This is a genomic window from Clostridium algidicarnis, assembly GCF_000703125.1.
In the GTDB taxonomy this organism is placed as follows: Bacteria; Bacillota; Clostridia; order Clostridiales; family Clostridiaceae; genus Clostridium_L; species Clostridium_L algidicarnis.
The window spans coordinates 2,819,397-2,934,739 of sequence record NZ_JNLN01000001.1 but is presented as its reverse complement, the minus strand read 5'-3'; the positions used below and the strand labels follow the sequence as shown (position 1 = coordinate 2,934,739).

Annotated in this window: 112 protein-coding genes, 1 other RNA gene and 1 other annotated feature (2 of these 114 cut by a window edge); of the genes, 105 read left to right on the top strand and 8 right to left on the bottom strand. The window is 29.9% G+C overall.

What is annotated here, in order from left to right; translation table 11 throughout:
- Positions 1-193: the beginning of a putative manganese-dependent inorganic diphosphatase gene (locus BV55_RS0114080; protein WP_029453450.1), read on the bottom strand. Its footprint begins 1,454 nt before the window's first position; the window shows 193 of its 1,647 coding nt (coding positions 1-193); its start codon is at positions 191-193; the stop codon falls past the left edge of the window.
- Between the two features lie 167 nt (positions 194-360).
- Between BV55_RS0114080 and BV55_RS0114075 the strand changes: the two genes are divergently transcribed.
- The gene (locus BV55_RS0114075) at positions 361-2,916 is read left to right on the top strand and encodes a calcium-translocating P-type ATPase, PMCA-type (protein ID WP_029453449.1); all 2,556 of its coding nucleotides are present in this window, start codon (positions 361-363) and stop codon (positions 2,914-2,916) included.
- 134 nt (positions 2,917-3,050) lie between these two features.
- Here the strand turns inward: BV55_RS0114075 and BV55_RS0114070 are convergent, their stop codons facing one another.
- Positions 3,051-3,470, bottom strand: a complete 420-nt coding sequence (locus tag BV55_RS0114070) for a hypothetical protein (protein ID WP_029453448.1) — start codon at positions 3,468-3,470, stop codon at positions 3,051-3,053.
- Between the two features lie 394 nt (positions 3,471-3,864).
- On the opposite strand from BV55_RS0114070, the gene deoC reads away from it, so the two are divergent.
- From deoC to holA, 7 genes are all read left to right on the top strand, one after another.
- The gene (deoC, locus tag BV55_RS0114065; RefSeq protein WP_029453447.1) at positions 3,865-4,539 is read left to right on the top strand and encodes a deoxyribose-phosphate aldolase; all 675 of its coding nucleotides are present in this window, start codon (positions 3,865-3,867) and stop codon (positions 4,537-4,539) included.
- 221 nt (positions 4,540-4,760) lie between these two features.
- Complete coding sequence (spoIIAA, locus tag BV55_RS0114060) at positions 4,761-5,087, top strand: anti-sigma F factor antagonist (RefSeq protein ID WP_029453446.1); 327 nt, start codon at positions 4,761-4,763, stop codon at positions 5,085-5,087.
- A 22-nt stretch (positions 5,088-5,109) separates the two neighbouring features.
- Positions 5,110-5,538 carry an anti-sigma F factor gene (spoIIAB, locus tag BV55_RS0114055; protein WP_029453445.1) on the top strand — a complete coding sequence of 143 codons (429 nt, stop codon included), beginning with the start codon at positions 5,110-5,112 and terminating at the stop codon, positions 5,536-5,538.
- Positions 5,539-5,546: 8 nt separating this feature from the next.
- Positions 5,547-6,305: an RNA polymerase sporulation sigma factor SigF gene (gene sigF, locus BV55_RS0114050; RefSeq protein WP_029453444.1), complete on the top strand. Its 759-nt coding sequence runs from the start codon at positions 5,547-5,549 to the stop codon at positions 6,303-6,305.
- 205 nt (positions 6,306-6,510) lie between these two features.
- Positions 6,511-9,060, top strand: coding sequence for a P-type ATPase actuator domain-containing protein (locus tag BV55_RS0114045; RefSeq protein WP_029453443.1), 2,550 nt, complete (start codon positions 6,511-6,513; stop codon positions 9,058-9,060).
- A 167-nt stretch (positions 9,061-9,227) separates the two neighbouring features.
- Positions 9,228-10,877 (top strand): ComEC/Rec2 family competence protein, encoded by a 1,650-nt coding sequence (locus BV55_RS0114040; RefSeq protein WP_198023222.1) that lies wholly within the window; start codon positions 9,228-9,230, stop codon positions 10,875-10,877.
- A 44-nt stretch (positions 10,878-10,921) separates the two neighbouring features.
- A complete protein-coding gene (gene holA, locus BV55_RS0114035) occupies positions 10,922-11,938 on the top strand; it encodes a DNA polymerase III subunit delta (protein WP_029453441.1) in 1,017 nt (338 codons plus the stop codon).
- Positions 11,939-12,024: 86 nt separating this feature from the next.
- Here the strand turns inward: holA and rpsT are convergent, their stop codons facing one another.
- Positions 12,025-12,291 carry a 30S ribosomal protein S20 gene (rpsT, locus tag BV55_RS0114030; RefSeq protein ID WP_029453440.1) on the bottom strand — a complete coding sequence of 89 codons (267 nt, stop codon included), beginning with the start codon at positions 12,289-12,291 and terminating at the stop codon, positions 12,025-12,027.
- Positions 12,292-12,468: 177 nt separating this feature from the next.
- Between rpsT and gpr the strand changes: the two genes are divergently transcribed.
- The 27 genes from gpr (at position 12,469) to ppdK (ending at position 39,450) form a co-directional block, all read left to right on the top strand.
- The gene (gpr, locus tag BV55_RS0114025; protein WP_029453439.1) at positions 12,469-13,446 is read left to right on the top strand and encodes a GPR endopeptidase; all 978 of its coding nucleotides are present in this window, start codon (positions 12,469-12,471) and stop codon (positions 13,444-13,446) included.
- Positions 13,447-13,502: 56 nt separating this feature from the next.
- Positions 13,503-14,603, top strand: a complete 1,101-nt coding sequence (locus BV55_RS0114020) for a stage II sporulation protein P (RefSeq protein ID WP_029453438.1) — start codon at positions 13,503-13,505, stop codon at positions 14,601-14,603.
- A 132-nt stretch (positions 14,604-14,735) separates the two neighbouring features.
- Entirely contained in the window at positions 14,736-15,083 is a 348-nt protein-coding gene (locus BV55_RS0114015; RefSeq protein WP_029453437.1) for a hypothetical protein, read from the top strand.
- Between the two features lie 111 nt (positions 15,084-15,194).
- The gene (gene lepA, locus BV55_RS0114010; protein WP_029453436.1) at positions 15,195-17,003 is read left to right on the top strand and encodes a translation elongation factor 4; all 1,809 of its coding nucleotides are present in this window, start codon (positions 15,195-15,197) and stop codon (positions 17,001-17,003) included.
- A 45-nt stretch (positions 17,004-17,048) separates the two neighbouring features.
- Positions 17,049-18,176 (top strand): radical SAM family heme chaperone HemW, encoded by a 1,128-nt coding sequence (hemW, locus tag BV55_RS0114005; protein WP_029453435.1) that lies wholly within the window; start codon positions 17,049-17,051, stop codon positions 18,174-18,176.
- A 188-nt stretch (positions 18,177-18,364) separates the two neighbouring features.
- Positions 18,365-19,399 (top strand): heat-inducible transcriptional repressor HrcA, encoded by a 1,035-nt coding sequence (hrcA, locus tag BV55_RS0114000; RefSeq protein ID WP_029453434.1) that lies wholly within the window; start codon positions 18,365-18,367, stop codon positions 19,397-19,399.
- 36 nt (positions 19,400-19,435) lie between these two features.
- Positions 19,436-20,035, top strand: a complete 600-nt coding sequence (gene grpE, locus BV55_RS0113995; protein WP_029453433.1) for a nucleotide exchange factor GrpE — start codon at positions 19,436-19,438, stop codon at positions 20,033-20,035.
- 36 nt (positions 20,036-20,071) lie between these two features.
- Positions 20,072-21,922, top strand: a complete 1,851-nt coding sequence (gene dnaK / locus BV55_RS0113990; RefSeq protein ID WP_029453432.1) for a molecular chaperone DnaK — start codon at positions 20,072-20,074, stop codon at positions 21,920-21,922.
- A gap of 100 nt (positions 21,923-22,022) precedes the next feature.
- Positions 22,023-23,141 (top strand): molecular chaperone DnaJ, encoded by a 1,119-nt coding sequence (gene dnaJ, locus BV55_RS0113985; RefSeq protein WP_029453431.1) that lies wholly within the window; start codon positions 22,023-22,025, stop codon positions 23,139-23,141.
- A 225-nt stretch (positions 23,142-23,366) separates the two neighbouring features.
- The gene (locus tag BV55_RS0113980) at positions 23,367-23,609 is read left to right on the top strand and encodes a glutaredoxin family protein (protein WP_029453430.1); all 243 of its coding nucleotides are present in this window, start codon (positions 23,367-23,369) and stop codon (positions 23,607-23,609) included.
- A gap of 356 nt (positions 23,610-23,965) precedes the next feature.
- Positions 23,966-24,907 (top strand): 50S ribosomal protein L11 methyltransferase, encoded by a 942-nt coding sequence (gene prmA, locus BV55_RS0113975; RefSeq protein ID WP_029453429.1) that lies wholly within the window; start codon positions 23,966-23,968, stop codon positions 24,905-24,907.
- Between the two features lie 12 nt (positions 24,908-24,919).
- Positions 24,920-25,669 (top strand): RsmE family RNA methyltransferase, encoded by a 750-nt coding sequence (locus tag BV55_RS0113970; RefSeq protein WP_029453428.1) that lies wholly within the window; start codon positions 24,920-24,922, stop codon positions 25,667-25,669.
- Positions 25,669-26,976 (top strand): tRNA (N(6)-L-threonylcarbamoyladenosine(37)-C(2))-methylthiotransferase MtaB, encoded by a 1,308-nt coding sequence (mtaB, locus tag BV55_RS0113965; protein WP_029453427.1) that lies wholly within the window; start codon positions 25,669-25,671, stop codon positions 26,974-26,976. Before BV55_RS0113970 ends, mtaB begins: the two co-directional genes overlap by 1 nt.
- An 11-nt stretch (positions 26,977-26,987) precedes the next feature.
- Positions 26,988-27,332, top strand: a complete 345-nt coding sequence (locus BV55_RS0113960; protein ID WP_029453426.1) for a histidine triad nucleotide-binding protein — start codon at positions 26,988-26,990, stop codon at positions 27,330-27,332.
- Between the two features lie 118 nt (positions 27,333-27,450).
- Entirely contained in the window at positions 27,451-27,627 is a 177-nt protein-coding gene (rpsU, locus tag BV55_RS0113955) for a 30S ribosomal protein S21 (protein ID WP_029453425.1), read from the top strand.
- A gap of 25 nt (positions 27,628-27,652) precedes the next feature.
- Positions 27,653-28,102, top strand: coding sequence for a GatB/YqeY domain-containing protein (locus BV55_RS0113950; protein ID WP_029453424.1), 450 nt, complete (start codon positions 27,653-27,655; stop codon positions 28,100-28,102).
- A 170-nt stretch (positions 28,103-28,272) separates the two neighbouring features.
- Positions 28,273-28,557 (top strand): sporulation protein YqfC, encoded by a 285-nt coding sequence (gene yqfC / locus BV55_RS0113945; RefSeq protein WP_029453423.1) that lies wholly within the window; start codon positions 28,273-28,275, stop codon positions 28,555-28,557.
- Complete coding sequence (gene yqfD / locus BV55_RS0113940) at positions 28,550-29,674, top strand: sporulation protein YqfD (protein WP_029453422.1); 1,125 nt, start codon at positions 28,550-28,552, stop codon at positions 29,672-29,674. The genes yqfC and yqfD overlap by 8 nt, the downstream gene beginning before the upstream one ends.
- 39 nt (positions 29,675-29,713) lie before the next feature.
- A complete protein-coding gene (locus tag BV55_RS0113935) occupies positions 29,714-31,780 on the top strand; it encodes an HD family phosphohydrolase (protein WP_029453421.1) in 2,067 nt (688 codons plus the stop codon).
- Between the two features lie 2 nt (positions 31,781-31,782).
- The gene (gene ybeY / locus BV55_RS0113930) at positions 31,783-32,283 is read left to right on the top strand and encodes an rRNA maturation RNase YbeY (RefSeq protein WP_029453420.1); all 501 of its coding nucleotides are present in this window, start codon (positions 31,783-31,785) and stop codon (positions 32,281-32,283) included.
- A 117-nt stretch (positions 32,284-32,400) separates the two neighbouring features.
- Entirely contained in the window at positions 32,401-33,099 is a 699-nt protein-coding gene (locus BV55_RS0113925; protein WP_029453419.1) for a diacylglycerol kinase, read from the top strand.
- Between the two features lie 117 nt (positions 33,100-33,216).
- Entirely contained in the window at positions 33,217-33,618 is a 402-nt protein-coding gene (locus BV55_RS0113920; protein WP_029453418.1) for a cytidine deaminase, read from the top strand.
- Between the two features lie 9 nt (positions 33,619-33,627).
- Complete coding sequence (gene era / locus BV55_RS0113915; protein WP_029453417.1) at positions 33,628-34,518, top strand: GTPase Era; 891 nt, start codon at positions 33,628-33,630, stop codon at positions 34,516-34,518.
- A gap of 68 nt (positions 34,519-34,586) precedes the next feature.
- The gene (gene recO, locus BV55_RS0113910) at positions 34,587-35,339 is read left to right on the top strand and encodes a DNA repair protein RecO (RefSeq protein WP_029453416.1); all 753 of its coding nucleotides are present in this window, start codon (positions 34,587-34,589) and stop codon (positions 35,337-35,339) included.
- A 56-nt stretch (positions 35,340-35,395) separates the two neighbouring features.
- The gene (locus tag BV55_RS0113905; protein WP_029453415.1) at positions 35,396-35,971 is read left to right on the top strand and encodes a DUF4342 domain-containing protein; all 576 of its coding nucleotides are present in this window, start codon (positions 35,396-35,398) and stop codon (positions 35,969-35,971) included.
- A gap of 142 nt (positions 35,972-36,113) precedes the next feature.
- Positions 36,114-36,746 carry a transcriptional regulator CcpN gene (gene ccpN / locus BV55_RS0113900; RefSeq protein WP_029453414.1) on the top strand — a complete coding sequence of 211 codons (633 nt, stop codon included), beginning with the start codon at positions 36,114-36,116 and terminating at the stop codon, positions 36,744-36,746.
- A 76-nt stretch (positions 36,747-36,822) separates the two neighbouring features.
- Positions 36,823-39,450 carry a pyruvate, phosphate dikinase gene (ppdK, locus tag BV55_RS0113895; protein ID WP_029453413.1) on the top strand — a complete coding sequence of 876 codons (2,628 nt, stop codon included), beginning with the start codon at positions 36,823-36,825 and terminating at the stop codon, positions 39,448-39,450.
- A gap of 41 nt (positions 39,451-39,491) precedes the next feature.
- On the opposite strand, the gene BV55_RS0113890 is transcribed toward ppdK, so the two are convergent.
- The gene (locus tag BV55_RS0113890; protein WP_029453412.1) at positions 39,492-40,559 is read right to left on the bottom strand and encodes a CotS family spore coat protein; all 1,068 of its coding nucleotides are present in this window, start codon (positions 40,557-40,559) and stop codon (positions 39,492-39,494) included.
- A gap of 145 nt (positions 40,560-40,704) precedes the next feature.
- Between BV55_RS0113890 and BV55_RS0113885 the strand changes: the two genes are divergently transcribed.
- The 7 genes from BV55_RS0113885 (at position 40,705) to dcd (ending at position 47,468) form a co-directional block, all read left to right on the top strand.
- Complete coding sequence (locus BV55_RS0113885; RefSeq protein WP_029453411.1) at positions 40,705-41,736, top strand: deoxyguanosinetriphosphate triphosphohydrolase; 1,032 nt, start codon at positions 40,705-40,707, stop codon at positions 41,734-41,736.
- Between the two features lie 246 nt (positions 41,737-41,982).
- Complete coding sequence (gene dnaG / locus BV55_RS0113880; protein ID WP_029453410.1) at positions 41,983-43,749, top strand: DNA primase; 1,767 nt, start codon at positions 41,983-41,985, stop codon at positions 43,747-43,749.
- Positions 43,750-43,751: 2 nt separating this feature from the next.
- Entirely contained in the window at positions 43,752-44,840 is a 1,089-nt protein-coding gene (rpoD, locus tag BV55_RS0113875) for an RNA polymerase sigma factor RpoD (RefSeq protein ID WP_029453409.1), read from the top strand.
- An 88-nt stretch (positions 44,841-44,928) separates the two neighbouring features.
- On the top strand, positions 44,929-45,642 hold the full coding sequence (locus BV55_RS0113870) for a tRNA (adenine(22)-N(1))-methyltransferase (RefSeq protein ID WP_242850880.1): 714 nt from the start codon (positions 44,929-44,931) through the stop codon (positions 45,640-45,642).
- A gap of 2 nt (positions 45,643-45,644) precedes the next feature.
- Positions 45,645-46,451: a Nif3-like dinuclear metal center hexameric protein gene (locus BV55_RS0113865; RefSeq protein ID WP_029453407.1), complete on the top strand. Its 807-nt coding sequence runs from the start codon at positions 45,645-45,647 to the stop codon at positions 46,449-46,451.
- A gap of 57 nt (positions 46,452-46,508) precedes the next feature.
- An RNA gene (gene rnpB / locus BV55_RS15185) (RNase P RNA component class A) lies at positions 46,509-46,879 on the top strand.
- Positions 46,880-46,943: 64 nt separating this feature from the next.
- The gene (dcd, locus tag BV55_RS0113855) at positions 46,944-47,468 is read left to right on the top strand and encodes a dCTP deaminase (RefSeq protein WP_029453406.1); all 525 of its coding nucleotides are present in this window, start codon (positions 46,944-46,946) and stop codon (positions 47,466-47,468) included.
- 44 nt (positions 47,469-47,512) lie between these two features.
- On the opposite strand, the gene BV55_RS0113850 is transcribed toward dcd, so the two are convergent.
- Entirely contained in the window at positions 47,513-49,981 is a 2,469-nt protein-coding gene (locus BV55_RS0113850; RefSeq protein WP_051652515.1) for a transglycosylase domain-containing protein, read from the bottom strand.
- 128 nt (positions 49,982-50,109) lie between these two features.
- Here BV55_RS0113850 and yunB point away from each other — a divergent pair, with 128 nt between their 5' ends.
- Positions 50,110-50,745, top strand: a complete 636-nt coding sequence (gene yunB, locus BV55_RS0113845) for a sporulation protein YunB (protein ID WP_029453404.1) — start codon at positions 50,110-50,112, stop codon at positions 50,743-50,745.
- 114 nt (positions 50,746-50,859) lie between these two features.
- Here the strand turns inward: yunB and hpt are convergent, their stop codons facing one another.
- Complete coding sequence (gene hpt, locus BV55_RS0113840; RefSeq protein WP_029453403.1) at positions 50,860-51,381, bottom strand: hypoxanthine phosphoribosyltransferase; 522 nt, start codon at positions 51,379-51,381, stop codon at positions 50,860-50,862.
- Between the two features lie 381 nt (positions 51,382-51,762).
- On the opposite strand from hpt, the gene hflX reads away from it, so the two are divergent.
- The 24 genes from hflX (at position 51,763) to BV55_RS0113720 (ending at position 75,566) form a co-directional block, all read left to right on the top strand.
- Positions 51,763-53,556, top strand: coding sequence for a GTPase HflX (gene hflX, locus BV55_RS0113835; RefSeq protein ID WP_029453402.1), 1,794 nt, complete (start codon positions 51,763-51,765; stop codon positions 53,554-53,556).
- A gap of 61 nt (positions 53,557-53,617) precedes the next feature.
- Positions 53,618-54,514: a nucleotidyltransferase domain-containing protein gene (locus BV55_RS0113830; protein WP_029453401.1), complete on the top strand. Its 897-nt coding sequence runs from the start codon at positions 53,618-53,620 to the stop codon at positions 54,512-54,514.
- Between the two features lie 40 nt (positions 54,515-54,554).
- On the top strand, positions 54,555-55,202 hold the full coding sequence (locus tag BV55_RS0113825) for a YigZ family protein (RefSeq protein ID WP_029453400.1): 648 nt from the start codon (positions 54,555-54,557) through the stop codon (positions 55,200-55,202).
- Between the two features lie 143 nt (positions 55,203-55,345).
- Positions 55,346-56,083 (top strand): YebC/PmpR family DNA-binding transcriptional regulator, encoded by a 738-nt coding sequence (locus tag BV55_RS0113820; RefSeq protein ID WP_029453399.1) that lies wholly within the window; start codon positions 55,346-55,348, stop codon positions 56,081-56,083.
- Positions 56,084-56,151: 68 nt separating this feature from the next.
- Positions 56,152-56,745, top strand: coding sequence for a hypothetical protein (locus BV55_RS0113815; RefSeq protein ID WP_029453398.1), 594 nt, complete (start codon positions 56,152-56,154; stop codon positions 56,743-56,745).
- Between the two features lie 176 nt (positions 56,746-56,921).
- Positions 56,922-57,521 (top strand): Holliday junction branch migration protein RuvA, encoded by a 600-nt coding sequence (gene ruvA / locus BV55_RS0113810; protein WP_029453397.1) that lies wholly within the window; start codon positions 56,922-56,924, stop codon positions 57,519-57,521.
- A gap of 27 nt (positions 57,522-57,548) precedes the next feature.
- The gene (gene ruvB, locus BV55_RS0113805) at positions 57,549-58,571 is read left to right on the top strand and encodes a Holliday junction branch migration DNA helicase RuvB (RefSeq protein WP_157469731.1); all 1,023 of its coding nucleotides are present in this window, start codon (positions 57,549-57,551) and stop codon (positions 58,569-58,571) included.
- Between the two features lie 22 nt (positions 58,572-58,593).
- Positions 58,594-59,619: a tRNA preQ1(34) S-adenosylmethionine ribosyltransferase-isomerase QueA gene (gene queA, locus BV55_RS0113800; RefSeq protein ID WP_029453395.1), complete on the top strand. Its 1,026-nt coding sequence runs from the start codon at positions 58,594-58,596 to the stop codon at positions 59,617-59,619.
- Positions 59,620-59,829: 210 nt separating this feature from the next.
- On the top strand, positions 59,830-60,957 hold the full coding sequence (gene tgt / locus BV55_RS0113795) for a tRNA guanosine(34) transglycosylase Tgt (RefSeq protein ID WP_029453394.1): 1,128 nt from the start codon (positions 59,830-59,832) through the stop codon (positions 60,955-60,957).
- 16 nt (positions 60,958-60,973) lie between these two features.
- Positions 60,974-61,258, top strand: a complete 285-nt coding sequence (gene yajC, locus BV55_RS0113790; protein ID WP_029453393.1) for a preprotein translocase subunit YajC — start codon at positions 60,974-60,976, stop codon at positions 61,256-61,258.
- Positions 61,259-61,316: 58 nt separating this feature from the next.
- Positions 61,317-61,688, top strand: a complete 372-nt coding sequence (locus tag BV55_RS0113785; protein ID WP_029453392.1) for a TIGR04086 family membrane protein — start codon at positions 61,317-61,319, stop codon at positions 61,686-61,688.
- Between the two features lie 70 nt (positions 61,689-61,758).
- Positions 61,759-61,896: a six-cysteine ranthipeptide SCIFF gene (scfA, locus tag BV55_RS14970; protein WP_035794446.1), complete on the top strand. Its 138-nt coding sequence runs from the start codon at positions 61,759-61,761 to the stop codon at positions 61,894-61,896.
- A gap of 63 nt (positions 61,897-61,959) precedes the next feature.
- The gene (gene scfB / locus BV55_RS0113775) at positions 61,960-63,324 is read left to right on the top strand and encodes a thioether cross-link-forming SCIFF peptide maturase (protein WP_029453391.1); all 1,365 of its coding nucleotides are present in this window, start codon (positions 61,960-61,962) and stop codon (positions 63,322-63,324) included.
- A gap of 81 nt (positions 63,325-63,405) precedes the next feature.
- Complete coding sequence (gene secD, locus BV55_RS15745; RefSeq protein WP_029453390.1) at positions 63,406-64,650, top strand: protein translocase subunit SecD; 1,245 nt, start codon at positions 63,406-63,408, stop codon at positions 64,648-64,650.
- Between the two features lie 5 nt (positions 64,651-64,655).
- Positions 64,656-65,510, top strand: coding sequence for a protein translocase subunit SecF (secF, locus tag BV55_RS15740; protein ID WP_029453389.1), 855 nt, complete (start codon positions 64,656-64,658; stop codon positions 65,508-65,510).
- 230 nt (positions 65,511-65,740) lie between these two features.
- Positions 65,741-66,607, top strand: a complete 867-nt coding sequence (locus BV55_RS0113760) for a DHH family phosphoesterase (RefSeq protein ID WP_029453388.1) — start codon at positions 65,741-65,743, stop codon at positions 66,605-66,607.
- 29 nt (positions 66,608-66,636) lie between these two features.
- Positions 66,637-67,155, top strand: coding sequence for an adenine phosphoribosyltransferase (locus BV55_RS0113755; RefSeq protein WP_029453387.1), 519 nt, complete (start codon positions 66,637-66,639; stop codon positions 67,153-67,155).
- 124 nt (positions 67,156-67,279) lie between these two features.
- Positions 67,280-69,466: a RelA/SpoT family protein gene (locus BV55_RS0113750; protein ID WP_029453386.1), complete on the top strand. Its 2,187-nt coding sequence runs from the start codon at positions 67,280-67,282 to the stop codon at positions 69,464-69,466.
- A 13-nt stretch (positions 69,467-69,479) separates the two neighbouring features.
- On the top strand, positions 69,480-69,929 hold the full coding sequence (gene dtd / locus BV55_RS0113745) for a D-aminoacyl-tRNA deacylase (RefSeq protein ID WP_029453385.1): 450 nt from the start codon (positions 69,480-69,482) through the stop codon (positions 69,927-69,929).
- Positions 69,930-69,946: 17 nt separating this feature from the next.
- On the top strand, positions 69,947-70,552 hold the full coding sequence (locus tag BV55_RS0113740) for an MBL fold metallo-hydrolase (RefSeq protein WP_029453384.1): 606 nt from the start codon (positions 69,947-69,949) through the stop codon (positions 70,550-70,552).
- A gap of 17 nt (positions 70,553-70,569) precedes the next feature.
- On the top strand, positions 70,570-72,024 hold the full coding sequence (locus BV55_RS0113735; protein WP_029453383.1) for a coproporphyrinogen III oxidase: 1,455 nt from the start codon (positions 70,570-70,572) through the stop codon (positions 72,022-72,024).
- 69 nt (positions 72,025-72,093) lie between these two features.
- Positions 72,094-73,353 (top strand): histidine--tRNA ligase, encoded by a 1,260-nt coding sequence (gene hisS, locus BV55_RS0113730; RefSeq protein ID WP_029453382.1) that lies wholly within the window; start codon positions 72,094-72,096, stop codon positions 73,351-73,353.
- Positions 73,354-73,364: 11 nt separating this feature from the next.
- The gene (gene aspS, locus BV55_RS0113725) at positions 73,365-75,140 is read left to right on the top strand and encodes an aspartate--tRNA ligase (protein ID WP_029453381.1); all 1,776 of its coding nucleotides are present in this window, start codon (positions 73,365-73,367) and stop codon (positions 75,138-75,140) included.
- A 153-nt stretch (positions 75,141-75,293) separates the two neighbouring features.
- Positions 75,294-75,566 (top strand): metal-sensitive transcriptional regulator, encoded by a 273-nt coding sequence (locus tag BV55_RS0113720; RefSeq protein WP_029453380.1) that lies wholly within the window; start codon positions 75,294-75,296, stop codon positions 75,564-75,566.
- Between the two features lie 171 nt (positions 75,567-75,737).
- Here the strand turns inward: BV55_RS0113720 and BV55_RS0113715 are convergent, their stop codons facing one another.
- A complete protein-coding gene (locus tag BV55_RS0113715; protein WP_029453379.1) occupies positions 75,738-76,190 on the bottom strand; it encodes a threonine/serine exporter family protein in 453 nt (150 codons plus the stop codon).
- Positions 76,187-76,960 carry a threonine/serine exporter family protein gene (locus tag BV55_RS0113710; protein ID WP_029453378.1) on the bottom strand — a complete coding sequence of 258 codons (774 nt, stop codon included), beginning with the start codon at positions 76,958-76,960 and terminating at the stop codon, positions 76,187-76,189. Before BV55_RS0113710 ends, BV55_RS0113715 begins: the two co-directional genes overlap by 4 nt.
- A 205-nt stretch (positions 76,961-77,165) precedes the next feature.
- Here BV55_RS0113710 and BV55_RS0113705 point away from each other — a divergent pair, with 205 nt between their 5' ends.
- From BV55_RS0113705 to ftsZ, 38 genes are all read left to right on the top strand, one after another.
- Positions 77,166-78,401, top strand: coding sequence for a serine hydroxymethyltransferase (locus BV55_RS0113705; protein WP_029453377.1), 1,236 nt, complete (start codon positions 77,166-77,168; stop codon positions 78,399-78,401).
- Between the two features lie 118 nt (positions 78,402-78,519).
- Positions 78,520-79,020, top strand: coding sequence for a flavin reductase family protein (locus BV55_RS0113700; RefSeq protein WP_029453376.1), 501 nt, complete (start codon positions 78,520-78,522; stop codon positions 79,018-79,020).
- Positions 79,021-79,411: 391 nt separating this feature from the next.
- Positions 79,412-80,635, top strand: coding sequence for an arginine deiminase (gene arcA, locus BV55_RS0113695; RefSeq protein WP_029453375.1), 1,224 nt, complete (start codon positions 79,412-79,414; stop codon positions 80,633-80,635).
- Between the two features lie 30 nt (positions 80,636-80,665).
- Entirely contained in the window at positions 80,666-81,649 is a 984-nt protein-coding gene (argF, locus tag BV55_RS0113690) for an ornithine carbamoyltransferase (RefSeq protein ID WP_029453374.1), read from the top strand.
- A gap of 235 nt (positions 81,650-81,884) precedes the next feature.
- Complete coding sequence (locus tag BV55_RS0113685) at positions 81,885-82,349, top strand: rhodanese-like domain-containing protein (protein ID WP_029453373.1); 465 nt, start codon at positions 81,885-81,887, stop codon at positions 82,347-82,349.
- A 111-nt stretch (positions 82,350-82,460) separates the two neighbouring features.
- On the top strand, positions 82,461-83,159 hold the full coding sequence (locus tag BV55_RS0113680) for a TVP38/TMEM64 family protein (protein ID WP_029453372.1): 699 nt from the start codon (positions 82,461-82,463) through the stop codon (positions 83,157-83,159).
- Positions 83,128-83,274, top strand: a complete 147-nt coding sequence (locus BV55_RS15625; RefSeq protein ID WP_157469672.1) for a hypothetical protein — start codon at positions 83,128-83,130, stop codon at positions 83,272-83,274. The genes BV55_RS0113680 and BV55_RS15625 overlap by 32 nt, the downstream gene beginning before the upstream one ends.
- An 81-nt stretch (positions 83,275-83,355) precedes the next feature.
- A complete protein-coding gene (locus tag BV55_RS0113670) occupies positions 83,356-84,504 on the top strand; it encodes a (Fe-S)-binding protein (protein ID WP_029453371.1) in 1,149 nt (382 codons plus the stop codon).
- A gap of 11 nt (positions 84,505-84,515) precedes the next feature.
- On the top strand, positions 84,516-85,190 hold the full coding sequence (locus BV55_RS0113665; RefSeq protein ID WP_029453370.1) for a TVP38/TMEM64 family protein: 675 nt from the start codon (positions 84,516-84,518) through the stop codon (positions 85,188-85,190).
- Between the two features lie 84 nt (positions 85,191-85,274).
- Positions 85,275-86,519 carry an ABC transporter substrate-binding protein gene (locus BV55_RS0113660; protein ID WP_029453369.1) on the top strand — a complete coding sequence of 415 codons (1,245 nt, stop codon included), beginning with the start codon at positions 85,275-85,277 and terminating at the stop codon, positions 86,517-86,519.
- Complete coding sequence (locus BV55_RS0113655; RefSeq protein ID WP_029453368.1) at positions 86,503-87,387, top strand: ABC transporter permease; 885 nt, start codon at positions 86,503-86,505, stop codon at positions 87,385-87,387. Before BV55_RS0113660 ends, BV55_RS0113655 begins: the two co-directional genes overlap by 17 nt.
- 2 nt (positions 87,388-87,389) lie before the next feature.
- Positions 87,390-88,181, top strand: a complete 792-nt coding sequence (locus BV55_RS0113650) for an ABC transporter permease (RefSeq protein WP_029453367.1) — start codon at positions 87,390-87,392, stop codon at positions 88,179-88,181.
- Between the two features lie 68 nt (positions 88,182-88,249).
- Positions 88,250-89,383, top strand: a complete 1,134-nt coding sequence (locus BV55_RS14965; RefSeq protein WP_051652514.1) for an ABC transporter ATP-binding protein — start codon at positions 88,250-88,252, stop codon at positions 89,381-89,383.
- A 9-nt stretch (positions 89,384-89,392) separates the two neighbouring features.
- A complete protein-coding gene (locus tag BV55_RS0113640) occupies positions 89,393-89,977 on the top strand; it encodes a CDP-alcohol phosphatidyltransferase family protein (protein WP_029453365.1) in 585 nt (194 codons plus the stop codon).
- 101 nt (positions 89,978-90,078) lie between these two features.
- Complete coding sequence (gene arcC / locus BV55_RS0113635) at positions 90,079-91,014, top strand: carbamate kinase (RefSeq protein ID WP_029453364.1); 936 nt, start codon at positions 90,079-90,081, stop codon at positions 91,012-91,014.
- Between the two features lie 171 nt (positions 91,015-91,185).
- Positions 91,186-92,451: a replication-associated recombination protein A gene (locus tag BV55_RS0113630; protein ID WP_029453363.1), complete on the top strand. Its 1,266-nt coding sequence runs from the start codon at positions 91,186-91,188 to the stop codon at positions 92,449-92,451.
- Positions 92,452-92,668: 217 nt separating this feature from the next.
- Positions 92,669-93,112 (top strand): RrF2 family transcriptional regulator, encoded by a 444-nt coding sequence (locus BV55_RS0113625; protein ID WP_029453362.1) that lies wholly within the window; start codon positions 92,669-92,671, stop codon positions 93,110-93,112.
- A 12-nt stretch (positions 93,113-93,124) separates the two neighbouring features.
- On the top strand, positions 93,125-94,309 hold the full coding sequence (gene nifS / locus BV55_RS0113620; protein ID WP_029453361.1) for a cysteine desulfurase NifS: 1,185 nt from the start codon (positions 93,125-93,127) through the stop codon (positions 94,307-94,309).
- A 1-nt stretch (position 94,310) separates the two neighbouring features.
- On the top strand, positions 94,311-94,739 hold the full coding sequence (gene nifU, locus BV55_RS0113615) for a Fe-S cluster assembly scaffold protein NifU (RefSeq protein ID WP_029453360.1): 429 nt from the start codon (positions 94,311-94,313) through the stop codon (positions 94,737-94,739).
- A 125-nt stretch (positions 94,740-94,864) separates the two neighbouring features.
- Positions 94,865-95,344 carry a PRC-barrel domain-containing protein gene (locus BV55_RS0113610; protein ID WP_029453359.1) on the top strand — a complete coding sequence of 160 codons (480 nt, stop codon included), beginning with the start codon at positions 94,865-94,867 and terminating at the stop codon, positions 95,342-95,344.
- A 22-nt stretch (positions 95,345-95,366) separates the two neighbouring features.
- Positions 95,367-96,386 (top strand): AI-2E family transporter, encoded by a 1,020-nt coding sequence (locus BV55_RS0113605; RefSeq protein WP_029453358.1) that lies wholly within the window; start codon positions 95,367-95,369, stop codon positions 96,384-96,386.
- Between the two features lie 64 nt (positions 96,387-96,450).
- Positions 96,451-96,622: a binding site (T-box leader), on the top strand.
- Between the two features lie 59 nt (positions 96,623-96,681).
- The gene (gene alaS, locus BV55_RS0113600; RefSeq protein WP_029453357.1) at positions 96,682-99,321 is read left to right on the top strand and encodes an alanine--tRNA ligase; all 2,640 of its coding nucleotides are present in this window, start codon (positions 96,682-96,684) and stop codon (positions 99,319-99,321) included.
- 244 nt (positions 99,322-99,565) lie between these two features.
- Positions 99,566-99,820 carry an IreB family regulatory phosphoprotein gene (locus BV55_RS0113595; protein WP_029453356.1) on the top strand — a complete coding sequence of 85 codons (255 nt, stop codon included), beginning with the start codon at positions 99,566-99,568 and terminating at the stop codon, positions 99,818-99,820.
- 52 nt (positions 99,821-99,872) lie between these two features.
- Complete coding sequence (gene ruvX, locus BV55_RS0113590; protein WP_029453355.1) at positions 99,873-100,286, top strand: Holliday junction resolvase RuvX; 414 nt, start codon at positions 99,873-99,875, stop codon at positions 100,284-100,286.
- 56 nt (positions 100,287-100,342) lie between these two features.
- A complete protein-coding gene (locus BV55_RS0113585; RefSeq protein ID WP_029453354.1) occupies positions 100,343-100,606 on the top strand; it encodes a DUF1292 domain-containing protein in 264 nt (87 codons plus the stop codon).
- Between the two features lie 22 nt (positions 100,607-100,628).
- Entirely contained in the window at positions 100,629-101,093 is a 465-nt protein-coding gene (locus tag BV55_RS0113580; protein ID WP_029453353.1) for a Fur family transcriptional regulator, read from the top strand.
- Between the two features lie 34 nt (positions 101,094-101,127).
- Positions 101,128-102,795 carry a ribonuclease J gene (locus BV55_RS0113575; RefSeq protein ID WP_029453352.1) on the top strand — a complete coding sequence of 556 codons (1,668 nt, stop codon included), beginning with the start codon at positions 101,128-101,130 and terminating at the stop codon, positions 102,793-102,795.
- Between the two features lie 293 nt (positions 102,796-103,088).
- Positions 103,089-104,906, top strand: a complete 1,818-nt coding sequence (typA, locus tag BV55_RS0113570; protein ID WP_029453351.1) for a translational GTPase TypA — start codon at positions 103,089-103,091, stop codon at positions 104,904-104,906.
- A gap of 22 nt (positions 104,907-104,928) precedes the next feature.
- Positions 104,929-105,579: an O-methyltransferase gene (locus BV55_RS0113565; protein ID WP_029453350.1), complete on the top strand. Its 651-nt coding sequence runs from the start codon at positions 104,929-104,931 to the stop codon at positions 105,577-105,579.
- Positions 105,579-106,805: a peptidase U32 family protein gene (locus BV55_RS0113560; protein ID WP_029453349.1), complete on the top strand. Its 1,227-nt coding sequence runs from the start codon at positions 105,579-105,581 to the stop codon at positions 106,803-106,805. The genes BV55_RS0113565 and BV55_RS0113560 overlap by 1 nt, the downstream gene beginning before the upstream one ends.
- Positions 106,805-107,425, top strand: coding sequence for a uridine kinase (gene udk, locus BV55_RS0113555; RefSeq protein ID WP_029453348.1), 621 nt, complete (start codon positions 106,805-106,807; stop codon positions 107,423-107,425). The genes BV55_RS0113560 and udk overlap by 1 nt, the downstream gene beginning before the upstream one ends.
- 67 nt (positions 107,426-107,492) lie before the next feature.
- Positions 107,493-109,136, top strand: coding sequence for a penicillin-binding transpeptidase domain-containing protein (locus BV55_RS0113550; RefSeq protein WP_029453347.1), 1,644 nt, complete (start codon positions 107,493-107,495; stop codon positions 109,134-109,136).
- A gap of 76 nt (positions 109,137-109,212) precedes the next feature.
- Positions 109,213-109,917 (top strand): RNA polymerase sporulation sigma factor SigK, encoded by a 705-nt coding sequence (gene sigK / locus BV55_RS0113545; protein ID WP_029453346.1) that lies wholly within the window; start codon positions 109,213-109,215, stop codon positions 109,915-109,917.
- 85 nt (positions 109,918-110,002) lie between these two features.
- On the top strand, positions 110,003-110,764 hold the full coding sequence (gene aroE / locus BV55_RS0113540; protein WP_029453345.1) for a shikimate dehydrogenase: 762 nt from the start codon (positions 110,003-110,005) through the stop codon (positions 110,762-110,764).
- Between the two features lie 17 nt (positions 110,765-110,781).
- Positions 110,782-111,837, top strand: a complete 1,056-nt coding sequence (locus BV55_RS0113535) for a type IV pilus twitching motility protein PilT (RefSeq protein ID WP_029453344.1) — start codon at positions 110,782-110,784, stop codon at positions 111,835-111,837.
- A gap of 212 nt (positions 111,838-112,049) precedes the next feature.
- Entirely contained in the window at positions 112,050-113,324 is a 1,275-nt protein-coding gene (locus BV55_RS0113530; protein WP_029453343.1) for a glycosyltransferase family 2 protein, read from the top strand.
- 181 nt (positions 113,325-113,505) lie between these two features.
- On the top strand, positions 113,506-114,795 hold the full coding sequence (gene ftsA, locus BV55_RS0113525) for a cell division protein FtsA (RefSeq protein ID WP_029453342.1): 1,290 nt from the start codon (positions 113,506-113,508) through the stop codon (positions 114,793-114,795).
- 15 nt (positions 114,796-114,810) lie between these two features.
- A protein-coding gene (gene ftsZ, locus BV55_RS0113520) for a cell division protein FtsZ (protein WP_029453341.1) crosses the window boundary here: on the top strand, positions 114,811-115,343 show its beginning. Its footprint extends 571 nt past the window's final position; only the first 533 of its 1,104 coding nucleotides appear in the window; the start codon lies at positions 114,811-114,813; its stop codon lies off the right edge, out of view.

Below are 115,343 nucleotides of genomic sequence, written 5' to 3'. Positions count from 1 at the left end.
TTTCTATTAGTTTTGGAGATTCCACTTCAAAGTAGTCTAAAATAAACTTTGTTTCTCTATTTAGTTCCCCAAGTCTTACAGGAACCGCTTCGGTATCTTCTGTTCTATTTTTAAATTCAGCATAGGCAATAGCTGCGCAAATAGAATCACTATCTGGATTTTTATGCCCTGATATATATATTACATCTTTCAATTTTAAATAACTCCTTTCAAAGATTTTTTATAAATCTTTATTAATCTATTTTAGCTACAAACTTTTAAGTTGTAAAGTATCCTTATGAAACATATATTACTATAGGCAATAAATATTGTGAAGAGAATTTTAAAAACATCATAAGTTTGTAAGGAGGAGGACAAGAAATGTTTCAAGAAAAAGAACTATATAGGGGACTAAAAACTAAAGAAGCTGAAAGACTTCAAAAAGTTTACGGATTTAATGAACTTTATCAGAAAAAGAAGATATCACCTTTAATTATATTTTTATCTCAATTTAACGACTTTATAACTTGGATACTTATTGCAGCAACTATAGTATCAGGAATAATGGGGGATATGGCAAATGCTATTACAATAATAATAATTGTTATAATAAATGCTATTTTAGGGTTCATTCAAGAATATAAAACAGAAAGATCGCTAGAAGCACTTAAAAATATCGCTGCACCTACAGCAAAAGTTTTACGTGATGAAAAGATTACAGTTATAAATGCTAAGAGTGTTACAATAGGAGACATAGTCATACTAGAGGCAGGGGATAGGGTGCCAGCTGATGCTATCCTACTTGAAGGTATAAATGTTGTGGTAGACGAATCCATACTTACAGGGGAATCAAAAGGAGCAAATAAAGGCATAGGTGTTAAGGAAAATAAGTTATTTATGGGAACTACCATATTAAAAGGAAGGTGTACTGCTAGAGTTTTTGCCATAGGTATGAAAACTGAAATGGGAAAGATAGCAGATATGATCCAAAACATAGAAGAAGAAAAGTCGCCTTTAAAAGAAAAGTTAGCCTCTCTTGGTAGAGTGCTTGTAGTAATGTGTCTTTGCATTTGTGCAATAGTTACATTAGTTGGTATCAGTAGAGGACAAGAGCCCACTGAAATGTTCTTACTTGGAGTAAGTCTTGCTGTTGCAGCTATACCAGAAGGATTACCTGCAATAGTTACAGTGTCTTTAGCCCTTGGTGTATCAAGGATGTTAAAAAGGAAGGCTTTGGTTAGAAAGCTACCAGCAGTAGAGACCTTAGGATGCACTTCAATTATATGTAGCGATAAAACTGGAACTCTTACAGAAAATAAAATGAAAGTTAAAGTTGTATATCAAAATCAACATATCTATGATTTAGAAAAGATAAGTTTATCAGATAACATATTGTTAAAAAAGGCCTTTGTATATTGTAATGACTGCTCTTATGACTTTGAAGCAAAAAATATAAAAGATTCATTAAGAGGAGACCCTACAGAAGTAGCATTGATTAAAATGTTTTATAAAAATCCTAAGGACCTTAAAGGCTTTGTTTTAAGATCAAGTAGGGTACATGAGATACCCTTTGATTCTACAAGAAAGATGATGTCTGTAATAATTAGAGAAAATGGTAGAGAATGTTGTTATGTTAAAGGAGCACCGGAAAGAGTAGTTGATAGATGTAGGTACATTTATGAAAATGGTAAGGTAGAAATGCTTACCTTGGATAAAAAGAAAAAAATACTAAATGCAGTGGATGAAATGTCTAAAAGTGCATTAAGGTGCATAGCTGCAGCTTATAAAGATAAGAATTTATCAAAGGGAGATAGTTTAGAGACAAATTTAATATTTTTAGGCATAGCAGGTATAATAGATCCGCCAAGACCTGAGGTAAAAGATGCAGTTTTAAGATGTAAAATGGCAGGCATAAAACCTATTATGATTACAGGGGATCATCAAAATACAGCTTATGCCATAGGAAAAGAACTTGGTATTTGTACTAATATAGATGATGTGATGATTGGTAATACAATAGAAAATCTTGAAAATAAAGACCTAGAAAAGGCTGTAAAAAATATAAAGGTATTTGCAAGAGTAAGTCCAAGCCATAAATTAAGAATAGTAAAGGCTTTTAAAAATCAAGGTAACATAGTGGCAATGACAGGGGATGGCGTTAACGATGCACCAGCAATTAAAGAAGCTGACATAGGTATAGCCATGGGAATATCCGGTACAGATGTAACAAAAGAGGCTTCATCTATGATATTAATGGATGATAATTTTGCCACAATAGTAGCAGCTATAGATGAGGGGAGAACTATTTATAATAATATAAGAAAGTTTATTAGATATCTTTTATCTTGTAATCTTGGAGAAGTTCTTACTATGTTCTTAGCATCTATATTTTATTTAGAAAATCCACTTACACCTATACAAATACTCTTTGTTAATTTAGTTACAGATGGACTTCCAGCTATAGCTTTAGGGGTAGACCCATCAGAGGAAGATGTGATGTTAGAAAAGCCTAGACATAAAGATGAAAGTATATTTTCACATGGTCTTAGTGAAAAGATATTAATACGAGGTAGCCTTATTGGCATATGTACTTTACTCTCTTTTATTGTAGGTAAATATTATAATATGAGTCTTGAAGTTTGTAGAACAATGGCTTTAAGTACTTTAGTTTTATCTCAACTTATTCATGTTTTTGAGTGTAGGTCTGAAAATCACTCTATATTTGAGATAAATCCATTTACTAATGTTTATTTATTAGCAGCGGTTTTAATATCTGTATTGATGCTTTTAGGCATAATTTATATACCTTTATTTCAAAACATATTTAAAACTACAGCATTAGGAATTGGTCAGTGGTTATTTATAGTATTTTTTTCTGGTATAATTACACTTATAAATGGATTGTATCTTTATAAGAAAGATCATTATAAAGGTTAAACAAGTTTTTATTAATTAGATATAAATAGTATTAATATTAAGTAGAAAATGAATTATGTAGATCAATTAAAAGTAATATGATTTTGTAATAAAATAAAATCTCTTCCCAATATATTAGAGAAGAGATTTTATTATTATTGCTTTATTCTTTGAACCTTTTGCGATTTTTTTAACTGAGATTTATCAACTGGTACTAAATCTTTTTTTGTAGTAAGATTCATGATATTCATTATCTCAATAGATTCTTTATTATCTTTAGACTTTTTACCCTTTTTTGATTTAAGACCTTGAATAACTAGAAGGTGACCTGGATTAATATTTATGAAGCCAGGTTTTTTGAACCATTTATGTTTTTTGTAAATACACTTTACTATTCCCTTACTTCTTTCAGGTCTTACAATTAATATTGCACTTATTTTATGAAACAGCCATAGTATAGTCTTCTCTTCTACTTTAACGGATACTACATTTCCTTGAATTTGTGCTAATCTATCTCCATACTTAGTTATATAAGCATCTGTATAGTGCTTAGCTAATTTTTCTCTAAAACCCATAGTTATAACTCCTTTTCTAATAATATAATGTATGAATTTATTAATGCTTTGTAAAATAAATATATATAGATATGCTACTACTAAAGTGTATTATAACACAGCATAAAAATATGTGAAATTAAAAAATAATAATTCACAATATATATTGTGACTATCTTATATATTATATCAGAAAGTTAATAAATTTAAAACATGATACAAAGGTATAAAGACAATTTTAAAGCCTAATTAACATATTAATTGTAGGAAAACTATTAAACATATTGTTTAATTATATATATTGGTATAAAATGAAATTATGTATAAGGTATTAAAATTGCAATTAATAAATATATTTGCAGTTTTGTTGAAATACTTATCAAAGTATTTATAAAAAAGTTTTAGGAGGCGTATTATGGATAAAAAAATATTAGCAAAGTATATTGACCACACCTTATTAAAGGCTGATGCTACAGAGTCACAGATCAGGGTATTATGTGAGGAAGCTTTAGAAAACAATTTTGCATCAGTTTGTGTAAACCCTTCCAATGTTGCATTATGTTCAGAACTATTAAAGGGCAGTGATGTTAAAGTATGTACAGTTATAGGATTCCCTTTAGGAGCTAACACTAAAGAGGTTAAAGCCTTTGAAGTTCAAGATGTTTTGAAAAATGGAGCCAAAGAAGTGGATATGGTTATAAACATAGGTAAGCTTAAAGCTAAGGATTATGATTATGTAAGAGAAGATATAAAGGCCGTTGTAAATGCAGCAAACAAGAAAGCGCTTACAAAAGTTATAATAGAAACTTGCCTTCTTACAGATGAAGAAAAAATAATGGCTTGTAAACTTTCTAAAGAAGCGGGAGCAAATTATGTTAAAACTTCCACAGGGTTTTCTACAGGAGGAGCAACAGCAAAAGATGTTAAAATTATGAGAGATACTGTTGGAGAAGATATGGGAGTAAAAGCATCTGGTGCAGTAAGGTCTTATGAAGATGCAATAAATGTAATAAATGCAGGTGCTTCGAGAATAGGAGCTTCAGCTTCCATAGCTATATGCGAAGGTGGAAAATCAGACTCTAATTATTAAAATTTTAAAGTATAAAAAGAAGTAGAATTTAATTTCTACTTCTTTTTTTGCGTTTAATAGCTAATTAATAGATATATATAGTACTTTTTAAATTATAATAAAATAATTAAATGGAATTTAGTTGAAAAAGAAGGAAAATAATGAACCTTATAGAATATACTCATTTAGGAGATTACTTTATAGGAGGTGAAATGCTCTTAAAATAAATTAGGAGTGTGATTATGTATCTTAAATTTGATAAAAAAGATGATAAACTAATAGTTTTATTAACGGGAGAATTAGATCATCACAGCGCAGAAGAGGTAAGAGCAAAGATTGATGATAGATTAGACAGGGATAATATAAACAAGCTTGTAATGAATTTTTCTGGGGTAACATTTATGGATAGTTCAGGTATAGGGGTAGTTATAGGTAGGTATAAAAAGCTTTTAGGGAAAAATGGTGAGATTTGTGTAGTAGAAGTAAAGGACAGGGTAAAAAAGGTATTTGAATTATCAGGTATGTTTAAGATAATAAAAAGCTATAACACCCTAGAAGAAGCCTTATAGATATTCAATGGAGGAATAAAAGATGGTAGATAATATTATGAAAATAGAATTTATGAGCAAATCTCAAAATGAAAGCTTTGCAAGAGTTGCTGTAGCATCCTTTGTGGCCCAACTAGACCCTACCCTAGAAGAAATTGCAGATATTAAAACAGCTGTTTCTGAAGCTGTAACAAACTCTATAATACATGGATACCAAAATAAAAAAGGCATGGTTTTTATAGAAACTTATATAGAGAACTTTGAAGTAACCATTATTGTAAAAGACAATGGTGTTGGTATAACTGATATAGAAAGAGCAATGGAGCCTTTATACACATCAAGACCTGATCTAGAAAGGTCTGGTATGGGATTTACTGTTATGGAGACCTTTATGGACGAGCTAAGGGTTTTAAGTAAAGAAGGAGAAGGTACTAAGGTAATAATGAAAAAGAAATTTAGACCTTTGGAATAGGTGAAAATATGGATAAGGAAATACTAAAGAAAGAAGAGTATAGTTATGAAGATAATTTAGAACTTATAGTTTTGTCAAAAACAGGTAATAAACTTGCAATGGATAAGCTTATAGAAATAAATATACCCTTAGTTTCATCTATTACTAAAAAATTTATGAATAGAGGGTATGAGTATGAAGATATATTTCAAATAGGATCTATGGGACTTATAAAGGCAATAAATAACTTCGATGCAAGTTATAATGTAAAGTTCTCTACCTATGCGGTCCCTATGATAATAGGAGAAATAAAAAGGTTTATACGAGATGATGGGATGATAAAAGTTAGTAGGAGTGTTAAAAGTATAGCGAGGAAATTACATTATGATAAAGAAGCTTTAAGCAAAGAACTAGATAGAGAGCCTACTTTAGATGAACTTTCAAAGTTTTCACGAGTGGACAAAGAAGATATAGTATACGCTATGGAATCTGCTAGTAGCATACATTATCTTTATGACACTATACATCAAGACGATGGCGCACCAGTACTTTTAATAGATAAGCTTAGTGAAAAGTATGAAGAAGATGATTCGCTAATAGATAGACTGGCACTTAAAGAAGCCCTAGGAGATTTAGATGCTAAATCAAGGCAAATAATAATGCTTAGGTACTTTAAAGACAATACTCAAGTAGAAGTTGCTAAAATGCTAGGAATAAGTCAGGTACAAGTTTCTAGAATTGAAAAAAAAGTATTAAAAACCATGAGGAAAACCTTAGAAAAGGAATAACATAGGGTTTGCTCACAAATAGCAGTTAATAGATATTTCGATATTTATCAACTGCTATTTATTAAAATAAGGTTATTTATATGGTACATGTAAGCATATTGTCTTTTGAATATAAAATTAAAACATAATTTTAGGTAGCTTTTTAATGAAATTTTTTATATAATTAAAATTAATACATAAAAGATGATGGGGTTTAGGTGATTATATGAATAAGTTTTATAATATGACATGGAGTTTTGTACTAGAAACATTGAAAACGGATCAATATAATGGACTTTCTAAAGAAGAGATAATAAAAAGAAGGAATGCCTTTGGGGCTAATATTTTAGAAATGAATGAGCCTTTATCGATTATAAATCTAATTGTGAGGAAGTTACTTAATGTATGGGTATTATATTCCTTAATTTTAATTTTGGTGAATGTATATTTTGGAGAGATTTTAATATCAATAATAATATTTGCACTTTTACTTTTTACACTTATATTTAATATTAAAATAGCATATAAAAATGAAAAACCCTTAAGAAAACTACAAAATCTGAATAATACTATATGTACAGTTTTAAGGGATAAAGTTATAAGTAACATAAGCTGTAAGGAACTGGTGGTTGGAGATATAGTCATATTAGATAAGAATTTTATATCACCAGCAGATATTAGATTAATAGAAAGTGAAGATTTAAAAGTAAGAGAAACCTTGGTTACAGGGGAAGACTATAGTGCAGAAAAATATGAAACTAAAATAGAGGAAAAAAACATACCTTTATCAGACATGAAGAACATAATATTTAAAGGATCTAAAATTATTAAAGGTAGTGGAAGAGGTGTTGTAACTGCTATTGGAGAAGAAACTGAAATAGGGAAGACTGTAAAGGTTTTAGTTTACGATAGAAAGGAAAAACAAAGACTTGATGATAAGGTAACTAAAAATGTAAACTTAATATCCTTTATATTTTTAGTATTAACTATTGTATTATTCATTTTAACTTTATACAAAAGCAAAGATATACAAGCTTCTATACATCTAATAAATTACTTATTATTAGGTTTTTCTCCATGCAGTTTTCTGATAGCTTTTAATATTTATTCCACATATATTAAAAACTACTGGAAGAAACAAGATGTATATATAAAAGGTATATCTATATTTTACCTTATGAATGGTATAGATATGATATTCTTAGATAAGGTAGGTGCTATAAGCGAAAACAATATGTATATCAAAAAGATATATACAGATGGAATTACATATAGTATATCAAAAGAAAATGAAATTAATAATATACATCTAGATAGATTTTTTAATATAGCCCTTTTATGTAATAATGGATCCTATGACTTTAATACGAATACTGGAACAGGGGATATAATAGATCAAGCTTTAATAAAATATGGAAATGAATTTTCATTAGACAAAAATATATTATTAAAGGAGCAAAGAAGAATATTTGAAATACCTTATGATAGTGATAAAAGAATTCAAACAAGCTTAAATAAAATAGATAATAATTTTAGGGCAAATATAAAGGGTGCTGTAGATATACTTTTAGAAAGATGCACTCATATAATGAAAAATGGAATAGAAAAAGAAATTACACCAGAGGACATAATTGAAATAAAAAATGCAGATATATCAATATCCTCAAAGGGGCTAAGAACTATAGGATTTGCATATAGAAATTTTAATTATGAGCCAAGTGTTTTGGAAAACATAGAAAGTAATTTAGTATTACTTGGCATAGCAGGATTTGAAAATCCTTTAAAAGAGAACATAAATGAAGATATATTATCTCTTAAAGAAAAAAGCATAAGGATAGCTATAGCTACAGAAGAAAACAAGCTTACAGCTAATGATTGGGGTCAAGATATAAAGCTAATAAAATCTATTGAAGAAATCTGGTCAGGAATTGAAATGAAGTATATGGATGACATAGAGGTAAGTAAAAGTATAAATAAAATAAAGATATTTTCAAGAATAAGTTCAGAAGATAAGGTTAATATTGTAGAAAAGTGGAATGAAGGAGCATTAAAGGTATTATGTGCAGGTGAAAACATGACTGAACTACCTGCAATGAATAAGGCAAGTGTTGCTATTGCCGTAGGAAGCAGCAGTGAAGCTGTTAAAACTCTTTCAGATGTTTACATAAAAAAGGATTATATATCAAAATTAAATAAATTGATAAATTTAAGCCCTAAGCTGCTTATTCAAATTAAAAGATCATTGGAATATCTTTTTACGTCTTCATTGATTTTAATTATTTTATTAGTTTTAAATTTTTTCAAATATGAAAGCTTTAATATAGATATATATGTCATAATTATTTTAGTAGGAATTATGATTCCTGTGGGAACATTAAAAATACTGATAAGTATAAATAGAGATAGCGAATTCAATAAATCCGATAATATATCGATAAGATTCCTAAGGACTATAATTAAATCAGGGCTTATGGGAATCTTAATATATGGGATTTATAAGATGAACTTAATATTTTTTAGTGAATCTTCAAAGCAACATATATATTTGCTTGCTACAAGTTATTTTATAATAAAATCTTTTAATGGAGGAACTAAGGATAGTTTAAGTAAGGCTATGACTAGAATGCTTTTTTTAGTACAAGGCATAGGGTTGTTTTTAATAGTACTTATATCTACAAACTATTTTCATTCTTATATGCAAATTAATGATATAATATTATTTGTGATATTTTCTATTGTTTGTTACCTTTTTACAAGGCAAAAGCCAGAATTATAATATTAAATATAAGGTTTAATTTAAAGATTAATGGTTAAAATTCAAGATAACTAACTTTAGAGGGTGTTATTTTGAATAAACCATTAATCTATTTTTTTGTGTCTTTTATTTTAGGAATTATAATTTTTATATGCTATTCTTTTAGTTCATTTTTAGCTTCTTTATTTATGCTTTTTTTTATTTTATTACTTGTTAGGGGCATAAGTTACAAAGAAGTTTTTATAAATATTATTATAGTTATATTTTCTTTTTATAATGCTTATGGCTACTTTAATGTTAACTTACCAAAGGATAATGATGTGGTTAAAATAAGAGTATACAATAAAAAAGGATATAAGATTATAGGAAGTATAAATGATAAAATGGTTTATATAAAAAATTTAAAGGGAGGGGATATAGGAGATGTAATATATGCTAAGGGAGATTTTAAAGAAGATATACAATATGATAAAGGAATAATCGGTGAATTTTCATTAAAGCATGAAATAGAAAGAAAACAAGATTTGTATTCAAAGATAATAGGGTATAGGTCTTTTTTAGATGAAGAGTTTCAATCTATATTTGGAGTGGAGGATGGCATTTTATTAAGCAACTTATGTTTTGGAGATAATTCTTCTATTGATATTGAAACTAAAGAAAAATTGAAATCTTTAGGGGTAATTCATGTAATAAGTGTTTCAGGATTCCATATAGCTTTAGTGTATAAACTCGTTTCTACTATTTTAGGAGGTAATATAGCTTTAATTATAACATTTTTTTATGGCATATTTACAGGAGGTAAATCTTCAACTTGGAGGGCATTTATTATGATATTCCTGTCTAAGGCTTCTTTTAAATTATATAGGAATTATGATGGGGTTTCTGCCTTATCTTTAGCTGGCATAATACTACTTAGTATAAAACCATACTATCTAATGGATGTAGGATTTTGTCTATCCTTTCTAGCTACCGTAGGAATAGTATTGTTTCAAAAGACTATTAATAATAAATTATATAAGTTACCTTCGTTTTTGAGAGAACCTATTAGTATAACTATGAGCGCACAGGTATTTACCTTTCCATATATGATATTTACTTTTGGAAGTTTTAATTTAGGGTTTTTAATAGGAAATTTGTTTTTAGTGCCCCTATTTACGCTATTAATTATATTAGGTAATTGTGCAGCTATATTTTTAAATACATTTTTAATTAAATATATAAAATACTTCGTGGAAATTATAATGCAAATTTTAAATGGAGGTATATATATTTTACATAGTATGTCACTAAAGACAAGCTATTTAAGTTATTTAGAAGGTTGCATAGTCATAGCTATTTATATATGCTATTTGTTAGTTAAAAAGGGCAATAAGAAATACAAATATCTGCCATTGTTTTTATGTACTCTTATAATATTTGAATATTATAAGCCTTATACAGAGATTAAAGTATTAGATGTTTTAGGAAAGGAGGCTTATATAATAAGCTATAAAAAAAGAAATGTGCTTTTAACAAATTCGAATAAAGTTGGGGAGGATTTGATTAAAGGATATAATATAGATGAAGTGAAAAATATTGGTACATATCCACTGAAATTTAATATTAAAGATAAAAACAACACCAATGTAGAAATAATAAATATTGGTAATGGAGAAAGACAAGTAAGTATAACTGTATTACCTATGAAAGAAAATAGAATTTTTAAGTTTATGAACTATAGGGGTAAGAAAAATTATGATATAATACTTTTAAAACCAAAAAAGCAAGTTGGATTTAGAAGAGCTTATGAAACTAATAGTGTTATAATTACAGAATTTAATATATATAACCTAAAATAAGATTAGATTTAGCAAGTATATATTTAGTGGGGAGAGATTTTTATATGGATGTTATTTCTTTAGAAAAAGATATAAAAAATAAAAAATTTAAAAAGTGTTACATACTTTACGGAGAGGATGAAGCGCTTATTCAGGATATAGTGTCTACAATAATAAAGGATACTTTAGATCCTAGTTTCCTAGACTTAAATTTATTAAGAATAGATGGTATAAAAGAAGGTTTTGAGGTTATTGAAAATGCCACAGAAACATTACCCTTTATGTCTGAAAAAAAGGTGGTTGAAGTTTATAGGGCAGAATTTTTAAGCTGGGAAAAAGATAAAAAAGGGGAGCAAACTTTTAAAAAAATAGCTAAATACATAGATACACTTCCTGACCATTGCATTCTTATATTATATTATGTGTTTAAGGAACAAAGAGATAAAATAACACCTGAGGTTAATAGAATAAAAGGTGATGTTGCAGTTGTAAAAGTAGATAAACTTAAAGGTGAAAAGTTATATAAAAAGGTAGAGAATATATTTATCCAAAATGGAAAGCCTATAGGTAAGATTGAACTCAGATTTTTTGTGGACAATGTAGATAATAATATGAGAATAATAAATAACGAAATTGATAAGTTAATAAGCTATACAGAAGGAAGAAATATAACAAAACAAGATATTTTGGATTTGTTTTCTCAAAAGAGTGAAAAAGATATATTTAATATGGTGGATTTTTTATCTCAAAAAAGACCAGAAAAGGCTACTAATATATTAAATGAACTGATTTTTAAAGGAGAAAAAGAGAATTATATTCTTTCTATGATAGAAAGGCAGTTCAAAATTTTGTTTAATCTAAAACTTGGTATGTCAAAAGGAAAAAGTAAAGAAATTTTATCACGTGAACTTAAATTAAATATATATATATGTGATAAGATGATGCATCAAAGTGAAAAGTTTAGTTTCAAACAATTAAAAAGGTGCATGGAACTTTGTATAAACAGTGAAAGAAATTTAAAAACGTTAAGTTTAAATAAAAAGACTGAATTAGAATTACTAATAATAAATACAGTAATGTGATAGGATAAAAAATAAAAACAAATAAAATGGAATGAATTAAATAAATAGTGGAAAATAAATAACCGGTATCTCTACCGGTTTACTTACTATGCTGATAAAGTATTTAATCTTGATGCTAATCTTGACTTTTTCCTGGAAGACATATTTTTATGTATTACTCCCTTTGAAACAGCCATGTCTAAAGCTTTAACTACCTCTTTGTATGTTGCAGTTGCTTCTTCTACGTTTTTCTCTATAACTGCAGTATCAAACTTCTTTATAGTAGTCTTTAGTGAAGATTTAACCATTTTATTTCTTAAAGTTTTAGCTTCTGTAGTCTTTATTCTCTTAATTGAAGATTTTATATTTGCCATTAACTTTCACCACCTTTATCATAATATGGCCTCTGCAGTCGTGGGGAAATCTGCTTTCGAGTTTCATATTTAACAAGTGATATTATAGCATTAAAATTTTAAAAATTCAAGTATAATTCCCATTTATTAATAGAATAATATTTATATAAGTTTAAAAATAACTAGGAGTGTGATTTAATGTTTGAAATAAGAACAGATCTTGCGGTAGAAGCAAGAGAAATGTATAGCAGCGCTCATAATAAGGATCCGGAAGGAATAGTGGTAAAAGAGGATATTCCTTATGAAGATATAAAAGTTACTAAAGTTTCAATAACTAATGAAGAAGGCGAAAAAAACATGGGAAAGCCAATAGGGGATTATATAACTATAGATATTCCGGAGTTTACTTATTATGATGGAGAAACTATGAATAGGGTAAGTAAAGTAGTGGCTGATAGCTTATCAAAAATTATTAATAAAGATAAGCATAGGAACACGCTGGTTATAGGACTTGGTAATTGGAATGTAACGCCAGATGCGTTAGGACCAAGGGTTATTTCTAAAACTATGATAACAAGGCACTTAAAAGAATTAATACCAGATAAGATAGATGAAAAGATAGCATCTGTTAGTGCCTTATCACCAGGTGTACTAGGTCTTACTGGCATAGAAACAGTAGAAATTGTTAAGGGTGTTGTAGATAAAACAAAACCAGATCTTATAATTTGTGTAGATGCGTTAGCTTCAAGAAGATTAGATAGGGTTAATAGGACTATTCAAATAAGTGATACAGGTATTTCTCCAGGATCAGGACTTAAAAATCATAGAAAAGCTTTGAATATTGAAACTTTAGGTATCAAAGTTATAGCTATAGGGGTTCCAACAGTAGTTGATGCAGCAACAATTGCTAATGATAGTATAGACCTTGTATTAGATGAAATGATAAAAGAATCGACTAAAGGTGGCGAGTTTTATAATATGTTAAAGTCTATAGATAAAAATGAAAAGGGTCGACTTATTGAAGAACTACTAAGTTCAAAAGGAGGCGACCTTATAGTCACACCTAAAGAAGTGGATATAATAGTAGACTCAGTATCTAGAGTAATTTCTAATGGTATAAATCTTGCGCTTCAACCTTCACTAGATTTAGAGGATATAAATCAATTTATGAATTAAAGCTATAATTTTTAAAAGACCCTCATATAAATAAGGTATATGGGGGGGAATTTAAGATGAAATATTATTATACAAATGTAAAAGAGAAGATCCGAAAATTTTATATACTAATACCCATGATTTTATTTTTACTTATTTCTATGATATTGCTAACTAAAACTATACAAGGACTTGGCTATAATGAAAAAAAGGGAAATATGATATATGTTCAAATTTTAAATAAAAGTATGCCCTTAGTAAAAGAATTATCCTTTGATTCAGAGGACTTAGTAGAAGAAAATTTTTCTTTAAAAGATAAGGTTTTGGATACTTTAGGTATTAATCGAAAAGATCCTATAAATATTATATCAAGAGAAATTAAATATTTTTCAATGTTAAAATCAGATGATGGTAAAAAGACCATTAATTTAAATAAGGAAATAAGTTCTTTTAAATTAGAGGATACTAGCGTTTCAAAGCTTTCTGAAAAGGAGATCCAAAAGGGAGAACAGTCTAACTTAGCTTCTTTAAAAGCATATAATCCTAGTTTGAAAAAGACTCTTAATTCATCTAAACCTGAGGTTCTTATATACCACACGCATACATCTGAGCGCTATACAACTGATGTGGAAAGCAATTCGAATGATAGTATGGATGAAAATGAAAATGTATGTGCTGTAGGCAATGAACTTGCTAGAGAATTAGAAGAAAATTATGGCATATCAGTGATTCATGATAAAACAGTGCATAACACCACCTATACTCAAAGCTATTCACGATCTAGAGAAACACTTACACAGTATTTAAATAAGTATGGAGATTTTAAGCTTATAATTGATCTTCATAGAGATTCTGTAAAAAGTAAGAATAGTGTAACTGTGAATTTAAATGGCGAAGATGTAACGAAAATAATGTTTGTAATGACAGAGAAGAATCCCCATTTTGATAAGAATAATGCTATAGTACAAAATATGATAGGTAATGCAAATGAACTTTTTCCAGGATTTATAAGGCAAGGTACAAATTATAATGTTGGAACTAGATACTTCAATCAAGATCTAAGTAATAATGCAATACTTATAGAGGTTGGAGCTAGGATAAATAAAATAGAAGAAGCTACAGGTTCAGCTAAATATACAGCAAGGCTTATTGCAGAATATTTGAATGGAAAAGAGTAACGTCTAAATTGCTATATTATGAATAAAAGTTAATAAATAAGAGCATCCTTATAAAAGGGTTATAGAATTTTGAATTAAGAAATGTAAAAATATTATTTTAAATATAAGAATTCATTGTGAGGAGTGCTCTTTTTGAAAAGTAAAGGTATGTATAAGATTATAATTATAGCATGTTTATTTATAATGGTGTCAGGCTTTATAAAGGTAAACGTTCAATGCAATAGAACTAAAGATGAAACTATAGAAACTATGAGTGCAAACCATAAATTATACGAGGATGGATCTATAAAAGAAGAATATTTAAATTTATATAACATAGTTGACAATGCTCCTATAAAAATATTTTATAATAAAAATCCTCTAGATATAAAGATTTTATTGCCAAAGTTTGATATAGTTATAAACAAAGAAGTATTTCATTACTCAATGGATAAAATCAAAGGCAATATAAAAATAAAAATTAATTCTATAAGGAAATAATTTTTTATATACATAATAGAGATATATTATGATATAATTTACTTTGATTAAAATTCATAGTGGTGAAGACTACTGTCTAAAGCATTATTGCTAGAAAGATGGGTGATGAATATGCAAAGTGAAAGACAAAAATATATAAGAAATTTCTCTATAGTAGCTCATATAGATCACGGCAAGTCTACTCTTGCAGATAGACTCTTAGAGCAGACTGGAACGCTTGCTAAAAGAGAAATGGAAAGTCAAATTTTAGATAAGATGGATCTAGAAAGAGAAAGAGGTATAACGATTAAATCCCAAGCAGCAAGGCTTATGTATAAAAGAGAAAAGGATGGTAAAGAGTATATATTAAATCTAATAGATACTCCTGGCCATGTAGATTTTAATTATGAGGTTTCAAGAAGTCTTGCTGCTTGTGAAGGAGCAGTTCTTGTAGTGGATGCAACTCAGGGTATACAAGCTCAAACCTTGGCTAATTGTTATTTAGCTTTAGATCATAATTTAGAGATAGTTCCTGTGGTAAATAAAATAGATCTTCCAAGTGCAAGACCGGAAGAAATAAGAAAAGAAATAGAGGATGTAATTGGAATTGAAGCTTCCGATGCCCCTTTAATATCTGCAAAATCAGGGCTTAATATAATTGATGTACTAGAGGCTATAATAGAAAAGGTTCCAGCACCTACAGGTGACGAAGAAGCTCCTCTAAAAGCTCTTATCTTTGATTCTTCTTATGATAGTTATAAGGGAGTAGTTTGTTACATAAGGGTTATGGAAGGATCGGTTAAAGTAGGAACTCAAATCAAGCTTATGGCAACCAAGAAGGTTTATGAAGTTACTGAAGTTGGAGTTTTTTCTCCAAGTTATCTACCAACTGGTGAGCTAAAGGCAGGAGAAGTTGGGTATATAACAGGATCTATAAAAAATGTTCGAGATGCAAGAGTTGGAGATACAATAACAGAAGCAACTAGACCTGCAACAGAAGCGTTAGAGGGTTATAGACCTGCTATACCTATGGTGTTTAGTGGTATATATCCTGTAGATGGTGCAAAGTATGGTGAATTAAAAGAAGCACTAGAAAGATTACAAATAAATGATGCTGCATTATCCTTTGAGCCAGAAACTTCTGCAGCTTTAGGATTTGGATTTAGGTGTGGGTTTTTAGGACTTCTTCATATGGAAATATTGCAAGAAAGAGTAGAGAGAGAATTTAATTTAGATATTATAACTACAGCTCCTTCTGTAATATATAAAATAATAAAGACAGATGGAACACTGCTTGAAATAACAAATCCAGCAAATTTGCCTAATCCTACTGAAATAGAACATATGGAGGAACCTATAGTTAAGGCCTCTATAATATCACCTACAGATTATGTAGGTGCCATTATGGAATTATGCCAATCTAGAAGGGGAGACTTTATAGATATGCAATATATAGAAACTACAAGGGTAGTTTTAAACTATAATATACCACTTAATGAAATAATATACGACTTTTTTGATGCACTAAAATCAAAAACTAGAGGTTATGCATCCTTAGATTATGAACTTAAAGGATATAATACAACTCATTTAGTAAAATTAGATATATTGCTAAATGGAGAAATAGTAGATGCTTTATCTATGATTGTTCCAGATTCAAGGGCTTATGCTAAAGGTAGGGCTATAGCAGAAAAATTAAAAGAAATAATTCCAAGACAATTATTTGAGATCCCTATACAAGCTTCTGTAGGGAGCAAAATAATAGCAAGAGAGACTGTAAAGGCTATGAGGAAAGATGTTTTAGCAAAATGTTATGGCGGAGATATAAGCAGAAAGAAAAAGCTTTTAGAAAAGCAAAAAGAGGGTAAGAAGAGGATGCGTCAAGTAGGGTCTGTAGAAATCCCTCAAGAAGCATTTATGGCTGTACTAAAAGTAGATTAGATTTTTAAAAAAGCGAAACTCTTGGCAAGCAATTAGGAGGTAACTATGAAGGATATATCATTATATATACATATACCATTTTGTAAAAGTAAATGTTGGTATTGTGATTTTCCATCATTTTGCGGTAAAGATAATCTAATGGATAGTTATATTAAGGCTTTAGGTAAAGAAATTGATGCTAAAGTTTTACAGTATAATATAAAGACTATATTTATAGGTGGGGGTACTCCCACCTATTTGCCTTTAAAAATGTTAGAAGATTTAAAAGCACATATAAAGAAACTGAATTTAACACCAAATGTGGAATTTACCGTAGAATGTAATCCAGGAACATTAGATAAGAAAAAATTGGAACTGTTAAAAGATATGGGGGTTAATAGGTTAAGCATTGGTCTACAAGCTTATGATGACTCATTATTAAAAGAGATTGGAAGAATACATAATGTAGACGAATTTTTAAAAAATTATGAGCTTGCCAGATCTATAGGATTTGAAAATATAAATATAGATTTGATGTTTGCACTTCCAAATCAAACTTCTGAGCTTTGGAAGGAGTCTTTAATTAAGGTTGCAAAATTAAACCCAGAGCATATTTCAGCTTATAGCCTTATATTAGAAGAGGATACAAGGTTTTATGATCTTAATAATAAAGGTACATTAAATTTGCCAGAAGAAGATGTTGAAAGAGGTATGTATGAAAGCCTTTTATCTATATTAAAAGATTTTGGCTATAATCAATATGAAATCTCAAATTTTTCAAAAGAGGGTAGAGAATGCAGACATAACATGGTTTATTGGAGTATGGATGAATATATTGGAGTTGGATCATCTTCAGCATCCTATATTGAAAGCATCAGATATAAAAATGTTGAAAGTGTAGAAGAATATATACAAAAGATAAATACGGATAAACAAGCTTACAAGGAAAAACATAAAAATTTAATTAAAGAAGATGTTGAAGAATTTATGTTTATGGGACTTAGAAAGACCAAGGGTATAGAAGAAAAAGAATTTTTAAATAGATTTGGTAAAGATATAGATAGTTATTATAAAGATATAATTAATAAATATATAAATGTGAAACTTTTAAAAAGAGAAGATGGATATTTGAAGTTTACAGCGGAAGGTATACAATTATCTAATTATGTATTAGCTGATTTTTTGATAGATTAAATAAATTAAGGTGTATAATAGAGCAATAATGAGTAAATGAAAGTTTACAAAGGTAAAAGCATATTATAGCATAATAAATTAGCATTATGACGTGAATATGATGTTGACAAAAAAAACTTGAAATGTTATTTTAAAAGCGTAGCAATTAGCACTCAACAAGAGTGAGTGCTAATAAAAGAGGTGAAAGCATGGATGTGGATGATAGAAAAATAAAGATTCTTGAAGCTATAATTAATGATTACATTATTACGGCGGAACCAGTGGGATCCAGGACCATAGCTAAAAAGTATGACTTAGGCATAAGCTCAGCTACCATAAGAAATGAAATGGCTGATTTAGAAGATATGGGATATTTAGAACAACTTCATACCTCTTCTGGAAGAAAACCTTCAGATAAAGGATATCGACTTTATGTAGATAAACTTATGATAGTTGAAAGACTAACATTAGAAGAAGAGATGAAGATAAAATCACATATACTTAGTATGGCAATATATGAGATAGATAAACTATTAAAAGGAACTACCCATATGTTGTCAGAACTCACAAACTTAACTTGCATATTAAATACACCTTCTGTAAAAAAGAGCCAATTGAAATCTGTACAGCTCATAAGTATTGATAATAATAGTATACTTGTGGTTATAATAACTTATACAGGTATTATAAAAAATAATATTCTTAAAGCAAGCAACGTTCCAAGCCAAGACAATCTTCATAAGATAAGTAATGTTTTAAATGAAAAATTTAAAAACTTACCTATAGAGAAGATGGGTAGTCAAGTTATAAAAGATATTAAATTTGAGCTTAAAGGATATGAAGACATTGTAAATGGTGTTATACCAATACTTATAGATGCGCTCACTGATGAAGAGTACTCAAAGGTTTATCTTGAAGGAGCTACAAATATATTTAATTACCCTGAGTATAATGATATAGATAAAGCCAAGGAATTTCTTTCTTTGCTTGATAATAAAAGTTATATGCAAGAACTTCTAGATACAACAAATAAGCTTACTATAAAAATAGGTGAAGAAAATTATTTAAAGCAAGCTAAAGATTGTAGTGTAATATCAGCAGTATATTCTGTGGGAAATAAGCCTATCGGAACAATCGGTCTTATAGGACCCACTCGAATTCCTTATTCAAAAGTTGTGTCTATTATGTCCAAAGTTATGAAAGGACTTAATGACAGTTTGAAAAAACTTGAAGATGAATTATAGCAAAAATATATTAGAGATGAGGTGTGCTTCATAGCTATGGATAAGAACAAAAGTGATTTGAATCCAGAAGAAAAAGTAGAAAATCTTAATTTAGAAGATGAAAATGTTAAAGAAGAATCTAGTGTCGTAAATGAAACAGAGATTTTAGAAAAAGAAGAATATGATAATATAGTAGATCTTAAGGAGTTTTCTAAATATAAAGATGAAGCTTTAAAGACTAAAGAAGAAAATAATGAATTACAAGAAAGACTTCTTAGAGTTACAGCTGAATATGAAAATTATAGAAAAAGAACAACAAAAGAAAAAGAAAGTATCTATGGATATGCTTGTGAAGATGTTTTAAAAAATATTTTACCTGTATTAGATAATCTTGAAAGAGCTGCTCTTACAGATGGAAGTGCAGAGGATATAAAAAAAGGAGTAGAGATTACACTAAAACAATTTAAAGAAGCTCTAGAAAAATTACAAATAGAAGAAATAGATACTAATAGTGGCTTTGATCCTAATATGCACGATGCAGTAATGCATGTGGTTGATGAAAGTTTAGGAGAAAAAGAAATTATAGAGGTATTCCAAAAGGGATATAAAAAAGGTGATAAGGTTATAAGATACAGTGTGGTTAAAGTTGCCAATTAAACTGTAAACTTCATATATATTTAAGGAGGAATTTAAATGGGAAAAGTAATAGGAATTGATTTAGGTACAACAAATTCATGTGTTTCAGTTATGGAAGGTGGAGAAGCGGTAGTTATATCAAGCTCAGAAGGAGCAAGAACAATACCTTCAGTAGTTTCATTTCAAGCAAATGGTGAAAGATTAGTAGGTCAGGTAGCTAAAAGACAGTCAATAACTAATCCAGAGAGAACTATAGCTTCTATAAAAAGGCATATGGGAAGTAACCATAAAGTTACAATAGATTCAAAAGATTATACTCCACAAGAAATATCAGCAATGGTACTTCAAAAAATAAAAACTGATGCAGAGGCTTATTTAGGAGAAAAGGTAACTCAAGCAGTAATAACTGTTCCAGCTTACTTTAATGATAGTCAAAGACAAGCAACAAAAGATGCAGGAAAGATAGCAGGGCTTGAAGTTTTAAGAATAATAAATGAACCTACAGCAGCTTCTTTAGCATATGGTATAGATAAGACAGAAAAGAGTCAAAAAGTATTAGTTTACGATCTTGGTGGTGGTACTTTTGACGTATCAATACTTGAACTTGGAGATGGAGTTTTTGAAGTTAAATCTACAAATGGAGATACTCATTTAGGTGGAGATGACTTTGATGATAAGTTAGTTGATTATATAGCAGATAACTTTAAATCAGAAAATGGAATAGATTTAAGACAAGATAAGATGGCTCATCAAAGATTAAAAGAAGCAGCAGAAAAGGCAAAGATAGAGTTATCATCTTCAATGCAAACTAGCATAAATCTACCATTTATAACAGCAGATGCTACAGGTCCAAAGCACATAGAGATGAATCTTTCAAGAGCTAAATTTAATGAGCTTACTCACGATTTAGTTCAAAGAACTATAGAGCCAATGAAAAAATCTTTACAAGATGCTGGCTTGTCAATAAATGAGATTGATAAAATAATATTAGTAGGAGGATCTACTAGAACTCCTGCAGTTCAAGATGCAGTTAAAGAATTCACAGGAAAAGATCCATCTAAGGGAGTTAACCCAGATGAGTGCGTTGCATTAGGTGCAGCAATCCAAGCAGGTGTTTTAACTGGAGATGTTAAAGATGTTTTATTATTAGACGTATCACCTTTAACACTTGGAATAGAGACTTTAGGTGGAATCGCAACACCTTTAATTGAAAGAAATACTACAATTCCAACTAGGAAGAGTCAAGTATTCTCTACAGCAGCAGATGGTCAAACTTCTGTTGAAATACATGTAGTTCAAGGTGAAAGACAAATGGCGGCAGATAATAAAACTCTTGGAAGAGTAACTCTTTCTGGAATAGCTGCAGCTCCAAGAGGAATACCACAAATAGAAGTAACCTTTGATATAGATGCTAATGGAATAGTAAATGTTTCTGCAAAGGACAAAGGAACTGGAAAAGAAGCTAAAATAACCATAACAGCATCAACAAATTTAAATGACGATGAAATAGATAAGGCTGTAAAAGAAGCAGAGAAATTTGCTGAAGAAGATAAAAAGAGAAAAGAATCTATTGAAGTTAAAAATAATGCGGACCAATTAGTATATCAAACAGAAAAAACTTTAACTGAGCTTGGAGAAAAAGTATCAGAAGAAGATAAAGCAAAGGTAAACGAAAAGTTAGAAGCATTAAAAGCTATTAAAGATGGAGAAGATATAGAGGCTATTAAAAAGACAACAGAAGAATTAACTGAAGTATTCTATGCTGTATCTGCTAAATTATATCAAGAAAATCCAGAAAATGCTGGATTTGACCCAAGTAACATGGATATGAATGGTGATGGAACTAGTGAAGGACCAAAGGATGACAACGTAGTTGATGCAGACTTTAAGGTTGATGACGAAAAATAATACTAGCAAAAATCATTATTATGAATATATAATATATAGGGAAGGCTAAGGCACTTCCCTTATATTAAGTTTAAATTCAAGATTAGGTGGTGAAAGACTAATGGCTAAAAAAGACTATTATGAAGTTTTAGGTCTTGAAAAAGGGGCCAGTGACGCTGAAATAAAAAGCGCTTTTAGAAAACTGGCAGTTAAGTACCACCCAGATAAAAATCAAGGTAATAAGGAAGCTGAAGAAACATTTAAAGAAATCAATGAGGCTTATCAGGTATTAAGTGATGCTGATAAAAAGGCTCAATATGATAGATTTGGAACTACTGATTTCAATGGTGGCGGCGGCTTTGGAGATTATGATTTTTCGGGTGGATTTGACGATATAGGTGATATATTTAGCTCTTTCTTTGGAGGCGGCTCTAGAAAAAGAAGAAATGGTCCTGAAAAGGGAGAAGATTTAGAATACAGAATGAATCTTACTTTTGAAGAGGCAGTCTTTGGAGTAGAAAAAGAAATCAAAATATTAAGAAGTGAGTCTTGTGAGAGCTGTAATAGTACAGGAGCAAAAACAGGTACATCTAAAACTACCTGTGACAAATGTAGAGGATCGGGGCAGGTTAAAACTCAAAGAAACACTCCACTTGGAAGTTTTGTATCCTCATCCACTTGTGACAAATGTGGTGGTACTGGTAGCATAATAAAAGATCCATGTAATATTTGTCATGGAACAGGAAAAACAAAAAAAGAAAGAAAAATATCCATAAATATACCAGCAGGTGTAGATGATGGAAACGTGATGCCTTTAAGAGGACAAGGGGACCATGGAGTTAACGGTGGACCTCCAGGTGATTTATATATAAACATCAGGGTTGCAAAACATTCTACCTTTGTAAGAAAGGGCTTTGATATTTATATGGATAGCCATATAAGTATGGTTAAAGCTGCTTTAGGTATTGATATTAAGGTTCCTACAGTAGATGGGGATGTGGTATATACAGTGCCAGCAGGAACTCAACCAGGTACTATGTTTAGATTAAAAGGAAAAGGTGTACCTAAGATAAATAGCCATCTTAGAGGAGATCAATATATAAATGTAATAGTTGACATTCCAAAACATATGGACGAAAAGCAAAAAGATATCTTAAGGTCTTTTGCAGAGGCTAGTGGTGAAAGTATGGAAGACGAAAAGAAATCGGGCTTTATAGGTAAGATATTTAAAAATAAATAATAATAAAATTAAAAGTTAGTTTTTCAATTTTTGAAGAACTAACTTTTTTATTTATATCATGTATATCCTAAGAAGAATTAAGGAAACATAGGATGTAAAAAAGTTTAATTAAAAAAATAAAACGTATTGACAAAATATGATACTGTGATATTATATACCTATGGAGGGTATATAGCCCTAGAATAGTACAGATTAATTTATAAAATTAAAAATGGAGGTATAGATATGAATATAACAGTTTATAGTACTGAAACATGCCCTTGGTGCATAAAGGTGAAAGAATATCTAAGAGAAAATAAGATTTCATTTAATGAAAAAGACATAAATTTAGATAGAAATGCAGCTATTGAGATGATGAGTAAGTCAGGTCAAGGTGGAGTACCTGTATTGGATATAGACGGTAAGATAATAGTAGGATTTGATAAAGAAAATATTGATAAGGTACTATCTTTATCAAGTGATTCTTAGACTCAGGTGGAGTTTGCTTATAAGGAATACATCTCTCCATCTGAGTCTTAGAAGGACTTATCCAGGGGCGTAGCAGCCGTCATCCCCCACCTTGAAGAGGATAGGGGTGTTACGGATGGTAGCCATCGGATAAAATTTTAGTTAATGAAAAAAGTGCCAATTAGTAAAGTATAGAGAATATAATTTGCTAATTGGCACTTTTTATGTTTGAATTTAAAGATATATATATTATATCAAATAATGAAATTAAGTAGACATAGAAAGGGCTAAAGTGTAAAATATATAGAAGTAATAAGGAAATCTTATTTAAAGATACATAGAAATAATAAGGAAATTATCAGGAAGGGTTGAATAATATGCAAGGTACGTGGTTAGAAGTAAAGGTCATAACAAAAAGTGAAGCAATAGAGCCTATTTCAGGCATTTTTTATAGTTTAGATGTAAAAGGGGTTGCAATAGAGGACCCAAATGATATATTAAAAAGAAAGCAAGGGGCTTTAACATGGGATTTTGCTGATATTAATATATTAGAATATAAAGGTGAAGCTGCAGTAGTTACAGGATATTTCAGTGTAGAAGGTGAAATTCAATCTATTGTAGCAAAAATAAAGGAAAAGGTAATAGATCTTAAAAGCTTTGGAATAGATGTAGGAGAAGGTAAAGTAATTTATTTTAAAGTAAAGGAAGAAGACTGGGCTAATAACTGGAAGAAGTACTATAAACCTACAAAGATAGGTTCAAATATAGTAATTAAACCTATATGGGAAGATTACGAAAAGTCTAATGATGAAATTATAATAGAATTAGACCCTGGAATGGCATTTGGTACAGGAACTCATGAAACTACAAGAATGTGTGTGGCGGCTATGGAAAGCTATGTGAAAAAGGATATGACAGTATTTGATATAGGAACAGGCTCTGGAATTCTTGCTATTGCTGCATCTAAGGTAGGAGCTAAAAGTGTGGTAGGTGTTGATTTAGACCCTGTAGCAGTAGATTCAGCAAGAGAAAATATTAAATTTAATAACATTGATAATATAACTATACTTGAGGGTAATCTTATAGATGTAGTGGATGGAAAAGCAGATATAGTTGTTGCTAACATAATAGCAGAAATAATATGCCTTTTAACTGAAGATATAAAAAAGGTTCTAAAAGAAGGGGGCTTATTTATTACCTCTGGAATAATCCATGATAGATGTGATATGGTAATAGATAAGCTGAAGGAAGAAAACTTTGAAATTATTAAGGTAAATAAAGATGGCGAATGGAATTGTATAATAGCCAAGGCTAAATAAGGAGATAGTATTATGCATAAGTTTTTCCTAAAACCAGAAGATATATCTTTAGAAGAAGCTTCAATACGTGGAGAAGATGTAAAGCATATATATAAGGTTCTAAGACTTGAAATTGCTGAGAAGATAATAATAAACAATGAAAATGGGTGTGAATATCTAGGTGTGATATCTAGCATAGATAAGACATTAGTAAAGGTTAAAATTTTAGAAAAGCTAGATGTAAATAATGAAAGCCCTATAGAAGTTTATTTATTCCAAGGGCTTCCGAAGGCTACAAAAATGGATTTAATAGTTCAAAAAAATACTGAGCTTGGTATTAAGGAGATCACCCCCATCTTAACATCAAGAGTGGATGTTAAGTTAAAGGGTGAATTTAAGAAAATAGATAGACTTCAAAGAATAGCACTAGAAGCTTCAAAGCAGAGCAAACGCACTTTAATACCCAAGATAAGGGAACCTATATCTCTAGTTGAAGTTATAGATAGTTTGCCAAGGTTTGACTTAGTTATAGTTCCCTATGAAGATGAAACAGAGGTTACCATAAAACAAATGGTAATATCTTTAGATAAAAGTAATATTAAAACAGTAGCTATAATAATAGGACCTGAAGGTGGATTTGAGAGAGAAGAAATTGAAATGTTAAAAAAGGTAGGAGCCAAAATAATTACCTTAGGGCCTAGAATATTAAGAACTGAAACTGCAGGATTCACTGCAACAACTTTAGTTCAATATGAATTAGGAGATTTAGGAGGAGTTAATTGATGAAAGTTGCATTTTCTACTTTAGGCTGCAGAGTTAATCAATATGAATCTGAAGCTATGGCAGAAAAGTTTATAAGAGAAGGATATGAAATAGTAGATTTTGATGGGTTCGCAGATGTATATGTTATAAATACATGTACGGTAACTAATATGGGCGACAAAAAATCAAGGCAAATAATAGGAAGAGCTAGAAGAGAAAACCCTGAGGCTATAATAGCAGTAGTTGGTTGTTATGCGCAAATATCTAGCACAGAAGTTTCTTTAATAGAAGGTGTAAATGTAGTTTTAGGAACAAGAAATAAAGGTGATATAGTTTATTTTGTTAATAGAGCAAGAGATGAAAACAAACAAATTATAAAGGTTGGCGAGGTTCTTAAAAATCATGATTTTGAAGATTTAAATATTGAAGAATATCAAGATAGGACAAGAGCTTTTATTAAAATACAAGATGGATGCAATAGATTTTGTTCTTATTGCTTAATACCTTATGCTAGAGGTGGAGTATGTAGTAAAGATCCAGATAAAGTGATTCAAGAGATAAAAAACTTATCTAAACATGGATTTAAAGAAGTGATATTATCAGGTATACATACTGCATCTTATGGTGTTGACTTAGATGGAAATGTAACATTAGTTGATATATTGTCTTTAATAGAAGAAATACCTGGAATTGAAAGAGTAAGGATAGGCTCCATAGATCCCACGTTTTTTACTGATGAGGTATTAAGAAAAATAAAGGGATTAAAGAAACTTTGTCATCATTTTCATCTTTCACTTCAAAGTGGATGTAATGAGACATTAGAAAGAATGAATAGAAAATATACATCAAAGGAATATAAAAATATTGTAGAAAAATTAAGAGAAACTTACGATGATGTATCAATAACTACAGATGTTATAGTGGGATTTCCAGGTGAGTCTCAAGAAGAATTTGAAAAGACCTATGAATTTTTAAAAGAAATAAAATTATCAAAGACTCATGTGTTTAAATTTAGTCCAAGAAAAGGCACTAAAGCGGAAACTATGAAAGACCAAATAGATGGGAATATAAAAGATGAAAGAAGCCATAGACTAATAGAACTTAATTTAATAAATGAAAAAGAATTCATGAATAAGTTTATTGGAAAGACTTTTAAAGTTTTATATGAGCAAGAGGTTTTAAAAGAAAATGGAGTATACGAAGGCTATTCAGAAAACTACATAAAAATAAAATCTAAGTATAGTGATGAAAATATTATAGGTAAAGTAGAAGAAACTATTATTGAAAAGGTAGAAAATGATTATGCTAAAGGAGTAATAAAAGGTTAGGAGGTGATAAAATGGAAAGTTGCATATTTTGTAAAATAATAAGTGGCGATATACCATCAGAAAAGGTTTATGAAGATGATAAAGTATATGCATTTAAAGATTTAAATCCAGAAGCACCTATTCATATACTAATAATACCTAAGACGCATATAACAAATACTAATGAAATAAATGAAGAAAATGCTAGTGTCATTTCTAGTTTGTTCATTAGTGTAGCAAAGATAGCAAAGATGTTAAATATAGATGAAAGCGGTTATAGAGTTGTTAATAATTGTGGAAAACAGGGAGGGCAAACTGTGGAACATTTGCATTTTCATATGCTAGGAGGCAGAGATTTAACTTGGCCACCAGGCTAAACAATTTCATATGAAATTGTTGACAATTGCACTAATATTACTGTATAATAGAGCGTGTGCTATTTAAGCCTTTGAAGCTATCATATAAAATTTTAGCTAGCGGAGGGAGGGAAAATATATGTCAGAAATTAAGGTTGGAGAAAATGAAACATTAGACAGTGCATTAAGAAGATTTAAAAAGAAATGTGCTAGGTCAGGAGTGCTTTCAGAAGTTAGGAAAAGAGAACATTATGAAAAGCCAAGTGTAAAGAAAAAGAAGAAATCAGAAGCTGCGAGAAAGAGAAAGTTCAAATAGAGTTTCTTTGAAAGAAGGTACAATAATGCCAATAAAAGAACAACTTCAAGAAGACTGGAAACAAGCTTTAAAAGCTAAGGAAAAACTAAAGGCTAGTACTATAAGCATGGCTAGGTCTTCAATACTTTTAGTTGAAAAAACTGATGGTATTGAGCTTGAGGATAAGCAAGTTATTGAGATTTTGGCTAAAGAAATCAAGCAAAGAAAAGAAGCTATGTTTGAGTTCGAAAAAGGAAAAAGGCAGGATCTTGTAGATGAAGCTAAGGCCGAAATTGAGATTTTGTTAAGTTACCTTCCTCAGCAGTTAAGCGACGAAGAAGTATTTTCATTAGTTAAAGAGGCGGCTTCAAAGGTAGAAGCAAATAGCATGAAAGATATGGGCAAACTTATGGCAGAGCTTAGACCTAAAGTTGTTGGAAGAGCGGATGCTAAATATGTTAGTTCAGTTGTTAAAGAATATTTAAATAATAAATAAAAATCATGATATGAAATATAAAGGATTCACATAAATAGTGAATCCTTTTATTTTTTACTAATTTATACAAGAGGATATTCTAAGTTTAGTTTAAATTATTCATATAAGTGGTATTAACTTAAATAAAAACTCATAAATTATTATGAAAGAAATAATTTGAGGTGACAAATATGGATAATAAAATAGACATAATAAAAGAAGGTTTATCAGAAAAGCTAGAGCTCCCAAGAGAAATAATTTTGGACTTGCCCATGATAACTATTACAGGTAATAGAGATATAAATATAGAAAATCATAAAGGTATAATTATCTTTGATGAAGATAAAGTTAAAATTAATTCTAAAATAGGGGCTATAACCATATATGGTAGTGATTTTGAGGTTCTATTTCTAGGCGGAAAGACTTTTAGTTTAAAAGGAACATTTAAATCGGTGGTGTATGAGGGTAATGAATAAAGCTTCAAATAATTATAAGGGAACAATAGAAGTGGAAGTTCAGTGTTTAATCCCCGAAAGAATAATAAACCTTCTTTGGAATAAGGGAGTAATTATAAAGAATGTAAGAAAAGTTAATATTAGCACTGTAAGATTTTATATTGCTATAAAAGATTACAAGTATTTAGAAGAATCAGCAAAGGTAACTAACTCAAAAATAAGGATAACAAGTAGAAGTGGAATATACTTTTTTATTATAAAGATTAAAAAATACCTAGGTCTTGCTATAGGGAGTGTGCTATTTTTAGTATTAATATACTATATGTCTACCTTCATATGGTCTATTGAAATAGAGACAGAAAAATATTTATCACCTTATGAGGTAAGAAAATATTTAATGGATTTAGGTGTTAAGCCTGGAATTAAAAAAAAGGATGCAAGTGTGGCTAAGATAGAAGAAGAAATGAAAAAGAGAGAGGATATAATGTGGATAAGGGCAAGGGTAGAGGGATCTAAAATGAAAATAAAGATTGCAGAAAGGAAGTCCCCTCCAATTATTGAAGAGGATAACAGCACAAATAATATAATTTCAAAAATGGATGGAGAAGTAATAAGGGTATATACAGTTTCAGGAACAGCTCTTGTAAAGCCTGGAGATCTAGTAAAAAAAGGCGATATATTGATAAATGCTGAACAAGGAAAAGAAGGGGCTACTTATATTACTAAAGCTGAAGGAGATGTAATGGCTAAAACCTTTTATGAATTTAATAAGAGCATTAAGTTAAAAGGAACATTAAAAGAGCCCACTGGAAATATGAAGGAAGAAATATATATAAGTATTTTTGGTAAAAGGTTGTATTTAAAAAAATATAACAATGAGTATAAAGACTTTAAAGATATTGAACAAGGTGGAAAAATTATTAAAAAGGTTATATACTATGAGTTAAAAGAAATCAATTTTGAAAAAGATGAAAATCAGGTTATAAATCAATCTACAGAAGAACTGAAAAATCAGCTTATTAAAGAATTACCTATAGATTGTAAAATACTAGATAATATAATAAACAAAGATAATACAGAAGATGCCTTAAATTTAAATATAATTTTTATAGTAGAACAAAACATATCTTTAAAATAGAATTTAGTACACTTTATAAAAAGAAAAGGTGGAATAATTATGGCTAAAGAAAAAGGTAGTGACGTTAAAAGCATTTTTAAACATAAAAGGGCTTTGATATTTATAATTTCTTTTCTTATAATTTACTTTGTATCATTAACATCATTTATAACTAAAAGATATACCCTTGAAGCTGGTGATATAGCAAGAGAAAACATTAAAGCTAATAAAGAAGTTATAGATAAGGCTGCTACAGAGGCAAAAGAAAAGCAGGCTATAGAGGAGGTTGAGCTTCAATTTAATCAAAAGCCAGAAGTGAAAAAGCAAGCACTTGATAATTCAAGAATATTCTTTAATAAAATAAATTCACTAAAAGAAGCGGGAACGTCAGAAACGGAAATTTTAGAAATCTTAAAAGCTGAGTCAAAAGTTTCAATGTCTGAAGAGGATTTTATAGAAGTTATTAAACTTTCAAAAGAAGACATTAAAAACCTTCAAGTAGTCACATTAGATACTTTAACAAAAATATATGAAGGAAGAATAGAGGAAAATAAACCAGCGGATATTAAACTTACTGAAGAAAATGTAGTAAACAATATTAATACTTATAATATTCCTAAAAACATTAAAAATCTTGGTATTCAATTGACTATATCCCAAATTAAACCTAACTTCTTCTATGATAAAGAAAAAACAGAGGAACTTAAAAAGCAAGCAACTAAAGATGTAGTTCCTGTAATTATAAAGAAAAATCAAATGATTGTTAAGGAAGGGGAGCCTATAACTCAAAACCAATTACGACTGTTAGAGGATCTTGCACTTTTAAATACCTCATCATCTCAATGGCCAATATATACGGCACTAGCTGTAATGATTTTTATACTACTAATGATACAATGGTATTATCTTTATAGATATTACAAAGAGATCTTTAAAGATACGAGTAAGCTTTTATTGATTAGTCTTATTAATGTATTGTGTGTGATAGTTGCAAGAAGTGTAGGGCTTGCTACGCCCTTTTTAATACCTTTAGCTCTGGGCCCTATGCTCATAACAATCCTTATAAATTATAAGGTATCTATGGCACTAAGTGTAATAAATTGTATATTAATAAGCATAAATATAGGATTTAATATAGAAGTTACAATGATAGCGGTGTTAAATGCAGTTCTTGGATCTACATTTATAAGAAAAATGCAACAAAGAAATGATATTATATATTCTGCTATATATATTGGGATAATAAATATGGTAATAAATCTATCTATGGGTGTTTTACTTAGCAATAATATAATTGAAACGCTTAAAAGGACAGTTTTTATGGGCATAGCAACACTAGGGTCAGGTATACTTACACTAGGATTACTTCCTTTATTTGAAAGCACCTTTGATATCGTAACTACAGTAAAGCTGTTAGAACTTTCAAATCCTAATAATCCATTGTTAAAGAAGATATTAATGGAGACACCAGGAACCTACCATCATAGTATAATGGTAGCAAATCTTGCGGAAATGGCCACAGAAGAGGTAGGTGGTAATGCCATTTTAGCTAGAATTGCAGCTTATTATCATGATGCGGGAAAGACTAAAAGACCGTACTTTTTCAAAGAAAACCAAGTAGGAAATGAAAATCCTCATGATAAAATAACCCCTAATTTAAGTACCTTAATAATAATCTCTCACGTGAAAGATGGATTGGAACTTGCCAAAGAGTATAATATACCAAAGGTTATTCAAGATGTAATAGAAGAACACCATGGGAATACTCTTGTGAAATATTTTTATTTTACGGCTAAAAACAATAGCGAAAAACCAGAGGATATAAAAGAAGAGGATTTTAGGTACCAAGGCCCTATACCTAAAACTAAGGAATCTGGTATAATAATGTTAGCAGATGGTGTGGAAGCCGCTGTTAGATCAATTCCAAGCCCAACTAAGGGTAAGATTGAAGAAATGGTTAATAATATAATAAAAGATAAGCTAAATGATGGACAATTAAATGATTGTGACTTAACGTTAAAGGATTTAGAGCTTATAAGAAAATCTTTCTTAAAAACATTAAATAGTATATATCACCAAAGAATTGAGTATCCTTCAGATAACACTAAAATAATTAAGGAGAAGTAACAATGATATATGTTGAAAATAAACAAAATGATATTTTAATAGATGAAGATTTTACAAAAGACATAGAAACGATAGTAGATTTTGCATTAAAAAAAGAAAAAGTTAATATAAATTATGAGCTTAGCATACTACTTGTAAATAATGTAGAAATAAAGGATATAAATAAAAAACATAGAAATATAGATTGTGAAACCGATGTTTTATCATTTCCTCTTTTGGATTATCCTAAAGATAAAGTATTTAGTGAAGTCTATGTTGAATATAAATTTCATGAGACATATCTTGATGGTGAAGATTTGCTTATTGGTGATATAGTCATATCTCTTGAAAAGGCCTTAGAACAAAGTAAAGATTATGGACATTCGTTTAAAAGAGAAGTAGCCTATTTAATAGTGCATTCTATACTTCACCTTTTGGGTTATGATCATATGGAGATGGATGAAAAAGCTATTATGAGAAAGAGAGAGGAACATATATTAGGTGAGCTTAACATAGGAAGGTGACTTATGTTAACTATAATCTAGCAATTATATACTTTTAAAATAAGATAATAGATTTAAAATGTTTTTAAGAAATTTTAAACTTTTAGGAAAAGGTAAAATTACTATGGTGGTGAATTTATGAAAATAAAAAAGTTAATAGACAGTTTTAATTATGCTATACAGGGGTTAATATATTCTGCAAGAACTCAAAGAAATATGAAAATACATTTGGTCGCCACCTTTCTAGTACTGTCAGCATGTTTTGTATATGATATTAGTAAGGTTGAACTTTTAATTATAACTATAACAATTACTTTGGTTATAGCAGCAGAGCTTATAAACACCTCTGTAGAGAGTGCTATTGATGCTACCACTAATTACTATCATCCTTTGGCTAAGATAGCTAAGAACACAGCAGCAGGAGCTGTGCTGGTTACTGCTATTAATGCTGTCATAGTGGGATACATAATATTTTGGGATAAATTAACCAATGTCACGTTTTCTATAATTCTTAAAATAAAGCATTCAGATCCCTATATGGTTTTTATAATATTAGTTATGGTTAGTATAGTTACCATCATGGTAAAAGCTATTTATGGGGAAGGAACTCCCCTTAGAGGAGGAATGCCTAGCGGACATAGTACTATTGCCTTTTCTATAGCTACAATAATTGCATTAATTGCAGAAGAGCCTGTGTCTATGGCTCTTAGTTATCTTTTGGCAGTTATTGTTGCACAAAGTAGGGTGGATTCTGAGGTTCATTCTGTACAAGAAGTTGTAGTAGGTGCAGTATTTGGTACAGTTTTAACCGTATTTATATTTAAAATATTTAGTTAAAGGTTATAAAATAAATCCAACATATAAATTTATATTGTATTAGCCTTGATTAGTGCTATAATTTAAATACGATATTTCAAATTAATAAATTATATTTATATATGGAGGTAATTAACAATGAATTATGATGAATTAATAGAAACAGCTATAAATGCTAGAAACTTTGCATATGTACCTTATTCAAAATTTCCAGTAGGGGCTGCTGTTTTAACAGAAGATAATAAGATTTATTCTGGATGTAATATTGAAAATGCTTCATTTGGTGCTACGAATTGTGCTGAAAGAACAGCTATTTTTAAAGCAGTATCTGAAGGACACAAAGTCATAAAAGCTATTGCTGTGATAGGAGATCTTAGTACATATACAAACCCTTGTGGTATATGTAGGCAAGTAATATCTGAATTTGCACAAAGCGGAGATATTCCAATAATATTAATTAAAAACAAAGAAGATTTTATAATAAAAACTTTAGATGAAATGTTACCAGGATCGTTTACAAAAAAAGACTTGGAATTATAAGGAGGAAGAATGTTTAAATCAGGATTTGTAACTATAATAGGAAGACCTAATGTGGGTAAGTCCACATTGCTAAATCACTTAATGGGGCAGAAACTTTCCATAGTTTCTAATAAACCTCAAACTACAAGAAATAATATACAAACTATAATGACAGGTGAAGATTATCAGTTAATATTTGTGGATACCCCAGGACTACATAAACCAAGGCATAAATTAGGAGAATATATGGTGAAGGTTGCCCAAGATTCTACTAAAGGGGTAGATCTTATCTTATTTTTAACTACTCCTCAAGGACATTTAGAAAAAGGTGATATGCACATATTAGAGGAACTAAAAAATACTTCTGTTCCTGTGTTTTTAGTATTAAATAAGGTAGATGAAAACACTGCAGAAAATGTAGCAAAAACTTTAAAAGAATATGGAGAGTACTTTAAATTTAAAGAAATAATTCCTATATCAGCTTTAAAGGGCAAAAATACAGATAAGCTCTTAGAACTTATGAAGGAAACACTGCCTGAAGGACCTAAATATTATCCAGAAGATATGATAGCTGATGTGCAAGAAAAGTTTGTTGTATCAGAAATTATAAGGGAAAAGGCACTAAGAGTTTTGAATGAAGAAGTTCCTCATGGAATAGCTGTTGATGTAATTCAAATGAAACAGGATGCCAAGGGCATGTATCATATTGAGGTAGACTTACTTTGTGAAAAGGATTCTCATAAAGGGATAATAATAGGTAAAAACGGTCAGACTCTAAAGCGTATAGGACAGTATGCAAGAGAAGATATAGAAAAGCTTTTAGAAGCAAGAGTTAATCTTAAAATATGGGTTAAGGTAAGAAAAGAGTGGAGAGATAATCCTAATTACTTAAAAGAGTTAGGGTATAAAATAAAGAAATAAAATGAAATGTTCATAAAACAATTAGTTATTACAATTTTTATATAACAATGTTAGCTCAGCTTCAAATAATGGGAGATGATCTTGTGTCAACATATAAAACAAGTGGCATAGTTATAAAGGTACAAGATTTTAAAGAAAATGATAAATTAGTTTATATTTTCACAGAAAAGCTTGGAAAGATTAAAGCCATTGCTAAAGGCTCCAAAAGGAATAGAAGCAGTTTACTTACTCCTACCATGCAACTTTGTTTTGGGGAGTATGTTATATTTAAAGGGAAAAATCTATATACCATAAATGAAGCTAAGGTTATTAACTCTTTTGGTAGTTTATTAAATGATCTGGAAAAGCTTACTTATTCAACTTATATTTGTGAACTTATAGATATAGCTGTGGTAGAGGAAGAAAGTAACGCAAGTCTTTTTAAGGATTTTACCACATGCCTATATCTTTTAAGTACAGGTGCTATAAATTATGAAATATTAATAAGGGCTTTTGAGATAAGGTTATTAAAATATACAGGATATGACTTAGAATTGGAGCATTGTAGTATTTGTAAGAAAAAAATATCAACCTCTAACTATATAAATTTAACCTATGGAGGAGGGGTATGCGATGAATGCGAGAAAATGGATTCAGTTTTTTTGAGTAAGGCTTCTTTTAATTCATTAAAATTTTTATCTACTACGAGCTTTGAAAAGCTCTATAGACTAACTCTAAGTGAAAATATAAGAAAAGAATTGTATAAGATTCTTACTACTATGATTTCATTAAATTATGCAAGAACCCCGAAAAGTCTTCAAATGCTTGAATTTATAAAATAAATATAGATAAAAGGGCTAAGCTCAATAATTTAGTATATAAAGGGAGTGTGGAATTTATGGAAGATATAACTTTAGAAAAGATTGATATAATAAGAGAACGAGCTGGTGTTACTTATGCAAGAGCAAAAGAAGTTTTAGAAATTAATGAAGGAAATATAGTGGATTCGCTTATTTATATAGAATCAAACTTAGAAGATAAAGAAAAAAAGATATATTCTACCCTAGATGAATTGATTAAATGGCTTAAAGACATTGTAAATAAAGGAAATGTAAATAGAATAAGAATAAAAAAGGAAGATAGAGTACTGGTAGATGTACCAATAAATGCTGGCATTGCTGTAGGAGTTATTGCCGCAGTTTGGAAGCCTCTTATTGCTATTGGACTTGCAACTGCAACTTTAACAACTGTAACAGTTGAAATAACAAAAGATGATGGAACTATAGAAGTTGTAAATAAAATTATAAAAAGTAAAACAAGTAACTTTACTAAAGATGTTAAAGGAAAAATTGATGGAATAACAAATGTAGTAAAAGATAAGTTTAAAAAAGAAAAATCTAAAGATGAAATAAAAATTAATGACGATCCAGTATATAAATATACTGTAAAATTTGAAGATATAGATAAAGAATAAGAAACATTGCACAAAATTTAACGAAGAATAGATAAATTTATGTGATTTATATATACTATTTTATAAAATTCGTGTATAATATATTTGAATATACTAGTATAATATGCTGTTATATTCTAAGAGGATAAGTGAGGTGATTAATATTAAGCTAACGCCAAGACAAGAAGAAATAATTAGATTAGTAAAAGAAAATCACCCAATTACAAGTGAAACCCTAGCTTCTAATTTAGGGGTTACAAGGGCTGCTTTAAGACCAGATTTAGCTGTTTTAACAATGATAGGTGTATTAGAGGCACGCCCTAAGGTAGGATATATATACTCACAAAAGCCCTCTTATAGCATGATTTATGATTATATAGTAGACATTAAGACAAAAGATATAATGTCTAAACCTGTAGTAGTATCCGAAGAAACTACAGTATACGATGCCGTAATACATCTTTTTTTAAATGATGTAGGAACGTTATTTGTTGAAAATAAAGGAATGCTTACAGGTGCTATATCTAGAAAAGACTTTTTGAAAATAGCCATGGGAGGAACAGATATACATAAGGTTCCAGTAGGTATTATAATGACCAGGATGCCTAATATTATATTTGTAGAAAAAGAAGATAGTGCATACCTAGTAGCCCAAAAGATAATTGATCATGAAATTGATAGCTTACCAGTGATTGAAAGAATATTTGAAGAAGGAAAAGAACAGCTTAAAATCATTGGAAAGGTTTCTAAAACCAATATCACAAAACTTTTTGTTAAATTAGGCCAATCAAAGTAAATTCTATACTAATAGGGACAAAAAACGTCCCATTAGAATACAATTCAATAGATTATACAATCGAAGGAGTGTTAACATGGAAAAGAAATATGTTTACTTTTTTAATGAGGGTGATGCTTCAATGAGAAATCTTCTTGGGGGAAAAGGTTCCAATCTTGCAGAAATGACTAAAATTGGAATACCAGTACCACAAGGATTCATTGTAACTACAGAAGCATGTAACAAATATTATGATGATGGTAAGACTATAACTGATGAGGTTACTGGCCAAATATATAAACAGCTAGTTGAGTTAGAAAAGGTTACTGGAAAGCAATTTGGTGGTTTAGAGAATCCATTATTAGTATCAGTTAGATCAGGAGCTAGAGCTTCTATGCCTGGAATGATGGATACCATATTAAATCTTGGATTAAATGATGAAACAGTTGAAGCTATGATAAGGCTTACAGGTAATGAAAGATTTGCATATGATTCTTATAGAAGGTTTATTCAAATGTTTTCAGATGTAGTTATGGAAATAGATAAAAAGAATTTTGAGGCTTTAATCGATAATATGAAGGAAGAAAGAGGCGTCGAATTAGATACAGATTTAACAGCAGAGGATTTAAAAGAATTAGTTAGACAATTTAAAGAATATTACAAAAAAGAAAAAGGTGAAGATTTTCCATCTGATCCTAAAGAACAATTAATAAAATCAATTCTTGCTGTATTTAGATCTTGGGATAATCCAAGAGCAATAGTATACAGAAGACTAAATGATATACCAGCAAGCTGGGGAACAGCTGTTAGTGTTCAAGAAATGGTATTTGGTAACAAAGGCGAAACTTCAGGTACAGGAGTTGCATTCTCAAGAAACCCTTCAACAGGAGAACATAAAATATTTGCTGAATATTTAATGAATGCTCAAGGTGAAGATGTTGTTGCAGGAATAAGAACACCAGAGCCAATAGAGAAACTTAACGAAGATATGCCAAAGATTTATAAAGAATTTATAGATATAGTTCATAAATTAGAAAATCACTATAAAGATATGCAGGACATGGAATTTACTATAGAAGAAGGAAAGTTATATTTCTTGCAAACAAGAAATGGTAAAAGAACAGCTCAAGCAGCTTTAAAGATTGCTGTAGATCTTGTGGAAGAAAAGATGCTAACTAAAGAAGAAGCTATATTAAAAGTAGAACCAAAACAATTAGATACATTGTTACATCCAGCTTTTGATACAAAGGACTTGGAAGATAATGCTCCAATAGCTAAAGGACTGCCTGCATCTCCAGGAGCTGCTTGTGGTAAAATAACATTTACAGCAAAGGAAGCTAAGGAAAGACATGAAAATGGAGAAAAGGTTGTACTTGTAAGACTTGAAACATCTCCAGAAGATATAGAAGGTATGATAGCAGCTGAAGGTATACTTACAGTAAGAGGCGGAATGACATCTCATGCGGCTGTAGTTGCTAGAGGTATGGGGACTTGCTGTGTTGCTGGATGTGGAGAATTAAAAGTTGATGAGGCTAAAAAGAAGTTAACAGTTGGAGAAAAAGTTTATACAGGAGATGACTATATATCTATAGATGGAAGTACAGGAAACATATATGGTAAATCCATAAAAACTGTTGATCCTGAAATAAGCGGACACTTTGAAACATTTATGGCTTGGGCTGATGATGTTAGAAAATTAAAAGTTAGAGCTAATGCAGATACACCAGGAGATGCGGCTCAAGCAGTAACATTTGGTGCAGAAGGTATAGGTCTTTGTAGAACTGAGCATATGTTCTTTGCAGAGGATAGAATAGCTGCTGTTAGAGAAATGATAGTTTCTAAAAATGAAGTTCAAAGAAGAAAAGCCTTAGCGAAAATTCTTCCAATGCAAAAAGAAGATTTCGTTGGACTATATGAAGTAATGGAAGGTAAACCAACTACTATAAGACTTTTAGATCCACCACTACATGAATTCTTACCAACTCATGAAGGTGAAATAAGAGCACTTGCAAAAGATATGGAATTAGAGTATGAAGAATTAAAGTCAACTATAGAATCCTTACATGAGGTAAACCCAATGATGGGACATAGAGGATGTCGTTTAGCCGTTTCTTATCCAGAAATAGCTGAAATGCAAGCTACAGCAATTATAGAAGCAGCTATAGAAGTTAAAGAAAGAAAAGGCTTCGATATAGTGCCAGAAATAATGATACCTCTTGTAGGAGAAATAAAAGAATTAAAGTATGTTAAAGACATAATAACAACTACTGCTGATAAAATAATAAAAGAAAAAGGCGTAGAGTTAAAATATTTGGTAGGAACAATGATAGAAATACCAAGAGCTGCTTTAACAGCTGATGAAATAGCAAAAGAAGCAGAATTCTTCTCATTTGGAACAAATGATTTAACACAAATGACTTTTGGATTCTCAAGAGATGATGCTGGTAATTTCTTAAAAGATTATTATGAAAAGAAGGTTTATGAATCTGATCCATTTGCTAAATTAGATCAAACTGGAGTCGGGCAACTTATTGAAATTGCTACTGAAAAAGGTAGAAAAACTAGACCTGACATAAAGCTTGGAATATGTGGAGAGCATGGAGGAGACCCATCATCAGTTGAATTCTGCCATAACGTAGGACTTAACTATGTTTCTTGTTCACCATTTAGAGTGCCTCTTGCAAGACTTGCAGCAGCACAAGCTCAAGTTAAAAACAAGAGATAATATATAAAATTATGAAGGACTATCCTTTAGGATAGTCCTTTTTAATTTAGTGTGCATTTAAATTTATTTTCTATGTAATCTTTAAATTCAAAAGCAAACTGAAGTTGAAAGTCGTTTTTTGAAGCCGCTTTATTTAAAAGGTTACAAAAAGAAGATTTATTACATTTATTTATATTATTATAATAATCTTTAGAAATTTTCCAATACTTTTGAGGAAAGGCTAGGTATATAAATATATATTTGTATTCATCCAGGGATAAAGGCCTTATGCTATCATATATTTCAAGTGTGCTTATGGCTATTTCTAGATCCCAGCGAGTATTATCTCTTTTTAGTAATCTTCTTAAAAAATAAGAGATATCATGTGTACAATAATCAATTTTACATTTATCAAAATCTATAGTCCAAATATTATTTTCATTATCAAATATTATGTTTTTATTTACATAGTCGCCATGACATAAAGAAATGCTAAGATTACTCATAGATATTGTAGAAGATACATCAAGTGCTAACTTTGCAAGTTTCATACTACTTTCGAAGTTGTTTAAGAATATCTTTGAAAATTTATCACCGTATTTAAATGCTTTATTAGAACAATTTAAAAGTTGCTCAAAATGCTTTTCTGTAGAAAGGGTAATATCAGCATAAGCTTCTTTGTATTTACTACCTTTGATTGGAATGAAGTTATCACAAGCATTATGAAATTTAGAAAGATTTAAGGCGGAATTTATGATGTTTTCTACGTTATCATAGTCACACTTGTTTCCGTCAATCCAAGGTGATAATATAAATAACATATCACTTTCCATTACAAATCGGCCACCTGTATTTGTTGGAAGTATTCTTGGAACATTGATTTTATTCCTATATAACCACTCCATGGCAGAATATACAAATAATAATTCTTCTATATTGTAATATACCTTTTTTAGGCAGTAAGAATTTATGCCATTATCTATTTTATAAACAGCTCTTTGCTTATCTGTATCTTTAAATTTGATTTGTGTAACTTCGTAGTCTTGCAAATCATAGTAAGGAAGTATTACTTTTTTTATGTTGCTTTCTAATAATAATTCATAGGAAATTTTTTTTGCTTCTGAGGGCATTATAACACTCCTAAATATTAATTCACTATAATAATATTACTTTAAATTTAAGAATATACTAAAAAGTCAATTTTAATTATATATATATCTAAAATAGAGGACTTTTTAATAATATTATAGAATTTAATAACAAGGGGTGATGAAGTTGATTATCAGAGAGAAAATTGAAATGAATGAAAAAAACACATTTATAAAAGGCGCTGCCCTTTCAAAAAATACTGCTGGAAGAGAAAAAGAAGAGGAATTAGATAAAATCAGAACTCCTTATATGGTTGATAGGGATAGAATAGTTCATAGTAAATCTTTTAGAAGATTAAAACATAAAACACAAGTATATATAAAAACCTCAGGAGACCATTATAGAACTCGACTTACACATACATTAGAAGTCTCTCAGATATCTAAGACTATAGGAAAGGGTATTGGATTAAATGAAGATCTTATTGAAGCTATTGCTTTGGGGCATGACATAGGACATGTAGCCTTTGCACATAGTGGGGAGGAAGCATTAAATGAACTTTTAAAAGACGGATTTAAACACAATGAGCAAAGTGTCAGGGTTTTAAGATACTTAGAGAAGGATGGACAAGGGTTAAATATAACAAAAGAAGTTTTAGATGGCATTTTGAAACATAGTGGGTTTTCTAAACGCCTTAACAATAAAGCTATGACTTTAGAGGGACAAGTAGTTCAATATAGTGATAAAATAGCTTATGTAAATCATGATATAGATGACTCTGTAAGAGCAGGAATGCTTAATATATCTGATATTCCAAAAAATACAATTAAAGTTCTTGGGCATACCCATGGACAAAGGATAAATACTTTGGTTAATGATTGTATTTACAGTACATTAGAGAATATAGACAAGGGGATTATGGAGGTATCTTTAAGTGATTTTGTAAATGAATCTTTAGTAGAACTTCGAAAATTTATGTTTGAAAATATATATTTAGGGAATATATTAAAAGAAGAGAGAGATAAAGCAAAATTTGTTTTATACAATGTTTATAATTATTACATTAAAAACATAGAAAAAATGCCTAATTTATATAAGAAAATTGTAGAAAGAGAAGGAAGCGAAAGAGGCGTTGCAGATTATATTGCTGGAATGAGTGATGATTATTGCCTTTTAGCATTTAATAAAATCTATGTTCCAAAGTTTGTAATATATTAAGAAATTTAGGAATAATTTCACTTGGATTATGGGCAGACTATTAATGAATTTATAAAATTTAATATATATATATTAAATTTTGAAGGATATTTAAGGTTTATAAAGAATATATAATTAAAAGGCTATGATATTCTTTAAAATATTATAATGTTACAAAAAGTAAACAATATAAAAGGGAATATGATATTTTATGTCGAATACATAATGCTTTATTTAAATTATGCATTAGGATAGGTGGGAAAATTATTGGCCATACCAGAAGACGTAATAGAAAGGATAAAAGAACAAAATGATATAGTGGATATTATATCTGAAAAGGTTAAATTAAAGCATTCAGGAAAAAATTATCTTGGGCTTTGTCCTTTTCATAATGAAAAAACACCATCCTTTAGTGTATCAGTAGATAAACAAATTTATAAGTGCTTCGGTTGTGGGGAGGCAGGTAATGTTATCACTTTTGTGATGAAAACTAAGGGCTTATCTTATGTAGAATCTATAGAATACCTTGGAGAAAGGGCCAATATAAGTATAGAACAAGGCCAAAATAAAAAGATAAAGGATAAAAAAAATATCTTATATAAGATAAATGTGGAAGCAGCTAGGTTCTTTTTTAACAATTTAAATAAAAACTTAGAAGAAAAAGAATACTTTTTAAAAAGAGGCATAACTGAAGTAACAATAAGAAGATTCGGACTTGGATATTCATTAAACAACTGGGAAGAGTTACTTAAATTTTTGAAAAGAAAGGGATTTTCCCACCAATTAGTAAGCGAAGCAGGCCTCGCTGTAGCTAAGGATAAGGGTGGCTTTTATGACAGATTTAGAAACAGGGTCATGTTTCCTGTTTTTGACCATCGTGGAAAAGTTATAGGCTTTGGAGGTAGAGTGCTAGATGACTCTAAACCTAAATATTTAAACTCACCTGAAACTCAAATATTTTCCAAAAGGACTAATTTATACGGACTTAATTTTGCTATAAAAGATAATAAAGATAGATGTCTTGTTATAGTAGAGGGATATATGGATTGTATATCACTTCATCAAGCTGGAATAACTAATGTTGTCGCATCCCTTGGGACTGCACTTACTGTAAACCAGGCTAGGTTATTAAAAAGATATGCTGATAAAGCTATTATAGCTTACGATGCAGATGTTGCAGGCCAAAATGCTACGCTTAGAGGGTTAGATGTATTAAAAGGGGTAGGGCTTGATGTAAAAGTTCTTACAGTACCTGATGGTAAAGATCCAGATGGATATGTAAGAATTCATGGAAAAGAAGAGTTTTTAAAGTTAATATCTAATTCTGTTCCATTAATAGATTATAAACTAAATAGGGCAAAAGAAAATAAAAATCTATTTAAGGAAACAGACTTAATTCAATATGCAAAGGAAGTTACAGATATAATAGAAGATTTGAATCCTATTGAGCAGGATATTTATATAAAAAAGGTTTCAGAACAAACAGGAATAAAAGAACAAGCGTTTTATGATAGTGTTAAGAAATCTAATAATAAAGAATTTGAATATAACAAGAAAATGAATAACACAGAAGGTTTTGGTTCAAAATCATATTTAGAGCCAGCTTATGTGAAAGCTGAAAGAAGTTTACTTAACTTAATGATAGAAGATATACAGATATATGAATATATTAAAGAAAATATGGGAAAAGATAGCTTTATAATAGATACCCATAAAAAGATACTTGATTTTATATTAGATAGTGAACATATAAAAGGAATAGATAGATATAAATATATTGAGTCTAAATGTGATGATGCTGAAAGTATTAAAGAATGGACACTTATTAAGGAAATTAAGCCTTTAGATGAAGATAGTGATAAGGTAAAGGTTGTTAAAGATTATTTTGAAAAAATTAAAAATTATAGGCTAGAGGAGTCGAAAAAGAAAATTATGATTAGAATTAAGGAATTGGAACTAAATGGTGATATAGATGAGTCTATGAGATTAACAACAGAACTTATGAGAATTCAAAAAGCAGAAGGGAGGGATTAAGTATGGCAGAGTTAGGAAAGTCACTTAAAGACAAAGGCGAAAAAATGGCTTTAGTTAAAAAGCTTATGGAAAAGGGTAAGAAGGCTGGGTCATTAAGTTACAAAGAAATAATGGATGAACTTGATGAAATAGACTTAAATCCAGAACAGATTGAAAAAATATACGAGGTATTAGAATCATTAGGAATAGAAATAAACGGAGATATTCAAGAGGAAGCTGCACCAGAAGAGACAACTGTTGATTTATCAGTGCCTGAAGGTGTTTCTATAGATGACCCTGTAAGAATGTATTTAAAAGAAATAGGTAAAGTGGCACTTTTAACCTCTCAAGAAGAAGTGGATTTAGCTATGAAAATAGAAGAGGGCGACTTAGTTGCTAAAAAGAAGTTAGCTGAAGCTAATCTTAGGCTTGTAGTAAGTATTGCTAAAAGATATGTAGGTAGAGGAATGATGTTCTTAGACCTTATACAAGAAGGTAATCTAGGACTTATTAAAGCAGTAGAAAAATTTGATTATAGAAAAGGCTATAAATTTAGTACTTATGCTACATGGTGGATAAGGCAGGCAATTACTAGAGCAATTGCAGACCAAGCAAGAACTATTAGAATCCCAGTTCACATGGTAGAAACTATAAATAAATTAATAAGAGTTGAAAGACAACTACTCCAAGAACTTGGGAGATCACCTCAGCCAGAAGAAATTGCAACTATAATGGATATGCCGGTAGAAAAGGTTAGGGAGATAATGAAAATAGCTCAAGAACCGGTATCCTTAGAAACTCCTATTGGAGAGGAAGAAGATAGTCATCTTGGAGACTTCATACCAGATGATGATGCCTTAGCTCCAGCAGAAGCGGCTGCATTTACTATGCTTAAAGAACAATTGATAAGTGTTTTAGATACACTAACTCCAAGAGAAGAAAAAGTGTTAAGACTTAGATTTGGACTTGATGATGGTAGAGCAAGGACACTTGAAGAAGTAGGAAAAGAGTTTAATGTAACAAGAGAGAGAATAAGACAAATTGAAGCAAAGGCATTAAGAAAATTAAGACATCCAAGTAGAAGCAAGAAATTAAAAGATTACTTAGATTAAAATATATTTAATCTAATATCAAAGATAGTAATTTTAAAAAGTCTTTATTCAAAATATAATAATTTTGAGTGGAGACTTTTTAAAATTTATGGGAAAGAAAAGAAAGGGAAAAGATATGGAATTAAGTAATAGATTAAATAAATTAATTAACCTTTGTGATAAATGCAATACTATAGCTGATATAGGAACTGATCATGGATACATACCAATAAACCTTATAGAAAGAGATATTTGTAATTCTTCTATTGCATCTGATATAAATAGTCATCCAGTAGAAAGAGCAAAAGTTAATGTTAAGAGCTATGGACTAGAAAAGAGAATAAAATGTAAAAAAGGATCAGGATTAAACACAATAAAAGATGAAAAGGTTCAGGGTGTTATTATAGCAGGAATGGGTGGTAACCTTATAAAAGAAATACTTATAGAAAATTTAAGCATAGTTAAAAGTCTCCAATATCTAGTTTTACAACCAACCCAAAATGCAGAAGTATTAAGAAAGTATCTTTATAATAATAATTTTGAAATTTTAGATGAAGAAATGTGCATAGATGAAGGTATTTATTATGAATTTTTTAAGATAAGATATGGTGGGAATGGATTTAGAACCAATGAAGATATATATTATACTGTGAGTCCTTTACTCATAGATAAAAATCATCCATTAATAAAAGATTATATTATATCTAAAATACAAGAATTAGAAAAAATACTATTGTATTTAAATGGTGATACTGCAAATGCAATTGCTAGAAAGGTATTTTTAGAAGGTTTTAAAATTAAATTAGAAAGGTTGTTAGTTTAATTATGATAGTGCAAGATATTGTAGATTACATGGAAGGCATAGCCCCGGTTGAATTAAAGGAATCTTACGATAATGTAGGTCTTATGATAGGTAATAAAAAGGACCAAGTTAAATCTATTTTATTTTGTTTAGATTGTAACTTAGAAGTTATAAATGAAGCTAAGTTAAAGTGTGTAGATATGATAATATCACATCATCCTTTACTTTTTAAAAAGCCATCATCTATAACCACAGAAACGCTTCAAGGGAAAAAGATTATTGAACTTATAAAAGCTGATATAAATCTTTATAGTAGTCATACAAATTTAGACTCAGTAAAGAATGGAATGAATGATACAATGATAAAACTATTAGATTTAAACATAAAAGATGCGTATATAATGGAAAAATCTAGTTCAAGTATAGAAAAGGCAGGTATAGGACGAATAATAGAACTTACAACATCGATTACTGCAAAGGAACTATGTTATACAGTCAAAGAAAAGTTTCAGTTAAAAAACATAAGATTTGTTGGAGACTTAAATAATAAAATAACCAAGATAGCATTAATAAATGGCAGCGGACAGGACTATTTTGAGTTAGCTATAAATCTAGGGGCACAGTGTATAATTACTGGTGATACAACATATCATTTTGTTAGTGACTATAAGGAGATGGGGTTATTTATAATAGATGTGGGACATTTTAGTTGCGAACAGCCACTATTTAAAATTATTTCTAAAAATATACAAGAACATATAAATTTAAAGGATCCAACTGTGAAAGTGTTTTTTTCTGAGGTTGAAAAAGAACCTTATGAAATATTTTAAATGATTTTAAAAGAAATCATTTGATTTTCTTTGCTTAATGTGTTAATATTGTCTTTGCAAGTAAACCAAGCAATCGCTGCTGAGAATTTCTCAGGAGAGGAAAGTCCGAGCTCCATAGAGCAGGGTGCTGGGTAACTCCCAGTAGAGGTGACTCTAAGGATAGTGCAACAGAGAGATACCGCCAGAATCATCTTAAGATGGTGAGATAGTCTTTGACTACTGGCAAGGATGGAAAGGTGAGGTAAGAGCTCACCAGCGCATTGGCGACTTTGCGGCTATGTAAACCCCATCTGGAGCAAGACCGAATAGGAAGGTAAATGGAACTGCTCGTTCTGCCTTCGGGTGTGTCGCTGGAGCCTATTGGTAACAATAGGCCTAGATAGATGATTGCTTAATACAGAACTCGGCTTACAGGTTTGTCTCGCATACTTATAACACTCGCTTTTGTTGAGTGTTATTTTTATGTATAAGTATAAATAAGGAGGTATCATTTTGATATTATCAGGAAAAGAAATTCAAAATAAAATTGGAAAAGAAATATTTATAGATCCTTTTAATAAGTCCCAAATTAATCCTAATAGCTATAATTTAAAACTTCATAACGAACTTTTGGTTTATGATAACCATATATTAGATATGAAAAAAGAAAACAAAGCAAAAAAGATTATTATACCTAATGAGGGGATTTTATTAGAGCCTAACAAGCTTTATCTTGGTAGGACCTTAGAGTATACTAAAACTCAAAATTATGTTCCCATGCTAGAAGGAAGATCTTCTGTAGGTAGACTTGGTTTATTTGTTCATATAACAGCAGGATTTGGAGATGTTGGATTTAGTGGATATTGGACACTTGAAATGTTTTGTATTCAACCTATTAGAATTTATGCTGGAGTGGAAATATGTCAGATATATTACCATAAGATTGAAGGAGACTATGATAAGTATATAAGTGGCAAGTATCAAAATAATACTGATATACAACCAAGCTTATTATTTAAGGATTTTAAGGAAGAATAAATAGTAAAAACACCTAGACTTATAATGAGCCTAGGTGTTTTGTTTTAATTGTTATTAGGTTTAGTTTGTGGTGGTGTCACAGGGAGCTCTATTGGTGGAATATTAACATTACCGCTCCCAGGTTTATCAGGAACTGGAGGAATTACCTTTTCATCTTTAATAATTTTACCAGATTCTGGAGTTGGTTTATAATCATCTAGTTCCGTAGGTTCAACCATATAAGCATCTGTAACAGAGCCGGCATAAGCTTTGCTTATGAAAACCCTTGTTTCAATAAGGTCTTTGGGTGTATTTTCTGTAGCCCTTTTACCATTAAGTCTGTTTATCTTAACCTCTACATGGGCATCGCATAAAGAATTTGGAATGGTGCCTTCAATAAAGTAATCTTCAATTATTCTATGATTACCCCTAGGGTCTTTTGAACAAAGGTCCGTGGCAAGCTTTCCAGAGTCTAAACAAACTTTTGACATTTTAAGACCTTCTGGAATATTAATGTCTTTAACCTCTAATCCTTCATGAACCTTTTCCATAAGCTTTCGCCATAAGATTCCGGCAGTGTTACCACTTGCAGTTTCGCCATTGCCAATAGTTTTAATTTCCTTTGGTGTATCACTTCCTATCCAAACAGCTGCTGAATAGTAAGGAGTAAGTCCAGCAAACCAAAGATTTTTATTTCCTTCTGAAGTACCAGTTTTACCAGCTACAGGCATATCACTAAATTTAGCATTTCTGCCACTGTAATTTATAACTGGACCTTTAAGCATGTCATATAATATATAGGATGCTTCAGGAGATATAACCTTTCTTTTATCAGGGGTTCTTTCTAAAATTACTTTTCCTGTTCTATCTGTTACCTTGGTGTAAAGTATTGGTTCTGTGTATATTCCATTATTACCGAAAGTACCATAAGCAGCAGCCATATACAATGGATTAGAACCATCCTTATCTTTAGGGTCATTATCAAATTCTCCAAGGGATATAGCAGAGAGAGATTCTTGTGATCTTTTATTAAATATAAGTCCGAATTTTTTGCCGTATTCTACGCCGTTGGACTTCCCTATATTATCCTCTAACTTTAAAGCAGCAATATTAACTGAGTAAGTTAGTGCTGTTCTTAAGGTTATAGGTCCTCTAAATTGACCATCCACGTTTTTTACTACATCATTATTGCTAAAACCAAATCTTTTAAATTCTTCATCGGTTAATGGTGTGTCATTTATTAGTGAACTTGCATTTGCGAGTTTCATGTCTATAGCTGGAGCATATACTGTTAAAGGTTTAATAGCAGATCCTGTAGGTTTTAAAAAACCTAATGAAGCTCCCCTATTATAAGATGTAGGTGGGAGATCACCCCTACCGCCAATTATGGTTTTTACTTCACCACTTCTGTAGTCCATTATAGCAGCCCCCACTTGAGGCTGGACAACATCTATGTCACCACTTTTAATAGTATATTCTTGGATATTTATATATTTACTAGTGTCATTTATTATATCTTGTGAGTAGTCTTGTAGATCTTTATCCATGGTAGTATAAATTTTCAAACCACCGTAGGTAACTAGTCTTGAAACCTCTTTATCGGTATAGTTATATTGTCTTTTTAAATCAGATTTCACTCTTTTTAAAACTTCCCAAGAAAACCATTCATAATTTAATTTTTCCTCATAATTTGGTTTTTCAAATACTAGGGAACCATTATCTAAATCTTCTATAGCGGTATTATATCTTTCCTCATCAATACTTCCCATCTCCAACATCTTTTGTAAAACAATTTTAGTTCTGTTTAGATATTTTGAGGGGTCTTTTTGCGAGGAAGGTGAAAATGGGTAGTATACTGATGGACTTTGATTCATACCAGCTAAGTAAGCAGATTCAATAAGGTTTAATTCTATAGCTGGCTTATTGAAGTACTGGTTAGAAGCTTCTTCTACTCCATTAGCTTTTCCACCTAAAAATATAGTATTTAAATAGGCTTCTAATATTTGATCTTTATTTAACTTTTTTTCAAGTTCAATGGCTAAGTACATCTCTTGAACTTTCCTTTTTACTGAAACCTTAGGAGTTAAAAGTGTATTTTTAAGAAGTTGTTGTGTTATGGTAGATGCTCCATGAAGGCCAGATTTACCAGTTATTTTATTCTTCACATCTATATACACGGCACCAAATACTCTTTTAACATCTATTCCATGATGTTGTCTAAAACGTTCATCCTCTATGCTTATAAAAGCGTTTTGAAGATCTATTGGCATTTTATCAATGGTAATAACTGTTCGTTTTTCATCTGTTGGAACGTTATCCATGTAACTTTCTTTATTATCATACATTACTGAGACTTCATTTAATAATAATAATTCGTTTATATTCAGTTCTGGAGCTGATTTAATCATAGAATATCCAATTCCTAAAAGAGTAGCTCCTGAAAATAAACATATGAATAAAAAGGTTAACAGTATATTTCTTAATATATGCTTACTCTTTTTATCTTTTTTTGTTTTATTTTTATGCTGAACCATAAGTTCCTCCTATCTTCTATCTAAAACTAACTTTATTTAAATTGGTCAGATTTAAAATATTATACCATATTATATCATATTATAAAATGATTAGATTATAAAAACTTTTTTTTACTGGAGGATATAAAATGAAAACAAAAAAGCTCCCAATTTTAAAAGTATTATTTTTCTTATGTATTATTTTTTTTATAGCTATAATATCCTTATATTTTATAGAAAAAAGTATAGGTAATAAGGCAGTATATGTAGCTAACGCGGAAGTGCGTATTAGGGTTAATGAAATTATAAATGAAAATATATTAAAGGAATATTCTAATGAGTTTGATTACGATGATATTATAAGTATAGAAAAAGATAATCAAGGTGATATTGTGATGCTTAGGGCGGATACAATAAAACTTAATTACTTATCTATTAATGTAGCTATGAAATGTCAAAAGGACATAAAAGATCTTGGTGAGGTAGGTATAAAAATACCTATTGGGTATGTATTTAATAATAATATAATATCAAATCTAGGACCTGATATTAATATAAAAATGCGGACTATTGGAGATACTAAAGTTAGTTATAGCTCTATTTTTGAAAGTGCAGGGATAAATCAAACTAGGCATAAGATATATGTGCAAGTTGTAAGTAATATTAGAGTGGTAATACCATTTAATAGTTCTGATATAGAGGTAATTTGTGAAATGCCTGTAAGTGAAACAATAATAGTTGGAAAGGTTCCAAGAACTTCAGTAGATTTAGACTTAGTACATTAATAACAAGTATAAAATATTATTAAATATAAGTTGTAAGAAGATGTTAATGTAATTAAATAAGTCTGACACAATATAAAATATAGTGCCAGACTTATTTAATAGGTAGACTTAATATTATTGCCAGTTGAAAACGTAAGGTATATTTCTATAATAGTCACCATAATTAAGCCCATAACCCACTACGAATACATCTTCTATTTCAAAACAACAAAAATCAGGTATTATGTCTACGCTTCTTCTTTCTGGCTTGTCTAAAAGAACACAACATTTAACACTAGATGCACCTAAAGATTTAACGTGATTTTTAACAAATTCCATAGTGATACCACTGTCTACAATATCATCTACTATTAAGACATCATATCCCTGTATGTTGTCTGGAATATCATTAACAACTTTAACTAAACCAGAGCTTTCTTCACCATGTCCATAACTAGAAGTAGTCATAAATCCTATTTTAGTAGGTACAGTAATACTTCTTACAAGATCTGCTGTAAAAATAAAACTGCCTCTTAATAAAGATAGCACATATAAGTTTTTCCCTTTATAATATTCTGAAAGACTCTTGCCAACCTCAATTATCCTATTAGATATTTCCTTTTCACTTATTAGTATGTTACGATTCTTTTCTTCCATTGCTATCCTCCATATATGATATTTTCAAAAAAAATTATATAATTAATATACCTTTTAAAAGTACCAATTTCAAGACTTTTTATTTAGGATTATAAATCTAACAGATAAATTCAAAAGAATTATTTTAAATAGAATATCCTATTTAAGAAAAATATATACACTAAATTAGTATTTTTTTAATATTAATTATAGCTTACTTTAAAGGGTAATCATTGTCTAGTCTATTTACAACCATGTTTTTATGGTATAAAATTATATGAAAGTTGAAAAGTATAATGTAATTGAATTTAAACAATATATTTTAGTTTTTGAAGCAGGCGTATTTTATAGGAAAATTTTTTAAAATGAAAAGTTGAAATAGTCATAAAAGGAGTGAAAATTATGATATATGGAAGTATAGATGGTGTAAAAAAGAATATAATAGATAATTTAGAAGATATAAGTGAAATGACTTTGCCAAAGTATATGTTATTTACTGAAGAAATTTTAAATGTTTTAGTAGATAGTAGCTCTCGATTAGGAAGAGAAATAAGTGTTGCTATAGATAGAAAAGGTAAGGTCGTAGGTGTTGCTATAGGAGATAGTAGCACTGTAGAAATACCCATGATTAATATAAAAGAAAAGAAGCTTTCAGGAGTTAGGATAATACATACTCATCCAAATGGAAATTCAAGATTATCTGCAATTGATAACTCAGCTTTACTTAAATTAAAATTGGACTCTATAGTTGCCATAGGTGTTTTAAATGAAAAACTTACGGATATAAGTGTTGGATTTTGTGATGTTAAAGATAACCTATTGGTACCAGAACTTATGGAAGGGTTAACTTTAAAAGAAAGTTTAGATTTTGATTTTATAAATAAGGTTAAAAATATTGAAAATATAATCGAAAGTAATGAAATAGAAGAGGATAACGGGGAAAAGGCAATTATAGTTGGATCTGATACAGAAGAGAGCTTAGACGAACTAGGTCAACTAGCAAAAGCTTGTGATATTCCTGTGCTTTTTAGTGTGTTTCAAAATAGAAGTAAGATAGATCCAACCTATTACATTGGAAAAGGTAAGGTGGAAGAGATATCCCTATTAAGGCAAGGGTTAAGAGCTAATGTAATAATATTTGATGATGAGCTTTCAGGATCCCAAGTAAGAAATCTTGAAGAAGCTATTGGGTGTAAGGTAATAGACAGAACTACATTAATATTAGAAATATTTGCAACAAGAGCTAAAACGAAGGAAGCGAAAATACAGGTAGAACTTGCCCAATTGAAATATAGGCTTTCAAGGCTTACAGGTCTTGGTGCTATACTTTCAAGAACAGGTGGTGGAATAGGAACAAGGGGACCTGGAGAAAAGAAATTAGAAACAGATAGAAGACATATAAGAGAAACAGTATATGATTTAACAGCAGAACTTTCTAAAATTAAGAAGACTAGAGAAACTCAAAGAGAAAAAAGAAACAAACAAAACATACCACAAATATCCTTAGTAGGTTACACTAACTCAGGAAAGTCTACATTAAGAAATGCCTTATATGATATGGCAATGCCAAAAGATTCTATTGAAAAATCAAAGGTTTTTGAAGCAGATATGTTATTTGCAACATTAGATACTACAACAAGAGCTATTAATCTTTTAGATAATAGATTAATTACGCTAACTGATACTGTAGGATTTGTTAGAAAGTTACCTCATGAATTGGTAGAAGCATTTAAATCTACTTTGGAAGAGGTTATTTATTCTGAAGTTTTAATACACGTAGTAGATTCATCAGCAGAGTATGTTAATGAACAAATACAGGCAGTAGAAGAGGTGTTAAGTGAACTAGGTGTAAAAGATAAATCTATGATACTTGCATTAAATAAAATAGATAATATAAGCAATGAAGAACTAGAAGATTTAATTAATATGTATAAGGGAAAGTATGAAATTGTTTCAATATCAGCTAAAGAAAATATAAACCTTGAATTGTTACTAGAAACTATTGCAAACAAATTACCTAACAAGTTAAAGAAGGTAGAATATGTAATACCCTATAGTGAACAATCTGTAGTAGCATACTTACACAGAAATGCAAAAATAATAGAATCTACTTATGAAGATGAAGGAACATATATAAAAGCAGAAGTTGATGATGAAATTTACAATAAGTGTAGACAATTCATTAAAGAAAATTAATGTTTATAATTGAATGGTATTTATATTAAATGTAGATAATTATAAAAGGGGAAGAGAAGAAATGGATAATATCATATTGAAATACCAAAAGGCTTTTAATTCGTTGATGAATAAAATGAAACCAAGTGAAAATATCTTAGCGGTTATGGTTTTTGGGAGTATGGTTACAGGAGACTTTTGGGAAGAATCAGATATAGATCTTTTTGTTATATTAAAAGATTATTCTAATGAGATTAAAAATATATACACAGAAGAAAAGGGAGTAGCTGTACACATAAAGCTTATGAGCAAGGAAAAGTTCTTGCAACTTCATGAAAGTGACCTTAGAGGAGGATTTATCCATAGGATATTTGCATCTTCAAGGTTAGTATTTTCAAAAGACTTAGACGTTACTACAAGATATAATAATGGCAGGTATTACCCAGACTTAGATAGAGAAAGATGGAATATGGTGTATCTTGGTAAAACTCTTAAAAGCATAGATGTTTGTAAAAAATATTTAAGTAATGATGGAATATATGTGGCTTACAGCACTGCAATTCGTGCTATAGAAGATTTTGCAAGACTATATGTAAATTGCAATGGCTATATGATAAGCAAAGATGCTACTTCCATGGCAATGAATATTAATGATGAATTTAAAGAATGTGTGGATAAGTTGTTTTTTAGTAAAGAAGATTCAGTTAAAATAGTGCAAGAAACTTTAGACTTTTTAAAGTCATCTGTAGATAAGAATATAAAAGAGAGCACTAGGTTACTGCTTGAATTTATGAGGATAAAAGATGATCTTTTAAGTGCAGAAGAAATAAAAAACGATCCATTATTTGAAAGTTATGAAATAGATATGGAAGATATATTAAATGAACTTTGGAAAAATAATATCGTAAAAAAAGATTTTAGAAATTACAATGATTTAAAAGGAAACTATATAATTAAAGAAAATGTATACTTTATTTAATTATATAGTTTAACATTTAAAATAAGAAAGAGGGATAATTTTGAAATATATAACAGTAAAACAGGAAGCTATTGATGAATTTAAAGAAAAAAAGTCCCTTTTTATTGGTTATATTAAAAGAATAGAAGAGGAAGAGGAAGCCAAGGATTTTATCGAACATATAAAGTCTAAGCATAAAGATGCTACACATAATGTTTATGCTTACATAGTTGGAAAAAATCTTGAGATACAAAGGTATAGCGATGATGGTGAACCTCAAGGTACTGCTGGAGTACCAATTTTAGAAGTAATTAAAAAAACAGGCATTACTGATTGTGTAATTGTTGTAACTAGATATTTTGGAGGTATACTTTTAGGAGCGGGAGGGCTTATAAGAGCTTATACCAAAGGTGCTAGTTTAGCTATTAAAAAGGCAGGCATAGTAGAAAAGGTAAGTGGAATTTTATTAAAGTTTATTTTAGAGTATGAGTCATTAGGTAAAGTTCAATTTATATGTAATGAAAACAAATGGTATATTGAAGATATATTGTACACGGACAAAGTGGAGATTAATATATATAGTGAGATAGAAAAAATAGAAATTATTGAAACTAAAATTATAGATGCTACTAGTGGTAAAGTAACCGTAATAAAAGGTGAAAAAGATATGTTTTTTAAACAAGGTAATAGACTATTTAAGAATATATAAATTATAGTTTAGTTTCGTAAAATTTAGTTATTATCCTTAAAAGTTTTACTTATGATGTTTTATTGAAGAAAATGAAGGTTTTGTGATATAATAGTGTAGGAAAATCAAAGACAAATATTTATTTTAAGTTAGGAGGAAATTTTATGTCAGGGCACTCAAAATGGCACAATATACAAGCTAAAAAAGGGAAGGCAGATGCTAAGAGAGGTAAAATATTCACTAAAATAGGTAAAGAATTAATGGTAGCAACTAAAGCAGGAGGACCGAGTCCAGATACAAACTTTAAATTAAGAGATGTTATTGCAAAAGCTAAAGTTAATAATATGCCTCAAGATATTATAACCAGGGCTATAAAAAAGGCTACTGGAGACTTAAGTGGCGTTGTATATGAAGAAATAACTTATGAGGGATATGGGCCCTCTGGTATAGCTGTAATTGTGGAGGTCTTAACGGATAATAAGAATAGAAGTGCAAGTAATGTAAGACATGCATTCACAAAACATGGCGGTAATCTAGGAGCTAGTGGTTGTGTAAGCTTTATGTTTACGAGAAAAGGGCAAATAGTAATTGAAAAGAATGATTCTTTAGATGAAGATGAATTAATGATGATGGCTTTAGAAGCTGGAGCAGAGGACTTTGAATCAGAAGATGAGGTTTATATCATAACTACTGGATTTGAAGAGTTTAGCACCGTTAGAGAGAAATTAGAAGAAAAGTCCATAGAATTTTTAGAGGCTGAAATAAAAATGATACCGGATACATACGTCACTATAGATGAAGAAGTATCTATTCAAGTAGAAAAGATGCTAGACGTTTTAGAAGAAGATGATGATGTACAAAACGTATGGCACAATGCTGAATTTCCAGAAGGCTTTGAATAACAGATAATAGTATTATTTGATGTATAAGGTTTATATTTTTGGACATAATGTCACTAAGGAGTGATGTTATGAAAGCGAAAAAGAATGTATTATTATTGATTATAGGACTATTTTTAATTGGTTCCTTATTTTTTGTAGGATATTTTATAGGTGGATCGAAAGAAGCATCTTTAGATAAGAGTGCAAGTAGTAATTTATCAGTGTATGATTCTAAACAAGAAGATCAATTAGATGATGATTTGTGTTTAGTTTTAAAAGATGTAGATGTTACAACTGGTGATTCTACAGTAAAATTAAAAAAGACCATAAAAGAGTTTAAAACAAAGGATAAAGACAAAATTACAAAAAGCTCTTTAGAAGAAATTTACCTTAAAGAAGGATACGAATTATCTTCCGTAACTGATAAGGAGATAATTCTAGTGAAAAACATTGAAAAATCTTTTGAACCTGGTAGGTATTACTTAGGAGAGGAAAAAGGTTTTGTAGCTATATTTAAGAGCGATGATAAAGGTAAGTTATTTATAGAAGATTATAATAAAGATATTATAACACGAAAAGTAGATAGCTTACCTGAAGGAGATAGAGTTTTGCTCAAAAATAAGCAATTAAAATTTGAAACTAAAGAAGAGGCTTATGATCAAATAGCTGAAATTGAATCATAGAATATTAAAAAGCGAGGACAGATCTTAAAGGATACTTGTTCTCGCTTTAAACCTAGTTTCGTAATATTAATATATTTAATGTTTGAAAATAAAAGCTGGCATTATTGAATTATTTTAGCGTAAATGTTAAAGTAATATATAGATTTTAAATAAATATGGTATAAGGGGTAAATAGATTGTATGAATATATAAAAGGCGAATTTAAAGGCATGCATAAAGATTATATAGTAATTGAAAATAACGGTATTGGATATAAGATATTCACATCAGGAAGTACTCTTTCTAATATGCCTAAGATAGATGAAACTGCTTTGATTTTTATCGAACAAGTTGTAAGACAAGATTTTATAGGATTATATGGGTTTATAACTAAAGAAGAATTAGAGATGTTCAAATTACTTCTAACTATAAATGGTGTGGGGAGCAAAGCAGCACTTTCTTTATTATCTATATCTACTGTGAAAAGACTTAAGTATGCAGTATTTACTGAGGATGAAAAGACACTTATTAGAGCACCTGGAATAGGTAAAAAGACCGCTCAGAGAATTATATTAGAGCTTAAAGACAAGATAAAGGTAGAAGATGTGGAGATAGAAGACTTAAAGGGAGATAATGCTGAAGATAAGGCATTTAAAAATATACAAGAAGAAGTAGTTGAAGCATTACTATCTTTAGGATATACAAAAAGAGAAGTAGAAAGTGCTCTTAAAAGCTTAAAGCCTTCAGATTCTGTTGAAACAATGATAAAAGATTGTCTTAAGTACTTAATGAATTAGGGAGGGCAAGTTTTGGATGAAGATAGAATTATTTCTGCAAAATCTAAGGAAGAAGATATTACTAATGAATATAGCTTAAGACCTCAAAAGTTAAAAGAATATATAGGTCAAGAAAATGTTAAAGAGAGATTAGATATATTTATAAAGGCAGCCCAGAATAGAAAAGAATCATTAGATCATGTATTGCTTTATGGGCCACCAGGTCTTGGTAAAACTACACTTGCTAATATTATAGCTAAAGAAATGGGTGGAGATTTAAAAGTTACATCAGGACCTGCCATAGAAAGAGGTGGCGATTTAGCAGCTATCCTAACAACTATGAAAGAAAATGATGTGTTATTTATTGATGAAATTCACAGATTGAATAGGAGTATTGAAGAAATACTTTATCCGGCAATGGAGGATTATGCATTAGATATAGTTATCGGAAAAGGTGCATCAGCAAAATCTATTAGACTTGATTTATGTAAGTTTACTTTAATTGGAGCTACAACAAGGATTGGTCTTTTAACATCTCCTCTTAGGGATAGATTTGGTGTGCTTTGCTCTATGGAGTTTTATACAGATGAAGAACTTACAGAAATAATAATAAGGTCTTCTCATATACTAGGATGTAGTATAAATAGAGAAGGAGCCTCAGAGATAGCTAGAAGATCTAGAGGTACACCAAGAATAGCAAATAGATTACTTAAAAGGGTGAGAGATTATTCAGAGGTTAAAGGACATAGGAATATTGATTATAAAACTGCAAGGCTTGCACTAGAACTTTTAGATGTTGATGATATGGGATTCGATAGAATTGACAATAGAATATTAGAAGCTATAGTAGACAGTTTTAATGGTGGACCTGTTGGAGTAGAGACATTGTCTTACTTCGTAGGTGAAGAATTAGATACAATACAGGATGTGTACGAGCCATATCTTTTGCAAAAAGGTTTTATAGTAAGGACACCTAGGGGAAGAATGGCAACAGAAAAAGCATATATTCATTTAAACAAATTAGAAAAATTTAATTTAAATAAAGATAAACCAACTCTTTTTGGAGAGTAACTTTGTGTAAGAGGTGTAGTAATTGAAAGTTAGTGATTTTGATTTTGATTTACCAGAAGAACTTATTGCTCAATATCCTTTAAAGGATAGAGCAAAATCTAGAATTATGGTTTTAGATAAATATACTGGACAAATAGAACATAAGATATTTTATGATATAGTAGATTATTTAAATAAAGGAGATACTTTAGTATTAAACAATACTAGGGTTATACCAGCAAGAATTATCGGAGAAAAAGAGGATTCTGGTGGGAAAATAGAATTTTTATTATTAAAAAGGACGGAAGGCGATAGCTGGGAAGCTCTTGCAAAACCCGGTAAAAGAGCAAAGGTTGGCGCTATATTTAGTTTTGGGGATGGAAGATTAAAGGCTGAAGTTACAAAAGTTAAAGACGATGGAAATAGGATAATCAAATTTTGTTATGAAGGTATATTTGAAGAAGTTTTAGATGAACTTGGACAAATGCCTTTACCACCCTATATAAAAGCTACATTAGAAGATAAAGAAAGATACCAAACAGTTTATTCTAAAGAAAGCGGTTCAGCAGCAGCTCCTACTGCAGGATTACACTTTACAAAAGAACTTCTTGAGAATATTGAGAAAAAAGGAGTTAATATAGCTTACCTTACTTTACATGTGGGGCTTGGAACATTTAGACCTGTTAAGGTAGAAACTATAGAAGAACACGATATGCACTCAGAGTATTATCATATAGATAAGGAAAATGCAGATATAATAAATAAAACGAAAGAAAATGGCGGAAAAGTTATTGCTGTAGGAACCACATCTTGTAGAACCTTAGAAACTTTAGGTAAAGATGGATTTCCTTTAAAAGAAAGTAGCGGGTGGACAAATATATTTATATATCCGGGATATGAATTTAAGGTTGTAGATAAATTAATTACTAATTTTCATCTGCCAGAGTCTACATTAATAATGCTTGTAAGCGCTTTAGCTAAAAAGGAAAATGTAATAAAAGCTTATGAGGTAGCCATAAAAGAAAAATATAGATTTTTTAGCTTTGGAGATGCTATGCTCATCAAGTGATTCTTAGACTCAGGTGGAGTTTGCTTATAAGGAATACATCTCTCCATCTGAAGCTTAGAAGAACTTATCCAGGGGCGTAGCAGCCGTCATCCCCAACCTTGAAGAGGATAGTGGTGTTACGGATGGTAGCCATCGGATAAAATAGTTAATAAATTAATATAATATTAATACAATTTGAAATATAATTGTGATGAGAAAAAGGGTGAAATGATGTATAAATTACTTAAAACTACAGGGAAAGTGAGAAGGGGAGAGTTTAAAACGCCTCACGGGACTATTCAAACCCCAGTGTTTATGAATGTTGGTACCTTGGCAGCTATAAAGGGAGCGGTATCATCTATGGATCTTAAAGAAATTGAATGCCAAGTAGAGCTTTCTAATACATACCATCTTCATTTAAGACCAGGAGATAAAGTAATTAAGGAATTAGGAGGAATACATGAGTTTATGAATTGGGATAGACCAATATTAACAGACTCAGGTGGGTTTCAAGTATTTTCCTTAGCCAGCATGAGAAAAATAAAAGAAGAAGGCGTTTATTTTAACTCTCATATAGATGGACGTAAAATATTTATGGGACCAGAGGAGAGCATGCAGATTCAAAGTAATTTAGCATCTACAATAGCAATGGCTTTTGATGAATGTATACCAAATCCATCTCCAAGAGAATATGTTGAAGCCTCTGTAGATAGAACAACTAGGTGGCTTATTAGATGCAAAAATGAATTAGATAGATTAAATTCTTTAGATGATACTATAAATAAAAAACAAATGCTTTTTGGAATAAATCAAGGTGGAGTTTATGAAGATATAAGAATAGAACATGCAAAAACTATATCTAAATTGGACTTAGATGGCTATGCTATAGGTGGTCTTGCAGTAGGAGAAAGTCATGAAGATATGTATAGAATAATTGATTCTGTTGTGCCACATCTTCCTCAGGATAAACCTATATATCTTATGGGCGTGGGTCTGCCTAAAAATATACTTGAAGCTGTAGAAAGAGGGGTAGACTTCTTTGATTGTGTGCTACCTGCTAGAAATGGTAGGCATGGACATGTGTTTACAAAAAGCGGAAAAATAAATATTATGAATGCCAAATTTGAGTTAGATAAAAGACCTATAGATGAAGGGTGCGATTGTCCAGCTTGTAAGAATTATACGAGGGCCTATATTAGGCACCTATTTAAAGCTAAAGAAATGTTAGCTATGAGACTTTGCGTATTGCATAATTTATATTTTTATAATAAACTAATGGAAGAAGTAAGAGATTCTATAGATGGCGATTATTTCAGAGATTTTAAAAAACAAAAACTCACAGAGTGGGGAGAAATTTAAGAAAGGAGTGATATTAATGTCACAAATATTAAAAAATGTTTTACCTATAGTATTAATGCTAGGGCTATTTTATGCAATTGTATTTATACCAGAAAATAAAAGAAGAAAGAAATATTCTAATATGCTTCAAGAGTTAAAAGCAAATGATGAGGTATTAACTCGAGGTGGAATTATGGGTAAGGTTATAAACATTCAAGATGACTTTGTAATAATTGAAAGTGGTCCTGAAAGATCAAGACTTAAAGTATCTAAACAAGGAATTGCTAGCGTAGTGGAAGAAAAAGACAAAACAATAGAATAATAATGTAATAAAACACCTCCTATCTTCATAATTATTAATAGATAGGGGGTGTTTTATTTTGAAAAATAATGCTTTTGTAAATAACTTAGTAAAGGGTACAGCAAGATCTTTTTTATTAACGGTAATTATGGTAATAGTTTATTCCATACTAATGAGGTTTATAGATATAAATAGTAATGTAAGTTCCATTGTGTACCTTATAATAACTTCTTTAAGTGTAATATATGGAGCCATATATGTAGCAAGAGCTAATGGAAAAAAAGGATGGCTTAGTGGAATGATATTATCTTTAGTTTATATGATTTTAATAATGTGTATATCTGGATTTATGCAAGGATTTAAAGATATTATAAACCTATATGCATTTTATAGAATACTTATAGCTTTGGGTATGGGGGCATTATCAGGAATGTTAGGAATAAATCTATAAAAGTTCTTTATTTAAGGGTATAATTGTGTTACAATGAAACAGAAAACGTTGATGAATGGAGGATGAGGACATGAAACATATAAAAACTTTAAACAAGTCTAATATAAAGAATAGCTTAAGTAAACCTGGATGTAAAGAGTGTGCAAACTCATGTCAATCTGCATGTAAAACATCTTGCACAGTTGCTAACTTAGCCTGTGAAAACTAATTTTTAAATTGCATGGCAGTAACTTAAAATGTTACTGCCTTATGTTCGTTAGGGGGAATATTAATGTCATTAATACACAAATTTATTCAAAATGATGATTATTATGTTATAGATGTAAATAGCGGAAGCCTACATATGGTGGACGAACTTGTTTATGATATTTTGGATGAAAATGAATTACAAGATAAACAAATAATATTAGAAAAGCTAAAGCTTAAATATTCTAAAGAGGATATAACTGAGGCTTTAAAAGATATTAGTGAGCTTATAACTGAAGGATTACTATACTCTGAAGATTTATATGAGGATATTGCAAAAGAGTCAGATAAAGATGAATCATCTCCTTATATAAAGGCGTTATGCCTTAATATAATACATGATTGTAATTTAAGATGTAAATATTGTTTCGCTGATGAAGGCGAATACAAAGGTGCAAGAAAAACTATGTCTGCAAAGGTAGGTAAAAAGGCTATTGATTTTGTTATAGAAAAATCAGGACCTAGAAAAAATATTGAAGTTGATTTATTTGGCGGAGAGCCTTTAATGGCCTTTGAAATTATAAAAGAAATAGTAGCTTACGCAAGAGAACAGGAAAAAATTTATAATAAAAATATTAGATTTACTATGACTACTAATGCAACTTTACTAAATGATGAGATAATTGAATATTTAGACAAAAATATGGTAAATATAATACTATCTATAGACGGAAGAGAATCTGTAAATGATGCAGTTAGAGTCAGAAGAGATGGTAGTGGAACACAAAAATCTATATTACCTAAGATTAAAAAGATGGTAGAAAAAAGAGATAAATCTAAACAGTATTATGTTAGAGGAACATTTACAAGAGAAAATACAGACTTTTTTGAAGATATTATGTATCTTGCAGGGGAAGGATTTAAAGAAATATCTATAGAACCAGTTGTACTTCCTGAAGATCATGATTTATCTTTAAGAGAAGAAGATTTAGAAACTATATTTAAACAATATGATAATTTATATGACGAAATGTTAAAAAGGCATAAAGAAGGTAATGAATTTAAATTTTACCACTTTAATATAGATCTTCAAGGTGGACCTTGTGTATACAAGAGAATATCAGGTTGTGGAGCAGGACATGAATATGTAGCTGTAACTCCCGATGGAGAAATATACCCTTGTCATCAATTTGTAGGAAATAAAGATTTTATTATGGGAGATATATTTAAAGGAGATTTAGACATGGAGATGTCTAATAAATTTAAAAAAGCGCATATTTATAACAAGCCTGTATGCAAAGAATGTTGGGCTAAATTCTATTGTAGTGGTGGATGCCAAGCTAATAATTTTAATTTTAATGGAGATATGAACATTCCATATGAACTAGGATGCAAAATGCAAAAGAAAAGAATAGAGTGCGCCATAGCACTAAAAGCTCAAACTATGTAATGTAAAAAGGTGGATATTATTGACTAATAATATCCTAAAGGATATAATTAAGCCTATCAGCATTTAGCGAGGGGGATAAACATGAAGTTAAAAGGTAAAAGTACTATTTTGTTTATAGCAATAGCCTTAGTCGTTGGATTTTTAGGTTATGCTGGAGCCTTTGGTTTGAATATTGGAAGTTATGAATTTAAGTCATTTGATAAAGTCATAACAAAGGGATTAGATTTACAAGGTGGAGTATCGGTACTGCAAGAAGTTGCGTCTGAAGAGAAGGTATCAAATGAAGATTTAGAAATAACTAAAGAATTACTTTCAATGAGAGTAAATAAGTTAGGTGTAGGAGAAACTTCTTTAAGTACAGAAGGAAATAACAGGATAAGAGTAGATATACCAGGAAGTTTTGATTCAAAGTCTATTGTAGATACACTTACAAAAACTGGAGACTTAAAGTTCGTTGGACCAGAAAATGATACTATTCTTACAGGCAAGGATGTAAAAAAGGCTACAGCTTTTGTAGACGATAAGGGTCAAAACATAGTAAGCCTTGAACTAAATGAGGATGGAACTAAAAAATTTGCAGAGGCTACAGAAAAATACTTACACCAAAATATAACTATATACATGGATGAAGAAAAATTAACAGATCCTCAGGTGCAAAGTATTATAAGTGATGGAAAGGCTACCATTACAGGTAATAGAAATTATGATGAGGCTAAAAAACTTGCAGGAGTAATTCAATCAGGAGCACTTCCTGTTCCGCTTAAAACAGTATCTATAAAGACTGTTGGCCCTACATTAGGTGCTACAGCCATACCAAGTAGCTTAAAAGCAGGATTAGTTGGGATATCCTTAGTATTTTTATTTATGATTTTATATTATAGGGTTCCAGGACTTTTAGCAGATATTGCATTAACATTATATATTTTACTGGTATTATATGCATTCACATATATAGGTTCAGTACTTACACTACCCGGCATTGCAGGATTCTTATTAACCATAGGGATGGCAGTAGATGCAAATGTCCTCATATTTGAGAGGATAAAGGAAGAATTAAAGACAGGAAAATCAATAAAATCATCTATAGACTCAGGATTTAATAGAGCGCTTTCTTCTATTCTAGACTCAAATATAACTACAATAATTGCAGGAATTGTACTTTATTATTTGGGATCAGGTGCAGTAAAAGGCTTTGCATTAACTCTTATGGTAGGTGTTATTTTAAGCATGTTTACTGCAATAACAATTACTAGATTATTAGTGAATTTAGCTTTTAACATGGGAATGCTAAGTAAACCATCTAGATTTGGTGTAAAGAGGGGGTAGTATTAGTGCTTAAGATAGTAGAAAAGAGTAAGATATGGTTTTCTATATCTATAGTGTTAATAGTTATAAGTATATTTTCTTTAGCTATTAATGGACTAAATTTTGGTATAGATTTTAAGGGTGGTACAAAGGTTTTAATTGATTTTGGAAAAGATTTTTCTAAGATAGAGGTTGAGGAAGAAATAATAAAAAAATATGCTAATGATGCAGTTACAACCAAGATAGAAGGCAGTCAGTTAGAAATAAAAAGTAACAACTTGGATTCGGAAAAGGTTTCAGAAATGTTTAAAGAAATAAAAGATAAGTACTCTTTAGAAAGTAGTGCATTAGTATCTCAAGAAGAAATAGGTGCATCTATAGGTAAAGAACTTACTAAAAAATCTATAATAGCTTTAATGGTAGCAACTCTTGGAATGCTTATTTATGTAAGAATAAGATTTGAAATTAGTTTTGCACTAGCAGCTATATTGGCTCTTTTACATGATGTTATTATAACTCTTGGAATTTATTCATTATTTAAGTTGCCTGTAAATTCCCCATTTATAGCAGCAATTCTTACAATAGTAGGATATTCAATAAATGATACCATTGTAATATTTGATAGAATAAGAGAAAATCTTAAAATTATGAGAAGAAAAGATATTGGAGAGGTTGCTAATGCAAGTATAACTCAAACACTTACTAGATCAATTAATACAGTTTTAACTACTTTAATAACAATAGTTAGTGTTTATATATTTGTGCCAGCAGTTAGAGAATTTACCTTCCCTATAACTGTAGGAATACTTTGGGGATCTTATTCTTCAATTTTCATTGCAAGCCCTCTATGGGTAGTATTTAAAAGAAAATTTAATAAATAATATTAATCATAAATAAAATTTATAAGCATAAATCTTCAATGCTAGTTGAAGATTTATGTTGTTTTTTACATCAAGTGAGTCTTAGAAGAACTTATCCAGGGGCATAGCAGCCATCATCCCACACCTTGAAGAGAGGAATGTTACGGATGGTAGCCATCGGATAAAGTAGTTTGTATAATTGAAAAGATTCAACTATAATTAGTTTCTAAGTAATTTGGAGGAGTTTAGATATGCACAAAAATGGAGAGAATATATATAGCTCGAAACAATGGTATGAATATGATCCATTTATGTTTAATGATATGAAGTTTACCATTGATAGGTTAGTAAATGCCATTAATGAGCGACAAAAAATAGTAGTATATGGTTCTTCAGAATTAGATAGTATATTTGGGGTATCCTTATTACTGTTAGTTTTAAAATATTTAAATGCAGATGTAGAATATTATATTTCAGAAGATATTAGTGAAAACTGTAAATTAGACAGTGAAGTTATAAAAAACCACATAAAATTTTTAGGGGCAGACGTTTTAATATCAGTAGGTTGCTTAGTTGAGTCTAAAGAACAAGAATTATGGTGCAAAAATATGGAACTTGATATTATTATCGCAGATAATAGACCGGAAAATGATTATGATTGCTTCTTAGTGCTAAATCCTAATTTAAGGCACTCTAATTATAAAGAAAGGAATCTTTCTAATTGTGGAGTGGTTTTTAAGCTATGCCAAGCTATAGCAAGTTATTATAATATGAAAAGTATAAATAAGTACATAGACCTAGTTATGCTTGGAACAATAGCTTCAGGTAAAGAAATTAAAGGCGAAAATAAAATAATATATGAAGCTGGATTAAAATACCTTACTCATACAAATAATTATGGGTTAAAGGCGTTATTAAAATATCATAATATTAGAGAATTTAACAAAGAAAATTTAACAAAGATAGTCTTTTTATTAACACCAACTTTAAACGCTATAGGGAGAATGGATAATGCTAGAATTGTTGTAGAACTTTTAACTACAGAGGAACCATACAGAGCTATACAAATATCAAAGTATTTAAGTAAAGAGGTAAACAATAGCATTTTAAATGCATAACATTTTTTGATTTGTGGAGGGGTAATAAGATGAACTTTAAAGAAAAAATAAGGGTAATAGAAAATTTTCCAAAAGAAGGTATAAGCTTTAAGGATATAACAACGTTGATAGGTGATGGTGAATCTTTAAAAATCACAATAGATAGTATTGTAGATCATCTAAGAGACAAAAATATTGATGTTATAGTAGGCCCTGAAGCTAGAGGATTTATATTTGGAGTTCCGGTTGCTTATGCTTTAGGAGTTGGATTTGTACCTATTAGGAAAAAAGGAAAATTACCTTATGAAACTATAAGCGAAGAGTATAACTTAGAATATGGAAGTGATATATTACAAATTCATAAAGATGCTATAAAGCCGGGACAAAGAGTGGCAATAATAGATGATTTACTTGCTACAGGTGGCACTATATGTTCTGTAGCTAAATTGGTAGAAAATACGGGTGGAAAAGTACAGGCCATAGATTTTGTAATTGAACTTACAGATTTAAAAGGAAAAGATAAGCTTAAAGGTTACGATGTTATGTCTTTAGTAAAATATGATATATAACTTCATTGAAAAATATTAATATATAATATATAATTATTAAAAACAATGGCTGGTTATATAACCAGCCATTGGCTTTATACCTAATGATAAATATAATGAAAGTTTTTTAGAGGAGAGTAATCCAATGCTAGAAAAGTTAATGAGGAAAATCGATAAAAATTGTAATAAGGTAGATAAGGAATTTATAGAAAAGGCTTATAATTTGGCTAATTATGCTCATGAAAAGCAAAGGAGAGAATCAGGTGAACCTTATATAGTTCATCCTATTGAGGTTGCATGCATTTTGGCAGACCTTGGTATGGATGATAATACTATAGCAGCTGGACTCCTTCATGATGTTATAGAAGATACAGACTATAGTTTTGAAGATATTGAAAGAGAATTTAATAAAGAAGTAGCGATATTGGTAGACGGTGTCACAAAGCTTGGAAAAATAAAATATAAAACTAAAGAAGAGCAACAAGCTGACAATGTAAGAAAAATGCTTCTTGCTATGACAAAAGACATAAGAGTTATCCTCATAAAACTAGCAGACAGATTGCATAATATGCGTACACTTAGATATATGCCTGTAGAAAAACAAAAAGAAAAGGCGAAAGAAACCTTTGATATATATGCACCATTAGCCCATAGACTTGGAATGTTTAAAATAAAGTGGGAATTAGAGGATTTAGCATTTAGATATATAAATCCTAATGAATATTATGATTTAGTTAGACGTATAGCTGAAAAGAGAATTGAAAGAGAAGAGTACATTAGTACTATAATATCGGATCTTAGTAATAGGCTAGAAAATGCATCTATTGAATCAGATATTGAAGGAAGACCAAAACATTTTTATAGTATATACAGAAAGATGGTTAATAAAAATAAAACTATTGATCAAATATTTGATTTAACAGCTATAAGAATACTCGTAGATAATATAAAAGATTGCTATGCGGTTTTAGGTATAGTTCACACGGTATATAAACCCATACCAGGAAGATTTAAAGATTATATAGCTATGCCTAAACCTAATATGTATCAATCTCTTCATACAACAGTAATAGGACCTCAAGGAAAAACTTTTGAAATACAAATAAGAACCTTCGAAATGCATAAGACTGCAGAATATGGTATAGCAGCTCATTGGAAGTACAAAGAGGGAGATAAAGGTCAAGGTGAGGGTGGGGACTCAGATTCAAAATTTTCTTGGCTTCGAGATATGTTGGAATGGCAAAAAGAAACTTCAGATGCAGAAGAATTTATGGAAGGGTTTAAAATAGATTTATTTTCAGATGAAGTTTTTGTATTTACACCTAAAGGTAAAGTGATAAACTTACCTTATGATTCAACACCTATAGATTTTGCTTATAGAATTCATACAGATATAGGCAATAAGTGTATAGGATCTAAGGTAAATGGAAATATGGTACCACTTGATTATAAACTTAAAACCGGTGAGATAGTTGAGGTTTTAACTTCAGCTACACCTAAGGGACCTAGTATCGATTGGCTGAACATAGCAAAAAGTAATCAAGCAAAAAGTAAAATAAGAGCATGGTTTAAAAAAGAAAAAAGAGAAGAAAATGCATCAAAAGGTAAAGAGATACTTGAAAAAGAATCTAAAAAACAAGGATATAATTTTGGCGAAATTGCTAAAGGTGAAATTTTTGATAAGGTTTTAAAAAAATATAATTTTAATAATATAGATGATTTATTTGCAGCTGTTGGCATGGGGGCAGTGGTACCTTCTACTATAGTTATAAAATTAAAAGAAGGAACTTCTAGTAATAACAGTAGCGCTTTAGAAAGTTTACAATCAAAAATCACAGAGGATGATATAAGTCATCATGATGAAAAATCTAGAAATGATAAAGGTTATGGAATAACTGTAAAAGGACTTACTAATGTATTGGTACGTTTTGCTAAATGCTGTAGTCCAGTTCCAGGTGACGATATAATAGGTTATATAACTAAAGGTAGAGGAATATCAGTGCATAGGTCAGATTGTAAAAATATACAAAACATGGATTCGGATGATGATGGAAAGTTTATAGAAGTAGAATGGGGAAATAATAGAGTTGATGGATATATATCAGATATACAACTAAAAGCTGAAGATAGAAGTGGTTTATTAACAGATGTTATGCTTGTAATTGTAGAATCTAAAATGAATTTGCATGCAATTAATGCTAAATCCATTAAAGGAAATATAGCAACTATAAATATAAGATTAAAAATAAATGATATTGAACAGCTTAAGGAATTTATGAAAAGAGTTAAAAAAATACAAGGAGTTATTGAGGTATATAGAAAAAAATATTAAGGATGTGAATGCATTGAAAGCTGTAGTTCAAAGAGTAATAAATTCTAGTGTAGCTATAGACGGAAAAACCATATCAAGTATTGATAGGGGACTTAATGTACTACTAGGTATTTCAGTAGATGATACTATAGAGGATGCAAAATACTTAAAAAATAAAATTTTTAACCTTAGAATTTTTGAAGATGAGAATGGTAAGCTTAATAAATCATTAATGGATGTTAAGGGAGATATTATTATAATTTCTCAATTTACTTTGTATGGAGATTGTACAAGAGGGAGAAGGCCTAGTTTTATTAAGGCATTACCGGGAAAAGAAGCAGAAGAATTATATGAATACTTTATTTCTCTTTTTAAAGAGGAAGATTTAAATGTTGGTACTGGAATTTTTGGAGCAGATATGAAAGTATCTATTGAAAATGATGGACCTGTTACTTTAATATTAGAAAGTAAAAAGACTTTTTAAAAAGGAGTTGATTATAGATGATAATAAAAAGAATACCTGCAGGAGTTTATGCTGCTAACTGTTATGTAATTATGGATGAATCTACTAAGGAAGCTGTGATTTTAGATCCAGGTGGAGATGAGGATGATATTATGTCATCAATAGAACAAATAGGTGCTAAGATAAAATATATTTTACTCACTCATGGACATGTAGATCATACCGGTGGAGTTATAAAGCTTAAAGAGAAATATAACTGTAAAGTAGGTATAAACCAAAGGGATGAAGAATTAATGATTAATGGAGCCTATATGTTTGGAGAATTTGAAAATCATGAAGAGGTTGATTTTCTATTAAAAGACGGAGATACTATATGTTTTGGTGACAAGAAAATAATAGTTTTAGAAACACCAGGGCATACTCCGGGGGGAGTGAGCTTTTTAGTAGAAGATAAAGTTTTTACAGGAGACACCCTTTTTGCGGGATCCATAGGAAGAACAGATTTAACTGGAGGAGACTTTCAAACTATAATAGATAGTATAAAGGCTAAATTAATGGTATTAAAAGAAGAGACAATAGTTTATCCAGGTCATGGCCCAAAATCTAGCATTGGAATAGAAAAGAAAAGTAATCCATTTTTATAATATGGATAGGAGTAATTATGAGTGTTAATATAAAACTAAATGATATGAATTATAGATATGAAGTTTATCAAATTGTGAGTTTGTTTCACAGTCTAGAAGAAATTACCTTCTCTAAAATAGAAGAAATTAAACTTTCTAAAATAGAGAAAGATTTTTGTATAGATATAGAAGAAAGGTTTATAGAAATATCAGGTAAAGACTTCACTAAAAACTTTGAGTTTAATGAAGAGGATAGTAAAAAGAATCAGATAAAAAGATATATTTATCTTTATTTTAGCAAATTATATTCAACAGAATTACCGTGGGGTACATTAATAGGAATTAGACCTAGTAAAATAGCATTAAATTTAGTTAAACAAGGATATTCAGAAGAAGAAATAATTGAATATTTCAATCATAAATATTTGGTTAAAGAAAATAAGGTTAAACTTTGCATAAAGGTTGCAAAGCACGAGAAAAACTTCATAAATATGGATAAGAACAATATTAGCATATACTTAGGCATGCCGTTTTGTCCTACTAGATGCTTGTACTGCTCATTTGCATCTAACCCTATATCAGGGAATAAAAGCTTAGTAGAGCCCTATATAAACGCTTTGATAAAGGAAATAAAAGAATTATCCCATTTTATAAAGTTGAAAAATCTTAATATTAATACCATCTATTTTGGTGGAGGAACACCTACAGCAGTTGGAGATTCTGATTTCGAATATGTAATGAAAAATATATATGAAAATTTAATTAAGGATTTTAAGGTAACAGAATTTACTGTTGAATGTGGAAGGCCAGATTCTATAACAAAAAATAAGTTACAAACTATGAAAAGCTATTTAGTGGATAGGATTAGTATAAATCCTCAAACAATGAACGATAATACACTTAAGATTATAGGACGAAATCACTCTGTGGAAGATGTTATAGATAAATTTAATATGGCTAGAAATTTAGGGTTTAATAATATAAATATGGATATAATTTTAGGCTTACCAGGTGAAAAGTCAGATGATGTTAATCATACTTTAGATGTTATAAAAGATATAGCACCTGAAAGTATAACTGTTCATGGACTTTCAGTAAAAAGAGCTTCAAAGCTATATGAAGATCTAAAATTAAATAAAAACTATGAACTTGCAAATCAAGATGAAATTACAAAAATGTATGATGGGGCAAAGAATATAGCAGAGGACTTGAATATGGAACCATATTATATGTATAGGCAAAAAAACATGCCTTGTAATATGGAAAATATAGGTTACAGCGTTTTGGGTAAAGAATGCATATATAACATGCAAATCATTGAAGAAAGACAGACTATAATTGCTTTAGGAGCAGATGCTGTTTCGAAGGTAGTATTTTTAGATGAAAATAGAATTGAAAGATTTGCAAACATAAAAGATGTAGGGGAATATATAAAGAGAATTGATGAAGTTATAGAAAAAAAGAAAGCTTTATTAGAAACCCTATATAAATAATAAATATATATTATAAAGTGTGATTTTAATAAATTTAAGTTTTATGTAAGGATGTGAAGTTAATTGGCTATAAGTATAAAGGCACCAAAAGGAACAAAGGATATGTTGCCACAGGATGCATATAAGTGGCACTATATAGCAGATATTCTTTCAAATATAGCAGAAAATTATGGTTATAGAGAGATAAGAACACCTATATTTGAACATACAGAACTTTTTACAAGGGGTGTTGGAGAAACCACAGATGTAGTTCAAAAAGAGATGTATACCTTCGAGGATAAGGCTAAAAGAAGTATAACACTAAAACCTGAAGGTACTGCGCCTGCTGTAAGAGCATTTATAGAAAATGCATTATACAGTGAAACTCAACCTACAAAGATGTATTATTTTACTCCTGTATTTAGATATGAAAATGTACAAAAAGGAAGACTTAGACAACATCATCAATTTGGCGTTGAAGCCTTTGGAGTATCAGGAGCATCATTGGATGCTGAAATTATAAGTATTGCTATGAATGCTTATGAAAACTTTGGTATAAAAGGATTAAAGCTCAAAATAAATAGTATAGGATGTCCAGTTTGTAGGGAAAAATATAATGAATTCTTAAAAGAATTCTTAGAAGAAAACTTTAATGAGTTATGTGATACCTGTAAGACACGTTATAGCAGGAATCCTATGAGAATTCTAGATTGCAAAGAAGAAAGTTGCAAAGCAATAACAAAGAATGCTCCTGTTATATTAGATTATATTTGTGATGAATGCAAAATACATTTTGAGGACCTAAAGCTTCACTTAGAGGCTGTAGGTATAAAGTATGAAATAGACCCTTATATAGTAAGAGGGCTTGATTATTATAGCAAAACAGTATTTGAAATTGTAAATGATAATATCACTGTATGTGGTGGAGGACGTTATGACTATTTGATAGAACAAATTGATGGTCCAAAGATGCCAGCAGTAGGTTTTGGAATGGGTATGGAAAGATTACTTATGACATTAGATGAAGAGGGGATAGAAATACCAAAACCCGTGCTTATTAATATATATGCAGGATCCATTGGAGAAAAGGCAAATTTAGAAGCATATAAAATAACCTATAAATTAAGACAAGAAGGTATTAAAGCCGAATGTGATCATCTAAAAAGAAGCGTAAAAGCTCAGATGAGATATGCTAATAAAATGGGTGCTGAGTATACAATGATACTTGGAGAAAATGAACTTAAAGAAAATAAAGTTAAGATTAAAAGAATGAGTGATGGTGAACAATTTAATGTAGATTTAAACAATATAGCTGAAATTATTGACACAATGAAAAATAACTTACAGTAGGAGGAAATATAATGAGCGAGGCTTTAAATGGACTTAAACGCACAAAAATGTGTGGAGAGTTAAGAGAAGAAAATATAGGTGAAACTATTACTGTTATGGGATGGGTTCAAAGGAAGAGAAATTTAGGTGGACTACTTTTTATGGACCTTAGAGATAGAACAGGCATGCTTCAGGTGGTTTTCAAGGAAGATGTAGCTGAGGAAGTATCTATAAAAGGAAATGCCATAAGACCAGAATATTGCATTGCAGTAACAGGAGTAGTTGTAAAAAGAGAATCAATAAATGTAAATATGCCTACAGGAATGGTGGAACTTAATGTAGAAACAATAAAGATATTATCTGAATCAGAAACACCGCCTATATATATAAAAGAAAATTTAGATGCTGCAGAATCTATAAGATTAAAGTATAGATACTTAGATCTTAGAAGACCTGATATGCAAAATATATTTTATATAAGACATAAGGCGTCTAAAGCTATAAGAGACTTTTTAGATAAAGAAGGATTTTTAGAAATAGAAACTCCAATGCTTACTAAAAGCACTCCAGAAGGTGCAAGAGACTACCTAGTACCTAGTAGAAACTATGAAGGTATGTTTTATGCATTACCTCAATCACCACAGTTATTTAAGCAATTATTGATGGTGTCAGGCTTTGACAGATATTTTCAAATAGTTAAGTGTTTTAGAGATGAAGATTTAAGATCCAATAGGCAACCTGAATTTACCCAAGTAGATCTTGAGATGTCATTTGTTGAAGCAGATGATGTTATGACACTAAATGAAAGGTTAATAGCAAGTGTTTTTAAGGAAGTTTTAGATGTAGAAGTAAAAAGACCTTTTAAAAGACTTACATACAAGGAAGCTATGGAAAGATACGGATCAGATAAGCCAGATTTAAGATTTGGCATGGAAATAAAAGATATAAGTTCAGTAGTAAAAGATTCAGAGTTTAAAGTGTTTAGAGATGCTCTGGAAATAAAAGGTTCAGCAAGAGCTCTTTGCGTAAAAGGCGGATCTTCTATGGGAAGAAAAGATATAGATAGATTAGGCGAGTTCGTAAAGACTTATAAGGCAAAAGGACTTGCATGGATATCTTTAAAGGGTGAAGAAATAAAATCTCCAATAGCTAAATTCTTAAGTGAAGATGAATTAAATGGAATAATAGAATCTGTAGAAGGAAAACCTGGAGATTTAATATTAATTGTAGCAGATAAAAACTCGGTGGTATTTCAAGCTTTAGGAGCTTTAAGATTAGAAATTGCTAAAAAACTTGAAATTTTAAAAGGTAATAAAGAATTTAACTTTTCATGGGTTACAGAGTTTCCACTTGTAGAATATAACGAAGAAGAAAATAGATTTCAGGCAGCACACCACCCATTCACATCTCCAATGGATGAGGATATAAAGTATCTAGAATCAGATCCAGGTAGAGTTAGAGCTAAGGCTTATGATATGGTTCTTAATGGAGAAGAATTAGGTGGGGGAAGTATAAGAATACATGACTCTAAACTTCAAGAAAGAATGTTTAATGTTTTAGGATTTACCAGCGAAAGTGCATGGGAAAGATTTGGATTCTTATTAGAGGCCTTTAAATTTGGACCACCACCTCATGGTGGATTAGCTTTTGGCCTTGATAGAATAGTTATGTTTATGGCAGGAACAGATAATATAAAAGATGTTATTGCGTTTCCTAAAAATCAAAATGCGTTCTGTCCACTTACAGAAGCGCCAAATGTGGTAGATTTAAAGCAACTTAAGGAACTTGGAATCGAATTAATTAAATAAATAACTTTAAATTAAAACCCTATTTTGTATCATTGATTAATGGAAAACATTAAACTGCAAAATAGGGTTTATTTTTTGTTATTGATATAGTGCAAAATTGATGTTATAATAAATTGACTATACGGGGTATAGGTATGTATGAGGAGTGATTTCATGGAAGATAGAAGTGATGATTTAAAAAAGGATATATATGTAAGATTAAGAAGAATTGAAGGACAAGTAAAAGGAATACAGAATATGGTGGAAAAGGAAGCTTGCTGTAAGGATATGTTAGTACAAATTGCTGCGGTTAGAGCAGCAATAAATAAGGTGGGTGGACTTATGCTAGAAAATTATGCTATAAATTGCATGGATTTAGAAGAAACTAAGGAAAATAATGAAAAGGTAGAAAACTTAGTAAGTACACTCTTGATGTTTTTGAAATAAGCAAGAAGATCTAAGGACCTTTTACAATTAATATCAAGTGGGCTATTATATTACAAATTAGAGGGCGGATAAAAATCTGCCCTCTAATTTTATAAATAAACTCATGTAATAGATTTAATAGTATGTAAGAGTAGTAAGAATTTAAAAGACACAAGTATAAAGATATAAGTATTAAGAATCCTTTGTATCTTTTAAGTTCTTAAAGTTTCGTGCACGTATAAATTTTGATATAGAAGAAACAAAAACAATTCCAATAGCTAATGCTCCAGCTTTGGATAAGGTATCAATGCCAATTTTTAAAGATTGTTCTACATTTCCTTGTATAGACTCTAACATAGTATAATACATTCCCCCTCCAGGAACTAAAGGTATTAATGCGCAAATTGTAAAAGTAGTTACGGGAGTCTTTAAAACTCTAGCTAATATTTCCGAGTATACACTAAAAATAATAGTACTAAAGAATAAAGATGATAAATCTGAAAAATTAAATTTTAAAAACAAGAGGTAAAAAAATAAACTTATGGATCCCCCAATAGATGCAAATATTAATTTTTTGCCTTTTATATTGAATAATATGCCAAATCCTAAAGTTGTTATAAAAGAATAAATTATTTTTAATATCATATTAAAAAACCTCCGCCATATAAAAACCAAAAACTTAGAACAATACCTGATCCAACTGCTATCCCAACTGCTATTAACATGGCCTCAGCAGAACGTGCAAGACCTGCTACCAAGTCCCCAGCTATAGTATCCCGTACAGCATTGGTTATGGCTATGCCAGGTACTAAAAGCATTATAGAACCTATAATTATTTTGTCTATACTGGATGAAATACCTAGGGTAACAAATAATATAGCTAATATTGAGGACAACATACCACCAATTATATTTATAAAAAAGCTGTTTATGTCTAGTTTAGAGCCGTAAATTGTTATATATTGGATAATACCGCCAATAAAAAATGACGCTACAAAATCACCAGAGCTTCCACCAAATATAAGTGTGAAAAATGCTGCAATAAATGAGGAAGCAAGTATGGTGATTTTATATCCATATCTAGGTTCCTTTTCTATGGCTTTAAGTTGTTCTAAAAATTCATCAGCAGTAATACCTTTAGATTTAATATTTCTTGATAAATCATTTACTTGAGATACTTTTTCTAGGTCAATAGTTCTATTTTTTATTCTTTTTACTATAGAAATATTATGTCCATATATATCAGTAGCTGATACCATTATACCTGTAGGTGTTACATAGCTATCTGAATTTTTTATAAGGTAAGAGTCACATATTCTAGAAATAGTTTCTTCAACCCTATAGGTTTCTCCACCACTTTGAAGCATTATACGTCCAGCTTCAGTTGCTATAGAAATAATTTTGTTCACGTCCATATATGTCACCACTTTCTATGTGACCTTTCACATATTCTATTAAAATTAATTATATCACAAAAAAAATATCTCAGAGTTTGTTTAGAATATTAAAATTATTTTGAGTTTATTGTAAATTATAGTTGAAAATTATCCTATTAAAATCTATAATGGGGGTTAGAAGGATATTTTTCAATTATAATAACGATTTAAAGGGGTGTTTGATATGGAATTTTCATATTTAGAAAAAAACGATGGGGAAATATTAGATATTATAAAAGAAGAAATGGAGAGGCAAGAATACAATATAGAGTTAATAGCTTCAGAAAACTTTACTAGCAGAGCTGTAATGGAGGCTGTAGGATCACCTTTAACAAATAAATACGCAGAAGGATATCCTCAAAAAAGATATTATGGTGGTTGTGAAGTTGTTGATAAAGCAGAAGATTTAGCTAGAGATAGAATGAAAAAGTTATTTAATGCAGAGCATGCTAACGTACAACCTCATTCTGGATCACAAGCTAATATGGGAGTATACTTTGCAGTATTAAAACCAGGAGATACTGTACTCGGGATGGATTTAAGTCATGGTGGACATTTAACTCATGGTAGCCCAGTAAATTTTTCAGGCAAGCTATTTAATTTCGTTTCCTATGGTGTAGAAAAAGATAGTGAGCAAATTGATTATAAAAAGGTTAGGGAAATGGCTTTAAAACATAGACCTAAAATGATAGTTGCAGGGGCAAGTGCATATCCAAGAATTATTGACTTTGCAAAATTTAGAGAAATAGCTGATGAAGTAGGAGCATACTTAATGGTAGATATGGCTCATATAGCAGGGCTGGTTGCAGCGGGACTTCATCCATCACCAGTTCCTTATGCAGATTTTGTAACTACTACAACTCATAAAACTTTAAGGGGCCCTAGAGGTGGAGCTATATTATGTAAAGAAAAATTTGCAAAGGAAATAGATAAGAGTTTATTCCCAGGAATGCAAGGCGGACCTTTGATGCATGTTATAGCAGGAAAGGCTGTTTGCTTTGAAGAAGCCTTAAAAGATTCATTTAAAGATTATATGAATCAAGTGGTTAAAAATGCAAAGGTTTTAGCAGAAGAATTAACCAAGTACGGATTTAGATTAGTATCTAATGGTACTGACAACCATTTAATATTACTTGATTTAAGTAATAAAAATATTACAGGTAAAGATGCAGAAAAGTTATTAGATACAGTGGGGATAACTGTAAATAAAAACACAATACCTTTTGAAACTTTAAGTCCTTTTGTAACTAGCGGAATAAGAATAGGAACACCTGCGGTTACTACTCGAGGTTTTAAAGAAGAAGATATGAAGACTATAGCAAAACTTATAAATGAAGTTATAGAAAATAGAGATAAAGATATCTCTAGTGTTAGACAAGAAGTAATTGAACTTTGCAAAAGATTTCCTCTATATGACTAAGATTTAACATAAAAGATTATTAATAAGAATGTGAAGGTTTTCTTCACATTCTTATTTTTTGAAAGTATGTTATAATGGTGATACACAATATGTAAGTAAGTAGGAGGAATTATAAACAATGGAAGGTCTAAAAAGTAATGATAAAGCTATGAAAAGTTTTCATAAACATGGAGGTTTTTTAACTTGTAAGAATGAAGAAACTTTGAATACAATGACTATAAGTTGGGGGAATATAGGTGTTGCTTTTGGAAAACCTATATTTATTATATATGTCAGAAAATCAAGATTTACAAATGAGTTAATAAATAAAAGTGGAGAGTTTACAATAAGTATACCTCTAGATAGTAATATAAAAAAACAATTAGGAATCTTTGGATCTACTTCTGGGAGAGAGATAGATAAGTTTAAATTAACAGGAGTAAAATCAAAAGATTCAAACAAACTAAATACACCTATTATTGAAGGCTGTGATGCATATTTTGAGTGTAAAGTCATTTACAAACATGATATAAATCCTGAAATAATGGATGAGGAAATAAGTAAAAACACTTATTTAGAAGGCGACTATCATACCGTATTTTATGGAGAAATAGTCGACTACTACATAGGCGAAGATTAAATGACTTATATGGTATATTTGCAGTAGATATATTTATATAATATTCCTTTTAAAAATATATAGTACAACTTTCAAGTGAAATTTAGGTTTTAATAAAAATAATTTAAAATTTTGCTAAACTATATATGCATAGTTATACAAAAAATTAAGGTAAGTGAATATTAATATGGATTTATGCGATAATACATAGTATATTAAGAAAAACAACTCTAGTATGGAATAGCATAATAAAGTATATACTATATAGCAAGATGTTAGCACGAATAAATTGAATATTTTGAAAGCTACCATTTTATATGAGCTTTTAAGGGGTAATTTTGATTTTAACTAAAACTTGTTATAGCCTATAATGTAATATGTATAATGCAATAAATATATGGAGGTGTACAAGTTGTCTCAAAGTATAAACATAACTTCTGAAATAGGTGAATTAAAGAAAGTAATGTTGCATAGACCTGGAAAGGAAATAGAAAACCTTGTACCAGAATACCTTGATAGATTACTTTTTGACGATATACCTTATCTTAAAGAAGCACAAAAAGAACATGATGGATTTGCAAACATTTTAAAAGAAAATGGTGTAAAAGTATATTATTTAGAAGAATTATTAGCAGATTCATTGAAAAATCAAAAAGTGAAAGAAGAATTTTTGTTAAAGTTTTTAAAGGAAAGTAATATAACTTCAAATCAAATTAAAGAATCTTTAAAAGAATACTTACTTTGTATGGATACAAAAGAAATGGTAGATAAACTAATAGCTGGGGTTAGAAAAGATGAAATAAGAATTGCTAAACCCTCTTCTTTGGTGGAACTAATAGATAATAAATATCCTTTTTATTTAGATCCAATGCCAAATGCATATTTTACTAGAGATCCATCTACATCAATTGGAAGGGGCTTAAGTATTAATCATATGCATACATTAGCAAGGGGTAGAGAAAGTTTATTTTCAAAATACATTTATGAAAATCATAATTCAATTAAAAAGGAGGATACTCCACTTTGGTATAACGAAGATATACCTTACAGTTTAGAAGGTGGAGATCAGCTTGTGTTATCAAAAAAGGTTCTTGCAATAGGATGTAGTGAAAGAACATCACCAAAAGCTATAGAGATTTTAGCAGATAACTTATTGAATGGTGAGTCAGGTTTTGAAACAGTATTAGTTTTAGAAATACCTTCTTGCAGGGCATTTATGCACTTAGATACTGTATTTACTATGGTAGATTATGACAAGTTTACAATTCACCCTGAAATAGAAGGCCCACTTAATATTTATGAAATAACAAAAGATAAGGACAAAAATTTGTTGTTTAAAGCACATAAAGAAGATTTAAATCTAGTTTTAAAAAGGGTTCTTAAACTACCATCAGTAGACCTTATAAGATGTGGTGGAGGAGATATTATTTCAGCAGCTAGAGAACAGTGGAATGATGGATCTAACACTTTAGCTATAGCTCCAGGAAAAGTTATTACTTATGAGAGAAACTATGTGACAAACGAGCTACTTGATAAAAACAATATAAAAGTATTAACTATGAAAAGTTCTGAACTTTCAAGAGGCAGAGGTGGGCCAAGATGCATGAGTATGCCTATATGGAGAGAAAATGTATAATATAAAAATAACATATATGGAGGTATTAAAATGGCTGTTAATTTAAAAGGTAAAAGTTTTTTAACATTATTGGATTTCACACCACTAGAAATAAGGTATTTATTAGATTTATCTAAGGACTTAAAGTCTAAAAAAAGAGCAGGTATTCATGGTAAATTACTAGAAGGAAAAAATATAGTGTTACTTTTTGATAAGACATCTACTAGAACTAGATGTGCTTTTGAAGTCGCTGCACTTGATGAAGGTGCTCATGTTACATTTTTAAGTAATTCTCAAATGGGTAAAAAAGAGTCTATTGAAGATACTGCAAAGGTTCTTGGAAGATTCTATGATGGTATGGAATTTAGGGGATATGAGCAAGAAACAGTGGAACTTTTAGCTAAGCACTCAGGAGTTCCTGTGTGGAATGGACTTACAGATGGTGATCATCCAACTCAAGTTTTAGCAGACCTTTTGACTATAGAAGAGCATATAAGCAAACCTTTAAACAAAGTTAAAATGGTTTTTGTTGGTGATGCAAGAAATAACATGGGATATGCTTTAATGTACGGATGTGCAAAAATGGGAATGAAATATATGGCTTTAGCTCCAAAAGAATTATGGCCAGATGAGAGCATAGTAGAAAAGTGTAAATTAATTGGAGAAACTACTGGTGCAACTATAGAACTTACAGATGATGTAAAAGATATAAAGGGCGCAGATGTTATTTATACAGATATATGGGTATCTATGGGAGAGGAAGATAAGTTACAAGAAAGAGTTAAGCTATTAACTCCTTACAAAGTTGATATGGATATGTTAAAGGCTACAGAAAATGATGATGTTATATTTATGCATTGTCTTCCTTCATTCCACGACTTTGAAACTAAGGTTGCAAAAGAAACTAAAGAAAATAACAACCTTGATATTAGAGAAGTTACAGATGAAGTATTTAGAAGTAAGCATTCAGTAGTCTTTGATGAGGCTGAAAATAGAATGCATACAATAAAGGCAGTTATGGTATCTACATTGTAATTTTACATTAAAATTTAGTGTGTTAATTAAAAGAGCCTATTTAAAAAGTAGGCTCTTTTAATTATTATATAATAAAATTTAAGCATTGATAAAAGTAATGGGAATTAAGATTTGTATAGATATTATATATAAGCAGATTAGCATTGATACAAGTATTTTAAGGTAAATTATGATATGATTTTTAAGGGATGTGAATTTTATATCCTAAAATTGTTATTATATAGGGGGAATAATTATGAAAAGGAACAAAAAATATCTAATTTCTACATTATTAATGGTACTGACTTTAAGTATAGGTTTATTGGGATGCACAAAAGCTAAAACGGAAGCAAATAAAGTGGAATCGAAAAAAGATTATAATTATTACACTGCAGAACAACTAAAAAAGAGTATAGAAACTAAAGAAGATATAATAATTTTAGATATTCAGGTTAAAGAAGAATATGATAAGCATCATATCAAAGGAGCTATGCCAACTTATGCATATCCAGTAAAAAGTGATGAAGATAAAAAGAAACTTGAAAACGTATTAGAAAAGTTAGAAGGTAGTAAACCAATAGTTATTGTATGTCCCAAAGGTGGCGGAGGAGCTGAAAATACACATAAATATTTAACGGAGAAAAAGATAAGTAAAGATAGACTTTATATCTTAGAAAAAGGACAAGCAGCATGGCCATATGAGGAGCTTTTAGAAAAATAAAACATAGGGATATAAATTTAAAAAGTAAAGAGAGAGTAACAATTAAAAACAAACTGTGCTTTTCTCTTTATTTTTATATTCTTTTATAAAATAAAAAGGCGGGGGAATGTTTTGAATAAGAAAAAAAGATCTATAATAATAAAAATTCTAGTAATATTAGCGATTCTATCTTTATATTTTTTAATACCTTCTATTAAAAACACCATAGATGATATGGTAAGTGTATTATTGAAGCTTAATGTAGAGTCGGCAAAAGATTACATATTATCTTTTGGAATATGGGCTCCAATTATTTCGTTTTTATTAATGATACTTCAATCTATAGCAGCACCTTTACCAGCATTTATAATAACATTTGCTAATGCAGGTCTATTTGGGTGGTGGCAAGGTGCAATATTATCTTGGGTTAGTGCTATGGTAGGAGCTGTACTATGTTTTTATATTAGCAAATTACTAGGAAGAGAAGCAGTAGAAAAGATAACTAGCAAATTTGCACTTGAAAGTGTAGATGATTTCTTTGAAAAGCATGGCAAGTATGCAATATTGATAGCTAGACTTTTACCTTTTATTTCTTTTGACCTAGTAAGCTATGCAGCTGGGCTTACATCAATGGGGTTTTGGTCATTTTTTTGGGCTACAGGAATTGGACAATTACCAGCAACTATAATATATTCTTATGTTGGTGGGATGCTAGTTGGTGGAACTAAAAAACTGGTATTTGGATTACTCATTTTATTTGCTCTGTCAGTTTTGATTTATCTAATTAAGAGGGTATGGAATGAAAAAAATAAGCTGCCTCAAAAAATATAATAGTTTAAGATATAACATATATTTTGCTGAAGGCAATGATATACAATCTACTTATTATGCTGCTGTAAGTAGAATTTTTAGAAGAAATATGTTGAAAAATCTAATAGGATATTAACTAGTTACTTTTTTAGAGGACTAAGATTACTAGGTATAAGCTTAGAATATATATTATTTTTTTATTTTACGGAGGGGTTTTATGGGGCATATTTATTTATCAAAAGAGTTGCAAAAGGACATAGAAAAGAGTTTTCAAAATTGTACTGGCTGCAAAGCTTGTATGACTAACTGCCCTATGCTAAAAGCATTTTGTAGTTCACCTAAAGAACTCTTAGGTAAACTTAGTCAAAATAATGAAGTTGAAATTATAATGCCTTATTCTTGTGCAATGTGTGGGTGGTGTAGTAAGGTATGCCCTGAAAACATAAATTTCAAAGAATTATTTTATGATATGAGAAAAGAGATAATAAAAGGCAATAAAAGACTAAGACCATCAGGATATAATGTTGTAAAATATCATCAAAAAAGCAGTTTTTCTAAGATGTTTACAACTTATAGTAGATCCATGAAAAAGGGATCAACAAAGCAGAAGAAAAGAGTATTTTTACCGGGATGCAGTTTATCTTCATACAGTCCTAAGCTTGTTGAAAAAACATACCAAAACTTAAAAGAGAACTTTAAAAACACAGACATAATTTTAAAGTGTTGTGGTAAGCCTACTTATGATATGGGCGATACTGATGGATTTAAAAAATACTTTAATTCTTTAGAAGAAGATTTAAGAGCTATGGGTGCTGATGAAGTAGTAGTTGCCTGTGAGAATTGTTTTATAACATTAAATAAGAACTTAACAAATATAAAAGTCAAGTCTCTTTGGAACATTATAGCAGAGGTTGGAGTGCCACAGGAACTTAAAGGAATATATAAAGGGATAGATGAGATATTTTATATTCATGACCCTTGTTCTATAAGAGAAGAAGAGGGTATACATAATTCTATAAGAAATATATTGGCTCAACTAGGGATTAAAAGTAAAGAATTTAAATTTTCTAAAAGTAACACAGTCTGTTGTGGATTTGGAGGTATGATAGCAGTAACAAATAATCATGTTGCCTCAGAACAAATGAATAAGAGGTCAAAAGAAGCGAAAGGAGAATATATTGTATCTTACTGTCAAAGTTGTGTAGAAGCCATGAACATAGGTGGAGGAAGGGCTATTCACATATTAGATTTGCTTTTTAATGATGAGGTTATAAAAAATAAAAACTTTATACAGGTTAATAAGGATTCTATAACTAAATGGAAAAACAGATATGAATTGAAGAAGATAATAAATAAAATGAAGTAAAAGGTGGTTTTATGAAAAAAGATTATATTAAGGTTTTAAAATATATTTTAAGTGTAATTTTAATTGTAGTAGTTGTTTATTTTTTATATAATTTAAATAGGTTTAAAACCTTTTCCTCTATGGATTTAAAAACATACTTATTAAACTACGGTAATATGGCACCTATACTATACATAATTATGTTCACATTAGTACCACTTACTTTATTTCCAGACTCAATATTAGCTATAGGTGGAGGTTTAGCATTTGGACTAATTAGAGGAAGTATTTACACTCTTATTGGTGCAATGATGGGAGCTAGCCTATCCTTTTATCTAGCTAGGTTTTTAGGAAGAGACTTTATAAGAAAAATTACCAAACATAAGTTAGCTCACTTTGAAGATTCGCTAGAAAAAAATGGATTTATGCTAATTTTAATTTTAAGGATGATACCATTATTCCCATTTGATGTCATAAGCTATAGTGCAGGGATTTCTAAAATTAAATTTAAAGATTTTATCTTGGCAAGTCTAATAGGAATTATACCTGGAATATTAGTTTATACTAATTTAGGAGATAAATCTGAAACAATAGGATCAAAATCATTTTACGCATCAATTTGTTTTTTAATATTGCTTTTTGCCATGTCATTTATATTAAAGGATAAATTATTTTCAAAAAAATTAAAAGAAGTTACAAAAGAATAATATTAAAATGATATTTTAAAGTGTAAAAAAAAAGAAATTAAAATAATCAAATATGGGTAGCTTTAAATAAGGAGAGAATAAAATATGTTTAAAAAATTAGGAGCAGGTATAATAATAGCAATTTTATCATTAAGCCTAATTTCCTGCGGGGGAAATAAAAATAAAGATGCAAATAATACTGACTTAAAAGAGTCTAGCTGGGAGAGTATCTTAAGTGATAGTAAGGGTAAAAAGGTTAATATATATATGTGGGGAGGAAGTGAAAGCACAAATAAGTATATGGATTTATGGGTTAAGCCACAAGTAAAGGATAAGTTTGATATTGACTTAAATAGGGTACCAATTAATGATGCAAAGGATATGACAAATAAACTTATGACAGAAAAAGATGTTAATAAGAATTCTGGGACAATGGATATATGCTGGCTTAATGGAGAAAACTTTAAAATGGTTAAAGATAATTCACTGCTTTTAGGAAGCTTTGTAGATAAACTTCCTAATTACAATAAGTATGTAGATAAAAATGCAAAAGACATTACTACTGACTTTGGTGAGGATACAGAAGGATTAGAGGCTCCTTTTGGAAAAGCACAATTTGTTTTTATATATGATACTGAGAAGGTTAAGAATCCACCAAAATCCATGGAGGAATTTAAGCTTTGGGTTAAAGAGAACCCTGGAAAGTTTACTTATCCTGCACCACCAGATTTTACTGGAAGCGCTTTTGTACGCCAAACACTTTTAGAAACTAGTGGAGGATATGAAGCTTTTTCTCCCAAACTAAACGAAGAGAAATTTTCTAAGGATTCAGAGTCTTTATGGAATTATTTAAATGAAATAAAGCCTTATTTATGGAGAGAAGGTAATACCTATCCAGAAAGCTCTTCAAAGCTTGATCAATTATATTCTAATGGAGAGATATGGATCACTATGTCATATAATCCAATACATGCAGCCAATAAAATAAAAGAAGGTGCATTTCCTAAAAGCACCAGAAGCTTTGTGCTAGATAAGGGTACACTTTCCAATACCCACTATTTAACAATACCTTTTAATGCACCAAATAAAGATGCGGCTATGGTGGTTATAGACTTTATGATTTCAAAAGAGGCTCAATTTAAAAAGATGAGTCCTGATATATGGGGAGATGGAACAATTATAAGTTCAGATAAGCTATCTACAGAAGAAAAGAAAGAATTAAATGATATAGATAGAGGAGAAGGAACCCTTTCTTCAGAAGAACTAGAAAAACATAGGGTATCTGAAATATCATCTTCATATATAGATATAATAGAAAAGTATTGGATGGAAAATGTGGCAAAAAACTAAACCTTATATATTAGTATTGCCATCCTTTATATTAGTAGCTGCATTAATGGTAGGAGGTATATTTCAAGGTATATTTCAAAGTATTTTTATTTTAAACACTAATGGAAATAAAGGTATTTCATTTTCAGTATATAAAAAGCTGTTTAAGTCAAAAGCTTTCTGGGATTCTTTTATTGCTACTATTAAAATTTCAGCTGTAAGTACAATAATATCTGCAATTTTAGGTATTATTATAACTTTACTATTATTTTTATTAATAAGTGAAAAAAAGAGAAAACAATCTATATTATTATGGAGACTTTTGCAAATACCTATGTTATTTTCTTATTTAACTTGTGCTTATGCTATGTTTTTATTCTTAACTCAAAGTGGATGGGTATCTATATTATGCTATAATCTTGGACTTATAGCTGATATGTCTGAATTCCCAATATTGGTTAACGATAAAAATTCAATTGGAATAATAATCGCATATGTTTGGAAGACAACGCCTTTTATAGTGCTTATGCTTTATCCTGTACTTTTAAAAGTACAAGATAATTGGATACAAGTGGCAAGGATATTTGGAGCAAATATCTTTAAGACTTTTAGTGAGATAGTTTTTCCTATGCTAATAGCACCACTTAGAACTTCAACATTTATAGTGTTTACTTTTATTTTTTCAGCTTTTGAAGTACCCTATTTATTAGGAATGACATATCCTAAAACATTAGGGGTTTATTCCTATGAATTATATATGAAGGGGGACTTTTCTGAGAGGCCTATAGCTTTAGGCATAAATATAATAATATTTATATTTATAATGTTTATTAGTGCTGTTTATTACTTTTTTAATAAAAAGCATAAAGATAAGGTGGACAATAATTAGTTATGAAAAGAAAGATTTTAAATATTTTAGTGTTATTTATTATTTTATCAATTATATTAATAGGCATTATGCCGATAGTATTGCTTTTTATAGTAAGTTTCTCATCTTTTTGGAGGTGGCCAGATTTATGGCCAGTAGAGTTTAATATAAGACCGTGGAAATATGTATTTACAGGATACTCAGCAACTATAATAGCTATAAAAAACAGTTTTATTATAGCTATTATAGTCAATATTATAAACATTATTATTGGAATACCAGCAGCAGACGCACTTGCTAGATATGAATTTAAGGGTAAAAAACTGATGAAATTTATACTTATAGTTCCTATAATAATTCCTCCATTAACTATACTTATGGGAATTCATAAAACATTTATAGGATTTGGACTCACTGAAAATACAGTAGGAGTAATATTAGTTCATATTATGTCCACCTTGCCATATATGATTATGGCATTGGAGATTAGTTATAAAAATCTAGGTTTTAAATGGGAGGATGCAGCTAAAGTTATGGGTGCAAGCCCATTTAAAAGGTTTTTAAATGTAACACTTCCATTTATATTACCAGGAGTTATAGCTGGCTCTAGTTTGACTTTACTTATATCTTTAAATCAATATATAACAACTTTGTTTATAGGTGGTGGAGAGATATTGACACTTCCTATATTTATGTTTCCATTTATAAGTGGAGGCGATAAGTCTATTGGTGCTGCATATTCTATATTATTTGCATTGTTGTCATTTATTTCACTTTGGATTTTAGATTCATTTATAAAAAGGCATTATAGATAACAATAAAACAAATAGGATTGGAGGAATTTTATTAAGAATTAGTTATATAATTCGTAATAAAAAGTATTATGAACAATGTAAAGATAATAAATATACAAAAAACATATTTGAGTAATAAAACTTCAAACGAAAGATCATTTGATCTAAATATACCTAGGTTAGAGATCAACGAAGGAGAATTTTTTGGATTACTTGGACCGTCAGGTTGTGGTAAAAGTACTATGCTAAATCTTATAGCAGGACTTTTAGAATTAAATAGTGGAGAGATATATATTGGGGAAGAAAACATAGTAAGTACTCCTACGGAAAAAAGAAATCTTGCCATGGTTTTTCAGGAATCGCTACTTTTTCCACATATGACCTTGGAGGAAAATGTGGGATTTGGACTAAAGATGAGAAAAGTTCCTAAAGAGCATAGGAAAATTAAAATTAAAGAGATATTGAATATAGTAAACTTAGATGGTATGGAAAAAAGATATCCAGATCAATTAAGTGGAGGACAAAAACAAAGAGGTGCTATAGCAAGGGCGCTTGTATGTAGCCCAAAGCTTCTTCTCATGGATGAACCTTTTAGTGCGTTAGATCCAAAGCTTAGAGAAGATATGAGAGAATTCACTAAAAGGTTACATAGTAAACATAAGATAACTACTATATTTGTAACTCACGATAAAGAAGAGGCATTTTTTTTGTTTGATAAAATGGCTATAATGAATGAAGGCAAAATAATTCAAGTGGGAAGTCCTAAAGATTTATATGAAAATCCTGAGAGTTCATTTGTAGCAGAGTTTTTAGGAATTAATAATATATTTTATGGTGATATAAAAGATAATATATTTTATGGTAAAGATTTCATTCTAGGTTTAGGTGAAGTTAAATGTAAAATAAAAAAGGATTATGAAAGTAATATTCGTATGAAAAATGAGTATATGAATTATAAAGGAATATATTTAGCCATAAAGCCAGAAGGATGTGTGGTATATAAATGCTTGCCACAGGATCCATTGTTAAAAAAAGATTATGGATGGATTAAGGGTAAGATAGAAAATGTATCTTATATACAAGGATTCTTAAAATTAAGTATAAAAATTTCTAAAGATTGTAGTGTAGAGGTACTACAAAATTATAATAAAGATGTGACATTTTGTGTTGGTGAAAAAGTAATATTAGGATATAATTTTAATAAAATAAACATTATTAATTAGGAGGAAAACATGCTTGATACATATGGAAGAAAATATGTAAATCCATTAATCAATTTAGTTGCTAAATTTTTATTAAATATAAACTTAACCCCAAATAACATAACTTTAATAGCTTTTATTATTGGAATAGCTTCATCTGTATTTATATACTTTGATTTGCCTATAGTAGCTATTTTTGCGTTATGGTTTTCAGGATTTTTGGATGCAGTAGATGGTGCTATGGCAAGAAAGAAGGGAATTACAACATCAATTGGAACCTTAATGGATATAACTTTTGATAGGATGGTTGAAATGGGTATAATTTTAACCCTTGCTATAAAATTCCCTAACGATATATTACATCTTTTAATTCTCACTATATGTATTTTGATTTCTATGACTTTGTTTTTAACCGTTGCAGCATTAACAGAGAAAAAAGGCATGAAGTCCTTTTATTATCAAGCAGGATTTGCAGAAAGAACTGAAGGCTTTATTATGTTTTCACTTATGATAAATTTCTCTCATAATTTAGTATTTATAACGGATATATTTTCATTAGCAGTAATTATTACAGCATTTCAACGATTTTTAGAAGCAAAGAGGATATTGAAGTAAATATTAAAGTTGTATAGAATTATTACAAATTTATGTATATATGATAATAAAGATGATATAATTATTATGTGTAAAATAAGATTGTAAGGAGAGATTGATAAATGAGTAAAATAGTTATTGCTTTAGGCGGAAATGCTCTTCAAGCAAATCCAAAGGATACTTCTGCAAATAGTCAATTGAATACAGCAAAGGATACAGCAAAATATTTGGTAGATTTAGTAGAGGAAGGTCATAATATTATAATAGTTCATGGAAATGGACCACAGGTTGGTCAAATAGTTTCCACCTATGAGTCTTCAAGTAGCAATGTGATGATGCCTTTTCCGGAGTGTGGTGCTATGAGCCAAGGATACATAGGATACCATCTTCAACAAGCTATAAAAATTGAATTAATGAAAAGAAATATAAATAAAGATGTAGTTACATTAATTACGGAAGTTGTAGTTGATGAAAAAGATGAAAATTTTAATAATCCATCTAAACCAATAGGTTCATTTTTTACAAAAGAAGAAGCAGAAAAGATTAGTGATGAAAAAGGATATATATTTAAAGAAGATGCTGGTAGGGGATGGAGAAGGGTTGTGGCATCACCTTTACCTGTTAGAATAGTGGAGGAAAACTCTATAAAAGCTCTAGTAGATGCAGGCCATATTGTAATTACTGTAGGCGGTGGGGGTATACCTGTAATAGAAAAGGATGAATATCTTAAAGGCGTAGATGCGGTAATAGATAAAGATTTTGCATCAGAAAAATTAGCGGAAATATTAGATGCAGATAAACTGCTTATTTTAACAGCCGTAGAAAAGGTTTATATAAATTACGGAAAACCAGAAGAAAAGTCTTTAGACAAAGTAACTGTGGAATTAATGGATAAATATATGGAGGAAGGTCATTTTGCGCCAGGGTCTATGTTGCCAAAAGTTAAGGCAGCTATAAAGTTTGCGGCATCTAAGGAAGATAGAGAAACTGTAATAACATCATTAGATAAAGTAAAAGAAGGTTTAGAGGGTGTTACAGGCACATCTATAAGTTTATAATTAATTTAATAAAATATTTTAAGTTAAAATATAATTAATATAAAATCAGTATATAAAAATTATTTTGTAAAAGAGATAAAAGGATATCCTAGATACGTAGGATATCCTTTTATCTTTATGGTAAAATAAATATAAAAGAATATCAATTATTATATTGAAAGAGTGATTAATATGAGGAAACCTTTAGCAGATAAATTAAGACCTAATGAACTAAATGAGGTAGTGGGTCAAAAACATATATTAGGAAATGGAAAGATCTTAGATAGAATTTTAAAAAGTGGACGTATTACTAATATGATATTTTATGGACCACCAGGGGTAGGTAAGACTACTGTTGCTAATATAATTGCAAAAAAAAGCAATAAAACATTTTATAAGCTTAATGCAACAAATTCTAGCTTGAAGGATATTCAACAAATTGTAAGTACGCTAGATACTTTTGAAGGTATAAATGGAATACTTCTTTATTTAGATGAGATACAAAACTTTAATAAAAAACAACAACAATCTTTACTTGAATTTATCGAAGATGGTCGGATTACGCTTATAGCTAGTACTACAGAAAATCCTTATCATTATATATTTAAAGCTATTTTAAGCAGATCCACTATATTTGAATTTAAACCTGTAGAAAAAGGAGATATGAAAATTGCTATAGACAGGGTTATAGAAATAATAAATAAGGAAGAAGAAAATATAAATGTAGAGGTAGAAGATGAGGCAAAAGAATATATTGTAGATGCTTCTAATGGAGATGTGAGAAAAGCTATAAATGCTTTAGAAATTGGAATATATTCAACTCCACCAAATGAAAAATATAGTGTGATTATAGATTTAAATATTGCAAAAGATAGCACTCAGACTAAGGTTATATCCTACGATATGTTAGGCGACAACCATTATGATATTTTAAGTGCTTTTCAAAAGTCCATAAGAGGAAGTGATGTAGATGCTGCACTTCATTACTTAGCAAGATTAATTAAAGCTGGTGATTTGATATCTATATGTAGAAGAATATTGGTTATAGCAAGTGAAGATATAGGTCTTGCATATCCTAATGCAATTGCCATGGTTAAAAGCTGCGTGGATTCCTCTATGACGTTAGGCTTCCCAGAAGCAAGGATACCCTTAGCACAGGCTGTTATATTATTAGCTACGTCTCCTAAATCTAATTCTGTAGTAGTTGCTATAGATAGAGCACTTGATGATTTAGAAAAAAAGGAAGTTGGAGATATTCCAATTCATATAAAAGATGCTCACTATAGTGGAGCTAAAAATTTAAATAGAGGAGTGGAATATAAATATCCACATAATTATAAAAACAGTTATGTGCAACAACAATACCTACCAAATAATGTTAAAGATAGCGTTTATTATGAATATGGGAATAATAAAATGGAGAGGACATCTAAAGAATACTGGGATAAGATTAAATAGGTTTAAAAATTAATCAGCATTTAGTATTGAGATATATCATTATTAAAGGATAGTATTATTACAATATGTTTAATTGTATAAAGATAATATTAGAAACATTAATTAATAAATAATCTGAAATTTTACTATCTAAATCATTGTTGACAATTCTAGTCGGATTTGATAAAATTATCATGAAAACCAAGTGAAACACTCAACATTAATAGGAGTGATTAATATGAAACTATCTACCAAAGGCAGATATGGTGTAAAGGCAATGCTTGATTTAGCTGTAAATTGTGATGAAACACCTATCTCGATTAAAAGTATATCAGAAAGACAAAATATATCAGAGTATTATCTTGAACAGTTATTTTCTCCTCTTAGAAAAGCAAATATAATAAAGAGCGTAAGAGGTGCAAAGGGTGGATACATTTTAAATAGAAAACCGGAAGAGATAACTGTTGCAGATATTATAGAAGTTTTAGAAGGACCTATAGAAATTTCAGATTGCGTTGAAGGTACTCATTGTAATAACATGGATTGCTGTGCTACAAGACTTCTTTGGGCTAAAGTAAAAAATAGCATAGACAGTGTTATGCAATCTGTTACTTTAAAAGATATGGTAGATGACTATAATAGAATACAGTCTTCAAGCCAAGAAATTAAAATTGAAAAGTAAGGGGCTGGTAATATGCAAAAGGTAGTATATATGGACTATGCTGCAACTACGTATACAAAAAAAGAGGTATTAGATGAAATGATACCTTATTTTGGCGAACATTATGGAAATCCTTCATCGGTATATTCCATATCAAGAGACACAAGAAAGGTTATAGATTCAAGTAGAGATAAGGTAGCCAAGGCTATAAATGCCGATAGAAATGAAATATTCTTTACAGGTGGTGGAACTGAGGCAGATAATTTCGCTATAAAAGGATTTGCATTTGCTAATTTTAATAAGGGTAACCATATAATAACAAGCAAAATAGAACATCATGCTGTACTACATTCCTGCGAATATTTAGAAAAACACGGTTTTGAAATTACATATTTAGATGTGGATGAAGAAGGATTTATAAATTTAGAACAGTTAAAATCTGCTATAAAGGATAATACTATATTAGTTTCAATAATGTTTGCTAATAATGAAATTGGAACAATACAACCTATAAAAGAAATAGGACAAATCTGTAGAGATAAAAATGTTGTATTTCATACTGATGCAGTTCAAGCTGTAGGACATATACCGGTAGATGTTAAAGAAATGAATATAGATATGTTGTCTCTTGCAGCACATAAATTTTATGGGCCTAAGGGTGTAGGTGCTTTGTATATTAAAAAAGGAATTAAAATTGATAATTTAATTCATGGCGGAGCTCAAGAAAGAGGTAAGAGGGCAGGGACAGAAAATATAGCAGGTATAGTAGGGCTTAGTAAGGCTTTGGAGATGTCAGTAAATGAAATGGATAAAAGCAGTAAAAGACTTACAATATTAAGAGATAAGATTATAACTGGGCTTATGGAAATACCTCATACTAAATTAAATGGACCTATAAGCGAAAATAGATTACCAGGAAACGTTAATGTATGCTTTAGGTTCATAGAGGGTGAAGGTATCTTGTTATCCTTAGATGATAAGAATATTTGTGCATCTAGCGGTAGTGCCTGTACTTCGGGGGCCCTTGATCCATCGCATGTCCTCTTAGCTATAGGTCTTAATCATGAAAGAGCACATGGTTCATTAAGATTATCTATAGGTGATGGAAACACAGAAGAAGAAGTAGATTATTTATTATCTGTGGTACCTAAAATAATAGATAGACTCAGAAATATGTCACCTTTATGGCATGATTTTATTAAAAAGGGGGAATTTTAATATGTATAGCGATATGGTAATGGATCATTTTAGAAATCCAAGAAATGTAGGTGAAATAGCCGATGCAAATGGTATTGGGGAAGTTGGAAATGCTAAATGTGGAGATATAATGAAGATATATATGAAGGTTGAAGATAATATAGTAATAGATGTTAAGTTTATGACTTTTGGATGTGGATCAGCTATAGCATCATCAAGTATGGCAACTGAACTTATAAAGGGAAAGTCTTTAGAAGAAGCATGGAAATTAACTAATAAAGCGGTTGCAGAAGCGTTAGATGGTCTACCAGCAATTAAGATGCATTGTTCAGTTTTAGCAGAAGAGGCAATTCATAAAGCTATAAACAATTATAGAGAATCTATTGGGCTTAAACCATGGGATTACAAAGAACATAACCATGATGAATTACATAGCGAAGTTCATGGATAATAGATATTAAATATATAAAAATAATACCCGAACTCGGGTATTATTTTTGCGTTATTAGGCAAAATATATATATGTATAACTTAAGAGTAATAAGAAAGGTATTTAAAAGATAGGATGATTATAATATGTGGAGGTATAAAGATATAATTTTTAAAAAGGTTATAGATAAAGATGGTAAGAATATGGGTGAAGTTAAAGATGTCTTAATTAACTTTTCAAAAGCTAAAGTTACAGGATTTGAAGTATCCTCCCCATCTTTAATGGCAAAGGATATAAATATTTCTATTAAAGATATAATATACATAAATGAAAGAATAATAGCGAAGGGTAAATGTAATGATAGCTTCTTAGAATTTAATAGTATAAGACACTTAGAAGTTATAGATAAGGATGACAATATAGTAGGATTTTTAGAAGATATAATAATAGACCCAGAAGATTACACTATAAAGGCAATGGTAATATGTGAAGGCTTTTTATACAAGTTATTTAGCCACAAAAAGATAATATCACCAAGAAACCTTATACTAGGTGAGGATAATATAATTATTTGTGAAAGGGAAGGAATAGAATTTATGAACTTACCAAATAAAAGGTTATGGTAAGCTCTATTATTGAGGTAAAAATATGAAGGTTTTAAATAAAAAGATAAAATACTTAGTTATATTTATAGTCTTGTTATTACTATTTTATATTTTATTTTCTATTGATATAGTTAGAAAATTAGGTGGTATAGCTATATTTTCATTTATGCTAGCCTATAGCCTAAAACCAGTTCATAAAAAGGTTATGCAACTTGGAATAAACAAAAAGATTTCTGCAATATTTGTTATAAGCTTTTTTTTAGTGTTATTTATATTTTCATTTATTACAATAATCCCTATAATAATTAGAGAAAGTAAGAACCTATATCCAAGGTTAGAGTATATGGATAGTTTTATAAGTAATATATATGGAAAACTAAAGTTATCTAACAATAAAACCCTAATGATATTAGAAGAATTAATAGGAGAAAAAATAAATAGATATGTAGTTGATATTTCAAGTAATACGGTAGAAAGAATAATAGAAATTGGAGAAAACTCTTTAGGCTATGCTGTGGTTCCTGTTTTATCTTATTATTTTTTAATAGATGAAGAAATTATATTAGAGAAACTTCTTATGATTTTTCCAGTTAAAAATAGAAGAGTTGTAACTAACATAGCTAAAGATATAGACGAGATTTTAGGACGATATATAATAAGTCAATTTATACTTTGTTTTGTAATTTGGGCTTTTACATTTATATCATTAATCATTTTTAAAATAGAATTTCCTTTATTATTATCTCTGATAAATGGACTATTTAATATAATACCTTACTTTGGACCTTTATTTGGAGCTATTCCCATTATAATCATGGCTTTATTTAAGTCTACAGAAAAGGCATTATGGATCACACTATTTTTATATATAATTCAACAAATTGAAGGAGATGTTGTATCCCCTAAAATCATAGGCTACAGCACATCTATGCATCCTATGATAATTATACTATTAATACTAGTAGGAGGCAAACTAGGAGGGCTATTAGGGCTTATTATAGCAGTACCTATAGGTGTTATTATAAAGGTTGTTTATGAAGATATAAACTACTACTTATTTTAAAAAAATGTTTTTTGAAATATTGACATAAATATAAGTATAATCTATAATCTTCATATAAATAAATATTTTAGCTGTGAAGAGAAAGAGTAGTCTTATTAATTTATGTAGAGAGGAAGTGTTTGGTGGAAACTTCTTAAGTTAAAAGATGAAAGCTATCTCAGAGCTAAATATTAAAGAGATGCATTTAATATGCATAATTAGGGTGGTACCGCGGAAGTGTAACTTTCGTCCCTGTCTGGGATGAGAGTTTTTTTTGTTCCAATTTTATAAAATTTATATTAGGAGGCATATGTATATGAAATATATGAGTTTGAATGAGTTAAGAGAAACGTATTTGAAGTTTTTTGAGACTAAAAACCATTTAGTAATAGAAAGTTTTCCACTAGTTCCAAAAGAAGATAAGAGCTTATTACTTATAAATGCAGGTATGGCGCCATTAAAACCTTATTTTACAGGAATTAAAACTCCACCAAGTAAAAGGGTAACAACCTGTCAAAAGTGTATTAGAACAGGAGATATAGACAATGTAGGTAAGACATCAAGGCATGCTACTTTTTTTGAGATGTTAGGTAACTTTTCCTTCGGGGACTACTTTAAAGATGAAATAATACCATGGTCTTGGGAGTTTGTTACTAAGGTTTTAGATATACCAAAAGATAAATTATATGTAACTATTTATGTAGAAGATGATGAAGCTTTTGATATATGGGTAAATAAAACGGATATAGATTCAAGCCGAATATTTAGATTAGGAAAAGAAGATAACTTTTGGGAGATAGGGCAAGGACCTTGTGGACCATCTTCAGAGATACATTTTGATAGAGGCGAAGGTGAAATAAAAACTAATGAGGATTTTATTGAGGCTTCAGAAAATGATAGAATAGTGGAATTCTGGAATCTTGTATTTACTCAATTTAATAAAGATGAAAATGGCGTATATAATAAGTTAGATCATCCTAATATTGATACAGGTATGGGACTTGAAAGAATCGCTACAATTATGCAAGAAACAGAAAGTATATTTGAAATTGATAGTATAAAGGATATATTATTGGAAGTAGCAAAGATATCAAAAGTTACTTATGGAAAAGATAAAAACATGGATATATCCTTAAGAATAGTTGCAGATCATGCTAAAAGCGTGGCTTTTTTAATAGCAGACGGCGTTCTACCTTCTAATGAAGGTAGAGGTTATGTATTAAGAAGACTTCTTAGAAGAGCTGCAAGACATGGAAGACTTTTAGGGATAAAAAGAACATTTATTAATGATATAGTTGAAAAGGTAATAGAAAATTATGGCGGGGCATATAAAGAATTAATAGATAAAAAAGATTATATAAATAAGGTCATACTACTAGAAGAAGAAAGATTTAATGAAACAATTGATGCTGGTATAGACATATTAAAAGAATATATAGAAGAATTCCAAAAGGAAGGCAAAACTTCTTTAGAAGGAATTAAGGCTTTTAAACTTTATGATACCTTTGGATTTCCATTAGAATTAACTGAAGAAATATTGAATGAAAAAGGTCTAACGGTAGATACAGAAGGGTTCAATAAAGAAATGGAGCTTCAAAGAAAAAGGGCAAGAGGGGCTAGAAATGAAACAAACTATATGGGAAGTAATAGTGGTATACTAGAGAATATAGATAAAAATTTAACTTCTAATTTTGTAGGATACAAAAGCATTAAAGATTGTTCGAAGGTACTTCTTTTAATAAAGGGAGAAGAAAATGTATCTACTTTAAAAGCTGGAGAAAGTGGCATTATATTAGTAGAAAACACACCCTTTTATGCAGAAATGGGTGGCCAGGTAGGAGACCAAGGAATAATTGAAAATAGCTTGTTTAAGGCAGAGGTTTACGATTGTAAAAAGAACATCTCAGGAAAAATAATGCATTTTGTTAATGTTATTAATGGAGAAGTATCCATAAATGATGAGGTGAAGTTAGTATTAAATAATAAAAGAAGAAAAGCAATTTGTAGAAACCATACAGCTACTCATTTATTACATGAAGCTTTAAAAAGAGTTTTAGGAGAGCATATTGCACAGTCTGGATCTTACGTAGATGAGGATAAATTAAGATTTGACTTTACTCATTTTTCAGCAGTTACATCCAAACAAATAAAAGAAGTAGAGATGCTTGTTAATGAAAAGATAATGGAAGCATTCCCTGTAACTACAGAGGAGATGACTATAGAAGAGGCTAAAGATACTGGAGCTATAGCTCTATTTGAAGATAAGTATAAAGAAAATGTAAGGGTTGTATCTATAGAATCATTTAGTAAAGAACTTTGTGGAGGAACGCATGTTAATAATTCTGGAGAAATAGGGTTGTTTAAAATTTTATCTGAATCAGGGGTAGCTTCAGGAATAAGAAGAATAGAGGCTATAACTGGATTTAAGTCTATAGACTATCTTGAAAATAAGGAAATGCTAATAAAAGAAAGTTCTTCAATTTTAAAATGTTCAGAAAGGGATCTTATAGTTAAAATTAACAGTAATATTGAAGAGTTAAAGGATAAAGAAAAAGAAATTTATCAGTTAAAATCTGAACTTGCAAAAGGATTAGAAGATGAAATGTTAAGTGATGTAAAAGACGTTCTTGGATTTAAGATAATAACATCGGAGCTTCACAATATGGATTCAAATGAGTTAAGAGAGATTGCAGATAAATTAAGAAATAAAATTGAAAATAGTTTAGTGGTTCTTGCTAGTAGTAAAGAAAATAAAGTTAATTTAGTAGCGATGGCATCAAAGGATGCAGTATCAAAAGGCGTACATTGCGGCAAGATAATAAAGAAAGCTGCAACTATAGCTGGCGGAGGCGGAGGCGGTAGGCCTGATATGGCAGAAGCCGGTGGTAAGAATACTGAAAAAATTAAAGAAGCCTTAGAAAGTGTAGAAGAAACACTTAAAGAATTAATAAAATAAAATTATTTTGAATTGTAAATATATATAAACTTGTTACAAAAAGTTTATTATATTTCAAACTCATAATTTATATAGTGTACAATTTTGGTATTTTGATTTATAATATAAATATGAGCATCGAGGATTTGAATAAGTGTAGATGTAAAGATAAATAATATAGATGGAGATATCATTCTTACATTTAATTCATAATGTGTAAGGGGGTGAAGCTGCTCTAAACTTTTAGTTTTTTTGCAGCAAAAATATGAGTAATAACGAAAATACTATGCAGTTTGATTTTGATAGAGATAAACAGGCTTTAACTAAAAAGATCCTTACAGAGGTTTTTGATTCTTTGCAGAAAAAGGGATATAATCCTGTAAATCAATTAGTAGGCTATTTAATTTCTGGAGATCCAACTTATATAACAAATTATAATGGTGCGAGGGCTTTAGTAAGAAAGCTTGAAAGAGATGAAATACTTGAAGAAGTTTTAAAATCTTATTTAGGTATAAAATAATAAGTGCCCTTTGGGGCACTTATTATTTTAATATTTTAAAAGGGGACAATTTATGCGGATATTAGGACTTGATATGGGAACTAAAACTATTGGGGTGGCTATAAGTGACCCTCTAGGTTATACGGCCCAAGGTATCACTACTATTAGAAGAAAGAACAAAAAAAGTGACTTAGAAGAGCTTAGGACAATATGTGAAGAATATGGAGTAGAAACTATTGTGGTTGGTCTACCTAAAAATATGAATGGAAGCATAGGACCTCAAGGAGAAAGTATTTTAAGCTTTACAGAACATATAAAAAAAGCTTTAAATTTACCTATAGAAATGTGGGATGAGAGACTTACGACTGTTGCTGCTGAAAAGGCAATGCTAGAGGCGGACCTTTCAAGGGCAAAGAGAAAGAAAATAATAGATAAAGTTGCAGCTACATATATACTTCAAGGTTACTTGGATAGAATCTCTAAGTAAAACTTGATAAAAATAGATGTAACTTTTAAAATGATATTAATAAGGGAGAGAATAAAGTGGAAGAAAATACAGATACAGTAGTTCTTAAGGACGAAGAGGGAAATGAAATTGAATTTGAAATAATTACAAAGTTTGATATAGAGGAAAATGAATATTTAATAGTGGCTTCTATGCAGGAAAGTGAAACTGATGCAATTGCTTTGAAGATATTAAAGGATAGTGAAGGAAATGACATTTTAGTTACTGTAGACGATGATGAAGAATTTGAAATAGTAGCTGAAGCCTATAGTGCAATTTTCTCAGAGGATCAGCTTAATTAATTGGTGAAATGGGGTATTTATGATGTCAATTTTAACATCAGCACAAATTAATAAATTAAAAGAAGATCTAAAAGGAAGAGGATATAAGCTAACTCCTCAAAGAAGGGCTATAGTAGATACTATAATCGACAATGAAGGAAGTCATTTAACCGTTGAAGAAATTTATGATGAGGTTAAAAAGATATGTCCTGAGATTGGCTTGGCTACAGTATATAGAACTATAGTTTTACTTGAGGAGCTTGGCATAATATATAAGTTAGATTTAAATGACGGATGTAGCAGATATGAGTTAGTTCATGAGGATGAAACTCATAGACATCATCATTTGATATGTAATAACTGTGGAAAAGTAATAGAAGTTCAAGGAGATCTTTTAGAATCCTTAGAAGAAAAAATTGAAAAAGGATACAAATTTAAAATCAAAGACCACAGTGTAAAGTTTTTTGGTATTTGCGAAGAATGCTATAAAAAGGATCATAAAGACTAGCTGTGGTGTTTAACATAAAAGGAGGAAAGTTGATTTGAAAAAGGAAAAGGAAAAAGTAAAGATAATTCCTCTTGGCGGAGTCAATGAAATCGGTAAGAATTTGACTGTCATAGAATACAAAGAGGACATTATTGTAATTGACTGCGGGTTAAAGTTCCCAGATGAGGATATGTTTGGTATAGATATAGTAATACCGGATGTAACATATCTCATAAAAAATAAGGATAAGGTAAGGGGAATCTTCTTGACCCATGGACACGAAGATCATATAGGTGCACTTCCATATGTGCTTAAACAGTTGAATGTACCTATTTATGGAACTAAGCTTACACTCGGAATAGTAGAAACAAAACTTAAGGAACATGGTCTTTTAAGCACCACAGAATTAATAAGAGTAAGCCCTAAAGATATAATTAAATTGAAAAGTGTATCTGTAGAGTTTATAAAAACTAATCATAGTATAGCTGATTCTGTAGCTATAGCTATCCACACTCCATTAGGAGCTATACTTCATACTGGAGATTTTAAGATAGACTATACACCAATAGATGGAGATGTAGCTGATTTATCTAGATTTGCTGAACTTGGAAGAAAAGGTGTATTGCTTATGCTTGCAGATAGTACAAACGTTGAAAGATCAGGATACACTATGTCAGAAAGTACAGTTGGAGAAACTTTTAAAAATATTTTCTCCACCGCTAAAGGAAGAATTATTGTTGCTACTTTCGCATCAAATGTTCATAGGATTCAACAGATAATAACAGCAGCTTCAAAGTATAATAGAAAAGTAGCTGTTTCAGGTAGAAGCATGGAAAATATAGTTGGTGTAGCTACAGAACTTGGATATCTTAATTTTGAAAAGGATATACTTATAAATATAGACTCCATAAATAAATATCCAAATGATCAATTGGTTATTATAACTACAGGAAGTCAGGGAGAGCCAATGTCAGCATTAACTAGAATGGCTGCATCTGAACATAGAAAAGTAAATATTATAGAAGGGGACATGGTAATTATATCAGCAACACCTATCCCTGGAAATGAAAAATTAGTGTCTAAAGTTATAAATCAATTATTTAAAAAGGGCGCAGAGGTTATATATGAGGCTTTAGCTGATGTTCATGTTTCAGGTCATGCATGTCAAGAAGAACTAAAGCTTATGCATACATTAGTTAAACCTAAGTTTTTTATGCCTGTACATGGCGAATATCGTCATTTAAAGCAACACTTTGAACTGGCATTAAAGCTTGGAACACCAGAGGAAAGAATGTTAATTATGGATATTGGAGATGTAGTAGAAGTTAGTAGAGAAACTATAAGAAAAAATGGAACTGTGCCTTCAGGTCAAGTATTTGTGGATGGCCTTGGTGTAGGAGATGTTGGTAATATCGTATTGAGAGATAGAAAGCATCTATCACAAGATGGTATTTTAACAGTAGTTATCACTATTGAAAAAGAAACAGGCAATGTTATTGCAGGTCCGGATATAATTTCCAGAGGATTTGTGTATGTAAGAGAATCTGAGGAACTTATGGAAGAAGCTAGAGAAGTAGTGAAGAAATCTTTAAAAATATGTGAAGAAAAACATTCTACAGATTGGGCTACCATGAAATCTACAATAAAAGAAGGATTAAGAGTTTTCTTATATGAAAAAACAAAAAGAAGACCTATGATACTTCCTATAATAATGGAGATTTAGTTAAATTAGACAAAAAAACAATTTGTAAAAAAACTTTTTATTTTACATTAAAGTGCACAAGCATTTAATGTGAAACTAAGTATATAAGCCATTTAATAAGGGCAAAATGAAATACTTGCATAAATTGTATAAATAGAAATTTATCCTATATATTAATTATTATTAATTACTAAGTTGACATTTCAATAACATAATATTAGAATTAATATGGTTAAGAACAAAATTGGGTACTTTGGCGTATCCAATTTTGTTTTGTGTATAAGAATCAAATCTTAAATTTTGGAGGCTAAAACATGAGTTTATTTATAAGAAGCGATATTAGAAACGTGGCGATTATTGCCCACGTAGATCACGGCAAGACTACACTTGTAGATGCTATGCTAAAACAAAGTCATAATTATAGAGCAAATGAAAGAGTAGAAGAGAGGGTTATGGACTCTAATGATCTAGAAAAAGAGAGAGGAATAACTATCTTATCTAAAAATACAACTGTAACTTATAATGGAGTTAAAATAAATATAGTAGATACACCAGGTCATGCTGATTTTGGTGGAGAAGTAGAAAGAGTTCTTAAAATGGTAGATAGTGTTCTACTGGTAGTTGACTCATATGAGGGACCTATGCCTCAAACTAAATTTGTTCTAAAAAAGGCATTAGAACTTGGACTAAACCCAATAGTTGTAGTAAATAAAATAGATAAACCTAATGCAAGACCAGTAGAAGTTATCGATGAAGTTTTTGACCTGTTCATTGAACTTGGAGCTACTGATGAACAATTAGACTTCCCTATAGTTTATGCATCAGCTAAAGGAAATTATGCTAGATTAGATCCAGAAGATGGAAATATGGATATGCTACCTTTGCTTGATATGGTAATTAAAAGAGTAAAAGCACCAGAAGGATATATAGATAAGCCTCTTCAATTACTTATAACAACTATAGATTCTAATGAATATGTAGGTAGAATTGCTATAGGAAAGGTACAAAGAGGAGTTATAAAGAAAAACGAAAATGTTGTTTTAATGTCTAGAACAGGAGAAAATAAGAATGCAAAGATATCTAACCTTTATGTATATAATGGAACTGCAAGGGAAGATGTAGAAGAAGCTAAACTTGGAGATATTGTAGCATTAAGTGGAATAGAAGGCGTTAATATAGGTGACACTATAGCAGATGCTACTGAACCAGAAGCTGTTCCATTTGTTGATATTGATGAGCCAACCTTAAGTATGAATTTTATGGTTAATGACTCACCTTTCGCAGGTAAAGATGGAGAATATGTTACATCAAGACACTTAAGAGATAGATTCATAAAAGAACTTGAAACTAACGTAAGTATGAGAATAGAAGAAATTTCTCCAGATTGTTTCAAAATTAATGGAAGAGGAGAACTTCATTTATCCATATTAATTGAAACTATGAGAAGAGAAGGATATGAATTCCAAGTGTCAAAGCCTTCTGTTATATATAGAGAAATAAATGGTAGAAAGTATGAGCCAATAGAAAGATTAACTGTAGATGTACCAGAAGAATTTATGGGAGTAATCATGGAAAAATTAGGACCTAGAAAAGCAGAAATGGTTAATATGACTTCAGCTATAAACAGCTATGCAAGATTAGAATTTTTAATTCCAGCAAGAGGACTTATTGGATTTAGAAATGAATTCATGACAGATACTAAAGGAAATGGAATAATGAACCACATATTTGAATCATATGAACCTTATAAGGGTGATATTCCTGAAAGAAAAAGAGGATCATTAGTAGTATTTGAAGATGGAATAGCTATAACTTACGGATTATATAATGCTCAAGAAAGAGGTAGCTTGTTTATATCACCAAGTACAGAGGTTTATCATGGAATGATAGCTGGAGAATGTTCAAGAGGGGAAGATATTGAAGTAAATGTATGTAAGAAAAAGCATTTATCAAATACTAGATCTTCAGGAGCAGATGACTCTTTAAAATTAACACCTATAAGCCCAATGTCACTTGAACAGTGTCTGGAGTTTATAACTAGTGATGAATTAGTAGAAGTAACACCAAAAACTATTAGAATGAGAAAAAGAATTTTAGATAGTAACGAAAGAAAAAGAAAAAGCAGAGCTTAAATAATTAATTTAGGAGGATAAAATGGGTGGTGTAACTTTTGACTACATGGAAAAGTATTTAAGAGGGCTAATACCTGACCACCAGGGCATGCTAAAAGAGTTAGAAGAATATTCAATAGATAACAAAGTTCCAATAGTTCAAAAAGAAACAGGAAGGTTTTTAGAACTGATGGTAGATTTAACAAAACCTAAACGTATATTAGAACTTGGTACAGCTATTGGATATTCATCTATCTTAATGAGTGTTGCTTCAAAAAGAAATAGTAAGATTACTACTATTGAAAGAGACAAAGAAATGGTGGAAAAGGCTACAGTAAACATACATAACTATGGATTCGAGGATGATATAGAAATATTAGAAGGTGATTGCCTAGAAATAATTGAATCTATAGAAGATAAGTTTGACATTATATTTATGGATGCTGGAAAAGGTCATTATAATCACTTTTTGCCACACTGCTTAAGGCTTCTTAATAAGGATGGAATAATAATAGCGGATAATGTACTTTTTAGAGGAATGGTTCCATCTGATGAATTAGTAAAAAGAAGAAAAATAACTATAGTAAAAAGAATGAGAACCTATCTTGAACTAGTTTCAAAAGATGAGGAACTTATTACATCTGTCATACCTATGGGGGACGGAATAGCAGTTACAAAAAGGAGGGGAATATGATGAGAAAACCAGAGATATTAGCTCCAGCAGGAAGCCTTGAAAAGTTAATTACGGCCATTGATTTTGGTGCAGATGCAGTTTATTTAGGTGGTAGCAAATTAAATCTTAGAGCTTTTGCCGATAACTTCACCACAGAGGATATAGAGCTTGGAGTTAAGTATGCTCATGATAGAGGAAAGAAAGTATATGTTACCTTAAATGTTTTTCCTCATAATGATGATATTATTGGACTTGAAAACTATCTTAAAGAATTAGAATCTTTGAGAGTTGATGCATTGATAGTGTCAGACCCTGGAATTATAATGACTGCTAGAGAAGTAGTACCTAACTTAGAACTTCACTTAAGTACTCAAGCTAATAATGTAAATTGGAAATCAGCTATGTTTTGGCATAGTATAGGGGTGAAAAGAATTGTACTCGCAAGAGAATTATCATTAGTAGAAATTGAAGAAATTAGAAAAAATATACCATCTAGTTGTGAACTTGAAGCGTTTGTACATGGATCTATGTGTATGTCTTATTCTGGAAGATGTCTCTTATCTAATTATATGACAGGAAGAGATGCTAACAGAGGAGCTTGTGCTCAGCCATGTAGATATAAGTACTACCTTATGGAAGAAAAAAGACCAGGAGAATATTTTCAGGTTATAGAAGATGATAAGGGAAGCTACATAATGAATTCAAAGGACTTATGCATGATAGAACATATACCAGAACTTGTTAAGAGTGGCATTTACTCCTTCAAAATTGAAGGAAGAATGAAAAGCTCATACTATGTTGCCGCTGTGGTAAAGGCCTACAGACAAGCTGTAGATGATTATTTCGAAGATCCTAAAAATTATAAAGTTGATCAAAGTCTAATTGAAATATTAATGAAAGTTAGTCATAGAGATTATCATACAGGATTTTATTTTGATGAACCTAATAAACAAATATATGAAACATCTTCGTATATAAGAGATTATGACATAGTAGGTGTAGTAAAACATTATGATCCACTAACTAATATTGTTACTGTAGAACAACGTAATAAAGTTTTAAAAGGTGATGACCTAGAAGTACTAAGTCCTTATGGAAATGGTGTTTTGGTATGTGTAAACAATATGACAGATGAATTAAATAATGATATAGATTCTGCTCCAAGGGCCCAAATGATATTTAAATTTCATACAACGACTTCATTGGAACCCAAAGATATGCTTATTAAGAGCAAGGGGGCGAAATAATGAATAATCCTGTATTGATAGGTATCGCTGGTGGAACTGGATCTGGGAAAAGCACTATATCAAAAGAAATATATAGCCGATTTGATGAAAGTTGTATAGCTATGATAGAACAAGATTCATACTATAAAGATCAAAGTTTTATGGATATAAGTGAAAGAATTAAAACTAATTATGATCATCCTAAAGCTTTTGATACGGACCTACTTATTCAGCATTTAAAAGCTTTATTAAATAGAGAAACTATTCAAAAACCAATGTACAATTTTGAAGAGCATACCAGAAGAAAAGAAACTGTTAAAGTTGAATCTAGAGATATAATAATACTAGAAGGTATTCTTATATTGGAAGATCCTGGAATTAGGGACCTATTAGATATAAAGCTTTATGTTGATACAGATGCAGATGTTAGAATTATAAGAAGGTTACTTAGAGATATAAATGAAAGAGGAAGAACTGTAGAATCAGTGATTAATCAATATTTAAATGTAGTAAGGCCTATGCATTTGCAATTTGTAGAACCTACAAAAAGGTATGCAGACATAATAATTCCAGAAGGTGGTCATAATAAAGTGGCTATAGATATAATAGTTGCGAATATAAAACATATATTACAAAACTAATAAATTTTATTTAAAATGAATAAAACACCTCGCTACTGTCAAGAATTTTAGATAGTGAGGTGTTTTTATGCTAAAAAGAATTAAAACTATAAAAATTATTTTAACATTGCTCTTTATTATTTTAGTAGCAAGAATATTGCAGATACAGTACTTTAAGGGTAATGAACTTGAAGTAATTGCAGACTCTCAATATAAATATATAGAAAAGATAAATGAATTAAATTTTAATGTATTAGATTCAAAGGGTAATGACTTAGTAGAATATGAAAGAAGATATATGTTAGCGGTAGACTTAATTACATTTAAAAGAAATAATAACTCTACAAGCGTGAGTAGTATATATGCATTTAGTTACATATTAAAAAATTGCAATCAAGACTATGATCTTTCAAAAATGTTAATATCATCTAATAGTTCTAAGATATATTTGAAATTAGATAAAGATACCTATGATAAACTAAAATTACTAAAGGATGTAAAAGGAATCTATCTGTATGTTTATGACGAAGTAAATCGAAATGAAGCCTGGAAAATTGAAAATATGATTACTAATTTAAAATCCAATAAAGAAGTAAAAAAGGTGGATTCTTTAGAATATAATATATATGAAAATACAAAAAGTAACAAAGTTCCTACAGTAACATTTGAAAAGAACTTAGATGGAAGTATGCAAGATGGGAATTATAGTATAGATGATGAAAGAATAAATGTAAGATTAACCTTAGATAAAGATATGCAAGATTCCGTTAGAACAATACTAAGTCAAGATAAATATAAACATTACAATCAAATAGGTATAACCCTTGTAGAAGCACATACAGGAAAAATAAAAGTAATGGCTCAAAGAGATGAAGAAAAGCCTAATATAAATTTAGCATCAACTACAGAAAATGGATATGTGCCAGGTTCTATATTTAAATTATTAATAGAAGAAATAGCTATCGATAAGGGTTTGTTTTCAACACAAAGTAAATTCAATTGTGAATTTAATGAATACTCTATATGTAAAAGGGCTCATGGAGAGCTAACATTAGAAGAGGCTCTTTTAATCTCTTGCAATAATATTTTTGCACAAGTGGGAAAGACAATAGGGTGGGATACTATAGAAGAATATGCAAAAAAACAAGGAATATTTGAAAAAGTACTTAATATTAGTGGAAATGGAGAGGTAACAGGTGATTTTGCATTACCCAAAATATATGAAGATGGTCCACGATTTCTCGCTATAGGACAAAATATGAGAATAACACCTCTTCAAGCTACCAATATTATAAGTACAATAATAAATGATGGCATATACGTAAAACCAAATATATTAGAGGGGTATGTAGATAATTACAATAATATTATAAATGAAATACCTATAGAGGAAAATCGAGTAATAAAAAAAGAAACCGCTAAGATAATGAAAGATCAAATGGTGAAAGTTGTAAGAGAAGAAAAAGGAACTGGCAAAAATGCTCTAGTTAAAGGAGTAGAAACTGGAGGGAAAACTGGTACAACTACTAGAATGGAACCTTCTAAATCAAAGGATGAAAGTAAGGATGTTATGGAAAAACACTCTGATGGATGGTTTGCTGGATATTATAAGCATGAAGGAAAATATTATTCATTAGTAGTATTTGTAAAGGATATAAATGAGGATAATCAAACAGGTGGTGGCGACGCAGGACCTATATTTAAAGAAATTGTTGAGAATTTTACAAAGTAAAATAAGAAAGCTAAACAGGAAACATTATATTGCTATCTGAATAGTATATTAATAAGCACTATTAGGAGGAGCACCTTTGTTGTTAATTAATTATCTGTTAGATATGTTTGGCGGAATTACTGTACTTGCAGGATATGTTACTAGTGGAAATTCATTTCCAAAGCCATTGGATGAAAAAGAGGAAGCTTATTATTTAGATAGGCTTAAAGAAGGGGATATTGAAGCAAAAAATATTCTTGTAGAGAGAAATTTAAGACTTGTAGCTCATATTGTAAAAAAATACTCTTATCCTGGAAAGGATATTGATGATCTAATTTCTATTGGAACAGTGGGACTCATAAAGGCTATAGATTCTTTCGATAATACAAAGGGAACTAGACTTGCAACTTATGCAGCACGGTGTATAGAAAATGAAATTCTTATGCTTATTAGAAACAATAAAAAGATTAAGGGTGAGGTATATCTACAGGACCCTATAGGCATCGATAAGGAAGGCAATGAAATATCGCTAATGGATGTTTTAAGCAGTGATGAAAACTCAGTAGTAGATTTGGTAGAGCAGAAAATAGAAATAAGCAAGTTATATAGTAAGATTAGTACAACATTACAGCCTAGGGAGAAAGTTATAATTGAAATGAGGTATGGATTAAGAGATGGTAGATACAGAACCCAAAGGGAAATAGCAAAACTTCTAGGCATATCTAGGTCATATGTTTCGAGAATAGAAAAAAGGGCTCTAAAAAAACTTTTAAAGGAGATGGATGGTAAAAATAAAATATAAAAAAATATGCTAAAATCCCTTTAGTCTACATTGTATAAAAGGGATTTAGCATATTTTTGTAGAATTAGTAAGTAGGAGGTGGGTAATGATAAAAAGATGTGGATTGATAGGTAAGGGCATACAATATTCTATATCTCCCAAAATTCATAATGATTACTATAAGAAAAATCAGATTAACTTAAAATATGAGCTATTTGATATGGATAAAAATGAATTAATTGAATTCTTAAAGGTGGTAAATGAAAATGAATATGTTGGATTTAATATTACAATACCTTACAAGGAAGTTATAATAAATTATTTAGATGAATTAACGTATCCAGCAAGTTTGATAAAAGCAGTGAATACAATTTCAATTAAAAATGGTGCTCTTATAGGACACAATACTGATTACTTCGGATTCATTCATAGCTTAGAACATTGGAAGATAAATGTGGAAGATTATTATGTATTAATATTAGGAAGTGGTGGAGCTGCTAAGGCGGTTTCTTATGCACTAAAAGACTTAAAAGTAAAAGATATAGATATAGCCGGAAGAGATGTATTAAAAGTAAGGAGAGAATTCCAAGGTGTAAAAAATGTTATAGATATACAGAATATCAAAGACATGTACAAATATGATATGATAATTAATTGTACGCCTTTAGGAAATGTAAATAATGAAATAATACCAATAGAGTTAAAGGGTTTCAAACATAATTTAATAATCTATGATTTAAACTATGCACCTGAAAAAACAAAATTACTAATAGAGGCAGAAAATAAAGGGTTAAAGGCTATTAATGGCAGAATTATGTTAGAAAAACAAGCCTATAAAGCTATTGACATATGGAACTTAAATACATAAATATAGGAGGAATTGTTTTGTTAGACTTAAATAAGTTATTAGAAATTACAACAAAAATGGAAGCGTCAGATCTTCATCTTACTGTGGGTGTGTCACCAACTGTAAGAGTTAACGGGAGATTAAAATCTATAGATGAAGGTAAATTATCACAATACGAAACTGAACAATATGCAAAGGATATATTGGGGGAATTATATGAGGAATATTTAAAAAAAGGTGAACTAGATATTTCTTATTCTGTAGCGGGACTTGGAAGGTTTAGAGCTAACGTATTTAAGCAAAGAGGAAGCAGTGCTCTTGCAATAAGAACTATATCATTAAAAGTACCAACACTAAAGGAACTTGCACATCCGCCTATAATAAAAGAACTCATAAATAAAAAAAGAGGACTTATACTTGTTACAGGTCCAACGGGCAGTGGTAAGAGTACTACTCTTGCAGCTATGATTAATGAAATAAATAATTCAAGAGAGGCGCATATAATTACTTTAGAAGACCCTATAGAGTATTTACATAAACATAATAAATCTATAATAAATCAAAGGGAAATAGGAAAAGATAGTAGTAGTTATAAAAATGCTTTAAAGGCAATACTAAGAGAAGATCCTGACGTTATACTAGTAGGTGAGATGAGAGATTTAGAAACTATATCTATAGCTATAACTGCGGCAGAGACAGGACATTTAGTATTATCAACATTACATACTATTGGAGCAACTAAAACTATAGACAGAATAGTTGATGTTTTTCCACCACATCAACAACAACAAATAAAAATACAATTAGCATCGGTACTTCAAGGTATTATATCTCAACAACTAATTGAAAAGGCAGATAAACAAGGAAGGATTGCAGCGCTTGAAACTATGGTAGTTACTCCAGCTATACAAAATATGATTAGAGAAGGTAAAACTCACCAAATAGAATCATCTATACAAACTGGAAGCAAGTATGGTATGAAGAGTATGGATATGGCTTTAGTTGAATTATATAAAAAGGGCATAATAACCAATGAAGTGGCTCTTACGTATTGTGTCGATAAAGAACTTTTAACTAGAATGTTACTACTTTAGTATTTATAGTTTAACAATAGTAATTTTAACTAATTGGGAAGTATAGTAATTAGACCCACTAATTTATTAAATTTATATTAAAAAACTATAAAATATGTATAAAATTATTAAAAGGTTGCATTTAAAATCAATTTTTTATCCAAAAACCCTAATTGCATATAGTATTTAATCTGTATTTGTGCTAAAATAACTTTGAACTAGGGGGGATATGAATGGATGTTTTAAATTCATTTATTCAAATTTTATCCGCAACTTTTACAAATCTAGTATTTATAATTTCGACATACTATTTATTCCTTTCATTTTTTGGAATAATAAGATTTAAAAGTAAAAAGCAATTTGAGCCAAAGAAAAGTTTCGCTTTAATTGTAGCGGCATATAATGAAGAAAATGTAATCCAAAATATTATACATAGCTTAGATATGATGGATTACCCAAAGGAACTATATGATATAATAGTAATTGCAGATAACTGCACTGATAGCACAGCAAAGAAGGCTAGAAAGTCTGGTGCTAATGTGTTCGAAAGAAATATGAAGGACAAAAAAGGTAAAGGGTATGCATTAGAGTGGATATTTGATAAAATGTTCAAAATGGACAAAAGTTATGATGCAGTTGTAGTTTTTGATGCAGACAATTTAGTAGACAAGAACTTTCTTAAAGAAATGAATAATAAATTATGTGATGGACATAAAGTTATTCAAGGCTATTTAGATAGCAAGAACCCTAATGATACATGGATAACAGGCGGATACTCTATAGCTTTTTGGACTTCTAATAGAATGTTTCAACTTTCTAGAAGTAATCTTAGGTTATCTAATCAGCTTGGAGGAACAGGGTTTTGTATAGATACGAGTATATTAAAAGAATTAGGTTGGGGAGCAACTTGCCTTACTGAAGACTTAGAATTTACTTGTAAGCTTGTTTTGAATGGGTATAAAGTAGGTTGGGCTCATGATGCAATAATATATGATGAAAAGCCACTTACATTAGCTCAGTCATGGGCGCAAAGAAAAAGATGGATGCAAGGATTTGCAGATGTATCTAGTAGATATTTCTTTAAACTTATAAAAAAGGCCATAAAGGAATTTAATTTTGTGGCACTGGACTGTGCTCTTTACACAATACAGCCAGTAATTATAATACTCGCTGGTATAGCTATGATTATGAATTTATTCCATTCATTTGTAGCAGCACCACAACTTATAGCAACAACAATTCAAACAATAAAAACTGCTAATTTTACTATGATTAAGCTTGCAAGTGTATTAGCAATGATAATGCAATTTGTATATACTCCATTTATATTAATTTTAGAAAAAAAGTTAAGTCTTAAAATATTCTTATATTATCTTATATATCCGATATATGCTGCTACATGGCTACCTATATCAATCCAAGGTATAATTCATAAAGATAATAAAGAATGGTCTCACACATTGCATACTAGGAATATAAAAATACATGATCTTGAAAAGGCAAATTAAACAATAAATTATAATTATTAGGGGAACTCAAACCTTTTAGGAATTAGAGTTCCCTTAATTTTTAATTTTAAAATTATATACACAATGAAAATAATATTTTTATCATTATAAAGGAAATCTTCAAATAACGTTGAATATATAAATATATGTGGCATTACTTAGGAAGGAGGTATTAGAATATATGGAAAAACAATGTATAGTAGGAGTGGATATTGGTTCCTTTAAAGTTAGTGCAACAGCAGCTAAAGTAGACGATAATGATGAACTCATAATACTTGATAGTGTTGTATTAGAAAGCCAAGGTATAGAAAATGGAGAAATAATTAATATTAATGAAGTAGCAAGTATATTAAAAGAATGTATAAGCAATCTCGAATTATTAATAAATTCACCAATTAAAGAAGTTTACCTTGGAATTCCAGGTGGGATATGCAGGATATTAGATGGAAAAGGAGATATAAGATTATCTAAAGAAGAGGAAAAAATAGAAGAAAGACATATAGAAAGAGTTTTAAAAGTTTCCAAAGAAGATGTGGCACTTAATGATGAAGAAATAATAGATATAATACCGTATAGATATATTGTTGATGACGATATAGAGATAAAAGATCCTATTGGGCTTAAAGCTAATAGATTAGAGTCAAATACAAAGCTTGTAGTGGCAAAGAAGCCTATGATTATATCAAGATTAAAAGTTTTTCAAAGTATTGGTATTAATATAAAAGCCTTACTTATTCAATCAGAATCCTCAAAGGACATGTATGATGAAACTACCTACTTTAAAGAAAATACTATGATAATAGATACAGGGTCTGATATTAGTGATGTAGTCTATTATGAAGAGGGAATTTTAATAGATACCTTTTCTATTCCATTAGGTGGTAACATTATAACTAAGGATATTGCTTTTTGCAATAACATTAACAATAAGTCAGCAGAGAGTCTAAAAAAGAAAGATATTGATTTAAGTGAGATACTTATAAGTATAAAAAAAGAAGAAGATTTAATGCAATCTAATATAGTTGAACAAATTATTTTAGCTAGGGTTGAAGAAATACTATCTCTTATTGAAACAAAAGCCAAAGAAAGAGGATATGAGATAGATAGCATTGTATTATTAGGTGGAGGAATAAGTTTATTTAAAGGAATAAGAGAGCTTGCTAGTGGCATCATGAATAAACCTATATACATATTAAACCCAAAAGAAACATTAAATAAACCTTTAGCAATTAATTCATTTGGTATTGTTAAAAATGTATATAATGAGTTAAAATTAAATAATAATAATAATAATAATAATAATAATAATAATAATAATAATAATAATAATAATTTAAATGATATTCAATATGATAAACAAAAGGAGAAGATTGATAAAGAGGATTTAGAATTTAAAAATGCAAGAATAAGAAAAAGAAGTAATAAAAGCTTTATAAGTAAAATAAAAAAGGCTTTAGATGGATTTTTCTAAAAAGGAGGAATTATTTTGTTAGATTTTGATTTAGATGTTCAACAATTTGCTCAAATAAAAGTAGTTGGATGCGGGGGCGGAGGAAATAACGCTGTTAATAGGATGATAATTGAAGGACTTAAGAATGTTGAATTTATTGCTATTAATACAGATAAACAAGCTTTGATGTTATCTAATGCTACACAAAAAATACAAATTGGTGATAAATTGACTAAAGGACTTGGAGCTGGAGCAAATCCTGAAATAGGAGAAAAAGCAGCTGAAGAAAGTAAAGAAGAAATATCTCAAGCTATAAAAGGTGCAGACATGGTTTTTATAACTGCAGGAATGGGCGGAGGGACTGGTACGGGCGCGGCTCCAGTAGTGGCGGAAATTGCAAAAGCCATGGGCATTTTAACTGTAGGAGTGGTAACAAAGCCATTCCCTTTTGAAGGTAGAAAGAGAATGTTACATGCAGATATGGGAATAAATAATCTAAAGGAAAGTGTTGACACGTTGGTAACTATACCTAATGAAAAACTTCTTTCATTGGTAGATAAGAAGACTTC

Coding starts and splice junctions, on each gene's coding strand:
- BV55_RS0113710 (WP_029453378.1), bottom strand. CDS start 76,960: ATGGACGTGAACAAAATTATTTCTATAGCAACTGAAGCTGGACGTATA.
- yqfD (WP_029453422.1), top strand. CDS start 28,550: ATGAATAAAGCTTCAAATAATTATAAGGGAACAATAGAAGTGGAAGTT.
- arcC (WP_029453364.1), top strand. CDS start 90,079: ATGAGTAAAATAGTTATTGCTTTAGGCGGAAATGCTCTTCAAGCAAAT.
- ybeY (WP_029453420.1), top strand. CDS start 31,783: ATGATATATGTTGAAAATAAACAAAATGATATTTTAATAGATGAAGAT.
- BV55_RS0113890 (WP_029453412.1), bottom strand. CDS start 40,559: ATGCCCTCAGAAGCAAAAAAAATTTCCTATGAATTATTATTAGAAAGC.
- BV55_RS0113870 (WP_242850880.1), top strand. CDS start 44,929: ATGGGAAAGAAAAGAAAGGGAAAAGATATGGAATTAAGTAATAGATTA.
- BV55_RS0113960 (WP_029453426.1), top strand. CDS start 26,988: ATGGAAAGTTGCATATTTTGTAAAATAATAAGTGGCGATATACCATCA.
- typA (WP_029453351.1), top strand. CDS start 103,089: ATGAGTTTATTTATAAGAAGCGATATTAGAAACGTGGCGATTATTGCC.
- BV55_RS14965 (WP_051652514.1), top strand. CDS start 88,250: ATGAACAATGTAAAGATAATAAATATACAAAAAACATATTTGAGTAAT.
- BV55_RS0113685 (WP_029453373.1), top strand. CDS start 81,885: ATGAAAAGGAACAAAAAATATCTAATTTCTACATTATTAATGGTACTG.
- BV55_RS0113580 (WP_029453353.1), top strand. CDS start 100,629: ATGTCAATTTTAACATCAGCACAAATTAATAAATTAAAAGAAGATCTA.
- sigF (WP_029453444.1), top strand. CDS start 5,547: ATGGATAAGGAAATACTAAAGAAAGAAGAGTATAGTTATGAAGATAAT.
- BV55_RS0113665 (WP_029453370.1), top strand. CDS start 84,516: ATGAAAAAAGATTATATTAAGGTTTTAAAATATATTTTAAGTGTAATT.
- tgt (WP_029453394.1), top strand. CDS start 59,830: ATGTATAAATTACTTAAAACTACAGGGAAAGTGAGAAGGGGAGAGTTT.
- BV55_RS0113700 (WP_029453376.1), top strand. CDS start 78,520: ATGGAAGGTCTAAAAAGTAATGATAAAGCTATGAAAAGTTTTCATAAA.
- BV55_RS0113815 (WP_029453398.1), top strand. CDS start 56,152: ATGAAAGCGAAAAAGAATGTATTATTATTGATTATAGGACTATTTTTA.
- BV55_RS0113970 (WP_029453428.1), top strand. CDS start 24,920: ATGCATAAGTTTTTCCTAAAACCAGAAGATATATCTTTAGAAGAAGCT.
- BV55_RS0114070 (WP_029453448.1), bottom strand. CDS start 3,470: ATGGGTTTTAGAGAAAAATTAGCTAAGCACTATACAGATGCTTATATA.
- hemW (WP_029453435.1), top strand. CDS start 17,049: ATGAAGGATATATCATTATATATACATATACCATTTTGTAAAAGTAAA.
- BV55_RS0113715 (WP_029453379.1), bottom strand. CDS start 76,190: ATGATATTAAAAATAATTTATTCTTTTATAACAACTTTAGGATTTGGC.
- BV55_RS0114045 (WP_029453443.1), top strand. CDS start 6,511: ATGAATAAGTTTTATAATATGACATGGAGTTTTGTACTAGAAACATTG.
- BV55_RS0113550 (WP_029453347.1), top strand. CDS start 107,493: ATGCTAAAAAGAATTAAAACTATAAAAATTATTTTAACATTGCTCTTT.
- BV55_RS0113595 (WP_029453356.1), top strand. CDS start 99,566: ATGAGTAATAACGAAAATACTATGCAGTTTGATTTTGATAGAGATAAA.
- recO (WP_029453416.1), top strand. CDS start 34,587: ATGGGAGATGATCTTGTGTCAACATATAAAACAAGTGGCATAGTTATA.
- udk (WP_029453348.1), top strand. CDS start 106,805: ATGAATAATCCTGTATTGATAGGTATCGCTGGTGGAACTGGATCTGGG.
- scfB (WP_029453391.1), top strand. CDS start 61,960: ATGTCATTAATACACAAATTTATTCAAAATGATGATTATTATGTTATA.
- rpsU (WP_029453425.1), top strand. CDS start 27,451: ATGTCAGAAATTAAGGTTGGAGAAAATGAAACATTAGACAGTGCATTA.
- argF (WP_029453374.1), top strand. CDS start 80,666: ATGGCTGTTAATTTAAAAGGTAAAAGTTTTTTAACATTATTGGATTTC.
- BV55_RS0113605 (WP_029453358.1), top strand. CDS start 95,367: ATGAAGGTTTTAAATAAAAAGATAAAATACTTAGTTATATTTATAGTC.
- BV55_RS0114040 (WP_198023222.1), top strand. CDS start 9,228: ATGCTTTTTTTTATTTTATTACTTGTTAGGGGCATAAGTTACAAAGAA.
- BV55_RS0113655 (WP_029453368.1), top strand. CDS start 86,503: ATGTGGCAAAAAACTAAACCTTATATATTAGTATTGCCATCCTTTATA.
- dnaJ (WP_029453431.1), top strand. CDS start 22,023: ATGGCTAAAAAAGACTATTATGAAGTTTTAGGTCTTGAAAAAGGGGCC.
- BV55_RS0113640 (WP_029453365.1), top strand. CDS start 89,393: ATGCTTGATACATATGGAAGAAAATATGTAAATCCATTAATCAATTTA.
- BV55_RS0113560 (WP_029453349.1), top strand. CDS start 105,579: ATGAGAAAACCAGAGATATTAGCTCCAGCAGGAAGCCTTGAAAAGTTA.
- hpt (WP_029453403.1), bottom strand. CDS start 51,381: ATGGAAGAAAAGAATCGTAACATACTAATAAGTGAAAAGGAAATATCT.
- scfA (WP_035794446.1), top strand. CDS start 61,759: ATGAAACATATAAAAACTTTAAACAAGTCTAATATAAAGAATAGCTTA.
- BV55_RS0113740 (WP_029453384.1), top strand. CDS start 69,947: ATGATAATAAAAAGAATACCTGCAGGAGTTTATGCTGCTAACTGTTAT.
- BV55_RS0114020 (WP_029453438.1), top strand. CDS start 13,503: ATGAAATATTATTATACAAATGTAAAAGAGAAGATCCGAAAATTTTAT.
- alaS (WP_029453357.1), top strand. CDS start 96,682: ATGAAATATATGAGTTTGAATGAGTTAAGAGAAACGTATTTGAAGTTT.
- BV55_RS0114075 (WP_029453449.1), top strand. CDS start 361: ATGTTTCAAGAAAAAGAACTATATAGGGGACTAAAAACTAAAGAAGCT.
- gpr (WP_029453439.1), top strand. CDS start 12,469: ATGTTTGAAATAAGAACAGATCTTGCGGTAGAAGCAAGAGAAATGTAT.
- ppdK (WP_029453413.1), top strand. CDS start 36,823: ATGGAAAAGAAATATGTTTACTTTTTTAATGAGGGTGATGCTTCAATG.
- BV55_RS0113705 (WP_029453377.1), top strand. CDS start 77,166: ATGGAATTTTCATATTTAGAAAAAAACGATGGGGAAATATTAGATATT.
- nifS (WP_029453361.1), top strand. CDS start 93,125: ATGCAAAAGGTAGTATATATGGACTATGCTGCAACTACGTATACAAAA.
- yunB (WP_029453404.1), top strand. CDS start 50,110: ATGAAAACAAAAAAGCTCCCAATTTTAAAAGTATTATTTTTCTTATGT.
- BV55_RS0113935 (WP_029453421.1), top strand. CDS start 29,714: ATGGCTAAAGAAAAAGGTAGTGACGTTAAAAGCATTTTTAAACATAAA.
- BV55_RS0113625 (WP_029453362.1), top strand. CDS start 92,669: ATGAAACTATCTACCAAAGGCAGATATGGTGTAAAGGCAATGCTTGAT.
- era (WP_029453417.1), top strand. CDS start 33,628: ATGTTTAAATCAGGATTTGTAACTATAATAGGAAGACCTAATGTGGGT.
- BV55_RS0113750 (WP_029453386.1), top strand. CDS start 67,280: ATGCTAGAAAAGTTAATGAGGAAAATCGATAAAAATTGTAATAAGGTA.
- BV55_RS0113980 (WP_029453430.1), top strand. CDS start 23,367: ATGAATATAACAGTTTATAGTACTGAAACATGCCCTTGGTGCATAAAG.
- BV55_RS0113760 (WP_029453388.1), top strand. CDS start 65,741: ATGCACAAAAATGGAGAGAATATATATAGCTCGAAACAATGGTATGAA.
- hrcA (WP_029453434.1), top strand. CDS start 18,365: ATGGATGTGGATGATAGAAAAATAAAGATTCTTGAAGCTATAATTAAT.
- prmA (WP_029453429.1), top strand. CDS start 23,966: ATGCAAGGTACGTGGTTAGAAGTAAAGGTCATAACAAAAAGTGAAGCA.
- BV55_RS0113670 (WP_029453371.1), top strand. CDS start 83,356: ATGGGGCATATTTATTTATCAAAAGAGTTGCAAAAGGACATAGAAAAG.
- BV55_RS0113820 (WP_029453399.1), top strand. CDS start 55,346: ATGTCAGGGCACTCAAAATGGCACAATATACAAGCTAAAAAAGGGAAG.
- yajC (WP_029453393.1), top strand. CDS start 60,974: ATGTCACAAATATTAAAAAATGTTTTACCTATAGTATTAATGCTAGGG.
- BV55_RS0113755 (WP_029453387.1), top strand. CDS start 66,637: ATGAACTTTAAAGAAAAAATAAGGGTAATAGAAAATTTTCCAAAAGAA.
- BV55_RS0113565 (WP_029453350.1), top strand. CDS start 104,929: ATGGGTGGTGTAACTTTTGACTACATGGAAAAGTATTTAAGAGGGCTA.
- BV55_RS0113530 (WP_029453343.1), top strand. CDS start 112,050: ATGGATGTTTTAAATTCATTTATTCAAATTTTATCCGCAACTTTTACA.
- BV55_RS0113660 (WP_029453369.1), top strand. CDS start 85,275: ATGTTTAAAAAATTAGGAGCAGGTATAATAATAGCAATTTTATCATTA.
- nifU (WP_029453360.1), top strand. CDS start 94,311: ATGTATAGCGATATGGTAATGGATCATTTTAGAAATCCAAGAAATGTA.
- ftsA (WP_029453342.1), top strand. CDS start 113,506: ATGGAAAAACAATGTATAGTAGGAGTGGATATTGGTTCCTTTAAAGTT.
- BV55_RS0113925 (WP_029453419.1), top strand. CDS start 32,401: ATGAAAATAAAAAAGTTAATAGACAGTTTTAATTATGCTATACAGGGG.
- BV55_RS0113630 (WP_029453363.1), top strand. CDS start 91,186: ATGAGGAAACCTTTAGCAGATAAATTAAGACCTAATGAACTAAATGAG.
- rpoD (WP_029453409.1), top strand. CDS start 43,752: ATGGCAGAGTTAGGAAAGTCACTTAAAGACAAAGGCGAAAAAATGGCT.
- BV55_RS0113830 (WP_029453401.1), top strand. CDS start 53,618: ATGGATAATATCATATTGAAATACCAAAAGGCTTTTAATTCGTTGATG.
- BV55_RS0113650 (WP_029453367.1), top strand. CDS start 87,390: ATGAAAAGAAAGATTTTAAATATTTTAGTGTTATTTATTATTTTATCA.
- holA (WP_029453441.1), top strand. CDS start 10,922: ATGGATGTTATTTCTTTAGAAAAAGATATAAAAAATAAAAAATTTAAA.
- BV55_RS0113610 (WP_029453359.1), top strand. CDS start 94,865: ATGTGGAGGTATAAAGATATAATTTTTAAAAAGGTTATAGATAAAGAT.
- mtaB (WP_029453427.1), top strand. CDS start 25,669: ATGAAAGTTGCATTTTCTACTTTAGGCTGCAGAGTTAATCAATATGAA.
- aspS (WP_029453381.1), top strand. CDS start 73,365: ATGAGCGAGGCTTTAAATGGACTTAAACGCACAAAAATGTGTGGAGAG.
- aroE (WP_029453345.1), top strand. CDS start 110,003: ATGATAAAAAGATGTGGATTGATAGGTAAGGGCATACAATATTCTATA.
- spoIIAB (WP_029453445.1), top strand. CDS start 5,110: ATGGTAGATAATATTATGAAAATAGAATTTATGAGCAAATCTCAAAAT.
- secD (WP_029453390.1), top strand. CDS start 63,406: ATGAAGTTAAAAGGTAAAAGTACTATTTTGTTTATAGCAATAGCCTTA.
- BV55_RS0113920 (WP_029453418.1), top strand. CDS start 33,217: ATGAATTATGATGAATTAATAGAAACAGCTATAAATGCTAGAAACTTT.
- BV55_RS0113950 (WP_029453424.1), top strand. CDS start 27,653: ATGCCAATAAAAGAACAACTTCAAGAAGACTGGAAACAAGCTTTAAAA.
- lepA (WP_029453436.1), top strand. CDS start 15,195: ATGCAAAGTGAAAGACAAAAATATATAAGAAATTTCTCTATAGTAGCT.
- hflX (WP_029453402.1), top strand. CDS start 51,763: ATGATATATGGAAGTATAGATGGTGTAAAAAAGAATATAATAGATAAT.
- BV55_RS0113905 (WP_029453415.1), top strand. CDS start 35,396: ATGGAAGATATAACTTTAGAAAAGATTGATATAATAAGAGAACGAGCT.
- BV55_RS0113720 (WP_029453380.1), top strand. CDS start 75,294: ATGGAAGATAGAAGTGATGATTTAAAAAAGGATATATATGTAAGATTA.
- spoIIAA (WP_029453446.1), top strand. CDS start 4,761: ATGTATCTTAAATTTGATAAAAAAGATGATAAACTAATAGTTTTATTA.
- BV55_RS15625 (WP_157469672.1), top strand. CDS start 83,128: ATGAAAAAAATAAGCTGCCTCAAAAAATATAATAGTTTAAGATATAAC.
- grpE (WP_029453433.1), top strand. CDS start 19,436: ATGGATAAGAACAAAAGTGATTTGAATCCAGAAGAAAAAGTAGAAAAT.
- deoC (WP_029453447.1), top strand. CDS start 3,865: ATGGATAAAAAAATATTAGCAAAGTATATTGACCACACCTTATTAAAG.
- yqfC (WP_029453423.1), top strand. CDS start 28,273: ATGGATAATAAAATAGACATAATAAAAGAAGGTTTATCAGAAAAGCTA.
- BV55_RS0113865 (WP_029453407.1), top strand. CDS start 45,645: ATGATAGTGCAAGATATTGTAGATTACATGGAAGGCATAGCCCCGGTT.
- BV55_RS0113850 (WP_051652515.1), bottom strand. CDS start 49,981: ATGGTTCAGCATAAAAATAAAACAAAAAAAGATAAAAAGAGTAAGCAT.
- BV55_RS0113735 (WP_029453383.1), top strand. CDS start 70,570: ATGAGTGTTAATATAAAACTAAATGATATGAATTATAGATATGAAGTT.
- dnaK (WP_029453432.1), top strand. CDS start 20,072: ATGGGAAAAGTAATAGGAATTGATTTAGGTACAACAAATTCATGTGTT.
- ruvX (WP_029453355.1), top strand. CDS start 99,873: ATGCGGATATTAGGACTTGATATGGGAACTAAAACTATTGGGGTGGCT.
- rpsT (WP_029453440.1), bottom strand. CDS start 12,291: ATGGCAAATATAAAATCTTCAATTAAGAGAATAAAGACTACAGAAGCT.